This is a genomic window from Streptomyces sp. NBC_01006 (assembly GCF_045162725.1).
GTDB lineage: Bacteria > Actinomycetota > Actinomycetes > Streptomycetales > Streptomycetaceae > Streptomyces.
In genome coordinates, this window is sequence record NZ_CP108700.1 from 8,545,239 (window position 1) to 8,657,010 (window position 111,772).

Sequence of the window (111,772 nt, forward strand, 5' to 3'; positions counted from 1 at the left end):
CTGCCCGCCTTCGGTAGCCAGGGGAAACCGAGCCGGTACACGACTTCATGGCGGTGGCCTGCCGACCCCTTCCCAAGGGGGCGGCAGGCCACCGCCATGAAGTCTTGAGCTGCGCGTTTGTCGAGCGGCTACCAGCGATACCAGCGGCCGCTACCGCCCTTCGGGCGGGCGACAAATCCGATCAGCCACAGGACCAGGACTGCGATAGCCACCCACCAGAGAATCTTCACCGCGAAACCCGCGCCGAACAGGACCAGCACCAGCAGGAGAACGAGAAGCAGGGGAACCATAGTTATCAACCTCCGAAGTGCCATCTGCCCGACCGTGCCGAGGATATGTGTTCACTTCTTATTTGTTTCTTATCCCGGGGGCTGGGCAAGAGAGCTGGCCCACTTTTCCAAGAAATTTCGTGATGGTACTTCAGGCGCCTCGGCGGGGCTGACGTCCCCTGACCGGGACCGTGGACTTCGGGCTCGGCGACGCTGTCCGGCTCCTGCGCGAGGCGGGCCACGAGGAGCAGGTCGCACGGGTCGAGCACGACATCGTGCGCCGGAACGCCACCCCGGGTCGGTTTCTGCACGGATCAGAGGGCGGCGGGGAACCGGTCCCAGGCTCGGTGCTCGGCCAGGGCCCTCACGAGTGCGTCCACGACCGTGGTACCGCTGTCGGCGGCGGCAATGCCCGGTTCGCCTGCCGTGATGCCGGCGGATTCGAGGAGCCGCTCGGCGCCGTTCCAGCCGCCGATGGCCTTGCCGTGTCGGTACGCCTCGGTGATGAGCAGCAGTACGCGCGGGTCGGGGGCTTCGGGGGGCCGGGCAGTACCGGCCTCGACGTCGCGCGCACCGTATGCGTCCGCGCCGGCCTGGGGCACTCCGGCCAGCAGGACGGCATCGAACTCGACAGAACGGGCGGTGGCGAAGGTCCGCTGAACGGCGATCGGGTCCCCCTTGGAGTCGAGGGTGCCGCCGGTCGGGGCGACGATGAGGGGCACCATGCCGGCGTCCAGGATGGCCCACCGGGCGGTCCGTACGCCGTCCAGGTCGGCCGTGGCGTCGGCGACGATGCCGATTACGCGCCCGTCCGTGGGCCAGGTTCCGCCCATTTGGGAGAGCGCGGGGCTGGGGTCGGCTGCGACGAGTGGCACGGTGGCCGCGGGAATTGGCAGCCCGAGGCCTTTGGCGACCTGTTCGCACAGCCGCGGATCGATGTTCGCCAGCACCTTCAGGGTGCGTTCCTTGATGGCCTGCTCGTAGCACTTGTTCAGTTCGAAGGTGTAGGCGGCGATGATGTGTTCGCGCTCGGACGGGGTCATGCTGAGCCAGAAGAGGCGTGGTTGGGCGAAGTGGTCCGAGAACGAGGCCGGTGCCTCACGGACCTTGCTCGCCTTGGGGACCTTCACGGGCGTTTCGATGAAGGCGGCCGCAGCGGGTCCGGCCAGGAAGGGGCAGCCTCCGTCGAGGCTGTTGGGCCGGTAGGGGGCGATGCCGGTGTGGACGGCGCTCTGGTGCATGCCATCGCGGAGCATGTCGTTGACGGGGGCGTGCGGCCGGTTGATGGGGATCTGGCCGAAGTTCGGGCCGCCGAGTCGGCTGATCTGTGTGTCGAGGTAGGAGAAGAGCCGTCCGGCGAGCAGTGGGTCGTCGGTGACGTCGATGCCGGGAACCAGGTGGCCGGGGTGGAAGGCGACCTGTTCGGTCTCGGCGAAAAAGTTCTTGGTGTTGGCGTTCAGGGTCATCAGCCCGATGGGCTGAACGGGTGAGAGCTCCTCCGGCACGATCTTGGTGGGGTCGAGGAGGTCGATGCCCTCGAAGGCCTGCTCCGGTGTGTCGGGGAAGACCTGGATGCCGAGTTCCCACTGGGGAAAGGCGCCGGACTCGATGGCGTCGAAGAGGTCGCGGCGGTGGAAGTCGGGGTCCATCCCGCTGATCATCTGTGCTTCCTCCCAGACCAGGGAGTGCACGCCCAGCTTCGGCTTCCAGTGGAACTTGACCAGCACGCTCTCGTCGGCGGAGTTGACCAGCCGGAACGTGTGGACTCCGAAGCCCTCCATCATCCTGAACGACCTCGGGATGCCGCGGTCGGACATGTTCCAGATGGTGTGGTGGGTGGCTTCGGTGTGCAGGGACACGAAGTCCCAGAACGTGTCGTGCGCGCTCTGCGCCTGCGGGATCTCCCGGTCCGGATGGGGCTTGCCGGCGTGGATGACGTCGGGGAACTTGACCGCGTCCTGGATGAAGAACACCGGGATGTTGTTCCCGACCAGGTCGAAGGTGCCCTCGTCGGTGTAGAACTTCGTCGCGAAGCCACGCGTGTCGCGCACGGTGTCGGCCGAACCGCGCGAGCCGAGGACGGTCGAGAACCGCACGAACACGGGCGTCTCCACGTCCTTGGCGAGGAACGCGGCCTTGGACACCTCGCCGGCGGTTCCGTAGCCCTGGAAGACGCCGTGAGCGGCGGCACCACGCGCGTGGACGACCCGCTCGGGGATCCGCTCGTGGTCGAAGTGGGTGATCTTCTCGCGCAGGTGATGATCCTGGAGCAGCACAGGGCCGCGTGCTCCGGCCTTCAAGGAGTGATCGGTGTCGGGCAGACGTGTTCCTTGGGCCGTCGTCAGGTAGGCGCCGCTCTGCCCCAGGCGTGCCTGGTCCGCCCCCGTCGCCTGCCCGGTGGGACCCACCGTCTCGGGGCCGTCCTGGTCGGGCTTCGGGGGAAGCGGCCCCGTGGGCTCCGTCGGTTCGATCAGAGGCGGAGACTCCGGACCGGGCTTACCCGGCAGCTCGTTCTTGGCGGTGTCGGTGGATGAATGCTCCTTCTGCATGATCGTTCTCCTTTGGGCCGCCGAGGTGGGGGATGGCTGAGACGGTGCCTCGATGAGGGCCGTTGACCTCTCTCCTGCCCGGTGCGAACGGCGGATGAGGGCAGCGGGTGGCTGGGTCGGGAACGCGGGATACTTCCTGGGGTGACATTCACTTCTCCGGTCCGGGATTCGCTGTGCGCAGGGGGAAGCCGCGGGTCAGCTCACCGGGTACGGCGCGGCCTTGAGGCGGCGGGCGAGGTGGGCGGTGTTCGCGGCGAGTGTGGCCGTTGTGCCGGCAGTCTTCTCGGGGGTCTTGTCGAGGTCCTGGTAGTCGGTGCCCTGCATGGCCTCGCCGACCCAGTAGGTGACGGCGTTCGGGGCGAGGGAGAATCCGACGTCGTTGAGGCCCTGGAAGAGGTCGGAGCTGACCTTGTGTGCGCCGTCCTCGTTGCCGACGACACAGACTGCGGCGACCTTGCCGCATGTGAGCATGCGGCCCTCGTCGTCGGTCTCGGAGATCTCCGCGTCCAGCCGCTCCAGGACCCGCTGGGCGACGCTGGACGGGTGCCCGAGCCAGATCGGCGTCGACAGGATCAGGATGTCGCAGCCCAGCATGGTGTCCCGGATCTCCGGCCAGGCGTCCCCGTCGCCCATGTCGGTCTTCACGCCGGGCTTCACGTCGTGGTCGGCGATCCGGATGGTCCTCCCGGTGACACCGTGCTCGGCGAGGGCGGCCATGGTCTGTTCGGCCAGCAGCTGGGAACTCGACGGAGCGGGGGAGGGGGACAGAGTGCAGACCAGTGCGACAGCGCGGAGCGGAGTGCGATCGTTGGAGTCCATGGTGTCCGGCTACCCGCACACCCCTCTTTGATGTCGCAAGCGATGCGATTCATCCCCTTTGGCCGCCGAGGAGGTGCGAGGCGATTCAGGTGCGCGCACGATGACCGTGACACGACACCGTTACGAAGGGTTCCGTCATGCCCCGAGGTTCCAGCCCGAAGCGCGAGCGGCAGGACAAGCACATCAAGGAGTCGGGTGAGAAGCGCGGCATGTCCGAAGGCCGGGCGAAGGAGATGGCCTCCCGCACCGTGAACAAGGAGCGCGCTCGATCGGGGGAGAGCAGAACGGCCAGTCGCAGCTCCACCCAGGCGAAGTCCGCCAACGCCCTGCGCTTTTGCTTCTTGACGTAGTTCCGCCAGGGCCTGACGGGAGGAGCCGGTGCCGACCCGCTGGCCCTTGAACCAGTGCATGGCGAAGTCCAGCGGTCAGGGTTGCGTCTTCCTTGCCCTGGCCTCGGCGCCTCCCGGATCGGGATCGCGCCTACCCGGAGCCGGTCGGGCTGGTGGTCGGGGACCCGGACGCGGCTGGCGTCTGCACCGCAGACTCGGACAGCGGTTTCCCCTGACAGTGTCATCCGGTCCGCGCACCCGCCTGTAGCCGTTACGCGGGCGACCGTCGCCCGGGGAGCAGACGCAGCCGAGGGTGAGCTCGTGCAGCTGGCCGGCCAACTGGGACTGCACCGCCTGGCAGTCGAGGCGGTCCAGGCGCACCAGCGGCCGACGCGGGAGCGCCTCGGCGACGTACTGGCCGTCGCGCTGAAAACCCTCCGGTACGTAGAGGAGGAAACGGCTTTGGAGACGGGCGAGTTGATGCTCTTCGTCGGCCGGCTACGGGCTCACCGTCCGGCACGACGAGCTGGGTCAGGCAGCCGACGCAGCCCGCCGGCCGGATGCCGACCCGTCGATGCTGCGCTTCGGCCCCCTGCCGGTTCTGCACGCTGTCCTGTACGCCATCGTCGATGCCTACGGCGAGGCCGCCGAGACGGTGCGTGCCGCGCTCAACCGGCTGGAGGACCGCGTGTTCTCGTTCGCTCGTGTCGACCAACACCGAGGACATCCACTCCCTGAAACGAGAGGTACGCGAGTTCCGGGACACCACAGAACCACGACATGCGGCGCATCTCCGCCTGGGCCGCGATCTTCGCGGTCCCCACCATGGTCGCCGGTGTGTACGGAATGAACTTCGAGCACATGCCGGAGCTCGGCTGGAGCTTCGGCTACCCACTTGCCGTCGGCCTCATGGCGATGGCGTCAGGCTGCCTGTATTGCGCCTTCCGCCGCAACGGCTGGCTCTAGAAGGCCGGATCCGGGAGCTGCGTCCGGCGCGAGGGAATCTGTTTGGGATTGCCGTACGGGCATGAGTGGCGCTGGGATGGAAAGCCGCTGGGTATGACACCCCTACCGGACCGAGGCCATGGCAGCGGCCGTGAGCGTGCCGACAACGAGCGTGATGCCGTCGCGGGTCCGAGCGAGCTGGTCGAGGAGCGGGCCCCGGATCAGCCCTCGGACCTGCCCGCACGCTCCTGGAAAGCAGTGCTGCGCGGCACGGCGAAGGAGTTCCGGAACGACGAGCTGGCAGACCGCGCCGCGGCGCTGACCTACTACGGGGTACTTGCGCTCTTCCCCGCCCTGCTGGTCCTCGTGTCCCTGCTGGGTTTGGCTGGGGACTCGACGACCGCGCGGCTGTTGGACAACCTGCAGCAGCTGACGCCCGGCTCCGCCCAGGACGTGATCAGAGACGCGGTCGAGCAGCTGCAGGGCCGTAGCGGCGTCGGGTCGCTGATGGCGGTCGTGGGCCTCGTCGTGGCGCTGTGGTCTGCCTCGGGCTATGTGGCCGCGTTCATCCGCTCCGCGAACGCCGTCTACGACGTGCCCGAGGGCCGCCCGGTGTGGAAAGTACTGCCGCTGCGCCTGGCGCTCACCGTCACGCTGATGGTTCTCGCCTGCGCAGGCGCGCTGATCGTGGTCTTCACCGGCAGCCTGGCGCGGCGCGCGGGCACCGCCCTGGGGATCGGTGACAGCGTCCTGACGGTGTGGTCGATCGCGAAATGGCCCGTGCTGGTGCTCCTCGTCACCATCATGATCGCGCTTTTGTACTGGGCGGCGCCGAACGCCACGGGCCGCGGATTCAGGTGGGTGACACCGGGCAGCTTCCTGGCCCTGGTGATCTGGATGGTCGCCTCGGCCGGCTTCGCGTTCTACGTCGCGGACTTCGCCTCGTACAACAAGACGTACGGCACGGTCGCGGGCGTGATCGTCTTCCTGGTCTGGCTGTGGATCACCAACCTTGCGACTCTCCTCGGGCTCGAGTTCGACGCGGAACTGGCCCGCCAGCGGGCGATCGCCGGAGGGCTGCCCGAAGACGAGGAACCCTATGTCCGGCCCCGGGAAACCCGCGCCTGGAGCGACCAGGACCGCCGCCGCATGGAGAAGTGATCGCGTATGGACGCTCGGCCGGCAGGTGCGAACGGCTGGAAGATCCCGGCCGTTCTGCTCCTGCGCCGCTGCGTGCGCAGAAGCACCTGCTCGTGGCGTGGGTGCTCGTTCATTTGTTGGGTAGGCGCGCCACGGCAACAGCGTGCGCGTCGTAAAGGGGAAACTCCGCATGAGCACGATAGAGAGACAGACGCACAGCACCGATGAGTCCGTGAGCGTGCTGGTCTCGCGGGCCTCCCGGCAAATTTCGGAACTGGTCCGTGAGGAAATGCAGCTGGCCCGGGCCGAAGTGACTCGTAAGGGGCAACGCTTCGGGAGGGGCGGCGGCCTCTTCGGCGCGGCGGGCCTGATCGGAATCCTGGCAGCCCAGGCCTTGGTAGCAGCCTGCATCGCAGCCCTTGCGTTGATACTCCCGGTGTGGGCGTCGGCCCTGATCCTCGCGGCGGTGCTCGCGGTGGTTGCCGCAGTGACCGCAATGGCAGGGAAGAAGCAGATCGCCGAGGCCGGCGCCCCCGTCCCGGAGCAGACCATCGACAGCGTCAAGGCCGACCTGGCCGAGATCAAGGAGAAAGCGCACCGATGACCAACGAACCCGGAACCAATATCGGCACACCCACACCCGACGAGCTGCGCGAGCAAGTCGAGCACACCCGCGACGAGCTCGGGCATACCATCGAGGCACTGGCCGCCAAGGCCGACATCAAGGCACAGGCGAAGGAGAAGACGGCCGCCGTCAAGGAACGGGCCGCCGAGAAGACCGCCTTGGTGGCCGACCAGATCCAGCATGCCGCGCAGCTGGTGAAGGACACGACACCCGATCCGATCCTCCACAAGGCCGGCCAGGTCGCGACGGTGGCACGTGTCAACCGCAAGCCGCTGCTCATCGCCGGCGTTGCTCTGCTCGTCCTCCTGATGGTGCGGCGCAGCCGCCGAAGCCGATGAAAGCGTCAAAGGTCGCCTACAAACCGGTCGGGCTGGCCCTTGGCGCCGTCAGCGGCATGATCGCAGGGGCCGCGTTCAAGCAGGTCTGGAAGATCGGCGAAGGCGAAGGCGACGCTCCCAGCGCCACGGACGAAGAGCGCTCCTGGCCGCAGATCCTGGTCGTCGCCGCCATCCAGGGCGCGATCTTCGCAGTGGTCAAGGCCGCTGTCGATCGCTCGGGCGCTGTGGCCACCCGCCACGTGACGGGCACCTGGCCGGGGTGACCCACCGCGACGGCGGCCCCTTCCCGCGCGTAGACCGGCGGGGGGCCGCTTCGCCGGTCGTAACGGTGACAGGGGCGATGGACGCCCGAGGAGGCGGCTCCCGCAGCGAGCAGCGACTGGAGACCGAGCAGCGGGGTAGGCGTGAGGTGCCGCGGGACAGCCGGCTCCGGCTCACTCCGGCCCGTTCGACGAAGGGCTCCTTCATGTCTTCCGCAGTGATCGCTCCGGTTTGCGGCGTAGATCGTGCACGAACGACTCTGCCGCAGGGCAGACGCAGTCTGACGGTCGGGGTTGAGGAGGAGTTCCTACTCGTGGACCGGCGAACGGACTGCCTGTGGCCCGCGGTCCACGCGTGGTGAAGGTCGCGACCGCGGTCCTGGGCGAGCAGGTTCAGGCGGAGTTCTTCGGCGCGCAGGTTGAGGTATGCACCCGCCCCACGGCGGATCTGGCGGAGCTGAGGTCCGAACTGGCTTTGCTGCGCAAGGTGATGGGGGAGGTGGCAGCCAGCGAGGGATGTCTTCTGGTGGCCACCGGAACTCCTGTGATCCCGCGGGGGATCCCGCCGACCGTCACGCCGGGAGAGCGTTATGGGCGGATGACTGCGCGGTGGCCCTTCCTCGTTGGTTCGTACGACGGGATGGTGTGCGGCTGCCACATCCACGTTGGGGTGACCGGACGCGGTCAAGCCCTTGAGCCGGCCAACCACATGCGCGCCTGGCTACCGACACTTCAGGCCCTCGCTGCCAACTCGCCCTTCTCCCTCGGGCGGGACAGGGGGTGGGCAAGCCGGCGGTCCGTGGAGCACGCGCGCTGGCCCGGGGTGGGGCCCGCGCCCCTTCTCGACGAGGTCGGGTACGAGCGCGTCGCAGACCACCTGGTGAAGACCGGCGTCCTCCTGGACCGCCGCATGATCTACTGGTACGCGCGCCCCTCCGAGCACGTACCGACGCTGGAGATCCGGGTCTGCGACGTGAACGCAGACCTCGACGTGGTGCAGCTGCTCACAGCCTTGGTGCGGGGGCTGGCCACCACACTGCTGCTCGACATCGGGGACGGGCGGCCACCGCCCGACGTGCCCGCCCAGGGCCTGCACACCGCCCACTGGCTGGCCGCCCGCTACGGGCCGGCCGGTGAAGGCCTGGATCCGCTGCGCGGAGAGTACGTGCCGGCCCTGACGCTGGCAGAGCGGCTCCTTTCCCGTGCCGCGCCCGGGCTGGCCGCCGTGGGAGACCTCGGGCTTGCGGAGGAGCTGCTCCACCGGGTGCGGAGCTCCGGGGGCGGGGCCGCCCGTCAGCGCGCTGCGTATCTGCGGCGGGGGCGCCTGGGTGACGTTGTGGGCGATCTGGTCCGCGCCACCGCCGCCGGCTGACGCGACTCGCACCTCGATCCGGACCGGAGGAGATCTTCCGTGGGCCTGGCTCTACATGGGGTCCATGGTTCCGCTGCCCCTGCCGTACTCCTGCTCGGCCTTCTCCCGGATGCGCATGGCCCTGTCCTTCAGCCGCTGACGCTCCGCCGGATCGGTGGCGTGCTGTGCCGCCTGCTCCAGCTCTTGAGCCTTGTCGCGCATCTGCTGGGCTCGCTTGCTCGGCTGGCTGTCGCCGCTCATGATCACTCCTCGGATCGGGGTGCGGTCCCCCCAGGCAAGCAGCGGGAGGGTTGAAGCGCCACCGCAGCCTTCGGGTCAACCTCTTTCCATGAAAGCCCATGGCTGTGCCCGACCGGAGGATCACGCTGAGCCCTCCGGAGCCGACGCGACCACTTTGGCGAACGGTGGGACGATGGCAAGACAGCGGTAGAGGCGCTTCTACGCGTGCGCCCATCCCGAGACAGACAGCAGGCCAGGTCATGACCAAGCAGCCGAAGCCATCCCAGCCCAAGCACGGAGAAGGCCCCAGTCGCCACGAGGGCACCAAGCAGCACGGCTGGTCACCGGACGTCGACGAAACCCGTCAGCAGGACAACCCGAGCGCCCACCGCTCCTTCCATCCCGACAAGTACGCCCCCGCCAGGGGACCCGAACCGGCGGTCTCCAAGGAAGAGGCGGGCAACCCCCACGGCAACCCCGTCAAGAGCCGGGGCAGGCGCGGGGAGGAGCAGAGCAAGGGCTCCGGTGAGAAGGGCATGCACGACCTCGGCCCCCGGGGCCGGTCGCAGCGTCCCAGCGGAACGAAAGATGCTTCCGCCTCGACGGGCGTGGACCCCCAGGATCCGCCCGGCAAGCGCAGCGGCGGATAGCGCAGCCTGGACTGGCGCCGTCCGCGCCAAGCAGGCGGAAGCAAGGGACGGGAGCCCGGCACACGGCCGGATGGACGGACCGGGCCGCGTACCAAAGGCCTTCAGCGGATGGACGGACCGGCCCGCGTACCAAAGGCCTTCAGACCGTGCGGCCTTCCCGGCCGATCCCCCGCTTGCCCGGTTCTTGTATGACGCCGAGGATCCGTAAGTGGTTCAGGCCACGTTCTTCGACGGCCCCAAAGTCCTGGCCCGTTGGCACTTCGACCGGCAGATGCTCGCCGAGGGGCTCCACCGCCCGGTGGGCGAGGGAGACGTCACGTTCAGCCCCCAGGGCAGCCGGCCGCGACGACCTCCGCGTCGCTTTGCGGGGTCCCGGCGTGAAGATGCAAGAAAGTGCCGTCCTCTTCCTGGAAGGCTCCTCGACCGGTTACTGGCCCGCTGACATGCAGCTGGTGAGGGTTGGCCGGGTGCAGGATGGCGGATGAGGGCGGGCGATCGAGTCGCGAACGGTGCTCGCCGGCGGGATCTGAGTGCGACGGACCGGCCGGTCTCCCGTCGGTGCCGGTCGGTGGGTGCGGACGTGCCTCGGTCCCGAGCCCTCGACGGGTTCGGGACCGAGGCACGCTCTCTGGGGAGCGGTCAGGTCACCGCTTGAACATGTTCTTGATCTTTTCCTTGGCCTGGCGGGCATCGCCCTTCGCCGCTTCGGCGCGGCCTTCAGCAGTCAGTCGCTCGTTGCCCACCGCACGGCCGGCAGTCTCCTTGACCTTGCCCTTGGCCTGCTCGGCCTTGGCCCGGCCCTGCTCGTTCGTCGACACAGCTGATCACTCCCTGAGGATGCGGGAAATGCCTTGCTCTCCGCACCTGACCCCGATCGCGCCCCGCAAACGTGGGCCGCGAGGGCAGCTCGGGAATCCGGTCAGGCGGGCGGGACGCCGAACGGCATGCCCGAGAGGTAGTGCGTGCCCACGGCCTCGCGATGGTCCGCGTTCCCGAGGTGCCCGTCACGATGGAACTGCGAGGCGGTCCCGATCTGTTCCTTCGTACGGTCCACGTAGACCTTCTCCGCTGCGTGGTCGATGCGGGTCACCAGGCCGGCCGGCAGCAGTACGTCCTTGCCGAGGAGCCACATGCCGGCGTGGACGACCAGATAGGCGTCGGTGACCTCGTCGGAGTGCTTGTCGACCTTACCGATGCTGCCGTCGAGCGCCTCGACCCCGTAGCCGGTGAGGTCGGCCGCGAGGTAGTCGACGCCGGCGCGGTAGGCCCAGACGTTCTCCGTCATGCGAAACAACTCCTTCGATTCCTTCGATCGGAACTGTGGGCCCTCCGCCCCCGTGGTCCCGGGTGCGGAGGGATCTGCGTAGACGGTGCGCCTGCCCGGAGACCCGTGCCTCCACGCCCCTGTATACGGGACCGTCGACCCACTCCGAGAAAGAAGTCCGCTCCGACCGTTTGGGCCGACGGAAACCGGCCATAAGGCTGGTCACGGGAGTCTGCGACGGTGAGCGGCGCGGGTTCCCCAGCGGACCCGGGCCGCGTGGTGGCATCCCCCCCGCCATCACGCGGCCCGGGCTCCTGCGTACCCCGGGCCCGTACCACGGCTCTTCACGACCAGGCCTCTGCCGATCGCCCCGCCCGGTCCCCCCTCAGTGCCCGCTGACCGGGCCGGCCCCCGCTCAGTGGCCGGCCCGGACGCCGTCGGTGGAGTCGTCGGAGTGGACGGTGTCCGATTCCCAGGGCGGCGGCCGTGCGCCCGGCTCGGTCCAGGCCGCCAGGGCCTCGCCGTCGACACAGACGATGCCGCACGTGGCGGCGTACTCAAGGGCAGGCGCAGTGAAGTGGCCGGTGGTGACGATGATCGCGACGTCGGCGTCGTGGACGGCGAAGCACGTCCCGCCGAAACGCTGCAGGTCCTGCGAGCCGACCCGGTTGTCCTCGGCGTAGTGCTTGCACTGCAGGATGACGCGTAGCCCGTCCGGGGTCGTGGCGATCACGTCGGCGCCCAGGTCGCCCGCGCCGCCCACCACTTCCACCGGGGTGCAGCCGTCGCGTACGCAGAGAGCGGCGATGGTGTGCTCGAAGCCGTCGGCATCGACCGCGGCATGGTCCAGCGCGTCGGCTCCCACATCCGGCAGATCCGTCCCGGGCCGCACGCCCGTAGCGGGGCGCACGCGCGGGTCGGGTGGTGCTGTGGGGCGAGGCCTGACGGGGGACACGCTCCATCCGGCGAACGCCACCCCGAGCAGCAGCACCACAGCTGTGGCCACGGGCAGGACCGGCATCCGCGTCCCGGCCGCCGAGGTGGCTTTGACGAAGACTGCCAGCCCGCCCACGGCCGTACCGGCGAGTCCCACGGCGAGCACCAGATCTCGCCCGAGCGTCGCGCGGCGCCGCGGGACTCCGCTCCTGCTTTCCCTCGACGCCATGGGGTCAGCGCCTACGGCCCCGGCCCCGTCCGCGGGCCGCCCACCCGTGGCCGATGCCGGCGACGTGGAGCGCGAGCGCGGCGAGACCGATCAGCATGAAGTTGGTGGAGCTGAACACTTCGTTGGTGCTGATGGCGGCGGCGTTGATCAGGAACGCGATGAAGAACAGCACTGCGGCGGTGATGCCGAGCATGTCCATGCCCCTTTCGGTGGATGACGGCCGTGTTCCCCGGGCGGGCCGGATCATGAGTGGCTGCTCCGGCAGGACTTCGATGTGCCGCGGAGAAACGGAAGCGAAACCAGACCTCCTGTGTCAGCGCCCTCCCAGCGGGCAGGGGCGTGAACGTCCATGTCACCTACATCCGACGAGGAGATATGAACAGCGCTCTTCGTGTGCTGACCGTCCTGGGCGGCTCTCTCCTGCTCACCCTCGCGGCCGGTTGGGTCGTCGACCTGCTGCTGCGCCGGGCCGACGCGCGCCACCCCGAGACGCCCCTGTGGAACCTGCTGCGCCGGTGCCGGCGCGCCCTGCTGATCGTGCTGTTCGCCGCGCTGCTCAGGGGCGCCTACCGGCAGATCGCGTGGCCACCGCTGCACGACCACGCCGCCGCCGTGGGCCGGGCGCTCTCGCTCACCCTGATCGGCGCGGGGGCCTGGCTGCTGGTAGCCGTGGCCTCCGCCGTCGTCGAGTCGGGGTACGCCCGCTACGCCACCTCCACCCGCGACCCGGCCCGACTGCGCCGCGTCCGCACCCAGGTGACCCTGATCATGCGGGTGGTGACGGTCCTCGTGGCCGTCATCGCCGTCGCCGCGATGCTCGTCACCTTCCCGAGCTTCCGCGCGCTCGGCACCTCCGTGCTGGCCTCCGCCGGAATCATCGGAATCGTGGCCGGCGTCGCCGCCCAGTCCACCCTCGGAAACCTCTTCGCGGGCTTCCAGATCGCCTTCGGCGACATGGTACGCATCGGCGACACGGTCGTCGTCGCGGGCGAGTGGGGGGTGGTCGAGGACATCACCCTCACCTTCCTCGCCGTACGCACCTGGGACGAACGCCGCATCACCATGCCCGTTTCGTACTTCACGACCCGCCCCTTCGAGAACTGGTCGCGCGGCGGCATCCAGATGACCGGCACCGTCTTCCTCCACTGCGACCACCGCGCACCCGTGGACCTCATGCGTGACAAGGCCGAGGAGATCCTGCACAACTGCAAGGAGTGGGACGGCCGCGGCTGGGACCTCGTCGTCACCGAGACGACGCCTTCCACCATCGTGGTGAGGGTCATCGTCACGGCCAAGGACCCCGACGACCTGTGGACGGCGCGCTGCGCGGTACGGGAGCAACTGGTCGCCTGGCTCGCGGAGAAGCACCCGGAGGCCCTGCCGCGCATCGTGCTGGACCCGGTGTCGGCACCGGTGCCGGGACAGGCGCCCGCGCCGGACGCCGCCGGAGCCGCGCGCGCCCGGCCGTAGGCGGCGGGGTGAAGCACGCCTCCCACGTGCCGGCGCGGCCCCGGCACCCCCGGGAAGGCTTGGCACGCGGTCGTCGGGACACAAGCGGAACATGCTGAAGACACTCACCCTGATCCTGCCCGTCGCCGCAGCGGCGCTCGCCGCGGTCGCCGCCGTCCTCCTCTCGCCCTGGTGGTGGGCCGTGGCCGTACCGTTGCTGCTGCTCGTCCTGGTTGTCTCGTACGACCTGCTGCAACGCCGTCATTCCGTCCTGCGGAACTACCCCCTGCTCGGTCACCTCCGGTTCGCTCTGGAGGCACTGAGGCCGGAGATCCAGCAGTACTTCATCGAGCGCAACGTCGAGGGCCGACCCTTCGACCGCGACACCCGCAGCATCGTCTACGAGCGGGCCAAGGGAACCGACGCAGAGGAGCCGTTCGGCACCGAGCTCGACCTCCACCGGCCCGGCAGCGAATACCTCACCCCGTCCATGGCCCCGCACCCGGTACGGGCCGATCCGCCCCGGGTCCGCGTCGGCGGACCCGACTGCACCGCGCCGTACGACATGTCCCTGCTCAACGTCTCGGCGATGAGTTTCGGCTCCCTGTCCGCCAACGCCGTCCTCGCCCTCAACACCGGCGCGCAGCTGGGCGGTTTCGCCCACGACACCGGCGAAGGCGGCGTGTCCGAGTACCACTTGCGCCCCGGCGGGGACCTCGTGTGGGAGATCGGCACCGGGTACTTCGGGTGCCGTACCGAGGACGGGGGTTTCGATGAGCGGCAGTTCGCCGAGATGGCCGCAAAGCCGCAGGTCAAGTGCGTGTCGCTGAAGATCAGTCAGGGCGCCAAGCCGGGCATCGGCGGTGTCCTGCCCGGTGCCAAGGTGAACGCCGAGATCGCGCAGGTGCGCGGGGTGCCGCAGGGGGAGACCGTCGTCTCGCCGCCGTTCCACCGCGTGTACTCCAGCCCGCGCGAGCTGGTGCACTTCCTGGCCCGCATGCGGGAGCTCGCCGGCGGCAAGCCCGTGGGGTTCAAGCTGTGCGTCGGCTCGCGCCGCGAGTTCCTCGCCGTGTGCAAGGCCATGCGGGAGGCGGACGTCACCCCCGACTTCGTCATCGTCGACGGGGCGGAGGGCGGCACGGGCGCGGCGCCCCTGGAATTCGCCGACCATGTCGGCCTGCCGCTCGGCGACGGCCTGATGACCGTCCACAACGCCCTCGTCGGCTCCGGGCTGCGCGACCGCATCCGGATCGGAGCCTCCGGAAAGGTCGCCACCGGCAGCGACCTCGTCAAACGGCTGGTCCAAGGCGCCGACTACACCAACTCGGCCCGCGCCATGATGTTCGCGATCGGCTGCATCCAGGCCCAGCGCTGCCACACCAACACCTGCCCCGTCGGGGTCGCCACCCAGGACGAGCGGCGCGCCCGGGCCCTGGACGTCGGTGACAAGGCGCAGCGCGTACGGCGCTACCAGGAGGCGACCGTCAAGAGCGCGCTGCAGATCATGGCGGCCATGGGCGTCGACGACGTGCGCGGGCTGCGCCCCCACATGCTGCTCCAGCGGGTGGACCCGCACACCGTCCGCTCGTACACCGAACTCCACGCCTGGCTCGCCCCCGGAGAACTGCTCGCATCGCCGCCCGAAAGCTGGGCAGCCGACTGGAAGGCGGCCGACCCCGACCGCTTCGCCCACTTCACCCGCTGAACCGGCCGCTGAACCGGCAAACGAAGGGCAGTCCCGTGGCACGCACCGTCGCCCACGTCATCGTCGACGCACTCGAAGAACTCGGCGTCCAGCACGTCTTCGGCGTCGTCGGAGACGCCTTGAACCCGCTGACCGAAGCCATCCGCACATCCATCGGCCTGAACTGGGTCGGCTGCCGGCACGAGGAGGCCGCGGCCTTCGCCGCCTCGGCGCAGTCCCAGCTCTCCGGGACCCTCGGGGTGTGCATGGGCACGGTGGGACCCGGATCCGTGCACCTGCTCAACGGCCTCTATGACGCCGCCAAGAGCCGCACGCCCGTCCTGGCCATCTGCGGCCAGGTCCCCCTCGCCGAGATCGGTAGCGACTACTTCCAGGAGGTCGACAACGACCTGCTCTTCCGCGACGTCGCCGTTTACCGGGCCACCGTCACCTCCCCGGACCAGATGCCGCGCCTGCTCGAATCGGCCGTACGCGCCGCCGTGACCCAGGGCGGAGTGGCCGTACTGACCGTCCCCGGCGACCTGGGCGATCAGGAGCTGAGCGACGACAGGCCCACGCGGTTCGCCCTCGACCGCGCCGTCACCCGGCCCGACGACCCGGCCCTCGCCCGGGCCGCCGAGCTGCTGAACGCCGCGTCCCGGGTGACCCTCCTCGTCGGCCAGGGCGCCCGCGAGGCCCGTACCGAGGTCCTGCGGACCGCCGGACTGCTGGCGGCGCCCATGGTGCTCACGCTGAAGGCGAAGGAGGGCTTCGAGGACGACAACGCCTTCCAGGTGGGCCAGACCGGCCTCATCGGCAACCCCGCCGCCGCCCACGCGCTCGACAGCGGGGACGTGCTCTTCATGCTGGGGACCGACTTCCCCTACCGGGAGTGGTACCCGAAGGACGGCAAGGTGATCCAGGTCGACTCCCGCGAGGACCACCTGGGGCGCCGCACCCCCGTGGACGTCGGCCTGGCCGGTGACGTCGGCGCCACGCTGCGGGCCCTGCTGCCGCTGTTGAAGGCGGTCCCGGACCGTACGCACCTCGACGACGCCCGGGAGCGTTTCCTCCAGTGGCAGGAGGGACAGCAACGGCTGGCCGACCCCGCCCACGAGCACCGCTGGACCGGGAAGCTACGGGCCGCCCTGGACAACCGCGATCACGCCATCCGCCCGGAGGCGCTGGCCGCGGCGGTGGACGCCGACGCCGACGCCGACGCCGTCTTCACCTCCGACACCGGCATGGCCACCGTCTGGCTCTCCCGCTTCGTCACCATGCACGGCGACCGGCGCCTGATCGGCTCGTACAACCTCGGCTCGATGGCCAACGCCATGCCCCAGGCCCTCGGTGCCCAGCTGTGGGCGCCCGACCGGCAGATCGTGGCGTTCTGCGGGGACGGCGGGCTGAGCATGCTGCTCGGCGACCTCATGACCATCAAGACCTATCGGCTGCCGGTGAAACTCGTCGTCTTCGACAACCGCCGCCTGGGCATGGTCAAGCTGGAACAGGAGCAGGCGGGCCTGCCCGAATTCGGCACGGAACTCGACAACCCCGATTTCGCCGCGGTTGCCACGGCCCTCGGCCTGACGGGGATCCGGGTCACCGACCCGGCCGAGCTCCACGAGGGCGTACGCCGGGCCTTCGAGACGCCGGGGCCGGTCCTGCTGGACGTGCTCACCAATCCGGAGGAAGTGGCGGTGCCCGGCAAACCGACCGTGGCCCAGGGCTGGGGTTTCGCCGTGGCCAAGGCCAAGGAACTCCTGCCGGGCCGTGAGGCCTGACGGCCAAGGTGCTGGGAGTCGTCGGCCCCCTCAACTCGGGTGTCGCCAAGACCTTCGTGGCGCCCCTCGCGCGGGCGAACATGGCCGTCGTGTCACCCGGCAACACCGATCCCGCGCTGACACTGGGCTCCACCTGGGCCGCCGGCACCCCGTCGCGTCCCCACTCCACCTATTTCCGCACCGTCGCCACGGACGTCGACCAGGGGCCGTTCGCCGCCCGGTACCTGCACGGCGAGGCGAAGAAGACCAAGCTGTACGTGGTGGACGACGCGAGCGCCCACGGCACCGCTCTGACCGCCGGACTCACGGCCGAGTTCACGAAGCTGGGCGGGACCGTCGTCGGTACCGAGCAGGTCGATCCCGCGGAGCGCGCCTTCGCGGGCCTCACCGAAAGGGTGCGGTCCTCGGCAGCCGACGCCGTCTACTTCGGCGGCTACTACGACACCGCCGCACCCCTTTCCCAGCAGCTCGATCAGGCGGGGGTGCGCGTCCCCCTGATGGGGGGTGACGGCATCTTGGACCAGCAGTACCTCACGACGAACCCCAAGGCCGAGGGCGACCTCGCCACCAACATCGGCGTGGCGGCCGAGGAATCGGCAGCTGGGCAGGACTTCCTCGCCCGGCACCGGAAGGCCGGCTATACGGATGCGCCCGGCTGGTACGGGCCGTACGCGTACGACGCGACCTGGGCTTACATCGAGGCGGTGAAGGTGGTCGTGGAAGCCCACGGCGGCACCCTTCCCGGTGATGCCCGGGCCGAACTGCCGTCCGCCGTGGCACGGCTGGGTTTCGACGGAGTCACCGGCCGCGTCGGCTTCGACGGGAACGGCGATACGCTCACCCGCAAGCTGACGGTGTACGCGGTCCGCGGCGGCAGTTGGACAGCCGTGAGCAGCGGACCGACCGCCCGATGACCGCGTAGCGGGCCGAACGTCCGCAGCCCGCCTCCCCGTCGCCGGGCACCGGCGGCCTTTCGCCGTGGTACGGGCGGCAGTCGGCTCAGAAGGCCGATTTGGGCCGAGTAGCCTCGGCCATCGAGATCGCCAGTCCCTCCGTCAGCCATCTGTGTGCCACGGCCATGTTCGGCACGCGCCCCTCGGTGACCGTGCCGACCAAGCCCCAGTAGCGTTCCAGGCGGGGATCGAAGCCGGACGACCTCGACACCGCCCTGTGCAGGAATGCGCGGAACGCGGGCGTTTTGCTCTCCGGCCGGGCTCGCGTGGAGCTCGGGGTAGGCCAGGACCTCAGCGGGAGCCGGATCCGCGGGTGGTTCGGGAGAGAGCATGGCGACCATGGTGTCGAGGCGTCGCTGGGGCGTGCTTCCGGAGCAGCTCACGACCCCAGTGACCAGTGAGCGTGCGGTGCGCCTTCGGGAGCAGCTGCCGCACGGGCGAGGATCTCCAGACGCCGCAGGCGCGCCTACCGGGCCTGCAGGCTGAGGTTCTCCGGGTGCGGTGTGTTGGGTGGGGGGGGCAGGAGATTTGCGGAAGCGTTCCGTCCGTCCTCTGGCGGACGGACGTAGAACTGCGCCACCATCTCCTTGCTCCATCAGCACACGCCTGCTCTCCCCGCACCGCCGTTCGATCCGTTACGGCCATCAGCAGGAGGCAATCTCGATGAAGCTCCGTTCGGTCCTCACCGCGCTCACCCTCGTCCTGGGCGCGTTGCTCGCGCCCGGAGTCGGCGTCCTGGGCGGCGCCACCGCCGCGCACGCGGCCACCAAGATCAGCCATGCCACCGCGACCTCGATGTTCCGCAATTCCGCCATCACCTGGTCGTCGTCCGGCGGCTGCTCGGACCGCAACAACGCGACCTGCACCTCCTTCGAGCAGCTCAACATCGCGACCGCACAAGGCGCGCAGACCCTCAAGAGCGCCAGCGGCTGCGCACTGAACATCACCGGAGGCACGGAGACCGGCCACGCGTCAGGTACCTACTCGCACTGGAACGGCTACAAGCTGGACTTCAGCAAGTACACCTGTCTCGGCACCTACATCAAGAACACCTTCAGCTACATCGGACTGCGGGGCGACGGCGCCCCGCAGTGGAAGTCCGGCGCCGGAAACGTCTACGCCGATGAGGGGAGCCACTGGGACGTGACCTTCTACAACTGCGGCGGCTGCTGACCCCGGCACGGCCGGCGCCACCGCACGACCGCTGCGCCCTGACGTCCTCTTCGCACCCGTCGCCGGGTCCGCGGAGAGGACGTCCGCGCCGGAAGTGACAGGGGGCCGCCTTCTACCGGCGGGCGCGCGTACGTCCCACACGGCCGGGCGGTGCGTGACGTCGAGCGAGGCTCGACAGCCGCACTGGAGGAACCACTCAGGGCGGGTCCGTCCGCCGGGCCGGTAGACGCACCCACCGCACAGGTCGCTCATGCGGTTCACATAAGAACCCCCAGAGGTGTACGGCTTGGTGGTCATGCGTCCACCGTCGGCTTACTGCGACATGCTGTCCTGGGTGATCGCCTGCTGCCCACTGGCTGGGTAGGTATGGGTCGCCGGTGGCGGTGAAGATTCTTCGCATGCCTGAGGATCCGGAAGAATGTGACAGCCTGGCCCGGGGCTCGGCCTCAGGCCCGTTGGCCGAGCGGATCGGACGCGTCAGTCAGTCCGCCCTTGAGGGCAGCGGGCGCTTCGTGTATCGCTACTTCAGTTTCTGTAGGAGTTCCCGCTCGCGCTCCGTGCTCAGCCCGGCACGTCGGGGCCGATCAAGTCCCTGCTCGCGTTCCCAGCGCAAGGTTGCCTCCAGCAGTTGTGCTCGGGGCCTGTGCCGCAGACCGGTTGCGTTCGCCGCGGTGCCATTGCGGGCTCCGAACCCGGCCCATTCCGGGTCGGCCACCCACAGTGCGAGCGATTCGGGCCCCATCGCTTGGACCACCTTCTGCTTGAGCAGCCAGTCGTCTTCCGCTTCCACCACCGGCCCAGTGTGTCCGCCGATCTCCCGCGACAGCGTGATCCACTCCGAAAGTGCCATGGTCGGCCCGACGGCGTTGTACGTCCCAGCCGTCCCCTTCTCCGCGCAGTCGAGCAGCCAGGCAGCAAGGTCTTGTGCGCAGATCACCTGCGTCGAAACATCCGAAGATGCCGGTACCAGCAGCGGGGACTGCGGCGCGCGGGCCGCGCGAGCGACCCAGTACCCGGATCGGCCACTGTGATCGCCCGGCCCACCGATTAGGCCTGGCCGCGCTACAAGGAGCCGATCTCCCAGTTCGGCGGCTGCGGCTTCCTCGCAGGCGACCTTGGCCTGCCCGAACTCGTCGTGGCCGACTGCCTCTTGCTCCGTGGCGGTAAGCAGCTGCGCCGATTCATCAGCGCCCGGCTGGGCCTGCGAGGCATAGGCGCTGACCGACGACACGTACGCCCAGTGTCCCGCCCGCTCGGACAGAGCGCGCAGCGCACCGCGGACGAAGCCCGGCTGCCATGACACCTCCACGACGGCATCCCAGTCCTGACCGCTGACCTCTTCATACGCCACCGCATCATGCCGGTCCGCGGCGATCAGTACCGCGCCCTTGGCCGCGGCGCCGCTCTTCCCACGTGCCAGACACGTCACCTGATGCCCACGTTCCACCGCCTGCCGCGAAATCTCGCGGCCGACCCACGCTGTTCCACCCAGAACCAAGATCTTCATCAACTCACTGAAACACGCTGCGTGAGCCGGGTGCAGCTACTTCGCCGAGGGCGTACTGGGGACCTCCTTGCCGGGTGGCCTTGGGGGTACCGCGCCTGCGCCGCGGCCGTCGCCGCCCTCCACCGCGGCCCGTACCCTGGGCAGTCGGCCCGCTTTCTGGTGAGTGGCGACGGAATGTGGATTCCAGCGGGGCGGGTGCCGCTGGACGTGCCGCCGATCGAACTCCGCGTCGGCGACCAGGTCCACGTCGGCGGTTGACTGGTCGTCATCGCCGATCTGCGCTACCGCCACGGCGGCACCCACACGATGATTCTGGACACCGGCCGCCTGGCCGTCGCGGAGCGTACGGTGCGGGTCTACCGTCCGAGTACCGGGAGACCCGGGCTGTGTTCGTACGGCAGGGAGGGCGTGGGCGGACTCCGGTGCATGCACGATGACGCCGTCCGCGGAGCGGCGCGGGGGCGCCGCGGTTGTACGGCGGGGACGGCCGCACAGTGCGGCAGATGAGGCGCAGCCTGGACCGGGGGTCTGTCTGTACGGGCGTGGCCCAAACGCGCCCCGTAGGTTCCGCCTGGCGCCCTACGGACCCAATGGGCTCGCACCCGTCGCTGGACGGGTCTGACCGAGCATCGAGGGCGGGTTCAGCGGGAGAGGAGCGGCCAGATGGCTGCTGCGGTGCCGGCCAGTGTGGCCATGCCCACGATCGCCGCGCCTGCGCGTCGGCCTGCGGTTCAGAAGGGGCTTTCGTTCTCCTGAGCCTGTCCGATGCTGCTGCTGGCGCTGCCCGAGGACTGGGCTGCCGTGACGTTGATGCGGGCGCGGTCTCCGTGGACGACGACGTGAAGGGCGTGGTCCATCTGGTCGGGTGTGGGGATCTGCTGGTCGTCCGGCATGTTGCGCGCAGCTCTGCGACTAGTGACCTGAGTCGGAGGTTTGGCGTTAGTTCGGTATGAGCCGTCCTGGTCCGAAGATTCCGCCGTTGTCCGTGACTGATGCCCAGCGGGCCGTACTGGAGGGCTGGCTCCGTCGTCGCACGACGGCCCAGGCTTTGGCTCAGCGGTCGCGGATCGTGCTGGAGTGCGCGGACGGGCACTCGGTCATGGAGGTGTCGCGCCGGTTGCGGATCGCACCGGACACGGTCCGCACCTGGCGGCGGCGCTTCCTTGAGCACGGTCTGGACGGGCTGGGCGATGACCCGCGGCCGGGTGTCCCGCGGAAGATCACCGACGAAGATGTCGAGCGGGTGATCGTCAAGACGCTTGAGGAGAAGCCGAAGAACGCGACGCACTGGTCGACCAGGTCGATGGCCGCGGCGATGGGTATGTCGCAGTCGACGGTTTCGAGGATCTGGCGGGCATTCGCCCTGGCCCCGCACCGCTCGCAGACGTCTCTGCTGTCGACGGATCCGCTGTTCATCGACAAGGTCCGCGACGTAGTCGGCCTCTACCTCGACCCGCCGGAGAAGGCTCTGGTCCTCTGCGTGGACGAGAAATCGCAGATCCAGGCCCTGGACCGGTCCCAGCCGGTCCTGCCGATGATGCCCGGCGTTCCCGAACGACGCAGCCACGACTACATCCGCGCCGGCACCACCACCCTCTTCGCAGCCCTCGAAGTCGCGACCGGCAAGGTCATCGGCTCTCTCCTCCGTCGCCACCGGGCTGCCGAGTTCAAGAAGTTCCTCGCCAAGCTCGACAAGGAGGTCCCGGCGGACCTGCGGGTGCACCTGATCCTGGACAACTACGCGACGCACAAGACGCCCGAGATTAAGAAGTGGCTGTTGGCTCACCCGCGGTTCCACCTGCACTTCACGCCGACCAGTGCGTCGTGGCTGAACTTGGTGGAGCGGTGGTTCGCCGAGCTCACGCAGAAGAAGCTCAAGCGCGGAGTCCACCGCTCCGTCCAGGCCCTCGAACGTGACGTCCGGACCTGGCTCGCCGACTGGAACGAGCACCCCCGGCCCTTCATCTGGACGAAGACGGCCGACGAGATCCTCGACAAGGTTGCCGCCTACTGCCACCGAATCTCTGACTCAGGTCACAAGACCCAACCCCCCGATCGCTCACGGACATCGCCCTGTGCGAGCCCTGACCAGGCCTGTGCGGTGCACGCTGAAGGACGCTCCGCAACAGGCCTGCCCAACGACGCCTTAGGGGGCCGCCCGGACTCGACGGCCTGACGCCCGGCAGCCGTATGTTTCATGGGTGGCCCTTGTGAAACAGCCCGACCTGAAGGGTGCACGCTCCCGTCCGTATCCGTCCCGTCGGCGCTGCCCTCGCCTCCGCTCAGGGGCAGCGCGGTCCACCCCCACATGCACGGGGACCACCCGCCGCCCCGGCAGCCCGGACGAACTCAGCCTCACCTGGGACCACGACGGATATACCGCGCTCACACAGGTCGAGAGCAAGTCCGCCGTCGACGCCCCACAGGACATAATCGACCAGCGCTTCTTCGCCATCATCACCGACCAAATCGGCACCCCCACCGAACTCGTCGACGAAACCGGCCGCATAGCCTGGCGCAGCCGCAGCCCCCTGTGGGGCACCACGGTCTGGAACAGGGATGCCACCGCGCACACACCCCTGCGCTTCCCCGGCCAGTACTTCGATGCCGAGACACAGCTGCACCACAACTACTTCCGCACCTACGACCCGGAAACCGCCCGCTACCTCACGCTCGACCCTCTGGGCCTGGGCAGTACTCGACGAGGCTGCCGGTGTATCCGCCGTCGGCCCAGACCAGGGCCAGCAGGTGGTGCGCGGCAGCGACCTGGGTGAGCAGGACCTATGCCGCGGCGCGGTCGCCCACATCCGCTGCGGTGACCATCACCGCGAGCAGCAGGCCAAGGGTGTCGACCACGACGTGCCGCTTGCGCCCGTTGATCAGCTTGCCGCCGTCGAAGCCGCGGCCGTCAGAGCCGACGACCGCGTCGCTTTGACCGACTGCGAGTCGATCACGCCCGCGCCCGGCTCCGAGTCCAGCCCGGCCCGCTCGCGGACCAGGCGGCGGAGCCGGTCGTGGAACTCGCGGACCAGATCGTGGTTGCGCCAGCGCCGGAAGAACGCGTAGACCCGGTCCCACGGTGGGAAGTCGGCAGGCATGGCCCGCCACTTCGTGCCGTTGTCGACCAGGTAGCGGATCGCGTCCGGCATCGCGCGGTGGCAATAGGCCTCCGGTTGCCCGCCCCCGCCCCCGCCCCGCAGCCAGCCCGGCACCGGCAGCAGTGGCCGGACCACCGCCCACTCGGCGTCCGACATGTCGGTGGGATACCGACGCTCGCGCGCCCCGTGGCCTCTGGCGTTCCCGAACCTGTGAGCCAGACCACACGCGAGAGTGGCTGAAGTGGACCCCACTCCCGCGTTGCCGTAGAAATGCGACAACAGGGCCTCCTGGACCGCACGTTGGCTTCGACACCCTTCGAGCTACCAAGAGGCCCTGCTCTCATGCACGGCAGCCGCCGCAGTCACCCGATCGGCTGACTTCTCGACGAGATCGGGACGACGGCAGTCGCGTCGCTTCTCGTGATCGCTGGGACGGACAAATTCGCACTGCCATCCAGGTAGACGGTCGGCTTGGTGACGCCCCGAGGCCGCCTCGCGGGTTTGAGCCCGGTGCCGCGACTGACGAACCTGGCGAAGAGTCGTGTCTCACCGGCTCGACGTGCGGCCAACCGCCCCGCTACGTCCTACTTCTCCTCCGGCTCCCAGGCGCGGAGCAGGTCGAGCAGCCCTGCGTCCCCGTCAACGTGCAAGGAGTCGGCCTGGATCCGGTCGTACAGGTAGAGGACCAGCTCACTGGCCGTGCCGTGGACGGAGGCGCCGACTGCGTCCGAGTCTTCGCCGGTCGCGGCGGTGGGCGCCAGGATGCGGGTGGTGCGTGCGCCGTCGCCGTCGACGGTGAGGCGCCAGGAGCGGCCCTCGGCGGCGTGGAAGTCGAAGGCCGTGGGCTTGTGCGGCCAGGCACTCGGCGTTGCGCAGACGGTGAACAGGAACTCCTCCACACCGTCGAGTGCCAGCCCGACCGGCAACGGCTGCGGGGCGCCCCCGGCGAGTTGGGCGTCGTAGGTGTGCACCGCGGTCTCCTGGATCCGGTGCCGGGCGGTGCCGCCGGCGGTCTGCGGTGACTGCGACGCGGGCCACCACGTCCAGCAACCGCTCTCCGGTCCCGCCGCGCGCAGGGCGCCCAGCAGAAGCTGCGTCGACGCGTCCAGCCAGGCCAGCAGGGCCTCACGCTCCTGCGGCACTTCCAGCGCGGCGCGCGCGGCGACGGCCTCGGCCGGGGGAGCGTCGGCAGACCCCGCGCCGACGATGGCGGCCCAGAAACGGTCTCCCCCACCCAGGTGCTTCACCAGATCGAACAGCGTCCACCCGGGGCAGGTCGGCACCTGTGCATCGAGACCGGGCGCGGCGGCGACCACGGCGCGGAAGGCGGTCGACCGTTCATCGATCAGTCGCAACAGGTCAGGGAACTCAAGATTCTTTTCCACGCCGGATGTCTATCACCGTGCTCCGGTGATCGGACAGCGATTTTCACAGTCGCCGCCGGTTGGCCATTGCGGACGTCCTCGCCTCCCACCGCTCGGGTGACAAGCTGCGCACTGCTGCGAGGACGCTGGTGGTGGCGGTACGCCAGGCGTCGTGCCTGTGGGTGCTCTGGCCTCGCCGTGCGGCCGGGCACCTCGGCGACGTGACGTCCACCCGGTGCGCGCGGTCATGCTGCCGCTCGATGTGATGGACGCGGAGGTCACGACGGCGGGGGAGGACCGGTCGGGTCGGGAGTTCAGGTGACTCCCGATTGACCAGCACTCCTCAAGTTCGCAACAACAACAGCCACTCAGGCCAGAGTCGTGTGGTCCAGCGGCCTGCGAATACCTGAATGCCATCGGTCAAGGAACCGGTCCCGCGGATGGTTATGCCGGGTAGCTGCAGGCCGGTTCTTGGGCGCTCCCGTTCAGCTCGACTTCGCGAATCCCTCCAGCAGTCCGCGGGGGTCGAAGGTCACCCGGATCCGGACGATCTTCCCGTCCGCCACCTGCATCCAGTTCGCCGTCGGTGCGGGCGGCGCAATGGCCGTGCACAGGTCGAACCAGGTGATCACTTCGTCGCCCTCCGCGACCCGCACCTTCACGTCAATCTTCACCAGCACCTGCCCGAGGCCCTTCAGCCCGGCCAGGGCTTCCTCTGTCCCGCGCGCCGTTCCCAGCGCCCCGACGAAGTCGACGTCCTCGGCCAGCAGCCCGCGCATTGTCTCGAAGTCGCCCGCCTCCCAGGCGGAGAAGTAGGTCTCGGCAAGCTCTCGTGCGGTCTTCGTCGTCGTCATGCCTCCATCCTGCCCAGCCCACATCCATCCGTCCAACAGATGGATCTGATTCCAGCTATCATTGATAGATATGGAGATGCGTCAGCTGCGCTACTTCGCCGCCGTCGTGGACGAGCGCACCTTCACCGGCGCCGCCGAGCGCCTGCACGTCAGTCAGTCCGGCATCAGCACCCAAGTGGCGAAGCTGGAACGCGAGCTGGGCCAGCGGCTCTTCGACCGCTCCAGCCGTCACGTGCGCCTCACCCCGGCCGGCGAAGCCGTTCTCCCCCTCGCGAAGAGGGCGCTCGCCACCCTCGACGCCATTCGGCACACCGCTGCCGAGTTCGCCGATGCCGTCCGCGGCCGCGTCCGGATCGGCATGATCATGGGCTGCTCGATCCCGCCCTTCCTGGACACCCTCGCCGACCTCGGCCGCACTCACCCTGGCATCGAACTCAGCCTGAACGAGGGCGACTCCGACGACCTACAGGCCCAAGTCCTCTCCGGTTCCCTCGACCTGGCCCTGATCGGATATGCGGGCCAGGCTGCCGACGGCCTGGAGGCGAGCGTCGTCATCGACGAGCCGATCGCCGCCGTGGTTCCGGCCGGGCACCCCCTCGACCGGGCGGAACTGCCCCTCACCGCACTCCGGGGCGAGAAGATCCTCTGCCTGCCCCGGGGCACCGGCATCCGCGCCGCCTATGAGGACTCCTGCCGCCAGCTCGGCCTCGACCCGGGCGTGGACCTGGACGCCAGCTCCCCGGCCGCACTGCTCCGTCTCGCCGAGCGCGGCGCAGGTGTCGCCGTCCTCAGCGCCTCCTCCGCGCAGGGCGCTGGCCTGCGGGCAATCCCCCTCACCGACGCCGCCACACACGCCCGGCTCGGCCTCATCGCCCGCCCCGACGAGCACTCCCCGGCTGTACGTCTCCTGCATACCCTTCTCCTGGCCGCGTTGCGATCGGCGCAGGTAGCGTCTTTCGGATCCGGCGGACTAAACCGGCCTGATCCGAAAGACACGCTCTAGCTAGCGCTCTGACCGCATAGGTTCACCGGGTTTCTACCCGCACCGAGGCTGGGGCCGATTGGATAGGGCTGACATCCCAGCCAGCGTGTGCAGGCACGGTGGCAGAGCCTGTCAAGGTCCGCAGACTGACTGATCAGGAGGGACAGCGGCTGCAGCGGATCGTGCGTCGGGGCAGCACCAGTTCGGTGCGCTACCGGCGGGCGATGATGCCGCTGGCCTCGGCCGACGGCAACCGCGTCCCAGCCATCGCCCAGCTGGTGGCAGCCGACGAGGACACAGTGCGCGACGTCATCCACCGTTTCAACGAGATCGGCCTGGCCTGTCTGGACCCTCAGTGGGCGGGAGGCCGTCCCCGCCAACTCTGTCTTGACGACGAGGACTTCGTCGTTCAGACGGCCACCACCCGCCCGACCAAGCTCGCCCAGCCCTTCACCCGCTGGTCCATCCGCAAGCTCGCCGCCTACCTCCGCAGGGTCCACGGCCGGGTGATCCGCATCGACCGCGAGGCCCTGCGCTGCCTACTCGCCCGCCGCGGCGTCACCTTCCAGCGGACCAAGACCTGGAAGGAGTCCACCGACCCCGACCGCGACGCCAAGCTGGACCGGATCGAGCACGTCCTGGAGCACTTCCCCGACCGTGTTTTCGCGTTCGACGAGTTCGGACCGCTCGGCATACGCCCGACCGGCGGATCCTGCTGGGCCGAGCAGGGTCGGCCCGACCGGGTCCCGGCGACCTACCACCGCACCCACGGCGTGACCTACTTCCACGGCTGCTACTCCATCGGCGACGACACCCTCTGGGGCGTCAACCACCGCCGCAAGGGCACCACCAACAGCCTGGCCGCGCTCAAGTCCATCCGCGCCGCCCGCCCTGACGGCGCCCCGATCTACGTGATCACGGACAACCTCTCCGCACACAAGGGCGCCAAGATCCGCCAGTGGGCTCGGAAGAGCAAGGCCGAACTGTGCTTCACCCCGACCAACGCCTCATGGGCCAACCCCATCGAGGCGCACTTCGGGCCGCTGCGGCAGTTCACCCTCGCCAACTCCAACCACCCCAACCACACTGTCCAGACCCGTGAACTACATCGATACCTGCGCTGGCGTAACGCCAACGCCAGTCACCCCGACGTCCTGGCCGCCCAACGCCGCGAACGCGCCCGGATCCGCAGCGAGAAAGGTATCCGCTGGGGCGGTCGCCCTCTCGCAAACGCGACAGCGGCCTGACCGTGGACGGCCGAACGCTCGTGCCCGCAGCCATAACATCGCCTGATGCGCTACATCGACAACCGGGACGTCAACGAGGCCGTGACTGAGATGGTGCGGGTACTCGGCCCGCACGACGCGGAGGACTGGTCGGTGCCGGCAGGCTCGCTGGAATGGAGCTGCTGGACGACGGCCGCCCACATTGCCCATGACCTGCTGGCCTACGCCGGGCAGATCGCCGCACGCCCTACGGACGCCTACCTGCCCTTCGACCTCGCCATCCACTCGGACAGCTCGCCGCGCGAGGTGCTCCAGGTGGTCACCGCCTGCGCGGGGCTGCTCGGCAGTGCGCTGGCCACGGCCGGCCCGGAGGTGCGGGCCTGGCACTGGGGTCCTTGCGACCCGCCGGGCTTCGCGGCGATGGGTGTCGCCGAAGTTCTCCTGCACACCCATGACATCACCCAGGGGCTGGGCGTGCCGTGGCTGCCCCCGGCCCCTCTTTGCGAGGTGGTGCTCCACCGTCTCTTCCCCGACGCTCCGCCCGGAGACCCGGCTCATGTCCTCCTCTGGTGCACCGGCAGGGGCGACCTGGACGACTGCCCCCGCCGCACCTCATGGACATGGCGGGCGGCAGTAGCCGAGTGATCAGACCTACCGGAGGCAGCCTGAGAGACGCCTCCAAACACGGTGAACCTTCCCGGTCACAGCACTAGTGCGCGGGATGATCCGGTGTGGGGCGCGTGCGGCGTCTGGTGATCAGTGCCGACAGGCCCAGGCCGCCGCCGACGAGGATGAGCAGCACGCCCAGTGCGATCGCACTGGCTGCCACCAGGAGCCAGTCCGGTTTGGGGACGGCCCTGCCCCGGATGTCCGCGGTGTTGAACGTGCCGGGGCGGCCGTTGGGGAAGTCATGTTCATATGCGACAGCCCGGTTGTCGCCGAGGGCCACCACCCGGCTCTCGGGAACCTGAAGGTCGAAGGCGACGACCGAGGGCTGGCTTCCGGGCGGCAGGTACGGTTCGGCCAGCGGATTTCCGTTCAGCATCAGCGTGCGGTCCCCGACCCGATATGAGAGCCGGTCCCCGCCGACCGCCACAACCCGCCCTCCCACACCCACGTCACTGGCCGACCGGCCCGTAGACAGCACCACGACATCACCGCGGTGCACCCGCTTCGCACCGCACAGCTCGTACCAGAGCGCCGCACCGCGAGGAGAGAACGGCGCCATGGACTCGTCGCCCATACGCAGGCCGTCGTACCCGCCCGGAGGCATCGACCGGCCGATGGCCACCAGCGCGGCGACTAGCATCGCCACACCGAACACCACCAGCACGATTCCCCCAACTCCCCGTCTGTGCCCCGGCCTGCGCCCCATGAAGTCCCCCAAGATCGAGTGTGTGTTCGGGAAGGTTACGGGACCGGGTGGGGGCGAGCCGGTGCGAGGGACCGTGTACCGGCTGACAGGCCTTACGGACTCTCATGAGCCGGTAACAGGGCGTTCATCAGGTTACGGACGCTGAGCTGGGCTGGGCGGGGAGAGCGCCGTGTTCGCTCGGCGCGATCCGGAGGGGAGCTCTTCCTGCGCGCCGCGGCATTCAGGCCGGGAGGTCGGGCGCGCTGCGGCGTAATCCCACGTACGCGGTCTTGCTCTGGAAGGTGCCGGCCCCATGTTCCGGTCTCCCGACACATGGGGCCTCTCAGGCGATGGATCAGCGCCGGATCTGGATGGTCACTTGGATACCGCCAAAGCCCAGCGCGGCCGCTCCGATGGCGGCCACGGCCGTGGCAGCCTCCGTGTTGCCGACGGCGAACAGAACCACCGTGGCGACGACGGCCGTCAGCGCGGTGGCCATGGACGCGTTGCCGTCGCGGAGCGCACGGTGCGTGTCTGCCACCCCCTCGCATCTGCTGATCCGCCCGCGCGCGGTGGCCGGGGTCGAGGCTTGGCCAATGGTCGCGGCGGTGACCTGTCGCATCGAAGGTTGGGCCTTCTCAGTGAAGGTTGAGTGGCCACTCCGCCTGCCTCACTACCGTGGCTTCGCACGACCGACACTGAGATCGAGATCACCGCAGACCTGGTCCACGACCTGCTGCAGGAGCAGCACCCAGACCTTGCAGGGCTCGCCATCCGCGAAGTGGCTGGCGGATGGGACAACCAGCAGTGGCGCCTCGGGGACGAGTTCGCCGTGCGCATGCCGCGGACAGAACGGGCCCCGGGACTCCAACTCAAGGAACGCCGGTGGCTGCCCGTCCTGGCTCCGCGACTGCCGATCCCGGTTCCGATCCCCGTGCGGATCGGTGAACGTCCGCGCGTTTCCCGAAGCCCTGGACCGTCATGACGTGGGTTCCCGGCGAACCACTGGACTGCTCCTCGATCAGCCGCGGCGACCACTCGGCCGACACCCTGGCGGGCTTCCTCAAGGCACTTCACGTGGAGGCGCCCGCTGACGCGCCGGTCAGTGAGGACCGCGGCGACCACCCCAAGAACTGCTCCGACGGCTTCGACCACTTCTTCCACGCCGTCGTCCCCGACGACATCGCCGACGGTGTCCGGGCCGTCTGGGACGACGCCGTCGCGGCGCCAGAGTGGGAAGGGCCACCGCTGTGGGTGCATGGCGACCTACATCCGGCGAATGTCGTCGTCTCGGACGGGACGCTCTCGGGCGTGATCGACTTCGGTGACATGTTCGTCGGCGATCCGGCGTGGGACCTCGCCGCCGCATGGGTCGCCCTTCCCGCAGGCGCCGCCTCACGCTTCTTCGACGTATACGCACAGGCAGACGAGGGGATGATCCAGCGTGCCCGGCTGGCCGCCCTAGAGAGCCTGTTCCTCATGCTGATGGGCCAGAGCGGAGACCGGGGCCTTCCTGGCGGCAAGCCGACTTGGGGACCCGCAGGCCGGGCAGCGCTCGATCGTGTTCTGAGAGGTTGATGTAGGCACGGAGCGACGAGATCGCGGCGGCGGATGCCTTCGAGCAAGCCGGCCGCGCGCCGGGCGAGCGGTCGCTCACGGGTCGGGCGCGGGCGGGATGGAGGGCATCGGCGCGCGCGTTGGAGCGGGCCCCGCGCACCGCCTGGGGTGGCGGCGCGGTGGTGGTCCTCACGCTGTTGGTGGCGCTCGTGGAGGCCGTGGAGGCCTCCCGCCTGTGGCACGAGGCGCAGACCCATCGCGCGCAGGCGAAGGCCGCTTCGAAGACCGCCCGGCTGCTGCGCGAGGCCGCCGCCGTAGTCGGCGCACCGCCGTCCCGCTCGAGTGCGGCGCGTACCGCGCGGGATGTCACCGGCCGCGGGCCGTGGCCCGACCACGCCTGGTGGCGTTACCGGTGTGCCGCCCCGTGCGCCGGGCCCGCCCAAGGCCGGTCCGGGGAAGTCCCGCTGACCCGCCGCGAGGAGAGAAGCGTGTCCACCCCCGAACCCGCTGCCGTGCCCGCCATCGATCCGTTCGCCGAGTCGATGGCCGAGGCCGCCCAGAGTGCTGCGGCGGCCTTCCCGCTGATGCTGACGATCTCCGACGCCGTCCGCCGCGCCGCCCAGAAGCTGCACCAGGGCGAAGAAGAACTCGCCGAGGGCGAGGAGAAGCTCGCCCCGGGTTGGGCTGCCGACGCGCTGCGCCCGCTGCTCGACCGCGGTGTGTTGGCCGGCCTGATGGCGGGTGAGGACTGGCCGAGGATGGCGGGGCAGATGGTTCTGCTGCAGAGGGCCGGCGTCGACCTGACCACGTTCCTGCCCCAGCTCGGTCAGGTGGCCATGACCGTCTTCCAGGCGGTGGAGGCCAACCGGGCGCGCATCCAGGTGGCGGGCACCGACCGGTGGGCAGACCTGCTCAAGGCGACGATGCCGGGCGGTCTGGTGCGCGACGCGATCCTCGCTTCCCCGGCGTGGCCGGACGTGGCCGCCAAGACGGCCCTCCTCGATCAGCAAGGGGTCGACGTCGCCGGGTTTCTCGCAGCCGCGCACGGTCGCACGCAGAGGCTCACGAGGCCGAGGCGGCGAGGATAGAGACGGGCAAGGCGTGGCGTGCAGCGCAGCACCGCGACGCCTCCTGGCAGGAGGCGAATTCCCGCACAGCAGCGGGGGCCGCCATCACTTCGGTGGCGGCCCCCGCTGCTGTGGTGCCGCCCGAGGCGCTCTTCGAAGGGCGCGGCAGACCCTGCTCGTCTACTCCCGTGTCAGAAGCCGTGTGTGCATGCTTGGGGGAGGAGTACGCTTGTGGCTGCCGACGTGTGCTCGGTTCGTTTGCTGGTGCCGGGACTTGCAGGTCCCCGAAAGCCGGCTGGTCGAGGAACTTTAAAAAAAACCCTTTGCTCCGTCGGACAGGTGTGCGACAGGTACCTGAATCGGGGGAAGGGTTTCTTCCTCGCAGGGGCCTTTGAAAGGCCCCCCGGACACTAAGGCCCTTGGTGAACCTGCACATCTCCGCGGTCAACGCGATGATCTTCACGCTTGCCTGCCTGGTCGCATACGTCGTCTACCGGCGGACGAAGAACCCTTCGGTCCTGCCCGGCCGCCTCAGCGGCGACGTGGGGGCGGCCCTGACTGCCGCTGCCACCGTTCTGCTGATGCTCGCCTTCCTTTTTGGGGTGGGCGACGGCTCCCCCGCATCCGCCGGGGAGGAGCCCCTGCCGCCGAGTACTGCATCGCCGAGCCCGCACGGAAACTGATCGCCCCAACCACCGGACCCCGCAGGCGGTTCATCCCGAACCACCTGCGGCCCGACCTGTCCGGTCAGGATGCCCAGTCGATGCCGAGTTCGGTGAGGGCGGCGAGTTGGTCGGGGTCGAGTCGGTCGCGGCGCTGTTTCTGGTTGGCTGCGATCTCTCGGTTTGGTGACAGTGGTGTGAGAGACAGTGGGCCCTGGCGTGTTGTTGCGAGGCATTGTCAAATCCTGTGGACTGACCCGACAGCCCAATGGCCGGTCGATCAAGCAAGCGGCTTGCGGTAACGGACGTACTCGTTCTGCCGCCGGAACCCCACACTCTCGTAAAGGTTGTAGGACCGGTGCGGATTTGCCGTGCCCGTGAATAGCCGGGCGGTCGTTGCACCCTGCTCGCGAAGGCTCCGCAGCCCGTCCAGCAGCAGGACCCGGCCGATTCCGAGGCGTCGCTGGTCCGTCCGGACACTCAGCTCTTCCACCTCGCCCACGGTGTGGTCGTGACGGTGGATGGAGCAGAGGGCGACGCCGACCATGTCCTGCCCGTTCCAGGCAGCCCTCCAGCATGCCGGGTCGGCGTTGTCGACGAAGTCCTGGAAAGGCCATTTCTGAGTGAAGCCGGGGTCCGCGTACGAATCGACGACCGTCCTCCAGGCTGCACGGTAGTGGCTTGTCCCGATCGGCCCTGTCCGTATCCCGGCTGGCAGCTCGCTGCCCGGCTCGGGCACCTGCTGCAGATCACCCAGCTCCAGCTCGACCAGGCTGAAGACACGTCGGTAGCCGGCTGCGCGCAGAAGTGCCGTGGCGTCCTGCTCGGAGGCCAGGGCGTTCGCGCCGATCACTGCCGTCCGCGCCGTTCCATGCTGTTTGACGAGCTGGCGGATCCGCTCTTCGGCCCAGCTCAGCATGGCTGAGCCGATGCCCTGGCCGCGATGCTCGGGCAAGAGGTAGCCGCGGTGCAGGTACAGCCATGTATCGTCCCGCTCTTGCCACCACCGGATCGTCGAGTAGCCGACGACGCTCCCGTCGCGCACCAGCAGGATCTGGTTCTTGGACGGCTCCTCCAACTTGGCGGAAGCTTCGGCGATCTCGGCCGCTGTCGGGAGCCCTTCCACTACCGAACGGGCATCGACCCGGTCCTGTTCAGCACAACCCCGCCGCACTGCGGCCATGGCGCCGTGGTCTTCGTCGTCGCGATAGGGCCGGAACCCGAAGCCGATCGGAAGGTCCTGTCCTGCCGTGCCATCCAACATGACCGGATGTTCTCGAACTTCGAGGCAGGTCCGCCACCCTATTCACGCCGCGGTCGTCTGCGGCCGTTCAACGAGCTGGCCGCGTTCAAAGCGGGCCCCGGCGCGGACGAGGGCGACGAGGTGGGGTGCATTCACGGCTCGCCAGCGGGCCTGGGCGGACTCGACGAGCTTGAAGACCATCGCCAGAGCGGCGGCCCGGGATCCGGCGCCCTTGATACCCCGAACAGCGGGGCGAGTTGCCGCATGGTCAGGTTCGTGCGCCAGTAGGCCGCGACGAGCAGGGCCCGGTCCTCCAGTGGAAGGCTCCACGGCCGGCCCTTGCGGACGGCGTCCGCACCCTGGCGCCTCAGAACGGTCACCAGCTTCCCGAACTGCCTCGGGCTCAACCCGCTGAACAGGGCTATCCAGGACGGCTCCGACGCCGTGATCACACCAGCCACGGCGAGATCGTCTCATCTTGATCATGGTGCGGGGCCGCCAGCCTCTGACGGGACACATCTCGGTCGCCCGGACGGATTCGGCATGAGAGCCTCACGCCCGTGGCTACTGAAACCGAGGTGGGAGAGCTGTTGCACCAGCGCGGCTGGTGCACGGCGCTCACGGTCGCTGAAAGGGTAAACACGTGGGCTGCCCTGGTGAGCGCCATCGAGCGCGGCTACGGCGACGACATCTACGAGTACACCAACGACCTCTACTGCCGAAACTGGCTGCACGAGGCGTGGCTCCTGCTGGACGAACACGTCGTCCAGCTCTGGACCCCGCGGATCAAGGCCTTGGACGCGCGGTACAAGGCCGCGACTGTCTACGACGACGGCCAAGCACTCGATCAGTTCCACACGCTGCCCGGCCCCAACCTGTGGTGGTGGCGGCGCCACCCCCGCGTCCTCACCGGAGACCTCGGGCGTTCGCTTCACTCGGCCGGTGCCATCGGCGCCGACCCGGACACGGCATGACCCTCAGCGTCGTGGGATTACGGGACAGCGCGCTTAGGGCTTGCAGATGATTAACACGTTGTCTTGATCTTGCTGTCGGGATCTTTGTTTTGGGTGAGGACTCGAGCCTGGAGGGGCACGAGGGCAGCGGGTGGGGTCGTCGCTGGTGGGATGACGATGCCGTGGGCCTTGAGCAGTTTCCTGATCTTCAGGAGGGTGCGGTGCATGGCGGTGCGGCTGCTGCCGAAGAGGACGGCGAGGGGTTCCGCGGCCAGGCTGACGCGCAGGTGGAGCACTGTGCCCAGGACCTGGTCGGGGAACGCGAGGTGGGGCGGACGGCCTCGCTGGGTGTCTCCGTCGGGTGCCAGAGTCTGGATCAGGTCGTGCAACTGGTCCGGAGACATGCCGGTCAGTGCGGGGTCGGTCAACAGGGCCTGGTTCCACTCCGGCGCTGGTGTCTGTGGGGCCCGGGCCGTTGGGATGGGTGGGGTCGGATGGGGGTGAAGGACGTAGTTCCAGTCGCCGTGGAAGGCATGCCGGGTCAGTGGCAGAGCCGCCATCTCCGTATCACCGGTCGTGACTCCGGTTGGGTAGGTGCTGGTGTCGAGTTCGGCGTGGACGCGCAGTCCGGTGCGGGTGGTTGTCGCGGCGATGGACTGGACGACGACTTCGTGGCTGGTCAGCGGGCGGCCACGCCAGTTCATGGTGATGTGGGAGAAGAGCCTGTGCTCGATCTTGTTCCACTTCGATGTGCCCGGCGGCAGGTGGCAGACAGTGATCGTCAGTCCCTGGCTCAGCGGCGAACCGGGCGAGCGCAAGCTTCCAGGCCCGGGTGCGATAGCCGTTGGATCCGCCCGCGTCGGCGGTGATCAGCAGCCGTGTCGCCCGCGGGTAGGCGGCCTGGCCCTGGCCGTGCCACCAGCGGCGGATCGACTCCACCGCGAACGCGGCGGTGTCATGATCGGTGCCGACGTTGACCCAGCCGGTGTTCGCCGCCAGGTCGTAGACCCCGTAAGGGATCGCCTTGCCCAGCTTCGGGTCGGTGAAGTCGTGCATGTTCACCGGCACCGGATCACCGACCGGGTGCCACTGGCGGCCGTCGTTCTTGAACGCGCCGACGAGCTCCTTCTTCTTGGTGTCCACGCTGATGACCGGCTGGCCGGCGTCCCGGTCTCCGCGTGCCTGCTCGTTGAGGTAGCGGAACTGTGCGTCCCGGTCGACGTGCTGGCTGCCCTCGAGTGTCTTGGCATTGGCCTGCAGGCTGAAGCCTTCCTCCCGCAGTAGATCGGCGACCGTATCGGCGCTGACCTGGTGCCCGGTCCGGGTCAGTTCCCTCGCGAGTGCACGGGTCGACTTCACCGTCCATCGCAGCGGTGACATCGGATCGCCCCTTTGATCGGGCTCGACCAGCGCCAGCAGTGCCGGCCGCAGTCCCGGATCGACTTCCGCGACCCGTTTGCGGCCCCCGCCCGGACGCCGCACCCGGCCCAGGGGCTCCTCGCCGGCCTCCAGCTCGAACACGCCCTTGCGGACCGTCGTCTCGCTCACCCCGGGCGCCAGTGCGGCAGTCCGAACGCCGCCGTGTCCCAGGGCACGGGCCTCGGCAGCCATCAACAACCGACGCTGTCGCTCGTCCAGATGCGGGAACAACACCGCGAACTTCAAAGCGAGTTGGTTACGAGTCTCGTCCGGAATGCGCATACCACAGCAACGAGCCTCAGAACGGGAAGCAACACTTTGTTTCCCTGCAAGCCCTTAGACGCCTCCCGGTCGGGCAGCAGGTCCAGTGGACGCCGGCTTTCGACGTCGACTAGGACGGTCCCGTATTGGCGGCCTTTGCGGGTCGCGTACTCATCGACGCCGACTACCCGCGGGGCTGGAACTTCAGGGTCGGGCAACGCTTCGACCAGCCTCAGCACCGTACTCCGGCTGACGGACACGCCGAAGACTCTCGCCATGCGGGCACCGGCCCGGCCGGCGAGCGCGAGGCCGACCGCGGCCAGCGTCGACCGCAGGTGCTCGGTCCGTCGGCCGTACCGACGGGTCAAGCCCGGCAGCTGTTCCGCGAAGGTCCGCCGCCCGCACGAGATGACCGGGCAGAGGAACCTGCGGACGCGTAAACAGAGAGCGACTCGTCTGCCTCCGCTGGGGACATCAGCGGGAAAGCGCAGGGAGGAGCTGTGGATTCGCCGTGACCAGCTACCGCATCCGGGACAGACGGCCACGACCGTCTCAACCATGCGGGATATCTCTGGGCTTTCGCGTCCCTGACGGCCTCCATGGGAGCCAAAGCCCACTACCGGCGCCGACGCGACGAACACTCCGACTGGCACGCCGCCGCCCAGCGCAATCTCTTTAACCGGTTGCTCGGCCAGCTCTACCACTGCCTCAAGAGCCGCAGGCTGTTCGAGGAATTCGCGGCTTTCCCGCCTTCGGGTTCGGGTGAAGCCCTTGGTACGGCGGCCGCATAGGACGGGACCGATCAAGCCGGAGGTGTCACCCAGGGAGCCAGACGTTCCCCGACTGCCAGATTCTCGCGCCAATATCGGAAGACGGTTCCCTGGACGATGTCGAGCTGCCCGGCCGCGACCAGGCCGGAGGCGAGCCTCGGCCCGCCCGCATCGGCCTCGAAGGCAATCAACACAGGAGGCGTCTCACCGACCTGCCCGGCAACGAGCCGGACCTCGTCAGGCGTCGGCGCACGAAACACCGGGTCCTGGAAGGCGGCCGGGCACGTGACGAAGACCGGGTCGCTGAACACAAGCTCCAGGCTGTGGGCATACGAGATGTCGTGCCCGGCGCCCAGACGCAACCGCCCAGGGGCCCAGGCGACAATGTCCCAATCCCACCAGGACCCTTCGGGAAGCTCGATCACGGCTCGTTGCCCGCCCTGGACCGAGCCGTCAATCGGGGATCACCACACCAAGCTCACGCAGCTGCGGAAGGCAGACCTCCAGGCACGCCTCCATGGAGACAGCGTCAGTGCGAACCAGGAGATCATCCCGCAACGGAGCCCCACTCGCGACGAAGGTCCAGGGCTTCGAACCATCGCGCATGCGCTCGGCGTCGACCTTGAACAACACCGTCACACCCTGCTCGGCCAACGACTCCATGACCCGCACTACGTCCATCGCATCCCCACCCCTGCCCGAATCGAACAGCCAGCAGGCTACACCGGCCTCATAGGGCCCCGGCTTGACCGCTTGGCACCGTGAGGTGTCTACCGCCTCGCCAGCACCCGCGCACGAGCCGAAGGGCCCGTCAAGGCCGGCTGAGCTCAGGGTGACCACACATAGGGCGTTGTCATGGTGACCGCGTGGAGGCCGAGGCGGGTGAGGATCGGAGCGCTGTCGGCTGAGGCGTCGACGTAGACGTAGGGGACATCGCGGGCAGCAGCGTGTTGGGCTCGGTAGGCGACCATGGCCCGGTAGATGCCCTTTCCGCGCCATTCCTTGAGCGTTGAGCCGCCCCAGAGGCCGCCGAAGTCGATGCCGTCCTTGAACACCAGCCAGGCGGCGCAGACGACTTCGGTGCGTGCCTCGGCGACGAGGACGACGGTGTCTTCTGGGGCGTTCTCGATCCGGGCGGCCAGGTCGTCGGCGAGCCAGCCCCAGTCCTCGCCCCAGACGGTGCTTTCCATGGCGGCGATCCGCTGGAGGTCTGACCTGGCGGTGACACGGCGGAGGGTCACGCCGTCGGGCAGGACGGGGTCTGCGGCCAGGTCTGCGGACCGCCCGATGAGCACGGTCTCGCTGTCCTCGGCGATGAAGCCGGCCGCCGTGAGTCGGTCGGTGAGGTCGGCAGGGAGATCATGGGCGCGAGTCTTCCATTCGACCGCCTCGGCACGGGCAGCGTAGAAGTCACGCTGCCGCGCTATGAGCGTGTCGAGTTCTGCCCCGTAAACATCGAGGTCGCGTGGGCCTGTGACGAAGCCACGGTGCCACCCGACGACACGGGTCAACGGGCCGTCTTTTTCCATGCGAGCGCTGCCGCCAGGCGGGGTGACACCACGGAGTTGGGCGTCATACGCGGTGCGGAGTTCGTTGATCTGAGTGTCCTTCACCCGAACACCGTACGGACCGGGTCAAGTGATTAAGCGCCGGTCGAACCGCGCAAACACCAGGGCTGCGCTCTCTCACTGCCGCTACCTGCCTCGACGGCCAGCCGCCCTGCGGGCGGCTGGCCGTCCCCACGTTCGCATCCACACAGTGCCGTCATTTCTCTCTCATCCACATTCCAGAGATGGCCTGGCCGGTCGACGAGCTGGAGCGGGATCGGCTGCTGGACATCGCGGCGGGCTGCGGTGGCACCGACGTGGAGTTCACCCCGGCCCCGTAGGGCGGCGCAGGCGACGTCGCAGCACGAACGGAGTATCGACCGGCCGAGATTGCGGACGCTCTAGTGCTGCGCCGCAGAAGTTCGTGGAGGTCAGCTGGCCCCTTTGAGCAGGCGGCGCAGCCGCAGTGTCATGCAATGGCCCGCCTCGCCGTCAGGGGGGACATTACGGGTGAACCGCCGATCGGGTCGGCAGCCGAACCTGCTGAAGAATCGAGGTCAGCAACTCACCCACGGATCCGTCAGGCTTGCACAGTCACACGCGGCGAGGCGGGAGACTCTGGCTGGGAACGGATTCCCGCGCCCCCGTGTGGGGTGCCATGAGCAGCGAAGAATTCCTCGGCCGTGAGGCCGAAAATGAGGTTGTCGTGGTAGCGGCCGCCGAAGTAATCGTGTCGCCGCAGACGGCCCTCCAGGGTCGCTCCGAAGGCGAGCATGCCTGCTTGCGAGACCTTGTTGAAGTCGTGCACGTAGGCTTGGGCCTTCTGGTAGCGGCGCTCACCGAACATGTAGCCGAGTACCAGAAGTCCGGCCTCCCAGGCATACCCCTTGCGCTGGTGTTCCGGGGCGACCGCCATCCCCAGATAGAAGCGGCCTGCCACGGGGTCGGCTTGAGTCGTATTGACGCAGCCCACCATGCCCCTGTGCTGCCGATCGGTGATCGCGAGGAAGAAGTTGTCGTCCAGGGGGCCCTTCGCTGCTTCCTGCTTCAGCCATTCCCGGCAGTTGTCAGGCGAGCGCGGTGCGGTGACTCGCTCCCAGGCGCGCTGGTAGGACGATGAGGACTCAAGCGCAAGGACGACTTCCCAGTCGCTTGGCTCCACGCGACGCAGAACGGTGTTCTCTGCCGCCCAGACAGGACGGGACAGGTCCATAGGCCCTGTGTCATCCACATGTTCCAGTGCTGCCTGACCTGTTCGTTCTTGGTCGATCACGCGTCCATCCGTGTGTCTGTGTCGTGGAAGTGGAAATTTAGCGCCGAGAGGAGATCGGCGAATCGATCAAGACCAGTGGGGCCCTGGCCATGCTGGCAGAGCCCCACACATCGCGAACGTCGTGAATCAGCCGAACTCGCCCGCCCGCACCCCCTCGCGGAAGGCAGCCCACTCCTCGGGGGTGAACCGCAGGTCACCAAGACCGGGATTCTTCGAGTCCCGCAGCGCCACGGCGCCGCCGCCGATCTCAGCGACCTCGACGCAGATTTGTAGGCTGTAGCTGCTCTTGCCCCACTGCGCTCCGCTGATGTCTCGTGCGTAGAGTTCGTTCTTCTCCATACTCAGCTCCTTCGTTGTGCCTCCGCAGTGAGCTTCCCTGCCCGTGGCCACAAAACCCCCCATATCGCCCGCATGGAGTAAGAATTAAGCGTCCTACTGCTGTGCCCCAGAAGTTCGTGGAGGGACGTCAGGTCGCAGAGCTGTCGGGGTAAAGACTGCAGGCGCAGTGCAGGTATTCCTTGAGGCTGCTGGAGCGAAGCCCACCGGGCAGCACGTCGTCCTCGTACACCCCCATCCTGTCGCCCGGTCGGCGGCCCTTGGCCATGATCACTGTTCATGACCAAGGGGGCGGGGCGGAGCACAGCAGTCGCGGTGAGGCTGAACGAAGCGACCAGGGCAGTGCTGCAACAGCTCGCCTCGTCGGCGAAGGCCCAGGTGAGGCAGGTGTTGCGGGCCAGGATTGTGCTGGCTGCGGCCGATGGGGATAGCAACGGGTCCATCGCCCGCCAGCTCGCGGTGAGTGTGAACACGGTCCGCAAGTGGCGCGGGCGGTATGCCCAGCACGGGCTGGAGGGTCTGAAGGATGCCGCCCGCACCGGTCGGCCGCGCCGCTATGGCGATCTGGTCCGCATGGCCGTGGTCGCCGCCGCCACGAGCATGCCGCCCGGCCCGCAGGCCACCTGGACCCATGCCGCGATCGCCGCACAGGTCGCGGCCGACGTCACCGCGCCGATATCCGCCTCCCAGGTCGGCCGGATCCTGGCCGACCTGGACTTAAGACCGCACAAGGTACGCGGGTGGCTCACCCGCCGCGACACCCCCGACTTCTGGGACCGCGTCCGCGACATCTGCGCCCTGTACCGACGCCCGCCCGAAGGGGCGATCGTGCTGTCCATCGACGAAAAGGTCCGCCATCCAGGCGCGCGAACGCCGCTACCGCGGACAGCCGACGGCACCCGGCAGAGCGGCCCGGCGCGAGTTCGAGTACCGCCGCCACGGCACCGCCTCAATCATCGCCGCCCTGGACGTCACCACCGGACAGGCTCTCATCGAGCCGTTTGAGCGGAACACTGCTGCGTCCTTCACCACGTTTCTCGACCGCCTCGACCGCCTCGACCGCCTCGACCGCCTCGACCGGCTCCTGCCGCTCAGCAATGACACCCACGTCGTCATCGACAACGGCTCCTCGCACACCGCGAAGCACACCCTGGCGTGGCTCGCCGCCCACCCGCGCTGGCACGTGCACTGGACTCCGCCGCACGCCTCCTGGCTCAACCAAGTCGAACTCGTCTTCTCGGCACTCACCCGCGCCGTCCTGCGCCACGGCGACTTCTCCAGCCGCGAGGACCTGATCGAGAAGATCGACGCCTGGGCCATCCGACGCAACGAACACGCCCGCCCGTTCCGCTGGACCTACGACGGCAGACCGCTGAAAGAGGCCAGCTGACCTCCACGAACTTCTGCGGCGCAGCACTAGCGTCCGGACTCGCGTTGCCCCAGGCACCGGCGCGGCTTCACCCAGGGCAGAAGGCCACTCCCTTCCCCCCGCGCCCCGGATCCTTAGGGTGAGGGGGTGAGCACTCATGCGCCGAACGAGTCCCGCGTCATCTCCCTGCGCCCGCAGGCCCCGTCGCCTGGTTCCGGCGGGGCGGCCGGCGCCCCGCGGCGACCCGTGGGGGGTCCACAGCCACGCGCGCCGAGGGAGCCCCTGTGGCGTGACCTCATCGGCGACGTGCTGCGGCGCGAGCGGCTCGCCCAGGAGCGCACGCTGAAGGACGTCTCGGAGGCGGCCCGGATCTCGATGCCGTACCTGTCGGAGGTGGAGCGCGGACGCAAGGAGGCATCCTCGGAGGTGCTCGCGGCCGCCGCCCAGGCCCTCGGGCTCAGCCTCGCCGACCTGCTGCTGCTCGCCGGTGACGAGCTGGCCCGGCACGCCCGGAGCCGGTTGGTCCGGGGCCGCACGTCACCCACGTCGCCCACGGCGCAGTACGACGGCTTCTGCCTCGCCGCCTGACCGGACCGGGCCCACGGCGGTACGACGGGGCGCGCCCCCGCCGTACCGGCCGGCTCGCCGGCCCTCGGCCACGGCCGCACGGGCTCAGACGAACGCGAACCGTCGGCTCAGAACCTCGTCGGCGAGCCCGTAGGCCACGGCCTCCTCGGCGGTGAACACCTTCTCCCGGTCCATGTCCGCGCGCAGCGTCGCCACGTCGTGGTGTGTGTGCCGGGACAGGACCTCCTCCACCTGCGAGCGGATGCGGACCATCTCCTTGGCCGCGAGGCTGAGGTCGGAGACGGTCCCCTGCCGGCCGCCGCTGGCCGGCTGGCCGAGCAGCACCCGCGCGTGCCGGAGCACGAACCGTCGCCCGGGATCTCCGCCCGCCAGCAGCACCGCCGCCGTCGACGACGCCTGACCGACGCAGAACGTGGAGATCGGCGCCTGCACGAACGTCATCGTGTCGTAGATCGCCATCAGCGAAGTGAACGATCCGCCGGGCGAGTTGAGATAGATCGAGATCTCCTGCTCCGGGCTCGCCGACTCCAGGTGAAGGAGCTGCGCGATGACCACGTTGGCAACGCCGTCGTCGATCTCGGTGCCGAGGAAGATGATCCGCTCGTTCAGCAGCCGGCTGAAGACGTCGTAGGACCGTTCGCCCTGCGCGGTCCGCTCGATCACGTAGGGAACCGTGTACGACCCCATGTCACAGCCCCGTCCGTCGGCGCGGCGTGGCCGGGCGGATGTCGGCGAGCGACTCCACCACCCGGTCCACCATCCCGTACTCCCTGGCCTGTTCGGCCGTGAACCAGCGGTCCCGGTCGCCGTCCCGCGCGATCGCCTCCTCGCTCTGCCCGGTGTGCTGGGCGGTGATCCGCTCGACGGCCTTCTTGGTGAACTGGAGGTTCTCCGCCTGGATCTCGATGTCCGCGGCGGTGCCGCCGATTCCCGCCGAGGGCTGGTGCATCATGATCCGCGCGTTCGGCAGCGCGAACCGCTTGCCGGGCGTCCCCACGGTGAGCAGGAACTGGCCCATGCTGGCGGCGAAGCCCATCGCCAGCGTCGAGACGTCGTTCGGGATGAGCCGCATCGTGTCGTAGATGGCGAGACCCGCGGTGACCGACCCGCCGGGGCTGTTGACGTACAGGCTGATGTCGGAGCGCGGGTCCTGCGCCGACAGCAGCAGCAGCTGCGCGCACACCCGGTTGGCCGACACCTCGTCGACCTGGGTGCCGAGGAGGACGATCCGCTGGTCGAGCAGCCTTGCCGCGAGGTGGTCGTCGAAGTGGCCGGGCGGTGTGTCGCCCTCCTCCGCGCGGGGCGCGAGCATGGTGAGGGGAGTCATCTTTTCTCCTTGTCGAGGCGGGATGCCGTCGACTCCACTCTTGACCTCGGGAACCCCCCGGACGCCGTTCCTCTGCCCCCGGCAGATCCGCCACGGGCGGACATGACGTCACGGCACTCGTACCTGGAAGCGGTCGGCGACTAGGACCTGGATTCCGACGACCTGTCGTGGACGTTGGTGAACGCCCTGCGTCGTGCGGAAGATTCGAAGACCCGGGCGTAGAAGGTGCAGTCCCGTCCCGGGCGCTGCGCCCTGGACGGCGGCATGGAGCAGGGGAACGGTGCCGTATCTGCCCGAGCCTCCACGGCCTGGGCCATCTCGTTCTACGGTGGTCGGTAGCACCCGCCGCAGGAGGAGCCGATGAGCGCTCAGCCCGACCACACCCCCGCAGCCCCTGCCCCGTACGCGCCTGCGCCCGGCGCGCCGGCCGAACTCCTCGCGCAGCTGCGCGCCGATCGCCGCGCCGCGCGGTGGGTGCCGGCGTTCGAGGCGGAGTGGGCGGCGGCGCTGGAGGAGTCGCGCCGGACGTTCTCCTTGAACCATCTTGTACGAGGTCGTCCACGCCTGGCAGGCCCGTCTCGCCTCCGCCCCCTCGGTCGACGCGTTCGTGGCCTCCGGCCGCGACGAGGCCGGGTTCATGGACATGGCCGAGCTCCGCGGTCGGCGGCGCCGGTGAGCCTGCAGCCGTACGCGGTCCGCATTTGGTCACCGGCTGCGAAGGTCCTCGCCGCCCTCCCCGAACACGCAGAAGAGACGGTGTGGGGGACCTGCTCGACGCTGCCGCGGCCGACCCGTGGGGCTTTCCGCCAGTGGGACCCCGCTGACCCCGAAGGCGAAGACGTCCGGATCGCGTCCGCCGGCCGCCTGTCCGTCATCCACTTCGTCAACCGTCCGCTACGGCACCTGTCCGTCCTGGACATCGTCTGGCTCGGCTAGTACTCCAGCGGTAGATGGTGATCATGCTGGAGATGCGGCTTGGCGTTGGTAATGGCTCACTTGAGAACGGGCCTGGTGGCGACGTCTCCAGTAGGACCAGCGGAGCCGGTGGGCCGTGTCGTGGACTCGCTGGGCAACGAGGGTGATGAACAGGCGGGCGATCTCGTTGCAGGTGAGCGGGACCAGCTTGTCCTGGGTGGGCTGGCGGGTGTGTTCGTCCGCGCGGACGACGGCGAGGAAGGCGTGGGCGAGCATGGCGAGGGTTACCCAGCGAGACCAGGACGCGTAACGGCGGACCTGGTGTTCGTCCAGTCCGGCCAGGCCCTTCCGGACTGGAACGTCTCCTCCACTCGCCACCTTGATCCAGCGACCCGAACCAAGGTCGCCAGTGGCACTGGTTTAGGCGAGTAGCAGCGGTAGTAGGCGAGTTCGCCGGTGGTGCGGTTTCGGCGGATCAGCAGGTGTTGGTAGCCGGAGGCGGTGCTAGGTAGGTCGATGTGGGCCCAGTCGTAGAAGCGATGCCCCTTGGCTCCAGCCCCGGCGGACAGCTTCTGCCAGACCCGCTGGGGGAGCGTCTTTGCCAGGGCGTCCGCGCGGAACTTCCCCGCCTGGGTGGTGACCTCATGGGTGCGGGTTACCGCGAGCACGTAGCCGGTGCCGCGTTGCTCCAGGGCGGTGCGCAGTTTGGAGTTGCCGCCGTAGACCTCGTCGCCAGCCACCCAGGAGGCCTGGTGGCCGGCGTGCAGGAACCGGGTGATCATGCGGTTGGCCAGTTCGGGCTTGGTCGCGAACACGGTGTCCGGGTCGAGCCCAGCCGTCTGGCAGCGGTTGGGCTGGTCGGTCCACGAGCGCGGGAGATACAGTTCCCGGTCCACTGCGGCGTGTCCGCGTTGGCCTGCGTAGACCAGATAGACGGCGACTTGGGAGTTTTCGATTCTCCCTGCTGTGCCGGTGTACTGGCGTTGGACGCCGACTGTGTGGCTGCCCTTCTTCACGTCGCCGGTCTCGTCGACCACGAGGACCGCCTGATCGTCGTGCAGATGCTCGACCACGTAGTCGCGCAGGTCGTCACGGACGGCGTCGGCGTCCCACTTGGCCCGGTTCAGCAGGTGCTGCATGCCGTCCGGGGTGGCGTCCCCGGCCCACTCGGCGATGGTCCAGCAGTTCTTGCGCGGCAGGTCCGAGAGTAGGCCGAGCACCAACCGCCTTGTCCGCCGACGGGGTTCGACCCGCGCGAACCGGCCCGCGATCCGTTCCATCAGGGCTTCGAATGCCTCCTGCCAGCGGGCAGGGTCTGCGCTATGACCGGCGGCCGCCGCGTGATCGTTTGGTTCACTCAATGCCGGAGGAGTTCGCAGAAGCGGTCCAGGGCGCGGTCGGTGCGGCGGCGGTCGCCGGTGGTCGTGAGATCGAACAGCAGGCCCCGGATAACAGCCATGACCAGCGTGGGAATGACGGTGTCGTCAGGGCCGGTGGCGATGTCGCGGACCGTGGCGCCGAGGGTGTTCAACCAGCCCTTGATCGCCTCGGACTGGTCCGGGTACTTCTCCGGGTGGGTCAAGCCGTCGGCGTGCACCTCGAAGATCAGCCGGACGTACGGAGCACGCTCGGGTGCGCTCATCCAGGCCCAGATGCCGCGCAGGTGTTCTTCCGGGGAGGCTGCCTTGGGCGGGAGGTTCGCGGCCAACCGCGCTGCACCGCGGCGGCGGGCCTCGGTGAGGACGGCAGACACCAACTCCTGCTTGCTGTCGAAGTCGTAGAGCAGCATTCGCGGGCTGGTATCGAGAGCCGCGGCCAGCGGCCGCAGGCTCAACCCGGCCAGGCCGTGTGCCAGTACGTAGTCGGTCGCCCGCGCCAGCGTGCGCTCCCGCCGGGCGGGATCTGGGGGTCGCCCCACGGTGGATCATCCTCTCGGTACTGCGGACCTGAGCCCACGCCAGTATATGGTACGACTGTTTCAATAATGGGAAGGGATAGTCATGTACACACTCGACCGGGCACTCGTACTGGGCGCCGGAGGCCCCGTTGGTGCGGCCTGGATGGCCGGACTGGCCTGCGGACTGCGCCGCGGCGGAGTGGATCTCAGCGAGGCCGATCTGATCGTCGGGACGTCGACTGGCGCAATCGTCGGCGCAGTACTGGCCACAGCTCAGGACCCCGACCGACTCGCCACCCCAGTACGCCCCGACACCAACAGCACCCCACCCCAGGTGGACGGGCGCCGACTAGGCGAGGCGTTCGCCGTGCTCGGCAACGCCGCGTCGAACCCAGCCGAGGCCTGGCGCCGAGTGGGCCAGATCGCGCTCGCCGCCGAAACCGGCCCCGAGCAGGCACATATCACCCGGATGCGCGCCATGGCCGGCACAGACCAATGGCCGGACCGGAAGCTGCTCATCACCGCGATGGACGCCGAGACCGGCGAACAGGAGGTCTTCGACCACGCGGGTGGCGCACCCCTGTCCTCCGCCGTGGCGGCAAGCACGGCCTTCCCAGGCATCTACCCACCGATCACCATCAACGGCCGCCGATACATGGACGGCTCCCTGCGGTCGGCAACCAACGCCGCACTCGCGGCCGGAGCCCGCACGCTCGTCGTGATCGACCCGCAGGCGCACCTGTTTCCCCGCGAGTTGCTCCGCCAGGAGCTGGCGGTCGCCGCGGCGTACACGGTGGTGACCATCGAACCCGATCCGGCATCAATACGCGCATTTGGCTCAGACCTCAACGACCGCACGGCCTGGGAACCGGCCTACCAGGCGGGCCTTCGCCAAGCCGCCGGTGCCACAGAGCAGCTCCGCCTTGCCTGGAAGGCCGGATCCGACATGGACTGAGCGTCCGCCCGATCCCCAGACCGCTGCCCGTCTCGTTGACCCCGCCCTCGGTCCCGGTCCTACCTACAGCTGATTCGCGAGGAGTTACCACCGCCAGCAGGCCGTCCGGTCGTCAAGATCACGATCTACCGCTGGAGTACTAGAAGTGAACAAAGCCAAGGAAGGGACACCTGATGACAGACGTGACCGTACAGACCCACGCAGAATGCCTGCTGGGGCTCCGCAGACCAGCTAGCTTGCGCAGCCCCAGCAGGCATCACACCACTGAACGTATATCTGAACGGTTGCTGAACGACCGTCCCCTCTCGCGGTGCGGATGGTCAACAGCAAGGCGTACGGCGTCGGCATCAGATTCTTGATGTCATGCCCACAACTGTCGCGATGCCTTACAAGTGGTGCCACAGAACCTTGGAGCTGTAGTCGCAGTTCTGTGACCTGACGGCGGTCTATCCGTACCCGGACGGGGTACGCCGGCGCGGCAAGCCACATGTCACTCCCAAGCCGCGTGACGTGTTGTTCGACGACCTCGTGCGCCGGACGGCGGCCGGAACGATCGTCCCCGTCGAGTACCTCATGGGGGCCAAGGTCGACCGGTTCTGGGTGACCGACGCGGACCGTGACCGCCTTGCTCAACTTCAAGCGGGCGTCATCATCGTGCCCCCGACATAGCCGGACGACTCCAGCTCGAAGACGAGCCCCAACCTGCCCACATGCCGCCCCGCAGCGAGCCTGAGCGGGTTCGGCCCAGCGGTGGCCGTCGCGTCCGATACGACTGCTCTGATCCCGCAGCGGCGAGCCTTCGCGCCAGCGCCACCCCCGGTCGAGGCCTTCGACCCCGGGCCTCAGCCGCTGAGCCACCCCGCAGTGCTCTCCGTGCCTTCGTCGCCGCCCGCTTTGGGGGAGACCATCAACGCGGAGCCGGAGCCCGAACAGGTGACGCCCCCGAGCGCCGACTTCCCCACAGAAATCGAACAGATTTGCGATCCAAGTGTGACTACCACCGCGCCCGCGTTCCCCGACGATCTCCTTCAACTGCAGGAGCGCCTCCACCGCGCCCACGCCGAGCACCGCGCCTACCTGGCCGAACTGCCCTGGAGCGTGGAACCCATGGCCGGCTGGGAACGCGGTGAGCGGTTCTCCCACCGCGGCGACGTCCCCGACCGCCCCGGCTGGAGCGACGAGCAGAAGGAGACGGTCGACCGGATGAGAGCGGAGCTCCGGGAGCTGTCGACCGCCGTCGTCGACCACCCTCACTGGGCGACCGTTCCCCGTGAAAGCCTGGTGGACGCCCGGATGCAGCTCAAGAAGCAGACCCGCCCGGTGGAACCCGATGACGTGACCGAGGCGGCGTAGTCCGTCAGAAGCCGTTGTCTTTCCGATAGTGACGGGTGCGTTTCCGCTGGTCAGGCATAGTGACGGCGCCTCGGTGGCAGAGGCGGGGTGTCGTGTCGTCTCTTCGGTGGAGGTGCCGGATGCCGTCGGTGATGGGGCTGCTTGAGGAGCGCGAGCGGGCTGCTCGGCAGCGGGTGGAGGTCCTGCAGGCCGAGCTCCAGGAGGCGGAAGCCGCGTGGGAGCGGTTCGTGATTGCCCGTCAGGCGGTGGCCGAGGTCCTGGCAGAACCTCCTGTGGGCGAGGAGGCGTCGCTGGCCGGGGTGGCCGGTGAACGGCCTGCGCGGGTCGCCGGGGCGGTGCCCGGCTCGGTGGTGGATCACCGGGGCCCTGGCCAACACGGCCACGGCCAAGCCCACCGAGGAACCGACCGGGAAGCCGACGGCCAAGCCCACCGACGACCCCACCGCCCAGCCCACGCCGACCAGCTCGTCCTCAACCGGCGCCGGGGAGCCGACCGCTACCGCATCGTCCTCCAGCAGCCCTGATGGGCCGACCCTCGGCCCCGGCAGCGCTGCACGAGGCCCTCCAATGCACGGAGGGCTGAACCCGCGACCCGGCCCGGGCACGCAGGCATACTCGATCATGTGAGGTGATGACGATGACCGGCAGGAAAGAGGACCCGCGCCCGGAGCTGCTCCCTGATCACGGTGCCGAGGTGGACGAACACGGCCGCCGGCCAGGGGCCCCGTCCCGGACCGGCACGGGCGGTGGCCCGCCCGCCGACCCGGACCGAGTGGCACGCGCCCGTAAAGAGGACAAAGACCGGAAGGCGGGTGCGGAGCCGTCGGTGGACGGGGCAAAGAGCCCGGGTGAGCCTTCTGGCTGAGGCGGCACCGTATGGGAAGGCACAGGACGGGCCCGGTGCTGCTGTCACTGTCACTGAACACCTGGCGGCTGCCCGTGCAGGGCCGCTCTAGAAGACGCCTCCAGCTTCTCCTGTCCTGCGGCCGCGCCCGCCGGCGGGTACCGCGAAGGTGCCTCCGTAGGCGTATGCGGTGCGGATGTGCCCGTCGCGGGCATGGACGATGACCTGCGCGGGCGTGTGCTCCTTGGCGTGGCGGCGTGCGGAGTCGATCGCCTCCTGCTGCGTATGGTGCGGCTCGTGGAGCACCCGGCGGCCTTCCCTGCCCTCGACCTGCCACTTCACTCCCGCGGCCGCCGCTCGCTCGCCGGAAGGTGAGACGTGGTAGACGGTCCGTCTCGCTGCCATGATCCTTCTCCTCGCCTGTCAGGCGGACTCCCGCCAGGCCCTTGGAGCCGCGTTCCCGGCCGTCCTCGGACTTGGACGCATCTGCCCTGCCCGGCCCTTCAGAGCGGCACCGCGTCACGGAGGCCGTGGCGTCCGCCTGCAGGGCTTCTGCCCGTACCAGCGGCCCCAAACCCGCCCCGTCCGGCAGCGCCGGTGTGAGAAGTGGGCGATCTGTCGGCAGGCAAGGCGGCTGAGCTGTAAGAAAGCCGTACCGCCTAGGGGAGTGGGGTGTCCGGGGCCGGGTGCTCGGCGCGTCAGGTTCAGCCCTGGAGGGCGGTGAGCCAGTCGGTTAGGAGGCGGTTGACCTCGTCGGGGCGTTCCTGCTGGATCCAGTGGCCGCAGCCTTCCAGCAGGTGGGAGGCGGACAGGGCGGGGAGGGTGGAGGGGTAGGCGTTGATGGCCTCGGCCATCCAGGTGGTGGAGGCGTCCAGGGTGCCGCCGATGAACAGGGAGGGCTGCTGGATCGGGGCTCCGCGGTGGGGGGCGAGGTCCTCCCAGTCGCGGTCCATGTTGCGGTAGCGGTTGAGGGCGCCGGTCAGGCCGGTGCGCTCGAACTCCGCGGCGTAGACGCAGAGGTCGTCCTCGCTCAGCCAGGCGGGGAGCTTGCCTGCGGGGAAGCGGTCGCGCATCCGGCCGCCGTGGGAGACGAAGTGAGGGTCGGGCTCGCCGTGGGCGGGCATGGTGTCGGCGGACAGCGCCGCATAGAAGCCGGCGAGCCAGCCCCGGACGTCGGGCTCGATCTCGGCCTCGGCGCGGCCGGACTCCTGGAAGTAGGAGACGTAGAACTCCTGCTCAGGGCCGCCGATCCGGCCGAAGATGTCGGTGGGGCGGGCGCCGCCCGGCGGCGCGTAGGGGACGCTCAGCAGGCCGACGGCGCGGAAGACCTCCGGGTGGAGCAAGGCGCAGGAAGCGGCGATGTTGGATCCCCAGTCGTGGCCGACGACCACCGCGCTCTCCTCGCCGAGGGCGCGCACCGCAGCGACGTTGTCCTCCACCAGGTCGAGCATCCGGTAGGCGTCGATCGCGGCGGGCTTGGAGGAGCGGCCGTAGCCGCGCACGTCGATCGCCACCGCCCGGTAGCCGGCGGTGGCGAGGGCTGGGAGCTGGCGGCGCCAGGAGTACCAGGACTCGGGGAAGCCGTGCACGAGCAGGACCAGCGGGCCGGTGCCCTGCTCGACCAGGTGCAGGCGCCCGGCCGGGGTCTCGATGGTGCGGTGGCGGAGCTCGGCGGTCGCCTCGTGCTGCATGGGCTTCTCCTCGGTTCGCGGACGGACGCGGGTACCCGTCGATCATGCGGCGCAGCGGCCGCCGGACGCGATCAGCGTTGCCATTCTGGCAAGCTCGCAGGACAGGGCGGTGGAGCGGTGCGGCTGGAAGGAGCGGGAACGGTGACAGGCGACGACCTGGACGGCACGCTGGCGGCGATGGGGCCCAGGCTGCGAGCCGCGCGCGAGCAGCACGGCGCCACGCTCGCCGGTATCAGCTGTGCGACCGGCATCTCGCCGAGCACGCTGTCGCGGATCGAGACCGGCCGACGCAAGCCCACCCTGGAGGTGGTGGTGCAGCTGGCGAAGGAGTACGGCGTCTCCCTGGACGAGCTGGCCGGTACCGCACCCGCCCCGGTGGCCGAGCCGCGCACCTCGGCGCCGCTGAGCTTCGGCGACGACAAGGCGGTGCTGCCGCTCACCCGGTACGTCGGCGGCTTGCACGCCCACAAGCACGTACTGCCCACCGTCGAGGATCCGCCCGCGCGGCCCCGGCAGGTCTCCCACGAGGGCTATGAGTGGCTGTGCGTTCTGTACGGGCGGCTGTGGCTCGCGCTGGGCACCCAGGATCTTGTCCTGGCCGCCGGGGATGTCGCCGAGTTCGACACCCGCACCCCGCACGGGGTGGCGAACGCCGGCTCCGGCGGGCCGGTCGAGTACCTGATCTTGTTCGGGCCGCAGGGCGAACGACTGCGGCCGCGGACCAAGCCGGCCCCCGGTAGCCCGCAGCCCCCGTGACCGGTCCAGACCCGGTGCGGCTGTGACCGTGTTTCCGTGATGAGTGCGGTTGCAGGAGGATACAGAGCACCACCGCTGTAACGCCCGGGCCTTTCAGGGGCCGTGAAGCTAGGTCTCCCGTGTCACGGCGAGGCGGTGCGGTGGCGTTACCACGCGGCCGCCGGTCTGGGCGCCCAGGCGCTGATAGCCGGCGTCGCCAAGGATTTCCGCGGGCGGGCCGCCAGTCAGATGCTTGACCACGCCTAAGTGGATGTTCTGTCCACTGAAGCCCGGTTTGATGCCGTCTGTCGCCAGTCCAAGAAGCGGCATTCACTAGCGATTACGCCGATTTCGCACCTGGTATGTCGGGCTTCCAGCCGGGCGCGTCGTCCAGGTTTACGGCCAAAGCTCCTGTCCGGTTCGAAAATGCCGGACTTGGTGGCTCCGGGTCGAGCGACGGAACAGGCTTCCGCGAGGCACGGACCGTATCAGTAGCGTCATGACTGCACAGCCGGCCCGCAAGCCGTACCCCTCCGACCTGTCCGACGCCCGCTGGGCCCTGATCGAACCCGTCCTGACCGCCTGGCGGGCCGAGCGGCAGAAGACCTCCCTCAACATCGGGCGCAAGGCCGCCGACCTGCGAGAAGTCATGAACGCGATCCTCTACGTCAACCGCACCGGCATCGCCTGGCGCTACATGCCGCACGACTTCCCCGCCCACACCACCGTCTTCTCCTACTTCACCGCGTGGACCGCCGACGGCACCATCGAACAACTCGGCATCCGCCTGCACCGCCTGGTCCGCGAAAAGGAAGGCCGCGACCCCGAACCGACCGCCTGCGTCATCGACTCACAGTCCATCAAAACCGCCCACACCGTCCCCACCAGCACACAGGGCATCGACGCCGGCAAAAAGATCGTCGGCCGCAAACGCAGCATCACCGTCGACACCCTCGGCCTGTTACTGCTGGTCATGGTCACCGCGGCCAGCGTCTCCGACAACGAGGCCGGCAAACAGCTCCTGACCCGCACCGCCGCCGCCCATCCCGCGATCACCAAAGTCTGGGCCGACACCGGCTACAAGAACCAGGCTGTCGAACACGGCGCCAGACTCGGCATCGACGTCGACATCGTCCCCCGAAACACCCAGACCAAGGGCTTCTCTGTACTACCGCGCCGGTGGGTGGTTGAACGAAGCCTGGGCTGGATCATGATGCACCGCCGACTCGCCCGCGACTATGAGACCAAACCCGAACACTCCGAAAGCATGATCCGCCTCGCCGCGATCTCCACCCTCGCCAAACGCGCAACCGGCGAAACCACCCCGACCTGGCGAGACGCATAAACCATAATCACCCGCGAACTACGCGAACCAGACGGCCTCTTAGCTGCCGGGGGCGGCGCCCGGCACCGCTGGGACCTGCTCGTCGTGGCGGTACGGCCGGACAGCAGCAGCCCGGAGACCATCGCCTTCACCGCCGGCCCGGCTCTCGTACTCCCGGCGGGCCTTGCGCTGGGCCGGGACTGCCGAGAGGCCCGGGCCGCCGTCGAGCGGCTGGCACTGGGCGAGGAGCTGACGGTGCGCCGCTGTGGCGGCGGTGACGTGCAGGGTGTATCCCTGGCCTCGCCGCACGGCCACGCCCTGGTCGAGCGCGGCCCGATCGGCGGGCTCCAACTCGGGCGGTGCGGAGGAAGTCGGCGACCTTTCCCGGCATGTCGAGGGTGACATGGCCGTGGAACAGACCACCCGCCTCGGTCGCCGACGCCCAGCGGGTCTACACCGAGATGACCGCGGACGAGAAGACCGGGAAGCCGCGTTCGCTGCCTGACCTGGGCCAGCAGTCCATGGCCTTCGAGCTCTCGAAGGGCGAGGCCCACGCCTACGTCCGGGTCGGCACGGTCGTGGTCTACGTCTCGGAGCAGGGCAGCCACGACGACTGCAAGCCTGCCGTCCTCGAGTCCCTGGCCAGGATGGCCGCCACCTGGGCCCAGCAGGCCCAGGACGGCAAGACCCCGGCGCGGAGGTTACGTAGCGACCCGGACCGGATTCGTCGCCCCGGACGCCGGTCCGCTGCCGGGCCGGTGTCCCGCACCGGGGTTTCGTCACGCCGTCACGGGGTTTCGTGACGGTCGCAGGCCGTGGCCGGGGCCGCCACCTGCTGCGCGGCGGCCAGGCGGGTGCGCTCGCGGTAGGCGCGGGAGCGGCAGGCGGGCGAGCAGTACCGGGCCGGACGCCCGTTGACCGGACCCGCGGGCCGGGGCGGCAGGGGGTCGCCACAGGCGGGACAGGCGGGACAGGCGGGACAGGCGGGACAGGCGGGACGGGCGGAGGCGGCGGGCCCGGCGGACGCTGCGGCGCCGGCCTCCGCGGTCTCTCCGTCTCCGGCGTCTCCGGCGACCACTGTGGTCTCACCGACCTCAGCGGGCTTTCTGGCCTCTGTGGCCCCGGCGACCTCTACGGCCTCCGCGCCCACGGGCGTCGGTACGTGGTACCGGGTCAGCCCCTGCCGTTCGGCGATGACGCCCGCTTCGAAGCGGCTGTGGGCTCCGAGGGTCTCCAGGAGCTCCGAGACGTGCCGGCGGCAGGTGCGGAGGGAGATGCCGAGGCGGCGGGCGATGGTGTCGTCCTTGAGGCCCTTGGCAAGCAGGACGAGGATGGCCTGCTTCATGGTCCGGGAGACGCCGGACGCGGCCTGGGGGCCGGTGGCGTACGGGGTGGCGTTGGCCCAGTCCCGTTCGAAGACGTCCAGGAGGTAGCCGAGGAGGTCGGGTTCGCGGATGAGCAGCGCGCCGCCGGAGCGGGCCGGGAGCAGGGCCAGGGCCCGGTCCACGATGATCATCTGGGGCAGGACCTCGGGCAGGGTGCGGATCTCGGCGCCGGCGGCGACCAGTTGCTCGGCGTGGGTGCGGGTGGGCTGGTCGAAGCGGGTGGCGTGCTGGTAGAGGCTGCGCATGCGGATGCCGCGTTCCAGGAGGGCCAGGTCGCGCGGGAGGGCTTCGCGCAGGGCGGCGACGGGGAAGGAGCCGCCGTGCTTGGAGACCAGGACCTCGCTGCGGCAGGAGTCGATGACCTCGGTGAGCAGGGTGCGGACCGCGAACTTGTCGGGCAGGTGGTCGATGGTGCCCTGGGGGAAGGCGTGCTGGCGGGCCTGGAGGTAGACGGGCGTGAGGGCGGCGAGGCTGTCCTGCTCCGCCTGGATCCGGCGGCGCTGGGTGCGCAGGGTCTCTTCCTGGGCGCGTAGCGCGGCGTCGCGGTCGGAGAGCAGCCGGCTCGCGGCGGCCTGCGGACTGACCGGCTGCCAGCGCACGCCCTGGCTCCCGGCGGCGGGGAGCTCCTGGAGGAGGCAGGCGGCGAGGAGGGAGTCCAGGGCCCGGGCCGCCTCCTGGTCGTCGATGCCGGTCTCCGCCGCGGCCCGGGCCAGGGTGTCCCGGGTGAGGTGGACGTGGACGACGGTCCAGCGGTAGAGCAGGACCGCGGCGCCGTCGAGTCCCCGTATTCCCGCCGACTCGCCGTCACCTGCTGGTACGTCCACGGAACCCCTCCTAAAAGTGCATGGCACACAGATGATGCCCGGCAGGGCTGCCGCCGCCGGCGCCGGGTTGGCACAGTGGTGATCACAGTCGGCCGGGACGGGCGGCGGTGCACACAGGACCACACACCGGCGGAGTGACCGCCGCCGGGTGACAGCAGGAGTTGACGCACATGCGGGGAAACACGCGCCGGGCCATGGTGGCCTTCGTACTGGCCGCGGGCATCACGACGGGCGGCCTCGCCGCCTCCGCCGTCGCCGCCGCTTCGGAGCTGCCCGGCACCGGGCACCGGGTCGGCGCCGGCGTGGAGATCCCCGGGCTCGACCCCGGCAAGGACTGCATCGTGACCACGGCGTGGGGCGATACCACCTGCCCGGCCCGGCAGTACTAGACCTCCCGGAGGAACGGGAGAGGGGGCGGCGGGTTCCATCCGCCGTCGGTTGGGTGGTCGTGGGCCCTTTCCCGATTGAGCAGTAGGCGCGGAGCGACACGGTACGCGCGGCACATACGGCAAGCGCGGCAGGCGCGGCTCACCGGCCACGTGGCACACAGGCCTGACGCAGCGGCCTGACACACGCGCGAACACAGCGCCTGGCCACCGCCGTCGACCGGCGGTGGCCAGGCGCGCCCTTTTCACACCCCTCACCGAAGGCTCAACCACCATGAAAGCACCCAAGCGGGACAAGTCGTCACGGCGCCGGACGACCGTCGCGGCGAGCCTGGCCCTGGCCGGGACCCTGCTCGCCGTCCCGTACATCGCCCAGGCCGCCACCGCCGACGAACCGGTCTCCGGACCGGTCCAGGCGCCCCCTTCCGAACTGGGTCCGGCCGAACATCGGGGGCTCCTGGACCGCGTGGCAAGTGGCGCCGAACGGGGGCTGAGTCCCGGCTCGGGGGTCCGGCAGGGAGCGCGCCCCGCGTGACCAGGATGGTGTCCGTCCCGTGCACGTGGAACTTCACCCGCCAGCCCGCCATTCGTAGGCGATGGACTTCGCCCGCACCATCAAGAAGGCCGTCCCCCGCCAGCGGGTCATCCTCACCGTGCACGAAATGAAGCGCCTCGGACGCGGCACCGCCGAACTCCCGGCCGTCACCGAACTCCTGGCCATCGCCGAGGACCTACGCCACCACGACATCCAGACGGACCATCGATTCACCCTGAAAGGAATTTTCAACAGTGAGCAGTAAAGCTCATTCGAGTCGATTGCAGAAACGCTTCCCTCTCATAGGGGCTCTGCTCTGCGTTCTCAGTATGCTCATCCTGATTCCCGCGTCGCCGGCCCAGGCTCAACCGACTCCATTCACCAGTATCAACCTGGTGACCTGGAACTCTCTCGGTCAAAACTGGAGCAGCGTCGCCGCCCTCCTGAGCCGTGGACACGGTCGGGAGAACCAGTTGGCGGTAATCCAGGAGGCAGGCCCCGCGCCCGCCGAGATGCAGGACTTCGGCGTCGTGGCGGAACGAACGTTCGGCAACGTGACGTACCAAGTCCGCCGTTACCGCTGGGAAGCACCCGGCGCGACCTACCAGGTCTACTGGATGAACGGAAACGCCGCCAATGGCGGACGGGTCAACTTCGCCATAGTCGCAAGGGAAATGGCGCTGTCCGTCCTCATCGCGCCGCCCCCGCGCCCCAACACCCGCCCCTCCTTCGGCATCAGGATCGGCCTGGACTACTATTTCAACGTCCACGCGCCGTCTCCGAACAACGGGCAGGATGCTGTTCAAATCCTGTCGAACATCAGCGACACCGTGGCAGCTGTCGACGGCTTGAACTGGACCGCGATAGGGGATTTCAATGTAAACCCTGGCGCCCTTCAGCCCTACATCAACGGAGCATGGCCGACGGTGGGCAGGCGGCCGGTGATCTATCAACCCGGTGTGCCCACACAGGACAGCGGGGGAACTCTTGACTACATGGTGTCCAGTCATAGCTTCCCGGGGCTGCGCATGGTCCGTGACGGCCAGATCGGAAGCAGCGACCACTATCCGGTGTACAACGAGTTCAATTTGAGTGGCGGGGGCGAGGAATACTACCTTCGGTCCAACAAGTATCCGAATTACACCATGCAGCCCAATGGCAGCCCGTACACCGGTGACAGCGTTATTCTCGGATACCCCTCGTCCCCGTTCGATGAATTCGTCTTCTCTGGCTCGTTTTCGAAAGCGAAGGCGGCGGGCGTAGGGGCGGCAGCGGCACTGACAACCATCAAGGAAGCGGACAGTGGCCTCTGCCTGGACCCGCTCGGGTACGTTTCGCAAGTCAGGGCGAAGCTGGAACTCTACCCGTGCTCCGGGTCAGTGGATCAGACGTTCTCCACAGACCCCGCCGACACCGGAGGTACCGGCATGAAATCGATGATGATACGTCACGATCTCTCCGGGCTCTGCTTGAGTGTGTTCGAAAGCAGTACGTCTGCCGAACCGACGTGGATTGGGCTCGACAACTGCAATAAGAACTCGATCAATCAGAGGTTCTCCATCATTGCGTGAGCGCGTCATGACGCTTGCCTGACCTGAACCTCGGCACTGTTCCGAAACCCTGTCATCGCCCCGCCCGCAACCTGGGCGGGGCGATTCACCTGTCACGACGCACCCGCTGGATCGATCGCGACATCCGGACCGCCAGCTCGTCGGGCAGACGCTGCCCGGGCACTCCTCCCTGGCGGTCCTGTGACGACGGCATCAGGCAGCGCCTCGGCAATACCCCGATTCAGACGCGTACGTGGAAGGGCTACTGGAGCTACACCACACTGGGCTCCCTGTACGTGGGGTGGATCCCGAGCTGCCGCCGCGCGTACGCCGAGGTCTCGTGGAACAACATCACGGGCTGGGGCCCGGGCAACCGCTTCGCGGGCGGGACGATCTACCTGAACGACGAGTACGGCAACTCCGTCGGCCGCGCCCCCTTCTCCCCCGACGGTCAGGGCAGCACCAACTCCGGACCCGTCACCATCGACGCCGTACCAGTCAACTCCACCGATATCACGTCGAGTTCAACGCCGTCATCGCAATCCGCGCCGACGAGACAGACAAGACCGGCAAGCACACCCCCGGCAAGGTGATCACCAGCCTCACCACCGGGACCGACGGCGCCGCCACCGTCCCCCTCGACGTCACGCTTACTGATCTTTTCGTTGGTTCAGTAAGCGTTTTCAGCTTCGCCCCTCCAGGGTGAGGGCGGCACGGACGACTGACGTCATGGCGTGGGGGTGAGCTGACTCCGGCCAACTGGCTCGAAGGGCCCGAGAGAAGGTCGGCAAGGAAGTGCAGGAACAGGGCGGCTCGGTCTGTGTACCCGACGGCCTGGGCAAGCGGCCGTTTGACGGATGGCCACCGCGCTGAGGAGCCGGCACTGTGCTTCGGGTCGGAAGATAGTCGTGGGGAGGGGTGGGAGGCACGCTCGAAGTAGCATCCCTGCAAGGTTCTCCGGTCGGCACTTCGCAACCTCCGTCGTGGAGCAGTCGGACGGAGGCATCCATGCAGAGAGGGCAGAGAACGATGAGTGTGGCTGAGAGTTGGTCCCGCGTGATGACTCTTCTTCGGCAGCACGCGCCGGCCGATCACGCTGACCTGCCAGGGCCCGCTACTGAGCAGACGCTCGCGGCCGCCGAGGAGCGGATGGGGATCTCGCTCCCTGAGGATCTGCGGACGTGGCTGCTGCAGAACAGTCTGGATCTTCCGGAGGAAGACGTCGACGACGAAGTGGCATGTTGCGGCTTCGACGGGTTCCCGGACGAGGGAAGCTTCTTTCTGGGCATCCGGGCGATGGAGAAGCTCTACGCGAACCGCTCTACGCACTGTGGATTCGACCCTCAGGACCAGCCGGACAATCCGTTCTGGCGTAATGAGTGGATCCCGTTCCTGTCGGACCAGGACGGCTGGATGGGAAAGTTCATCGATGTGCGGGACGGGCGTGTCGGCAGCTGGTTCGTGGGTGAGGTCACGGTCACTGGAAAGTACGAATCGATGGCCCAGTATTTCGACTCCGTAGCGGAGATGCTGACGAAGATCGCCGATGGAAACCATCCGGTCTGCGAGGTTGCCGAAGGCCGACTCGTCTGGTCGTGAGGCGCTTCCCCACCGCATGACGGCCATCGCCAATCCGTCCTCACGCTGGAACGGCAATGAGCTTCGTCAGCGTTGCCGCTCCAGGGTGAGGACGGCCGACGATGACAGTCATGCGATTGGGGCTGCAGCGGGCTTTGCGGAGGATCCGCCAGGACTTGAGTCGCGCGATGCTGCGTTCGACCGGTGCTCGTGCCGCTGACAGGGCCCGGTTGACCGTTCGCTGGGTCGTGGTGAGGTCCCGGTTCGGGAGCCGTCTGATCGGTGTGGTCACCCAGGGGCCGGCGCCGATATAAGCGCGGTCGGCGAGGATCGGAACACCCTGGCGTTCGCAGATCCGGATGATGCGGTGGGTGCGGGCCGCAGTCAGGTCATGGGTACGGCCGGGCAGCGCAGGCGAGATCCACAGCAGCTTGCCCGAGGGGTCGGCTACGACCTGCACGTTCACGCCGTGACGACGGTGCTTCTGGGAGAAGTCGGCCCGGCTGTCGCCGACACGGTCGCACTCGGCGAGCGTCCCGTCGAGCAGGACGTAATCAGGATCCGTCTCGCGCAGGACACGCAGAAGGCCGGGTGCCCGGCCGGACAGGTGCTGGACGACGGCTTTGACGTAGGCGTGGGCGGTGCCGACGGATATACCGAAGCCGGCGGCGATCTCCGCGAGCGTGTCGTGACGACGAAGGTAGACCAGGCCCACGAGTGCACGCTGGTGGGGCGGCAGCTTGCAGCGTCGGCCTTCCTCACGGGTGACGATGAGCATCGATACTCACTCGACCAGAGCATGAGGCAGGTCAAGTGCGGCAGGATGGGGAACCAACAGGGCTCCTGTGCCGATGGGTTGAGACTTCCAACACCTCTCTCAACGGTGCGGGGGCCTTGTGCGTTGCGGTCCTCATCCCGATCCGGTCCGGGTCACTCGATCAGTGGCCACTCTGAAAGAGCTCACTGAATCGCATGTGCCTGTGCAGGTCCCACCAGCGTCCGGTGCTGTCGGCGGCGTCACCCAGGAGCCTTGCGATTTCCCCGACGGCCGCCTCGATCTGCTCCGTCTGCTCGTTCTGCACGAGTCCAAGGGAGTCCCGTGCCACGTCCTTCAGAGCGACCGGAAGCGCGGCGTCCACCTTGGCGATGAGTTGCTCCAGGCGTCCCCGAGCTGCGCGTCGGCGCGCGCGGTCGAGGCGATACCGGTAGGTGGCGAGATCTGCCCCCGGCTTCTCGCTGGCAGCATGCACGGCAGTCGGCGGCTCCATGATCTCAAGATAGTCAATGAAATCCTGCCCCATCGCAGCAATGTCTGGAAGGGGGTCGGTCACAGTCCAGCCGTCGATTGGTGGAAGACCCGGAAGCAGGTCAGCCCAAGCCCGCGCGAGGTCTTCGTAGTCGGGATGGGTACCGAGCTGCGGACCGCTGGGGATGTACTGCTTCGCGCGTTCCCAGACGGAGTCCATCTTGCTGAGGTTCGCCGCCGTACGGTCCATGGCGCGGAGGAGCTCTTCCAAGTCCATACGCAAAGAATCGCACCCCATGGTGGGGACTGTGGAGGGTTTATGCAGTCTCCATGCGCGGAAGTGTCCGCGCCTTCGTGAACGCAGTGGAAGTCGGAGCTCTGCGGGTCGTGTGGCGAGAGGGCTACTGCCCTCTCGCGCTCTCCCGCACCTTCGCTCCGCTGTGGTGAAAGTGCCCTGCGCCGCCGTTGTACCGGGGTACGAGATGACGTCGTTGGCGCAGGCTCAGACAGGGGTGGTCGTCGCTTCTTTGTGGTTGGTGTGGTGGGGGTGGGGTGGTGGTGTGGTGGTGAGGGTGTCGGGGTGGGGTGCGGGGTGGTTGGTGGGGGTGGTGTCCGGTGTCGGCGTGCCTGGTTTCCCGGCTTGCGGGCGTACGGTCCTGCAACCATTTTTCAGGCATTAGAAATTGGCAGCCAGTTAGGGCCTGTGTGATGTCGTGATCATTCTTAGGTTCTGTCCTGTCCGAGGGGCGGAATCCGGTAGGACTGTGGTCGTGACGCGTAGGCAACTCACCCATGCCCAGCGGAAGTTCATCGAGCCGTACCTGCCGATCGGTAGGTACGGGCCGTATCCGGAGCGGTTGCGGGAGCAGTTCGAGGGTGTGATCTGGCGGTTTAGGTCCAGTGCCCAGTGGCGGGAGATGCCTGCCGAGTTCGGCCCGTGGGCCACCGTCTACGGACGCTTCCGTGTCTGGCGGGACGCCGGTGTCTTCACCGCCCTGCTTGAAGGCCTGATCGCCCAGGGGCCGGGTGGGCGGAACGGACTTGTCGCTGGTCAGCGTGGATTCCACGACGGTCCGCGCCCACCATGACGCGGCGGGGATGCGCGTCAGCAAGCACCTCATGTCGGCCCTGGAAGAAGCCGCGCAGGAGCAGGAGGCAGCCCGGCAAAAAGGTGCCCCTATGGTTTTCGTCAAGCGGCGGTGGCGGCCGGGGGTTCGTAGAAGGTGCCGTCTCGGAGCATGGCGAAGAGCACGTCGATGCGCCGGCGGGCGAGGCAGACGAGGGCGGCGACGTGGTGCTTTCCCTGTCTTCGCTTCTTGTCGTAGTAGGCGCGTGACTCGGGCTGGGACAGCGATGCGAACGCGGCGAGGTAGAAGGCTCGTTTGAGCTGCTTATTGCCGCGGCGGGAGGGATGCTCGCCGCGGATGGAGGATCCGGAGCTCCTGGTCACCGGTGCCAGGCCGGCATAGGCGGCCAGGTGGCCGGCGGTGGGGAAGCTGCTGGCGTCACCGACGTCGATGAGGATGCGGGCTCCGGTCCTCACCCCTATGCCCGGCATGGAGGTCAGGACCTGGGAAAGAGGGTGGGCCTCCAGCAGTTCCTCGATGCGGGCGGCGAGGAGTTTGCGCTGGTCGAGCACGGAGCTGAGTGAGCCGGCGAGGCTGGGGACGATCAGCGAGGCGGCGTCGGTGCCAGGCACGACGACGCTCTGCTCGTCGAGGGCGTCGAAGATCTCCTCGACCAGGCGCTCGGCCAGCCGTGGGGCCTTCGGCCGCAGCAGTGTCACCAGTCGGCGTCGCCCGGCTTTCCTCAACTGGGCAGGGGATCCGTGGCGTTCGAGCAGCGTCAGGACGGCGGGATGGTCCAGCCTGGGGCCAAGGACCCGCTCCAGCGACGGGTGGATCTGGGTGAGCAGGCCGCGCAGCCGGTTCTTGATCCGAGTGGACTCGGCGGTCAGGTCGTCATCGAACCCGACGATCATCTCCAGCTCGGCGACGGCCTCGTCGGACGGCGCCAGCTTCCGCAGCGTGTGCGGCATCGTCCGCGCGGCGTCCGCGATGATCGCCGCGTCTCGGGCGTCGGTCTTCGCCTCGCCGGGGTGGAGGTCGGCGATCCGTCGCATCGTCAGGCCGGGCAGGTAGGCGACTCGGCAGCCCGTGTCGCGGGCCACCACCAGGGGCAGGGCTCCGATCGAAGCGGGCTGGTCGACCACCACCAGCACGGTGCCGTGCTTGGCCTGGAGCTTACTGAACACCTCACGCAGCTTCGGCTCGGTGTTGGGCAGCCGCTTGTCGAAGACCCGCTTGCCCGCCGGGGTCAGGGCAGTGGCATGGTGCTCGCCCTTGCCCACGTCCAGTCCCAGGTAGACGTCAATGTCACCCGTGTCGATCACGCGCACTCTCCACAGTGGTCGTGCCCTCCCCGGCCTCACCTGCGGCATCAGCGTGCCGGCATCCCACGTTACGAAGCGCCTGCCTCACCCAGGAACGGGATCGGCGCTCGTGCCCCTAATCAGCGGTCTGCCAATGCCTCCGGCACCCGGTGACAGCACCTTTTCGATCATGATCGACTGGGGCAGCAAGTCATGCCGGGCCCGGAGGCCGGGAGCCCCGTTGCGGGGCCGTGAAAAAGGTAACGGGCAGACCGGAAGAACAGAACGGACAGGCAGAGCGCCGGCGCATCCGACGCAGACGCAGGCTCCGCCTGAAGGAGCCCTGCTCGGCAGGTCCCGGGGCGGACTGACCAGCAAGATTCATCTCGCCGCGGACCGCAGCTGCCGCCCGCTCGCGCTGGTCCTGAACGCCAGACAGGCCGGGGACAGCCCGCAGTTCATCCCCGTGCTCGCGAAAGTGAGAGTCCGCCTGCCCGTCGGCCGTCCCCGCACCAGGCCCGGCGCGGTCGCCGCGGATAAGGCCTACTCGTCCCGCGGCAACCGCTCCTACCTACGCAGACGCGGTATCAAGGCAGTCATCCCGGAAAAGCGGGACCAGGCCGCCAACCGCAAGAAGAAGGGCGCACGAGGCGGCCGCCCCGTCGGCCACGACGCCGACCTCTACAAGGAACGGAACACGGTCGAGCGCCTGATCAACAAACTGAAGGCCTGGCGAGGCATCGCCACCCGCTGCGACAAGAGCCCGGACAGCTACCTCGCCGGCCTCCACCTCCACGCCGCAACGATCTGGATCGACGACCTGATCAAGACCACCGAATGATCACGACATCACGCAGGCCCTAGCAGCGGACCCTGCGGGGAGCGCCGCGACATCGGCCTTCACGGTACGGTTCTTGAGACTGTTGGCCGAGGGCAGCGGGGTGGTCTTGCGGCACTCTGCCTTCTCCGGGGCGGTCAGCACACACGAAGGCAGACTGACCAGCCCGAGGCGGGTGGACCAGCCGCCGCCGACGGCGGAGGTGAAGGAACCGTAGTCGACGGTGACTTGTGCCGCGCCGACTGTGGAGGCGGTGGCGGTGAACAGCACGCCGGTGATGCCCGCCCGTTCCGCCGCCTTCTGGTCGAGCACCCTGACGGTGGACTTCCCTTGGTCCTGAAGTCGGCCCCGTGGGCGCAGCAGTGGTCGTGTTTCCCGTCGTACAGCCCCTGATGGTCGATTTCGAATTTCGGATAGTAGTCGTTCCCACACGCCTCGCCGGCTCCCTCATCACAGGAGATTTCGACGACCCGGTAGAGGCTCACGGTGATTTGCTCGGTCGCGGCGTGGGCGGAAGTGGCGCCTGCGGCGGCCGAGCCCATGAGCATCAGCAAAAGTGCGGCGAACAGACGCGCGCACCGACCGACCCTTGACATTCGATGGTCCTCCTCCAGGTCTCACGGCCGGATCGATAGAGGAGCGGATGTTTGACCGATGTTTGCACTCACCATCGGATCCGGAACGGGCAACACACTTGCTCGCCGCCACCACTTGCAAGTGGGCTCGACCAGGCGGCCACGACCCGAGGATCATTGGATGGTCGGCCGATGCGAAGGCGTGATCATCGGGACCGGCCGCGCGCCGGCGGGCGGGGGCGGCCGGTCCGCATTCGCTACGCGTGCCGGAGCGAGCTGCGCCGGTGGCGCGCGGGAGGTACGTCCACGCCGTCCGCGGCCTCGACGGCAAGCACCTCTCCGGGGGAGTTCACCAGCCGCAGGAGCAGATGGTTCCCGCACGCAAGTCGACGCGCTCGCAGTTCGATTCGTACACGCCTGCCTGCGACCGGACGATCCGCCAGAGTTCGCTGGTAGTAGCAGTGCACTCGCGAAGATCTCTGCCCGCATCCAGAACAGGCCGCCGATGCGGACCGTGATCGCATGGCGACTCGGGCCTCCACATCCGTCAGCACCAGCTGGTCGACCTTCACTCCGATACCAGGCAGTAGAGGGTCCGCAACCTGAAGCCCACCCGTCACGCCTGATAGATGCCCAACTACCCCCAAAGTAGCGACAGAGCCCAGAAGTTGGACCAGAACCCGTTTTCGTGAGCGAAGCCACTGGGAGCTTGGAGACGACGGAAACGTACACGCACTGCGGCGGAGAATGGGAGGATCACGCTCGTGGGAAGGGGGACACTTGATGGAGCCGAACGACGTGCTCGATGACCGGTACCAATTGATCGAACTACTCGGCCAAGGTGGCTTCGGGATGGTCTGGAGGGCATTCGACGTGCGGGTGCGGCGCCAGGTTGCGGTCAAGGTCATGCTGACGGGCGGGGGTGACGCGAAGAAGGACCGGGACCGCTTCGCCCGGGAGGCTTCCATCGCCGGAAACCTCAACCATCCGCACATCGTGACCGTCTACGACTTCGGGGAGACCCAGCATGCCGGCCTACCGATGGTATACCTGGTCATGGAGCTCCTCACGGGCCAGTCGCTGTCCTCTGTCCTGAAGCGTGGCCTGCCGCCTCTGCCGCAGGCGCTCAGCTGGGCCGGCCAGATCTGCGACGCCCTAGGAGCGGCGCACGCCGTCGGTGTGGTACACCGAGACGTCAAGCCGGACAACATCATGATCCAGGTATCCGGAACGGTAAAGGTCGTGGACTTCGGCATTGCCAAGGCCGCCGAGCGGCAAACGGTTATCACCACGACGGCCAACGCCGTGATCGGCACAATCGCCTACATGGCCCCCGAGCGCTTCAGCGGCATCGCCGACAGCCGCGCGGACCTGTACGCGCTTGGCTGCATGCTCACAGAGCTGTGCACCGGCCGACGCCCCTTCGAAGGCAACATGTGGGACTTGATCCGTCAGCACGGCCAAGAGGCTCCGCCGTTGCCCAGCCATTTTCACCCCGGTTTACCCGAGAGTCTCGACCGCCTGGTCATGGACCTGCTCGCCAAGGATCCCGATCAGCGCCCGCCCACCGCTGGTCATGTTAAGGAGCGGCTCCAGGACATCAGTCAACACCGGACGCAGCCCTACCCCAGCCACACCCCGACCGTTGATGACCACGTGGCCACGCCGCCCTCCGGGAAAGAAAGCCAGATCCCTTTGCAGGGTACGTTTCTTCGAAGGGGGGACACCGTTTCGCTGACTGAGAAGGTGCCCAACCTGACGGCCGTGACCATCCGCTTTGGCTGGGATTTGCGAGGTACCGATGGGGACTTCGATCTAGACGCCAGCGCCATCATGGTTGACAGCAAGGGCATGGTCCTGTCCAGCGAGCACTTTGTGTTTTTCAACAACCTTAGGAGCCCAGAGGGCTCTGTGGTGCACTCCGGCGACTTTCCCACCGGTGAAGACGAAGCCTACGACAATGCGATCAAGGTCAACTTGGCCGCTGTCCCGGGCGCGGTCGAAAAAATCGTCTTGCCGGTCTCGGTTTACGATGCCGAGTCCCGAATGCAGACGTTCCGGCAGGTAAAGCGCGCGTTTATCCGGATCGTCGACCCGTCGAACAACCTGGAAGTGGCCAGCTACGATTTGGCAGACGACGCCGCTTCCCCGTACACGGCTTTGGTTTTCGGTGAGCTCTACCGGCGCCGCAGAGGTTGGGATTTCCGGGGCGGCGGCAAAGGATACACGTCTGGCCTGTGGGGCGTCGCGCGGGACCACGGCGTTAACGTTTGATTAAGGCTTGTCCCGTAAATGATCTTTGAGTCACCCTGGGCAGGGTCGGTCGCGGTGCGATCCGCTGGCCTATCCGGCGAGGGCGAGGTTGTGCAGGCGGGCGATGCCGTGCATGGCGTGGTGGGCTCCGTCGCCTTTGAGGCGGCAGTCGCGGAGGATCTTCCAGGTCTTCATGCGGGCGAAGACGTGCTCGACGCGGGCACGGACCTGCTTGTGGGACTTGTTGTGCGCCTGCTTCCACTCGGGCAGGTCTTCGCATCTGCGGCGGCGGTGGGGCATGACGAGTCCGGTGCCCGGGTAGCCGCCGTCGGCGATGGTGAGTGTCTTTCCGACGGCGGCTTTGGCGCCGGATTCCTCCCAGGCCTTGCAGTCGTTGCGGTTTCCGGCGAGCGGCCGGCCGACTGCGACGACCAGGCGGGTGTCGGCGTCGATGACGACCTGGTGGTTGGTGGAGTACCTGTAGTTCTTGGACTGCGCGGCGATGGTGTGGTCGCGGGTGGGGACCAGGGTGCCGTCCACGATGAGCACGGTGTCCTGGGCGAACCTCTTGCGGGGCTGCAGGGCGAGCATCGGCCCGAGGTGGTCGATGATGCGGTCGGCCGCCGACTTCGAAACCCCGAAGTGTGGAGTGAGCTGGCGCATCGTCAAGTTCGTGCGCCAGTAGGCTGCCACCAGCAGTGCCCGGTCCTCCAAAGGCAGGCTCCACGGCCGGCCCTTGCGGACGGCGTCCGCACCCTCGCGCCGCAGCACGGTCACCAGTTTCCCGAAGCAGCGCGGGCTCAGCCCGGTGAACGGGGCTATCCATGACGGCTCCGACGCCGTGATCACACCAGCCACACCAAGATCATCTCACCGGGCCAGCGTGCCCCCTCAGCAAGCCTCCCCGCCTCAGCGGAACTCGTGGACCACCTGGATCTCGCCGACAATGTGGGCGTTGAAGTCGTCCAACTCCTCGGCCGGAACCCAGAGCTCGAGGATCGTCTGCCCGCCGGCCTGCTGGATGGGATACCGGCTCAAGAACTCCGACTCGACCTCAAAACGAGTGACGAAGCCCGCGCCATCGTGCTTCACGTTCCAGTCCCGCGCGATCCTGATCGCGTAGTCCTCGTTGAGAACCGGGTAGAAGATCGGCTGCTCGGGCAGCCGGGGCGGCCAGGCACGCCAGTTCAGCTCCCGAACCAGATCCAGCTCCTTGGGGCCGGCGGGGCGCCACAGGGTCGTCGTTGCTTGCTGGCTGGTCATGTGTATCGCTCTCTGAACGTGGGCCGCTGGTACGGCGGGTCGGGAGACCGGACGATACCGGCACCGCGAACTCAGCAGCTACGCAGTTTCCGCACCCTGGCCAGCTCCGTGACCAGCAGTTACGGGACAGCCCTTAGGCGGTCACACCTTGCCGATGCCGCGGCAGTTCGGCTCGCCGCACCGGGCCGGAGGCCAGGGCCATGGCCACACCCAGGCTGGCGAAGGTGCCGCAGCCGAGGAACACCGGGGCGGCGCCCCAGGCTCCGATAGCGGCGCCGACCAGTGGGTAGCTGAGAGGTGCGAGACCGACCATGGTGAGCATGACGACGGAGGTGACCCGGCCGAGATATGCGGGGTCTGCTGCGGTCTGTATCAGGGTGTTGTCCAGACTGCCGAAGACCCCCGCGCTCAGTCCGATGAGCGCTGCCAGCACCACCGCGACCCAAAGGGTCGGAACCAATGCGATGGCGGCCGCTCCCGCACAGCCCACGAGCAGTGTCCCGGCCAGCATCAGCCCTGCGCGGGGCAGCCAACCGGCTATGGCGAGCAGTGCGGCGCTGGCCGCTGCTCCTGCGCCAAAGCTGCTGACGATCCAGCCGTAGCCGGAAGGTCCCCAGCCACGCTCTGCATTGAGTAGCACCATGCCGACGCTGAGAGTGCCGGTGAGGCCGAGCTCGCAGATGGCGCCGACGGCGACGAGCGGGCCGATGAGGCGGTGGCGGCGGATATAGCGCAGGCCATCGAGGAGGTCCTTCCACGCTGTCCCGGGTTCCGGCTGCTCCTCGCCGGGCGGCCCGAAGGGCCGCATCCGTATCGTCAGCAGGAGCGGCAGGGACAGAGCGAAGAGCAGGCCCGCGACAGTGAAGGCGGTCGCCGCGCCTCCGAGCCCCATGGCCAGGCCGCCGATGGGCGGGCCCGCGATCTGGCTGAGGCGCATTGACAGGGAGCGCATGCCAGTCACACGAGCGAGCTGATCGGAGCTGGTGATCCGCGGCGGGAGAGCCCCGATCGCGGGTATGAACAACGCGTCCACCGCGCCGAAGACGAGCGCCACCGCGACGAGGATCCACAGAGCTGGCGTGGTCAGCGCGATGGCAGCAGCCACTGAGAGAATGAGGAGACAGCGCAGCGCGTCGCTGCCGAGAATGACTCGGCGCGGGTCGAACCGGTCGGCCACCACGCCCCCGCCGAGCATCAGTAACGCCCGTGGCAGCGCCCCGGCGGCCATGATGAGGCCGACCTCGGCGGGGCCGGCGGACTTCTGGGCGGACCAGCCGAGGGCGACGAAGTACACGCTGTCGCCAACGAGGGATGCGGTGTATGCGGTGAGCCAGCGCAGCACATTGCCGTCGCGGTAGGCCGGCGTGGTGGCGCGCTCGGGCAGGACTGTCTCTGCGGTGGCCATGGCAGTCTCCAGTGAGTCGGGGATACGGCAGTGTCAGAGCCGGAAGGGGAAGCCGTAGAGGTGCACGGCCACGTGCTCGCGGTCATCCGTGTCGCCGGCCGCCAGGGCGGCCTTGCCGCGCTCCCGCCAGCGCCGGGTCAGCGACTCAAGCTCGTCGCTCATCTCGGCGAGTTCGGCGGGGGTCAGGGCGAGCATCCATTCGGAGCTGAACGCGGCGTCGGTCCACGCCTTGCCCCAGGCGGCCGTCTGGTCCAGATATGCGCGGTACTGGGCGGTGCGGGTGTCGAGGACTCCGCGGGTCACCGCGCCGACGGCAGCAGCCCCTTCGGGCGTGTCCGCGAAGTCTGAGTCGCGAAACCCCCAGCCCTCCTCGGACGCCACCTGCCACCACCGCTCACGGCCGTCGGTGCTCTGGCCGCTCGCCTCGGCCACGAAACCGTGCTCGGCCAGCTTGCGCAAGTGGTAACTGACCAGCGACGGCGCTTGGTCAACCTGATCAGCAAGCTGAGAGGCGGTCGCTGTGCCCGCGGCGTACAGCAGCCGGTAGAGCTGCATTCGCAGTGGGTTCGTGAACGCCTTCAGCCGGGACAGGTCGGTGATCTGCTCGGGCTCGCGCTTCGGTCGCATGCCCCCACCGTAGGTATGGAGCAGAATTTGCGCAATATTAATTTCACAACTGTACGGCAGGGGGCTCGGCTCCGCACGGGGGATTCAGGTGCATCCAATCCAGACCGGCTTGACTGCCGGAGACACGGTCAGCGTCGACTGTCTCCAGAGGCAAGCAGGCTCGTGACTTCGGCAATCGCCTCCGCCGAAACGAAAGATCTGGCCGATGGACGGAAGCGGACGCACGGTCCTGAACCGTCCTGGTCGATCGCCGCCTCACCCGCCGGCCGGCGCCACGACAGGTAGACGCCACGGGCATGAGGTTCGGAGCACCCTGCTTGGCCTGGCGGATCCACTCGGTCAAAAGGGGGTGCCAAGAGGTAACCGCCGTGATCCTCGACGTCGGCAGCGGGTGCCCTCGTCGCTCAAGTCACTGGAGGCCGGCCGGATCGTCACCCCGGTCACCCGCCGCACACCCCGTCCGACGCCTTCGTCCGCATCGAGGACCAGGGCGGCGGCTTCGAGGAACTGCTGCACCGGGGGTACGGGCCGTCGCATGAGGGCTCGGCGGGCGTCCTGCTCGCGGACGGAAATGAGCCCGGCCCGGTGTACCGACCCGGGCAGCGGCGCCAACTTCCATGAGACGCGCGAGTGTGGGCGTACAGCGGCGTTCTGAACCGGCCGCGTGCGGCCGCGGCCGGCGGCCAAACCACCCGAGCACGCCGCGGCTGCGCAGCATCGGGGTGGCAGAGCCGTGAAATGGGAGTGCGCGTTCTGGGGCGGGTGTTTAGGGTCGGGGGGTTGACCAGGGGAGGGACTTTTCATGCAGGTCAGGTATGCGAGAGGAGCGGCAGCTGTGGCGGTGTGCGCAGCGCTTACGGTCGCGGCCACGGGTTGTGGGCGGGAGCCGTCGCCGGCCTCGGGGACGCAGTCCGAGGCCGGACCCGCGACGGCGGCGTACGCGGGGGTCACGGAGCTGCCCGAGGCGCTGGCTTCGGACGGCACGACGATCACGGTGGGGGATCCCCAGGCCCAGACGGTCGTCCACCTCTACGAGGATCCACGGTGCCCGGTGGTCGCGGAATTCGAATCGACCGGCGCCAAGGTGATCCGCTCCCAAACCGTGAGCCGTCAGGTGAGGACGGACTACACCCTGGCATCGTTCAAGGACGCCCGCCTGGGCGGCGACGGCTCCAAGCGGGCCGTCAACGCGCTGCGCGCGGCGCTGGAAGCGCAGCGGTTCACCGAATACCACGCCGTGCTGGTCGAGAGCCAGGCGGAGGTCGAGCGGTCCGGCGGCTACACCACCGAGCGCCTGCTCGACCTCGCAGCACGAGTGCCGGGGCTGCGGAGCGAGACCTTCGACACAGCGGTGACCACAATGAAGTACGCCGACTTCGTGACCGCGTCGCAGACCGCGTACCGGCATACCGGTGACGATCCGCTCGGACCGGGCACCCCCGCCGTCACCATCAACGCCAAGATGGTCCCCGAACAGGTCTACGGCAACATCTTCGAGGAAGACCTCGCCGCAGACCTGCTGAACACCATCCGGAAGAACCCCGGAACCTGGCAGCTCCACCGCTCCTAGCCGACTAGGTAGCCCGAGCCGCTCCCCTGCCGCCCGCTGACCGCGGCATGCCGTACGAGGCATCCGGCCCCCGGCGCTGTTCTCGGGGTGCCCGTAGCGTGCGGCCATGCCCGATGCCCTGCCCGCCCGGAAACGGTCAACGCTCCTCGACCAGCTGCGGAACGGCCAAGACGTCGCCGCCGCCGCGCAGGCCGCGGGCCTCCGTGTGCGGAGGGTGTTCACCGCCGCACGCACCGACACCGCTCTCGCGCTCCTTCTGGCGGGCACCGACCCTGACGAACCCGGCGCCGTGGGCCTCATCCAGCGTGCTGAGTATCTGCGGCTTCTGGCTCTGGGCTGCACCCCAGTCTGGCCGCGCAGATCCTGTTGGACGGTGCAGGGAAGGCCAGTCACCGGCGCCAGGAGGATCCGGTGTTCGCGAGGGCTTGCGATGCGGTCAAGGAGCTCGGGGCCGGGCGGCCGGCGCCCGCGAGGGCGCCCCGCTTCACCCCCGAGCGCCGGCACGTCTTCCTCGAGCGTCTGGAGTCTGGTCTGTCGGTCACCGCGGCCGCGGCCGAGGTGGGGATCACCAGCGCAGTGATCTACCAGCGCCGCAAACGCGACCCCACCTTCGCCGCCGCCATGGACGCCGCCCACTACGCCCACCCGCGCACCCCGGACCCCACGCCCGGCGCCGACAACTGGGAAGCGTTCTTCGGGAACCCCGCCCTGGTGTCGCACTGCGCCAAGCTGCACTGGCCGCGGGGATCCGGCCCGAGGCCGGTCTGCCACCGCCGCCGCGCCGACCGTGCGTTCGCCCACCGCACCGACCAACAGCGAACCCCCCGATAACCCCCAGGGCGTGCCGGTCGCTGTGCCCGGCACCACGGGTTCACTCGATGCCGAGGGCGGCGTCGGGCCGACAGTGAGGGCAGGCTTGTACGCCCTCGGCCAATGCCCGCCGCGCCTCGTCCGTGCTCATGCCTGTGCAGCGTTTGCGGGCGTCCCAGCAGCCTCCGGCGTGGACGCGGACCGGGAGGCGGCCTACTCCGATGCCACGTTCGATCAGCCATGCGGGCGGCTCGGCCGGCGGGCGGCGCCGCGCGGCGAGGGTCTCGCGCTCTTCCGCCGTGTTCAGCGCACGCTCGGCGCGGCTGAGCTCGCCGCGCCGGTACGTCACGACGGTGCGCAGGCGGGGCAGGTCAGGCGGGAGTTCGGACACCGCTCAGCTCCCGTACTACGCCTGTCGTGCGGCCTTGCATGCCGCGCAGAGCGGCGAGGCCCCGACTCCGTAGCGGCATGTCGGGGCGTGGTTTCTCTGCACTAGTCAAGGCGAGCTGATCTGAACGGCACCAGCCGTAGCCAGCCAGCGCCAGTGGATGGCGAGGAACTGTCAAGAGTTGTGGTCGCGGTGTCTGCTGGCGTCGGATGCCCCCCTGACCCGCATCCAAAGGCGCTTGGCCCTGCAGAAGAAGGACATAGGGTCCTCCACCAAGCTGCACGATCTCCTGGGCGGGAAGACGCCGCGGACGAAGGAGGTCCGAGAAGAGGAGCTCCGGCAGCTGGCGCTGCGGGCCGGCACCCCACCGGACCGTGTGAAGGCGATCCTCAAGGCCCCCGACTACACCGACATCGTCCGGGAGGCCGGAGACCACATCGGCCCCGGGAAGATGGCGGTTGCTCTGTGGAGCGGGTGCAGCTCCCTCGCCCACGGAGACCTCTCCGGTGCCCTCATCTTCCTCGCGCGGGAAGCCATCTCCCAGGACGAGAACGTCATGCTGGCCAGGATTACGGGCAACTTCGGCATGCTCAGGCACTGCACGGCGGTAGGTGTGGCGTTCCTCAATCGAGGTAGCTCCCTGTACCGCAGCCGCGCCGGCGCGCCAGCGAGCCCGTAGGTGTGAACGTTCTCGATATTCCCCAGGGGTAAGTGCACATAATTCCCCAGGCCCTGGCCTCGGGCGGGGGTTACGTTGGCCAGCGTGAACTTGCCGGCGTGGAGCTATCGGTATGTGGAACCGCCCGATCTGCGGGCCCTTGTCCGGCCGGAGGCTGAGGGCCGAAGCATCCTCTCGGCATCGGACTTCGACGACTGGGTGTCGGGCCTGGTGGCGGTGGAGCTGGCCGAGCCTTTCACGTTCGTCATCGACTCGGCGGGCGTGCTGCGGCTCGCGCCGCGCCGGAGCGAGCACGTGGTGTGTGCCGGCGGCGGCCCCGTTCTCGCTGCTGGAGAGATGAGCTTCCGCAAGGAGCCCGGGCAGTGGGTGGTCGGTGAGGTGAGTAACCAGTCGACCGGATACTGCCCGGACATCAGTTCCTGGCGGGCCGTCGTGGAGGCTCTGGATGCAGCCGGGATCGAGCACCCTTCCGGCTTCACCCATGAGGTGTTGTTCCGGCGCTGTCCCGCCTGCGACCAGCTGAACATCGTCCGGGAGGAGGACTTCGTCTGCGTCTTCTGCGATGGCGAACTGCCGCGGGAATGGAACGTCGACGGGGCCGGGCGTTAGCGGAGCGGGGGCTTGTCGGGCTTGTCGGTGGGCTCAACGGGCGGACGACCGCCGGAGATCTTTGAAGTGCTGGTCATGGTGTTGGACTGCTTGCTGCGGTAGGGCTCGTGCCATCCAGCCTTCGGGTGCCCCGATCTGACGCAGCGTCCTGATCTGCCAGTCGTAGTCGCGCCCTTCAGGAGAGGCGTGTACGCGCAGGTAGATGGGGTCGTCTTCACCGCCATGCCGGCCTCCGAAGTACAAGGAGCAAGTGTACCCCCATTGATAGGGAGCGTACGGGTCGGCGCAGAAGCAGAACCGGTGAGACATGGTGACCGGTAGGCCCCAGCGTGGGTGGCACAGCCGCTGGATGAGCTGGTCGTGGCCGTGGGCGCGGGGGTGGGCTGTACGAGCGTCGATCTTCCAGCTGTCACCGTCTTCCCAGCACTGGACACGGTAGAAGGCGGCGACGGTATGGAAGAGGGCGATACGCCTCAGGAGAGCACTGCCGACCACGGACCTTTTGGCGCGGGCGCGTTCGAGACTGGGGTAGCCGTTGAGGCAGTCGGCTTCCAAGCGATCGGTCGCCTGCCTCATCCAGAGCGGTTGCATGCCGTTGTCTTCGCACCAGTGTCGGTGCCGGCGCCCGATCTCCTCCCACCCCTCCGCCATTCCGCTGGGGAGGGCCAGGACGAGTCCCACGTCTGGCTCGAGGTCTTCGGCCATGCGCAGGTGCAGCTTCCTGCCACGGTCCTCGGTCCCTTTCACCCGCAGACCGGGGACACCAAGCAGATCATCAGGACCGCCCGACGCGGGAGCAGCGGGCAGCAGGCGACTCAGGCAGTGCTCGGGGAAGGAGTACCGCTCCTGACCGAGATAGGCATCGAGATGCACGGTGAGGGAGGAACGGGTGCCGTTGCTCAGTGCAGCGATACCGAAGGGATGGGCGCACAGGTCCGGAGATGTGCCCAGCTGCTCAAGGATGCGGCTCTCGAGCACGGCCTGCGCTGGCGAGGCCGCGGCGGGCGGGTTGCAGCCTGCAAGGCCGGTACGGCGAGATTGTCCGCTGGCTTCGGCCCAGTAGCGGAGTTTGCGGGAATCCCATGAGGAACGGCGGATCACAATAGTGCCTTCCCGGCATGCCTTCACCCGATCCCGCACGCCGATGAACACTGATGGCCGGCTGACTGTGATGCGAATGGTGCAGGCCGGTGCAATGCCACGCTCCTTGCGCTCCGCTACGCCGGATCGGGCGGCGAGTAGAACGTGGCCCGCCTCGGGCCATGTCCAGCCATCATCCAGCACGATCTGTCCCAGGACGCCAGCCACGGTGACGGCATCACCCGAACGACTCGCCGGAATGGGGGTCAGGCCGGTAGGCGGCGCACCCTCGGGCAGCTCTGCAAGATGACGAGCACCTTGCCCTCTGGGCGGTCAGCTTCCTGCACTGGTCCCGGACGGGCTCACGAGTTCAGCAGCAGGCGCCATGTGCCCTGGTCGAGCGCATGGTTGAGCTCCCTGATCAGCTGCCCACGCTGACGGGAGGACAGAGCATTCCTCCGTATGAGGGTGGTCCCCGGTTCACAGAAGGGCTTGAAAGCTGCCGTCAGCGCCTCTAACTGGTGGGGATGGCGATGTCCCACCGCCGATGGGTGTCAGAGCCAGGTCAGGCTTTGGCGCCGGGCAGGCCGCTTGCCGGGCATGGCGCGGTATCCCTGGGCGCCGACGACACGTCGGGCTTCCCGGTCAGGCGCCCGGTGCTGCACCCGTGCACCTCGGCAGGCCCTGGGGGTGTTCGCCACCCGGCGGGCGATCGGGTCTGCCAGGCGTGCCAGTCCTACCTGTGATGCACGTCTGCCGCTGCCCGGTTTCTTCCCGGTCCGCGGAGAGGGAAGAATCTGCCGAGCACATGGCACGCTGGAAGGACGTCAATTGACATCGGACATAGCCACGTTTGCCACACCTTCAGCCAGGCGCCCGCCCGTCTCTGTACGCATCGACTGGGCGGCTGTCGAGGGCTGGCTCGCAGTGCGGCTGCCAACCGACTACAAGCGGCTTGCAGACAGGTACGGGCCGCTGGACTTCGGTGAGTACGTGTGGATCCACATGCCGTGCGTCCAGCCGGACCACTTCGACTACGGCGAGTGGCTGCGCGCGACGCACCGCAAGGTGCGGATCGAGGCGCGGGAGCTGCCCGAGGCCGAGCGGCCTGTGCTCCACCCCGAGCCCGGCGGCCTGTTGGCCTGGGGCTGCACGCGGGGCAGCGACGTACTGTTCTGGGACACCTCGGCCTCCGTCGACCCCGACAAGTGGACCGTGGTGGTGCAGCACTCGGGGGCGGTGCCGGGCAGTGGCCTGCTCCGGTGGCACCGGTACGACCTGACGCTCACCGACTACCTGCGGCACACCGTCCGCCACACCTGGGAGCTCCCTTCTCCTCCGGGCCCCCTGCTGGGCCCGCTGCCGGGCACGGTCGCGCGGACCGCCTTCCTTCCCGACGCCCAGGCGTGGACCCCGCCCGCGCATGTCCCGCCTCGGCTCACCGAGGCCGAGCGCCGAATCGCGCTGGAGACCGGCAGCGGGCTGCACGGGTTGCGGCTGCTGTCGCCGCCACCAGAGCGGCCCGACCTTGGCAACGGTTCCTGGGAGGGGCTGTTCGCCGAACTGGGTACCCGGCTGCCCGGGGAGTACGTGCGGCTGATCGACGAGTACGGCGCCGGCATCTGGAGCGGGTGGCTGCGTTTCCACACCCCGCTCCGGACCGACGAGCGGCGTTTCCTCACGCACGTCGAGGACACTTCGGACGCCTACCGGCAGCTCAAGGACGGCAATGCCACCGGATACCCGCTGGCCGTCTGGCCCGAGCCCGGCGGCTTCCTCCCCTTCGCCAACTCCATCGACGGCGACTACCTCGGCTGGCTCACCGAGGGCGGGGACCCCAACGCATGGCCGCTGATCGTCTGGCCACGCCACGCGGCCCAGGGACCGCCACTCGAGGGCGGCCTGATCGACACCCTCCTCGACTGGCAGCGCGGCTCACTGGTCACGCCTGGGTTCGCCGCCCTGGACGAGAACGACGACCCCGTCGAGTTCGCCGACTTCCGGCCCTGGGACGACCGCGCCTACTGGTGAGGGCGGGGGAGACCTGGGCGGGCGGGGTGGGGGCAGCTCAGACAGCCGGTCGAGCCGATGCTGGCGCAGGCCGCCGAGGCGATCCCGCCCACGCGCCTGGGGGCCGGGGTGGCGTACGAGCAGAAGTTCGACGGACACCGTGCCCTGCTATTTACGCCGCCCGCCCCGGGCGGTCAGGTCCTGATCCAGACCCGCCGCGGCTCGCTGGTGCAGGACCGCTTCCCCGACCTGGTCGCGGCCGCGGTCGAGCAGCTCCCGCCCGGCCTGGTCCTCGATGGCGAACTCCTCGTCTGGGACCCGGAGGCCGGGGCCCTGTCCTTCGAGGCGTTGCAGCGCCGGGCCGCCGCCCGCGCCCGCAGCGCGGCCGCCCTCGCGGCCCGCACCCCGGCCCACTTCGTAGCGTTCGACGCTCTCCAGATCGACGGCGTCCAGACGCTGAGCCTGCCCTACAGTGAGCGCCGCCGACGCCTCGAAGTGCTCTTTGCGTCCCGGGCCCTGACGGCCCCGTGGACGCTCTGCCCGATGACCACTGACCTGGCGACGGCACGGGAACGGCTGGAGAGCTGGACTGACGTATCAGGTGTCGAAGGACTGGTCATCAAGCCCCTGACCAGTAAGTATGTGCCGAACCATCGTGGCTGGAGCAAGGTGCGCCGCCGCGACACCACAGAGGCGATCATCGGCGCCGTCACCGGAACCCTGGCCCGCCCGCAGCTCCTCGTCCTCGGCCGCCATGACCACGGCGGCCGGCTGCGCGCCGTCGGCCGCACCGTACTGCTGCGCCCGGATGCGGCCAGGCAGGTCGCCGAGCACCTCACCGCGGCCGCGCCCGGGCACCCGTGGGAGGGTGTGCGCTTCTCGGCGACGTGGGGGAGCCGCGATGTCCTCGACACCACCCTCGTCCACCCCGCACTGGTCGCCGAGGTCAGCGTCGACCGGGCCGTCGACCACGGCGGGATTTTCCGGCATCCGCTCCGCTTCCAGCGGCTGCGCCTGGACGTGGGTCCGGAGGACGTTTCACGGTTTGGTGCCGGTCCGGTCGCTGCTGCCGGGTGAGCCGGCTGGGTGCTGGGGGGCCGGGAACGTTCGGGCATGGTTGACCGTTCATCTATCTGTGTGGGTCGGGCGAAAGGGGCTGATGTCCCCGGGCTCAACCATTTGCCTGTGGGGAAGATCGTTCGGCTGAAGCCCCGCAGTGCCCTCCGCCGCGAGGCGACCACCCCTTTCCGCTCGCCCACACTCCTGAACGCCCGGCCAGCCCTCCCCCCCCCGGCTGGCCCGGGCGCGCCCCGACTGGCCATCCCCCCGGGCCGGTCGGGGCCTTTCCATATCTGGGCATTCATTCGTATCTAGACGTGAGTGCGAAGAATTACGCAGAACGGTTGTTACCTGCTCAACTGGGCTGGTTGGGTGATGCGGGCCGGGGGTGCGCCGGGGGTGCGCCGGAGTGTGTTGTTCCGGTTTGTGGCTGTCGGTGGGGGTGGGTGTGGCGGGCAGTCAATGTCAGGGCCACGTCTGCTCGGTATCCGTGTGGTGTGCAAGCGAGTGTGACGGAAATGTCCGTGTCCGGTAACCGGTGTCTGCCGGGGGTGCGGTGGCGGTGGTGCCAGGTCGAGAGTGTGGCCCTCGGCTCATCCGGGCCGGGAACCCGCACCGCCTCTACCGGCCGGTTTCGGCTGGTGGGGCGCTGTTCTTGAGGGAGCGTCACCCATGGCTTCTGCTTCTTCCGCCCGTCGGATCGCCGCCACCGTCCTGGCCGCCGGGGCCGTGGTCGGTGCGGCCGCGCTGCCGGCGGCGGCCCAGGACCACGGCCAGCGCCAGCATCCGCGGGTGGAGATCAGCCGGGTCCAGGCCGACAGCCCCGGACGTGACGACCACTCGAACCGCTCCCTGAACGCCGAGTGGGTGGAGATCACCAACACCACCCGCGACGCCATCAACCTCCGAGGCTGGACGCTGCGCGACGCGGACGGCAACCGCTACCGCTTCGACAACGTCCGCATCAACGGCCGCGCCACGATCCGCGTCCACACCGGCGCCGGCCACAACAGCCGCACCGACCTCTTCCAGAACAGCCGCGAGTACATCTGGGGCAACAACGGCGACACCGCCACTCTGCGCGATGACCGCGGCCGCACCGTCGACACCGAGTCCTGGGGCCGGCGCCACCACTGACCCGCAGGGGGTCGGGTGCTGAGGGCCGCCTGGACGGCGGGCGGCCCTTTGGCGCCGGGCCCGCAAGGGCGGGACCGCCGAAACGGCTGGCGAGTGCGGGCCGCCACCCCTCACCGGGTGGCTGCCCGCACAGTCGTACGCTGCCGTGTCCCGGCAGGCGCATGGCGACCCCGGACGCGGTGGTGAAGTGCCGTTTCGCCGGTGAACGTGGCTCCCCGGCCGGGTGAACCAGGCGCCGCGAGCCTGGTGCCGACGGCGCGGGGGCCGATACAACCGGCCTCATGGTGATCATGATGCGGGCCGTCCTGGCGGCCACCGCTCTCGCCCTGTCCCTGCCCACCGCGGCGTATGCCGCCGACCAGCCGGCGGCCGTCCCGCAGGTCCTTCCGATGGGAGCGGCTGTCTCCGCGCTCCCCCTCGCGGCCGAAGACCGCACCGGCTACCAGCGCACGAGCTTCAAGCACTGGAACGCGGGCGAGATCCCCGCGGACGGCTGCAACACCCGCGCGGAGGTGCTGCTGTCGGAGGCGGTGGAGTATCCGGAGATCGGGCCGGGCTGCGCGCTGACGGGGGGTGTGTGGTGGTCGTACTACGACGACACCACCGTCACCGACGCGTCGAAGCTGGACATCGACCACATGGTGCCCCTGGCGGAAGCCTGGGATTCGAAGTAGGCGGTGTTGCGCTGGCTGCATCATTCCGCCTGGCCCGGAAAGGGCCCTGGCCTGGTCGGGGAAGGGGATCCTGTCAATCGTCTGGGTGGCAATGAGGCCTTCAACCTCGGGCGATCTCGCTTCGACGCCACGATGTTGCATCTGATGCAACCGTGCGAGCGGGCGTGGAAGCAGTCGATGTGCCGGGCGCGATGCGCCTGGTGATGCCGGGCAACGTTCGAGCTCTGGATCCGGCGCCAGCGATGTTCGACGCGATGCTCGCGGGCTGGACGCGGCAGCAGCAGAGCCGCCTTCTGGCGCGAAAGACGATCGCCGACAGGATGAGTCTGGTACGCCGGTTCGCCCTGTTCAACGGCACGTACCCGTGGGAGTGGACCGCTGAGGACGTCGAGGCCTACTTCTCCGCCCAGATGTCCGGCCAGTTGCCACTGGCGCACTCCACGGTGCGTGGCCAGCAGAGCGACCTGCGCCTGTTCTGCACGTTCGTCACCGATGCCCGCTACGGCTGGGCGGCCGCCTGCCTGGAGGAGTTCGGGCGAGCACCGGTCCAGGTCTGCCACGACTGGAACACCGCCGACCACGTCGCCGACTACGAGGGCCGCCCCGGACGCCGCGCCCTGACCTACGACGAACTCCAGGCTCTCTTCGACGCGGCGGACGAGCGGGTCGAGTCCATCCGCAGGCGGGGCCGCAAGGGCGTGCTGTCGGCCTGGCGCGATGCCGTGCTGCTGAAGGCGGTGTACGCGTCCGGGACCCGGAGGCGCGAGACCGCGATGCTGGACCTGCACGATCTTCGGCACAACCCGCGCGCGAAGGCCTACGGCAGGTTCGGCGCGCTGGAGGTCCGGTTCGGGAAGGCCTCGCGGGGCAGCCCGCCCAAGCGCCGCACGGTGCTCACCGTTCCGGAGATGGACTGGATCGTGCCACTGCTCACGGAGTGGACCGCCGAGGTCCGGACCGGGTTCGGGGTGGGCGGGCATCCAGCGCTATGGGTGACCGAACGCTGCGGCCGGATCAGCCTGCGACGCCTGGACGAGGTGTTCTCACTGGTCCGGGATCTGGCAGGGCTGCCGGATGAGCTGGAACTGCACTGTCTGCGGCACACCTACATCACGCACCTGATCGAGTTCGGGTACCCGGAGCGGTTCGTCCAGGACCAGGTCGGCCACCGCTATGCGTCCACGACGGCGATGTACACGTGGGTGTCGGACGAGTACCGGAACCGGCTGCTGGAGGACTCGCTTCGCCGCCGCGCCGAGCGCGCGGCTACACGAGTGGGAAGGGGAGCACGGTGATGAAGCAGATGGGGTTCCGCTGGAACCTGCGCCGCCTGATGGCTGCCCGCGACATGTTCCAGACCACCGACCTGGTGCCGAAGCTCGCCGAGTACGGCATCCGTCTCTCCCGGGAGCAGGTGTACCGGCTGGTCACGCAGGAGCCGCAGCGCCTGTCGATGGACACGCTCGCCGCGCTGTGCGGGATCCTGCAGTGCACGCCGGCTGACCTGATCGAGGTCGTCGAGGTCCGTACCCAGGTCGTGAAACCGGCAGCGTCCGGCGAGAGCGCCTCCCACGCGGTCGCGCCGCCCGCGCGCCGGACCCGGATCCGCCGCCCCGAGGGCCTGTGACCACCGCCGGTCAGGTCCCCGGAACCTGGGTCGAACTGGCCAAGATGCTCACCGCGTTCCTGCCGGAGTTCGGCCCCGAAGCTGCCGCGGAGGTGGTGGCCGCGATGACACCGTCCGCGCGCGGCCGGATCCGCGCGCACCTGGGGGAGCATCCCGATGCCCTGGTCAGCGGTGCCTCCCTCGCGCCGCCCGCCGTGCAGAGACTGATCACCGACCTGCGCGAGCAAGGCATCGAAGGGGCCAGGGCTCCGGCCTGCCTGCGCTGTGGACTCGTCCGCCGGCTGCGCCGCCTGGTCCCCGGCGGCCGGGTGTGCCTGGGCTGCGAAGGCATCCTCGCCGCCCACGCCAACGTCGGCACCTGCACCACCTGCACGCGGATCCGGCCACGTCCTGTCGGCGGCATCTGCACGCCCTGCCGCCAGCGTGCTCAGGCCTCCACTCGCTCGTGCACCGGGTGCGGCCGCCCCAGCCACATGGACCCGTGCACCACCTGCCGGCCACGCCCGCCCGCCCCCTGCGCGCTGTGCTCGGCTAGTGCTGTGACCGGGATGGTTCACCGGGTTATCCGCTGGCCTGCGTTTCGGCTGGCCTGTAGATTCCCGCCGTGAGTGATGTTGGCAAGCCTGAGATTCGTTTCGCGCACGTGGCAGACGCGCCGGTGATCGCGCGCATCCACATGGCCTCTCGGGCGGCGACGATGCCGTACCTGCCCCGGCAGAAGCGCAGTCACGACCAGGTCGCCCGGTGGGCCGAGGATGTCCTGCTCACGTCATGCCGGACGTGGGTGGCGGTGCGCGATGGAGAGATCCTCGGTTATGCCGCCCTTGAGGGAGACATGCTCGAACACCTCTACCTGCGACCGGACGTCCGCCGCCAGGGCATCGGCACGCTCCTGCTCGACGAGGTCAGACGGCACAGCCCAGACGGGGTGTCCCTGCATGTCTTCCAGCAGAACACCGATGCCCGCGCGTTCTACGAGCTCCACGGCTTCACGGTCCTCGACACCAGCGATGGCCACCGGAACATGGAGAATCTGCCCGACATGACCCTGCGCTGGACACCCGACGCTGCACGGTGAACCGCGTCCCGGTGGGCCGGAGACACTGATCCGGTCATGCCGCGTCGGCACAGGGGCGGCCGCCCCAGCGGACGCCTTTCTCACTGCGGATCCGGGCTCGCTCTTTGCGCTGGGCGGCCAGCACATCAGGGTGCCGCGCGTTGGCGTTGCGCCAGCGCAGGTAGGCGTGCAGGGCCCGGGTCTGGACGGTGTGGTTGGGTGGTGCGAGTTGGCCAGGGTGAACTGTCGCAGCGGCCCGAAGTGGGCCTCGATCGGGTTCGCCCAGGAAGCGTTGGGCGGGGTGAAGCACAGCTCCACCTTGTTCTTCTGTGCCCAGGTGCAGATCTTGGTGCCCTTGTGCGCGGACAGGTTGTCCATGATCACGTAGATGGGGGCGCCGTCGGGGCGGGCGGCGCGGATCGACTTCAGCGCGGCCAGTGAGTTCGCCGCGCCCTTGTGCCGGCGGTTGACGCCCCAAAGGGTGTCGTCGCTGATCGAATAGCAGCCGTGGAAGTAGGTGACCCCGTGGGTGCGGTGGTAGGTCGCCGGGACTCGGTCAGGGCGGCCACGTTCGGCCCAGCAGGACCCGCCGGTGGGGCGGATGCCGAGCGGCCCGAACTCGTCGAAGGCGAAGACCCGGTCGGGGAAGCGTTCCAGGACGTTCTCGATGCGGTCCAGTTTGGCGTCGCGCTCGGGATCGGTGGACTCCTTCCAGGTCTTGGTCCGTTGGAAGGTGATGCCGCGGCGGGCGAGCAGGCAGCGCAGAGCCTCGCGGCCGATCCGGATCACCCAGCCGTGGACGCGGCGCAGGTAGGCGGTGAGTTTGCGTAACGACCAGCGGGTGAAGGGCTGGGCGAGCTTGGCCGGGCGAGTGGTGGCCGTCGCCACGACGAAGTCCTCGTCGTCATCGCTGAGCAGGCGGGGACGGCCTCCCGCCCATTGAGGGTCCAGGCAGGCCAGACCGATCTCGTTGAACCGGTGGATCACGTCGCGGACGGTGTCCTCGTCGGCGTGCACGAGCTGGGCGATGACCGGCACGCGGTTCCCGCCGGCCGAGGCGAGCAGCATCATCGCGCGCCGGTAGCGCACCGAACTGGTGCTGCCCCGGCGCACGATCTCCTGCAGCCGCTGTCCTTCCTGATCGGTCAGTCGGCGAACTCGAACGGGCTTTGCCACCGCGCCTCCACCTGTCGGGACGGCCTATCGGTTCACATCAAATCGGTCCCGCACCCACCACCGCGACCCGCAACCCGGTGAACCATCCCGGTCACAGCACTAGGGGCTGTTCTGAGTCCGGATCACAATCGGGGCGTTCGGCCTTCGTTCGGGCGCTTCGGCTGGTAGCACGGTTGTATGACGCGTGGTGATCTGACCGATGGCGAATGGGAGTTGATCGAGCCGCACCTCCCGCTGGGGGCGTCCGGGCCGATCCCTGACCTGCGCAGTTACTTCAATGCGGTGATGTGGAGGTTCCGTACCGGCTGCCCCTGGCGGGACGTGCCGGCAAGCTACGGCTCCTGGTCAACGATCTACGACCGGTTCCGCATGTGGGCACGTGGCGGGATCTTCCAGACCCTCATGGACGTGGTGATCGCCGAGGCGGCGGCACGCGACGATGTCGACCTCAGCCTGGTCAGCGTGGACTCCACCGTCGCCCGCGCGCATCACCACGCGGCGGGCATGGTGGTCGACCCCGAGCTCCTGGAGGACCTGGAGAAGGCCTTGATGAAGGAAAAGGGGCTTCGGCAACCGGACAAAACGACTCCGTAGCCGAGGGGCCCGAGGGCGGTGAGGAAGCCGAACGGGCACGGCGCCGCGCGGTACGCCGACGCCGCAAGGTCCGGCTGAAGGCCGCCGAGCTGGGACGCTCCCGGGGCGGGCTGACCACCAAGGTGCACCTCGCGACCGACCGGCGCTGCCGCCCACTGTCCATCATCCTCACCCCCGGACAGGCCGCGGACAGTCCGCGGTTCATCCCGGTCCTGGAGAAAATCAAGGTGCGTGTTCCGATGGGCCGCCCCAGGACCCGGCCGGACGCCGTAGCCGGAGACAAGGCGTACTCCTCCCGCGCCAACCGCGCCCACCTGCGAAGACGCAACATCAAGGCGGTGATCCCGGAGAAGGCCGACCAGGCAGCCAACCGCAAGAAGCGGGGCTCACAGGGCGGCCGCCCGGTCTCCCACGATGCCGAGCTCTACAAAGACCGGAACACCGTCGAGCGTGCCATCAACAAGTTCAAGGAATGGCGGGGGCTGGCCACCCGCTACGACAAGACACCTGAGAGCTATCTCGCCGGACTCCACCTGCGAGGATCCATCCTTTGGCTACGCAGCCTCCCTGGCACCCCGTGATCCGAACTCAGAACAGGCCCTAGTTCGCCGGTCTGTGCCCGCTGGCCGCTCGGGCCGGTCTGCAAGCCCTGCTACGCGCTCGCCCGCCGCGAGCCCGGCCCGTGCCCCGGATGCTCGGCGGTGAAGGTCCTCATCGCCCGCATCGGCGGCCAGAGGACCTGTGGCCCGTGCGCCGGCCACCCCGACCCATACGTGTGCCCGCGCTGCGGCGGGGCCAGCAGCCCCATCGCCGGGGATCTGTGCGACCGCTGCGCGGTCGACCAGCACCTCAAGACCCTCCTCCACGACGTGCCGCCCGACCCCGCCGCCCAACTCGCGCCCCTGCGCGCGGCCCTGGTGGCCGCTGAGCACCCGCGGACCGTCCTGACCTGGCTGCGAACCTCGGCCTCCGCGCGCCTTCTGCACGAGAGCGCTGCCTGCGGCCGGCGCCTCACTCACGCCGACCTCGACACCGTCGCCGCATCGGGACGCGGCGCCGCGCAGAGCACGGACTACCTCCGCGGCCTCCTGGTCGCCTTCGATGTCCTGCCCCCACGCGAAGAACACCTCGCGTCCATCGAGCGCCACCTCGCCCGCACGCTCACCCGGCACCCGAAGTACGCCATGCTCCTTGGGCTGTACGTCCGCTGGTCGGTGATGCCCCGGGCCCGTCGCAGGGCTGTCCGCTCGGCCAGCACCCGCGGCCGCGCACGGTGGGCCTACACCCGCATCAACGCGGCTGTCGCCCTTCTCGAGCATCTCGCCTCGCTCGACCTCGCCTTGTCCGAGGCCACCCAGCTGGAGGTTGATCGGTGGCTCGCCGCTGGCCCCAGCACCCGCTACGAGGTGCGGGACTTCTTGGTCTGGACGGCCCGACGCGGCCACAGCGGTGACCTGCTGGTCCCTCACCGCAGCAAGGCTGAGCCGGAGGGAATCGACGAGGACACCCACTGGGACCTTCTCCAGCAGTGCCTACACGACGAGGACCTCCCCCTGGACGTGAGGGCGGCCGGGTCCCTGCTCCTGCTTTTCGGCCAGCACCTCACCCACATCGTCGCCCTCACCACCGGGTACCTCGGCGTTCAGGACGGCCACCGGACCATCTGGCTCGACAGCACTCCGATCCGCCTCCCGCAGCCCCTCGCCACCCTGCTGACCCGACTCATCGACGAGCAACCCAGGCAGGGCTGCCGTAGCGGAGCCCAACATCCGGTAGCGCACCGCATTCATCTAGTTACGTAAAGTGACATTCGAAGGGCTTTGGTCAATCCCGCGCGACAGGTTCGCGCACCGTCACAGGTCCTGTGACTGTGCGCGATAGTTGACGCTTGAGCACGCTAGTTGGCGACTGCGCGCGATATATGGCCCGCGCGTAAGCGGCACAGACACGCTGAGCTGGGGATTTCTCAGTTCACGATGGTCTGCGGCGTGCAGCGCCCTGACTGCCAGGTGGCTTCACGTCGTCCGAATCGCGCATGATCGAACCTCTGTGGATTGACGGTGGGATGGTGTTGGTGTGGGGGACTGGCGGACCGATCCGACGTTCGCGATGTGTCGGGCCCTGGTGGACGGGGCGGATCTGGCCTCGTTCGCGGGAGGCTCTTTCGACATCCGGGCTGTCGTGGCGACCCTCCGGCCAGGGACCTTCGACGGGGCCGTCCTCGACGACCTTTCCTGGGGAAACTTCCCTCACGGGGAGAAGGCCCGGGAGGCCGTTCGCCTGTTGTGCACCGGAGACGGGTGCGCACGTAACGCAATGAATGTGCTGATCGGGATGTGCGCCGACGACAGCTGGGCCGCCGTCGCTCTCGCCGTCCCGTTCCTGATCCGGATCGCTACCGACCGCCACCATCGACACCGCGCCGACGCCCTCGGCGGTCTCGCCGCACCGGCCCGCGCCCGTTGCTTCGGCGTCGCCTCCCGCGACGAACTCCTCCTTCACCGCTCCGGCCCCCAGCACGACGGCTACGACGACTACGGCGTCGAGGTGACCGGCTACCCGGCGGGCTGGTCGGTGGCCGCCGCCCGAGCCGCGATCACCGCCGGAGCTCCCCTGCTCCTGCCTCTCCTCGACGACTCCGACCCCGCCATGCGCATTGACGCCTCCTACGCTCTCGCCACCGCAGCTGACCCCGTCCATACGGTCCGAAGCGCCTTCGCCACCCGGTTCGCCAAGGAGCACGACCTCATGGTCCGGGCCGCCTTGGTTCTCGCCACCGCAGAGACCACACGTGCCCACCCGCACCGGCCGGACACCGCGTGGATCCGCGAGCTGTGGCAGGACCGGGCACAGGCCCCAGAAATCCGCCTTGCCGCCGCGATCGGCTGGCTCTGCCTCACCGACGAACCCGCCCCCGACGCCCTGCACGCCACCATCGACGCCCTGGCCACCGAAGAACGCGCCCGCGCCATGGCCGTCCTGCCCTGGATGGCCGCCGCCGGTTGCGGTGAGCCGGGGCTCCTCCACTGCGTCCGCCGCATGCTCCACCCGGAAGAGCCCGAACCGTCCGACGACCCCTGGGCCTGACTGCTCCGAGCGACGAGCGGCCGACCCTCAACCACGTCGCCCGCGCACCTGCTGCGGTCTGTGCATCGCAGTTGTCCGTCGGGGCCAACTAACGTGCACGGTCACACACGCTGTGACTGAGCGCGAGAGTTGGCCCTTGAGCACGCTACTTGGCCGCTGTGCGCGATAGATGGCCCACGCGATAGCCGCAGAGACACTCTGAGCTGGGGTTTTTGTCACGATGGTCTGCGGCGTGCTGCACCCTGACTGCCAGGTGGCTTCGAGTCGTCCGGATCGCGCGTGATCGAATCTCTGTGGATTCGACGGTGGGGCGGTGTGGTGTGGGGGACTGGCGGACCGATCCGACGTTCGCGATGTGCCGGGCTCTGGTGGACGGGGTCGATCCGGCCTCGTTCGCGGGAGGCCCGTTCGACGTCCGGGCTGTGGCGGCGACTATCCGGCCCGAGACGATCGACGGAGCCGTCCTGGACGACCTTCCGTGGGGGAACTTCCCTCACGGGGAGGAGGCCCGGGATGCCGTTCGGCAGCTGCGCACCGGTGACGGGACCGCACGCAACGCGATGGCGGTACTGATCGGCATGTGCGCCGACGACAGCCGGGCCGCCGCAGCTCTCGCCGTACCGTTCCTGATCCGGATCGCCACCGACCCCCATCATCCATACCGCACCGACGCTCTCGGCGGTCTCGCCGCCCCGGCCCGCGCCCGTCACTTCGGTACCGCCTCCCGCGACGAACTCCTCCTCCACCGCTCCGGCCCCCTGCACGACGTCCTGGACGACTACGACGACTACGGCGTCGAGGTGACCGGCTACCCGGCGGGCTGGTCGGTGGCCGCCGCCCGAGCCGCGATTACCACCGGAACCCCCGTGCTCCTGCCTCTGCTCCACGACTCCGACCCCGCCATGCGTATCGGCGCCTCCTATGCTCTCGCCACCGCGGCCGACCCTGGCCGTACGGTCCGAAGCGCCTTCGCCACCCGGTTCGCCAAGGAGCAGGACCCCATCGCCCTGGCTGCCCTGGTTCTCGCCACCGCAGAGACCACGCGCGCCCACCCGCACGAGCCGGACACTGCGACGATCGGCAAGCTGTGGCAGGACCGGACGCAGCCCCCCGAAGTCCGCCTCGCCGCTGCGATCGGCTGGCTCTGACTCACCGACGAACCCGCCCCCGACGCCCTGCAGGCCACCGTCAACGCCCTGGCCACCGTAGAGCGCGCCCGCGCCATGGACGTCCTGCCCTGGATGATGGCCGCCGGATGCGGCGAACCGGGACTCCTCCGCTGCGTCCGCCGCATGCTCCACCCGGAAGAGCCCGAACCGTACGACGACCCCTGGGCCCCACTGCCCTGAACGACGAGCGGCCGGCCCTCGACCATGGCACCCGCGCGCCTGCCCGCGTTCTGTGCATGGCAGTCGTCTGGGGCCAACTATCGCGCGCAGTCACACCTGTCTCGTGTCCCGTGCTATCGAACTTTGATGTTTGCCATTGAAGATTGATCATTAGCCGGTTCGTGCCATCGTAGGGAAGTTTGATCAGCACGCCGCGGGTGGGGCCGAGCCCGGCTCATGTGGGGGCTGAGCCGCTAGCGGGGGTGTCAGTCTCGCCAAGCACAATGCGGCCATGAGTGTGGACGGTCACGTAATTCGGCTCTGTCGGGGATCTTGTGATGTCGCAGGGTCACGGGGCGAAGAGTATGCGCTGGCGTAGGAGGTCGAGGGTTGATTCCTAGGACCGCGTCCTGGAGGGCCAGGCTGGCGAGGATGTCGGTCCGGGATGAGAGCGTTTCCAGCATGGCCGACACAGACGAAGGAGAAACTGACATTGAGCATGCCGTCATCGCTCACTACCGACTGGCCGACGCCGGCCTCGGCGACCCAAGCCAACGGGAGGCCGTCCGCCAGGCTCAGTCCCTGCTGACCGAGGCGATTGAGCAAGCTGACGTCGGCGAGTTCGACGGAAACGAGTACGGAGGAGGCAAGGTCATCCTCTACGCCTACGGACCGGACGCCGACGCACTCTTCGCTGTCATGGCACCCATCCTGAACGACCTGCCGTTCCGGCCAGCACACGTCGTCCTGCGCTACGGCTCCGTCGACGACCCATTGGCTGCCGAGCATCACGTCGACCTTTGACGAGTCGAGTCACCAGCTCCCAGCCAGACGGGGGGTCTGGCCTACCACCTGAACCGCGTCACTCCGGCCGACCCGAGCAGGCACCTCGCTCTGCCCGGCGACAACCAGTTCGGCTGGTTCATGGAGCACCTCGACGGCCTGCCCGGGGCCTCCTACTACCACTTCGACGCCGTCATCCACGTCCACGGCAACGGCATCGCCGAACAGCTGCCGCCCAACCCCGTCGCCTGGACCCTGGCCTGCGCATGGAGCGGCCAGTAGATCGCCGGGTCGTCGTACGACGGCACCTAGACCTGGTGGCGAGCGATGACGGACGGCTGGCCGTACGCGAAGCGCAAGGCACCGCCTCCCCAACCCGACCGGAACCGGTACGTGCTGCAGCTTGGCGAATCCTTTCTCCAGTACTACTGATCCACCCGCCCGGGTGGACCCTTGCGCACCGCTCCCGGACCGACCCGGCAACCACCCCTATAAAGGGGCCCGTCACGTTGATCTACTGATGGGTCCTCACCATGCTGCAGTCCGCTCTGCGAGCGCTCGCCGCCCTCTCCCTCCTGTCCGCCGCCGCCATCACCCCGGCCGTCGCGGCCCCAGCCGCCCCGGCCCGTGCCAGCGCCGCGTACGCGGCGGTGGACCCGCTCACGACCCCGTGCGGCCCGACGCTCGAATACCGGGCATGGGACTGGTGGAGCACCACGACCGACACGAACATCGCCCGCCCCGTCGCCGCTGCCGCGGCGTCGGAGCGGTGGCAGTGGCGCACGGATGTCAACACCCTGTGGCGCGGCGACACCCGCGAGACGGTGGACGAGATCTTCGCGACCGGCTTCACACCGCGGGGCGAGTACGTCACCCCGCTGGCCGAGTACATCGTCAAGGGCGGCGGCCAGCACAGCGCGCACCTCAGCACCACCTGCGAGAAGTGGGTCGCCCAGAAGTTCGCCACGTACGGCAGCGCCAAGACCGGCTGGGTCTACGAGATCTACGCCCCCGGTGGCATCGACGTGAACGCCACCGCCCACCTCAACGACTACAACTCGCCCTACCTGTGGAACAAGGAGATCGACTTCCCCGGCGGGATCAAGGGCAACTACATCAAGGGCGCCTGCAAGTTCCGCCTGACCCACACCGACCCGGTGACCAAGGTCAACACCTACGAGGAGCTCGGCTGCAAGGACAACGCCGCCTTCGCCCCCTACGTAACGGACGCCATCTCAGCAGCCCACTGACGAACCCGCCGGGCCGGCCCGGGCGAGGTACCGACCGTCGATACCGCAGGCGTCCTCGCCATCGCCAATGCCCCGCCCTCATCACCGGCTGCCTTCAGGAGTCGCGCTGACCGGCTCAGCTCGGCGGCTGGAGGCAGTTCTCCTCGAACTTGAGGACCTTGACCGTCACCGGCGTGCTGCCGTAGAGCGGCGTGCTGGCGCTCGGGGACTGGAAGCAGACGCGCCAGCCGCTCTCATCGGCGGGGGTACGGCCCTGCGAACTCAAGTCCTGGACCTCGATGTTCGTACCGGACGGCAACGCCTCGCGCGCCGCCTTCAGCGACCTGCCGATCAACTTCGGCATGTGGGTGCCCGTCCAGGCCGAGGGAGTCGCTCCCCCGGAACTCGGGTTGCTCGGCTGCGCTGAGCCGGTGGACGAGGGCGTGGACGAGGAAGAGGAAGAGGACGCGGCGGGGCCCGGCTTGTCCGTGCCGCTGTCCGCGGGCTGTGCCGTGCAGGCGGTGACGGCCAGGAGGGCGCCCGCGACCATGGGGATGACGTGGTGTGTCCGCATCGGAACATGATTGCCGCAGTGCCGGCCCGATGCGACCGTTGTGACGGTCCTGTGACGCTGCGGCTCATGGGGGGGGTGCCCCTATCTCTTTGGTCAAGGGAAACAGGGCTGCGTTGAGTCGGGGAGCCGGGCAGCATGGCGGTGTGGCTGATCTTCTGTGGGATGACGTGAGCTGTTTTCGGACCTGATGGGGTCGCTGCCGGACGTGCGTGTCCCGGATTGTTCGGTGGAAGACTGGCAGGCGGTTCTCGATCTTGTCGAGGAGAGAGGCTGGAAGTGCCAGTACTCCGAAGGCGAGACGGTGCTGCCGGTGCCTCGGGCGGAGGCCGTGCTGTCCCGCCCGGCGGACGCTGAGTGCCCGGACCTGCGGGTCTGGCCGACTCCCGATGTTCTGGCGATCTTCCGTTTCAAGGACGACGAGGTCATCGACTTCGACGTTGACCTGCGGGAGCTGCAGGGCCAGGAGCGACTTGATGTGTTCTGCGGCTTCTTGCGCGAGATTGGGCGACGCTTGGGCAAGCCGGTCCTGATGGATCCGGAGGGTGACTACGGCCATCCGGTGCTCGGCTTCGATGTTGAGGTCGATCGGGTCGTCCTCCTGGCTGAGCCGCTGGTCATGTGACCGTGACTGTCGGCCGGGGTTCGTAGAAGGTTCCGTGGCGGAGCATCGCGAAGAGCACGTCGGCTCGTCGTCTGGCGAGGCAGAGGAGGGCTTGGGTGTGGTGCTTTCCCTGGGCGATCTTCTTGTCGTAGCAGGTGCGGGAGGCCGGGTCTGGGCTTGATTCGCTTTGACGGACATCGGAGATCAGGGGCTTTGGCCTCGGAAGGATGATGTTCATCATGGAGAGCATGGGGAAGAAGAAGGCGCGTCCTCGGCGCTCGTTCACGTCGGAGTTCAAGGCCGAGATCGTTGAGCTGTGCCGGCGCGGTGACCGCTCGGTCGGTCAGGTCGCCAAGGACTTCGACCTGACCGAGACCGCGGTCCGGGGCTGGGTCAAGCAGGCCGAGGTCGACGGGGGTGAGCGGGATGGTCTGACCAGCAGCGAACGTGAGGAGCTGGCCGTGCTGCGGCGGGAGAATCGCAGGCTGCGGGAGGACGTGGAGGTCCTCAAGCGTGCGACGGCTTTCTTCGCGAAGGAGACCCGGTGACGGTGCACCCGTTCATCGAGGCGGAGAAAACCGCAGGTCACAACGTCAAGCGGGCGTGTGAACTGCTCCAGGTCTCCCGGACCGCCTATTACGCCCGCCGCAACGGCGTCCCCGGTCCCCGCCAGGTGCGGGACGCCGAGCTGACCGAAAAGATCACCATCGTGCACCAGCGCTCTCGCGGCACCTACGGTGCCCCGCGCGTCCATGCCGTCCTGAAGCGCGAGGGCACCGGTTGCGGACGCCGTCGGATCGCACGTCTGATGCGGCAGGCCGGACTCGCCGGCCGAACCCGGAAGCGACGACACCGCACCACGGTCCCGGATCCGCATGCAAGCACCCGTCCTGACCTGGTCCTTCGCAATTTTCAACCCGACCCCGCCGCCCTCGACACCCGCTGGTGCGGCGACATCACCTACGTCGCCACCGAAGAGGGCTGGCTCTACCTGGCGACCGTCATCGACATCGCCTCCCGCCGCGTGGTCGGCTGGGCCACCGCTGACCATCTGCGAACCGAACTCGTCGCCGATGCCCTCACGGCCGCCTGCCGAACCCGCCGCCCGGCCAGCTCGGTGATCTTCCATTCCGACCGCGGATGTCAATACACGAGCCGCGAACTCGCCGTTATGGCAGGGCAGTTCAACATCCAGCTGTCCGTCGGTCGCACCGGCCAGTGCTGGGACAATGCTCTCGCGGAGTCGTTCTTCTCCACCCTGAAGAACGAGCTGGGCGATACCCATCCCTGGCCTACCCGGGCCGCCGCCCACACCGCGATATTCGAGTGGATCGAGAGCTGGTACAACTTGCACCGGCTCCACAGCAGCCTCGGCTACCGCAGTCCCGCAGAATACGAGACCGCCCTGGCGGCCTGACCAACACACCAAAGGTGTCCGTCAAAGCGGAGCAAGTTCACGCCCCGGATCCAGGATGGAGGCTGGGACCTCCGTGGAGATACAGACCCGCTGAGCATCATCCCCAAGGACGCCGTGCTGGAGCCGTGGAGGGCGATCCCGGGTGGTGTCGAGCACGGCATTAAGTGGAGCTGGAAGGACGATGTCACAGGGCTGACGGTGCGTATGCGCGTCCACGGGCCCGACCTCGGCCCACACTCTGGCCCCAACGCCAGCAGTGGCCCTATCTACCGCATCCAGATCGGGAATCAATTCCAGGACGAGGCGGGTCAGCTCTACCACAGGCAAATCGGAAACCCGAGAAGTGAGAACTTTAATGAGGCGGCGGTCAACGATACCCACATTCCGTGGCCCAGCCACCTTCCGGTACCATATCCGCACTGATCTGAAAAGTAGGAAATATGGAAAGTGAGTATTACGTCGACTTCCTCCGGGACCTTCTGAGTCTCGACGAAGCGCTGCGCACGGAAGCGAGTAATCGCGTTCAGGACTTCGTGAACTTGCTCTCCGGCACCCAAGCCAGAGTGGTAGGGGACCTGATCGCCATGCTGGCCCCGCGCGAAGAGTCCCGGGTGGCCCTGGAGGCCCTACTGCACGCGCTGAGCGATCTAGACGGATGCGGGAAGCTCGAAGGTGTCGATCTATCACCACTGGGAGAAATCCCGGAATCCATGATCCACGTAGAGCACCGCGTGTACATGGATGCATTCGCCCAGCGCATCGCGGGGGGCGAGTAACAGCCGCGTGCACACGTGCTCGCCTGAAGGTCGCAGTCGATTCCGGGGAGACCATCCATTATGGCGCCACCCTCGATGCAACGGGACCGGCGCAATTCCCCCGGGTGCGCATCGAGGGCATACGGCTCTGACGGTCCTGCCGTCCGAGCCCGTTGACCTATAAACAGGCCCCCATCGTGAATAATGCAGATCTGCCCCCTCTCACTCCCCACGCCGAGCTGGGGCAACCACGCGTGCAGGGCCCATGGCAGCCCCAGGCCGTCGGCTGGTGGTGTCTTCGCAAGAGGCCATCACCAGGCACGCACTGCAGGACGGCATTTACTGATCTTTTCGTTGGTTCAGTGGGTGTGGTGGCGTTGTTGGTGGGAGGCTGGCGGGGTGTCCTACAGGTCTTCGTCTCGTGTGTCCGGTTCTCCTGTTCCTCCTTTGAAGCGGCCTGAGTTGGCGGAGGCTCGGCGTGTTCGTGCGGTCGAGTTGTTCGGGCGGGGCTGCTCGAATGCCGAGATCGCGGGGATGGTGGGGGTCCATGCGGAGAGTGTCCGGCGGTGGAGACGCGCCTGGGAGAACGGTGGGGCTCAAGCACTGCGGCGGCGGCCGGCACCCGGTCGCCGGCCGAAGCTGGACGATGCCCAGGTGGAAGCGGTGCGGGCCGCGTTGGAGCGGGGTGCTCAGGCGCATGGCTTCGAGGCCGATCTGTGGACCTTGGAACGGGTTGGCCTGGTCGTCGAGCGGGTGACGGGAGTGTCGTTGTCGAGGGCGTCGGTCTGGCGCCTGCTGACCGGCCGGCTGGGGTGGAGCCTGCAACGCCCCGAGCGGCGGGCGGTGGAGAGGGACGAGTCGGAGATCGCCCGCTGGATCGCGCACGAATGGCCGCGCATCAAAAAGGGGCCGTGAACACACGTGCCTGGATCGTGTTCCTCGACGAATCCGGCGTCTCCCTGCTGCCTCAGATCCGCCGCACCTACGCACCCCGAGGTCGGACCCCGCTGCTGCGGCACCGGCTGAACTGGAAGCGGGCGTCGATGGCCGGGGCCCTGGGATACCACTCCACCGACCCCGATCGAGGGGCCCGCCTGTGCTTCCATCTCAAGCCCGGCAGCTACGACACCGACGCCCTCATCGAGGTCCTGGAGCAGATGAAGGTGTTCTATCGCGGCGAGCGGGTGGTCCTGGTCTGGGACGGGCTGTCCGCCCACTGGAGCCGGGCGATGCGTGCCTGGGTCGCCGACCAGGACTGGCTCACGCTGGAGCGATTACCCGCCTACGCTCCCGAGCTGAACCCGGTGGAGCTCATGTGGTCCTCACTCAAGAAACGTGAACTCGCCAACCTCGCCGGCGACCACCTCGCAGACGTCGCCGACGCCACCGAACAAGGCATCCACCGCATCAACCACAATCCACAACTGCCATGGTCCTTCCTCACCCACACCGGACTCACCATCCACCCACCACACCCACCGAACTTACGAAAAGATCAGTAGTAGTGTTTTGTTAGCTGGTCTTGTCACATGGGGTGTGCGGTAGTTCGCTGGCTGTATGAGAGCTGGGGAGCTTGCCGCTGTGCGGGGTCGGTTGGAGGAGTTCGCGTCCGAGGTGTTCGCGCCGTTGGTGCGGCGGGATCAGCGTGAGAAGGGCGCTATGTATCTGCGGGGGCTGCTGTTGGAGGGCCGGCGCAAGTCGATGCAGCCGATGGCTGAACGGCTCGGTGTCGATCACCAGCAGCTGCAGCAGTTCATGACGTCCTCGACCTGGCCGGTCGGCGATGTGCGGGCCCGGCTGGCGTGGCGGGCCGTGGCCGCGGTGCGGCCCGAGGTGTGGGTCGTGGACGACACCGGCTTCCCCAAAGACGGCCGTTCCTCGCCCGGGGTGGCCCGGCAGTACTCCGCCACCCTGGGCAAGGTCGGCAACTGCCAGATCGGGGTCAGCGTCCATGCCGCCTCAGACACCGCCTCATCCCCGCTGGCCTGGCGTTTGTTCCTGCCCGAGTCGTGGGATGGCCCCGAGGCGGCCGGCCGACGGGAACGCTGCCGGATTCCCGCGGACGAGCACCACCGTCCGAAGTGGCAGCTGGCACTGGACATGCTCGATGAACTCGACGGCATCGGGCTGCGGCCGGCGGTGCTGGTCGCGGACACCGGCTACGGAGCGAATGCGGACTTCCGCCACGGCCTGGAGGACCGCGGCCTTGCCTACGCGCTCCAGGCGAAAGCCGAGATGACCGCCTATCCCGACGACGCCGAACCGGTTACGCCTGTCTACGGCGGCCTCGGCCCGCGCCCGAAACCGCGCTACCGGACCCGGCCGGTATCCCTGCGGGACCACGTGATGGCCGCCCGACGCACCAGCGGGAGGGCCGTGACCTGGCGCAAGGGCTCGAAAGCCGCGATGAGCTCCCACTTCGTGCTCCTACGGGTCCGGCTCGCCGGCCGTCGCCCCAAACCCGCAGCCGACGGCACGATCCCGCTCGGCTGGCTGATAGCGCAATGGCCCGAAGGCCACGACGAGCCGGTGAAGTACTGGATATCGAACCTGCCCGCCACCATCCCGGCGAAGGACCTGGTCCGGCTGGCGAAGTCACGCTGGCGGATCGAGCACGACTACCGCGAGCTGAAAACGGCCCTGGGCCTGGACCACTTCGAGGGCCGCTCGTTCACCGGCTGGCACCGCCACGTCACCCTCGTCACCGCCGCCCACCTGTTCCTCACCGAGCAACGGACCTGCCCAAAAGCCCCTGCCAGGGCCTGACCCTCTACCAGGCCCTGGACCTCCTCCAACACCTACTCGCCACCTGGACCGGCACCTGCCCAACCTGCAGACAACCCACCTGGCAGCCCTACGACACCACCTAACAAAGCACTACTAGGGGCTGTCCGGCGGATCATTTCGGGCTAGTGCAGGCACGCTCGGCACGGCTGAGTTGTCGTGGGCCGCAGCCGTCACGCGAACGACGGCCACCGGTGAGCGGCCCACTCCCGCCAGTCGACCCAGCCGGGCGGCGGGCCGGCGACCCTGCGGCCCTCCAACTCCGCCGCGTCGGGCTCCTCAAAATGCGCGCGCCCGTGAAGGATGTCGGCCTCGGACATAGGCAACGTCTCCTCGGGGGTGGTCGCCCAGCGATGGGCGATACGGGCGCGTTGGGTCTCATCCTCCACCGGCAGGTAGACCATGCGGAAACACGCCTCCTCGGCCTCCACCAGCCAGCGGATCGCAGACCGTTCGTCCCGTGACCAGCAGCCGTAGTCCACGACGACGTTGGTGCCAAGTTTGACCGCCTCCAAGGCGAGCCAGAGCATGCGCCCCTCCAGCACGTCGCGCTTCCCGTCCGCCTCCGCCTCGCCGAACAGGGGAATCATCCAGTCGTCGGGCGTCAGGCGCAGCGCGCCGTGCTCCGCAGCGAGCTGCCGAGCCCTCGTGGTCTTTCCGGCCCCTGGCAGGCCGACCATCAGGAACAACGTGGTCACACCCAGATCGTGGCAGGCAAGCCGATCAGACGACCACCGCTTTTCCGCCCGATCACGGTCTGAGCCACAGGCGGATGGAGGCCACGGTGACAGTGCCGTGGAAGACGAAGGCGCGCTTGTCGTGGCGCATAGCCACGGCGCGGAAGTGCTTGAGTCGGTTGATCGTGCGCTCGACCTCGTTCCGGCGCTTGTATCTCTCCTTGTCGAAGCCTGCGGGCCGGCCTCCTCGACTTCCTCGGCGCCGACGGTTGGCCCGCTGGTCCTTCGGTTCCGGGATGGTGTGCTTGATCTGGCGTCTGCGCAGATAGCGGCGATTACGGCGGGAGCTGTACGCCTTATCGCCGCCCAAGTGGTCAGGACGGGTCCGTGGATGCCCACCGCCGAGGCGCTTGACCCGGATTCGTTCGAGGACTGGGATCAGCTGCGGACTGTCGCCCCACTGACCAGGAGTGATCAGCAGCGCCAGAGGGCGGAGGCCGTCTTCCCCGGCAAGATGGATCTTGGAGGTTAGACCGCCCCGCGAACGGCCGAGTCCTTCGTCGGAGCGGTGCTGCCGAGGTGTTGGTCTCCGCTTCGGAACTCGCGGCGTCCTGCGCGGAGCTCCGGCGGCGTGCTGATGGGCTCGGCACGAGGTGGAGTCCACGCTCACCATGCTCCAGTCGATCCGGCCCCGGGCGTCGGCATCGGCCTGGACGGCTTGCAGGATCCGATCCCAGGGTGCCGTCCGCCGACCACCGGCGATGACGCTCATAGACCGTCTTCCAGCTCCCGAACCGGTTCGGCAGATCCCGCCACGGGACTCCCGTGCGGACCCGGAACAAGATCCCGTTGATCACTGTTCGATGGTCGTTCCAACGCCCGCCACGGCCGCCAGACTTCGGCAGATGGGGCGTAAGTCGCGCCCACTCGTCATTCGTCAGATCGCCCCGCCCCACGAACCGAACCATGGCCCCGACGCGAGGCGGTCGTCACATGATCCGCCGGACAGGGCCTAGCGCTTCAAGCGGCTGCGGACGGCCAGGGCGGCGAGTCCGAGGAGGGCCGGCTCGGTGAGGCGGGACGCCATCTCGGTGTAGGTGCCAGCGGTGGTCAGGTTCTGGCCGGAGGAGCGGAAGACCACCGAGTTGACGACCACCAGCAGGGACTTCTCGAACCGGTCGGTCGTGATGCTGCGGCCGGCCACCGTGCCGGTGGTCCTCGGCTTCGGGTCGTTCTGCGGCAGGCCCCACAGCATCATCGCCAGCACGGTGACGGTCATGGCCGCGAGGAGCCAGCCCAGGGCGCGCGAGGCCCGCTGCCCGTAGCCGGACAGCGCCCAGTACGCGGTGAGCAGGCTCCGCTCGGCCCAGGGGATGTCGTCGGCGTGGCGGCGCATCTCCATCTCGCCGTAGTAAAAGTCGGCGGCACCCGGTTCGTGCTTGCCGTCCTCGAAGGCCTTGCGCAGCTGCCGGTACACCGGGGCCAGTGCGGCAGGCTCCTGCACCTCCTCCCCGGCTGGCGCGGGCGTCCAGCCGTCGGCCGCCCGGCCGCGGGCGGCCCGCCAGTGGTGCTCCTCGGCCAGCGTCCGGCGCGGGGTCCAGCGCGCGGGCCGTATCCCGCGTCGGCGCAGGCCGGCGGGGGCGGCGGCGAAGGTGTACTTGCCTTCGAGCCGGAGCTGGTCGAGGTGGACGGTTCCGGCGAGCAGGCACTCGGTGAGGTCCACGCCGGTCAGCACCAGGTGCGCGGCGTCCACTCCCCGTAACGACATGATCCGCACGCCAGGGTCCGGGCGGCCGGGTCCGCCCGAGAAACCCTGTTCGTCCACTTCCCCGCCGTCCACGGCGAACGGCCGGGCTCGGGCGGTGATGCTCAGCGGGCTCTCGACGACCGCGTCGCAGAGGTCCACGGCCGCGTACCGCAGCCGCAGCGCCGCCGTAGAGGTCCACCGCGTCCGCCGGCACCGCACCGCTGCCGCGGCGGCCTCCAGCGTCATGGCGGCCCCGAACACCGCCTCGGACAGGTCCAGCGTCCCCGCGCAGACCAGCGGGCCGACCCGTGCGGAGCCCTCGAACGCCACCCCGGCGAACGACACCCGGCCGCCGGCCGTCAGCCCGCGGAGCGTGGTGGCGAGGTTGATCCTGGCCCGGTCGAAGTGTCCGTCACCGCCGATGTGGGCCTGGTCGAGGGAAGAGGAAGCCGCCGACCTCCATCCCTTTGAAACCCGCGTCCCGCCCGGTCCTCAGCCCGTCGAAGACGGCACGGCCGTCCACGCGCATCCGTTCGAACGAGGCACTGCCGCCAACCTGCGCTCCCTCGAACACGGCACGCCGGCGGACCGTCATCCGTTCGAAGCCGGCGTCCCCGCCGATCTCACCTGCCGGAAGAGGGCGCGGCCGCCGATCTCGGCCCGGTCGAAGGAGGCGTTGCCGGCGATCTCGGCCCCGTCGAACAGGGCGTCGCCGTCGATCCGCACCAGGTCGAAGCGCACGGCGCCGTGGAACACCGCCTCCTCGAAACGGGCCTGGCCGATGCGCGGCCCGGCCGTGGAGGGCTCCGTGAGCGCGGTGAGGAGCTCCCTGAGCAGCCCTACGGTGAAGCGGGTGCCGCGGTGGTCGAGGTCGGCGCCGGGCCGGAGTCCCGCGAGGTGGGCGGCGCGTTCGGCGTCGGGGAGGTGGGCCAGGCATACGGCGTACGGCTCGACCCGCCGGCCCCTGCACCCGGCGCCGCCCGGCGGGGCTTCGGCGCAGTGCGGCCATGACGGTACGTCCGGTGCGGTGCGGCGGTACGGGGCAGCGGTCATGTCCATGAGACGTGGCACGGCAAGCGACCGGTTGCGGCAAGCCCGTGACGCGCCCACCGGGGGCCTGGGCCGAGGACCAATGACCGGGGTCGGCCCCGACGCCGGGACCGGGCACCGGAGTCCGAGCCGGAGCCGGGGGCCAGGGGGACCAGAGCCGGAGCCGGAGCCGGAGTCTGGGCCTGGGCCGGAGCCGGAATCGGAGCCGTGGCCGTGGCCGTGGCCTACGGCACCGTCACCACAGCCGCCATCAGCGGCCTCGGCTTCACCCGCATATGCGCGAACCAGAGGCAGGTCTGCCCGGTCGGACGGACCGGCCCCAGCGGTTTAACGGAGCCGGTGCTGCCGCAGGGATGGGGGGAACTCACCCCCCGTGTCGCGTGGGGTTCTCAAGTCGCAAGGGAGAGAAGATCTTGGGTGACTTCCGTCCGGTGGCCAACGGACTTCGTACCGATCATCCCGTTCCGGGTCTGCCGTTCATCAACGACGAACGGCTGCCGCTCGACAACCCGGACGCGATCGAGCGCACCGGCCGGGACCAGGGCGAGGGACTGTGGGGCCGCACCGACCCGTTACCGGGAGGCGGCTGGGTGGCGTTCACCACAGAGCCGAAGAACCGCGCGTACGCCTGGGCCGTCCACTACCACCCCGAGCACGGCCGCACCGTCCTGCTGGTCACCGACGGCAGCTGGAGCGGCCTCCACCACGACTGGATGTACAGCCACACCGGCTTCCTCTACCGGCACGGCGGCTACTGGTGGGACGGCATCGCCTGGCACCGGCCCGGCGTGGTCTTCGACGGCGCCTACGAACGCTACGACGCCCGTCGCGTCCAGGACGCGCTCACCGTCACGGCCGCGGACCTCCTGGTCCACCCCGCCGACCCGAGCAAGGCGACGATTGCCACCATCGCAGGGTTCACCGCTCACAAGACGGCCCTGCTCAGCTGGCGGGATCACCTGGCGCTGTGGGCGGAGCACCGCCGGCGCGTGCTGGACGCACGGCCGCTGGACGAGTGCGTCGTCGACCTGAAGGCCCCCGAGCTGGAGCCGGGCCTCCTGGTGGACCGCGCCGGGCTGGCGAAGATCGCGAGCATCGCCGAGGACGACCTCCCGGACCCGAAGTTCGAAGACCACAAGATGCCCGAACCGCAGGCCCACGGCGCAGGCGGACCTCTGTGGTCGCGGCCCGTGGCCGGGGACTGGGCGGAACAGCACCACCGCGCCCAGGGCCCCGGCGCACTCCTTGCCGCCACCACCTCCTTCGGCACCCCGCAGCCCCAGGGGCTCGTCGCCGACCACAACCGCCTCACCAAGGTCATCCAGGGGGACGGGAAGCAGACCGAGGAGGCAGCCAAGACCCTCGCCTGGTGGCCCGCGGTCTCCCTCACGGTCGGCACCGAAAGCCTCGTCCCCATGTCGGCGCTGCGCACGACGCTGATCGAGGCCGTGCTCTCCCATCTGGCCACAGGAGTCCAGAAGGGGAGGAGCGGAATCTGGCTCGGCACCCTCCGCCGCGACGTGGTCCAGATCTTCGACTGGTACGTCCAGCGCAAGCCGGACCACACCGCAGGACTCCTGAGCGACATCTGCCTGGACGCCCACACACGGCTGAACGTGGACCCGGAAACCGTCGGGAAGATCATCCGCCGATCCCTCCACCTCGACAGCAAGCTGGACGAGAAGACCATCGACGCGCTCCTCGACATGGCCCTGCCGCCCTCCGCGAAACCCTCCGACAGCTAGACACGAGACCCCAGCCGGCTGCGCCCCGGCCCTGTCCAGCGCACCTGGGCGAGCCTCCCCGGCCGGGGAGGCCGTCGGGCGCAGCCTGACCCGCTGGAGGGTTGCACCGGAAGGGGGCTGGACAGGTGGTTGCAGGGGTGCACTAGGCGGGGGACCGCAGGTGTGACCGGAGGTGGGAGCCCCGAAATTGATGATCTTCCATTCGCGCAGGTCAGGGGCCGTGGGCAAGCCTCCTTCGGGGAACGACACCTCTTACCTCGCGATAGCCGAGGGGAAAGGTCTATCCGTATCCCGGGGACCTGCGGCCGCGCCGAGGGGTACATCGCGGCAGATCGTGGACGGGTACGCGCCGCTCTAGGTCACGCTGCGGCAGGTGATGTACCGGCTCGTATCCGAGGGCGTGCTGCCGCATACGCCGCCGATGTACCGGCGGCTGTCCGCGCAGCTGGCCCAGGCCCGGCGGGAGGGCCGCTTCCGCGATCTGAAATTCCGCGGCTACGAGGTGTTCCGGTTCGGCCACGACGAACTCCGCGACCGCGACCCCGCCCAGCCCCTGCTCGCGGGCTTCTTCGCCACGCTCCTTGACCGCCCACCCGCCGGTCCGCCTCGAGTGCCGCTGCCCGCCCAACCCTGATCGGGGCTTGTTCTCCCGTCCCACAAGCACTCCACTGCTGTCGTTCTGCCGCCAAGTCCCGCTAAGTAGTCCAGTTCATGCCACTTGGGGTGGTAGTCGATGCTCTGCAGTGCTCCGCTGCCTTCAGATCCCGCAGCGCGTTCGGGGATCAGGGCGTCCGGCCCGGCAGTTGCACGGCCGGGTGCATGTCGTTTAGCGCCGGTTGCCACTTGTCCGAGGTGACCACCGCCCTCAGCTGGGCCGGGCTCAATGGCGGGTTGGGGCGAGAGGACGTCGTGGTCTCCATCGGCGGAGCGTTCTTTTCGGACAGCTCGACCAGGAACCCCTGCGGGGTCACGAGCGCGGCCCGCCATTCCTTGATGTCTATGGCGGGGTTCTGGGCCACGTAGCCCTGCTGGGTCAGCAGCCTGGAGCCGTCGGCCAGCTGCTCCGTCGTGCAGGCGTCGTCCGGCCGCACATCCTTCTTCCTACAAAGGGTCGCGATGTTGGCCATGCTGCCGTTCGGGTCCACCGGGACCAGGGTGAGCCTGATCGCCACTCCGCCCTTGCCGTCGTCGTACACGCCGGCGACCCCCGCGCCGTGGCCGTCGGTACCGTTCGCATGCTCTACGGACAGAGTCCCTCCCGGCAGCAACCCCTTGAACACCTCGACCAGCTGTGCCGCGGAGACCGCGCCGGTACCGCCGGGCGGCAGCTCCGGGGCGCCGCCCCCGCCCCCGCCGGACCCTCCGCCCGACGGTTCCGGCGGCGCCGCGATCTCGACCCGGCCCGTTCCGTCCAGCAGCCCCCCGGCGTAGGCCCCGACCGCGCCGATCAGGGCCAGGGACAGCACCGATCCGCCGATCACGGCGGCCCGGCGGCGGGCCACGAGCCGCCGTCCGCGCCGCTCACCGGCTTCCACCAAGGCGTGCCGGTCGGCCGTGAAACCGTCCCCCGCACGCCGGAGGGCTTCGCCGAGCTCGTCTTCAAAGGGCATGGGGAACCAAACCTTCCGTTCTCAGGGTGAGTGCAGAGGACCACACCCGCACGGGGCCGCCCACCGGCGGCCTGGCCATTTCCGTTCTCAATGGCCCGCGAACTCACTGATGCTGCCGCCCAGTTGCTCCCTGAGTCGGGCGAGCGCCCGCGAGGTCCTGGTACGGACCGCCGCCGAGCTGGTGTTCATCGCGTCGGCGGTCGCCTCGATACTGCGGTCCTCCCAGTACCGCAGCACGAGCACCGCCCGGTCCTTGGGCGCGAGCCGCCCCAGGGCCTCCAGCAGCGTCAGCCGCAACGCCGGATCGCCGGGCCCGGGCCCGGATCCGGCGGCGGCCGCGCCCGACTCGGGGAACTCCCCGACCGGGCGCTCTCCCGCGGACCGCCGGCGCTGGTGGGTCAGGAAGGCCCGTACGAGCACGGTCTGTGCGTACGCCGCCGGATTGTCGATACGGGAAACACGCCCCCAGAGCAGGTACATCCTGCCCAGGGTCTCCTGCACGAGGTCCTCCGCGAGATGGGTGTCCCCGCTGGCCAGCAGACAGGCCGACCGGTACAGGTGCCCCGATCTGCCCTCCGCGAACTCACGGAACCCGTCTCCGCGACCCTGCCGCATCTACTCCCCCTCGCGTCGTCTCACCCCATCGACGCGACGGAGACCGGGAAATGTTTCACCCGAGTTCGTGGAAGTAGACGTGGAACTCCTATCGCACGAAGCCCTCCGCCTCGTACAGCCCCCTGCGCGACCGTGTTGTCGTGGCCCCGGCCGGGACGGTGACGACGGGTATGCCATAACCGTCGGGTCAGCTGGGACCGCTTCAGCCCCTGCTTGCCGCGGTCCACCGGTGATCTGCCCGCGGTTTCACCGCCGGTGGGGGCCTTGGTGATGCAGCCGTCCGCAGCCAGTTCCTCCAGCTCCAAACCCACCATCGTGTCGTAGGCCCGCAACACCGCGAGGACCAAGCCGCCGACGACACCGGCTTCGATCCACTCGTCCCGTCGGCGGCGGATCGTGGTCGCCGAACACGCCTCGTCCGCGACCCGTTCGTAGCCCATCCCCGACACCAGCGCCAAGATGATCCGGTGGAACACGATGCCGTCCGAGATCAGCGGGTTGTGACACCCCAAGGGGCGCGCATCCTCACGCTTGGGCAGCAGACACGGGAACTCCTCACGGATCGGAGCGATGATGGACGCGGGCACGTCGGACACGAACTCTCCCGATGATCACAGAGCGTAGACAACTCCGTGATCATCAACTCGTGTCCGTCATGCCACCGCCTTCGTCACGTCCATGGCCTACTGGCGGACGTTCTAAGGGGTGGAGGCGGGAGAGTGCCGCCACCGGATGGAGGTACCGCTGTGATCGTCCGACTCGTCCCACCCTCACCGCGCGGCGGCTTGTGCAGCTTGTGCCGTCCCATCCTGTACCTCGCAGACACAGCCCGTGCACGGGCCGGTCGGTCCGCTGAACCCACAACCGGCTGCCCGCCGGGCCAGGCACGCCACAGGCCCAGCCTTCACCCGTCCAGCGCACGTGGGCAAGCCTCCCCGGCCGTGAAGGTGTGCCGGGACACGCTAGATGTCACCAGAGAGAGGTAGCGGTCTGCGCCTTTCCGACGACTGGGACACGGTGGTTGTCACCAGTTGGCCAAGCTTGTTGTCACCTCTGGTACGCGGTCAGTCGTGTTGTCACCAGATCCGGAGAAATCTCCCGCCTTTGATGGGTCCGGCGGTTGGCTGGGGGCATGGACGATGGGCGACTGTCCGGCATGCGTGCCGACGTGACGGTGGCACCTCCAGATGGGGTGCTGTGGTCGTACGACTGTGCTTGGGCTGATCTCCTCGTTCCGGTGTCGCTCGCAGACGGCCTGGAAGAGCTGGATCTCGCTGACGGGTGGTCCCGCAGATGGACGGCGACATGGTCCTCGGGCCGCGGCCCGGTGTCCTGCGTGGTGCGGGACCTTGCTCGGACGTCGGTGCTGGAGGGTGGCTCGACCCGCTGGTTCTCGTGGCGGCGGTCTCAGCGGCACCGTCCCGGTCTGCACTTCCTTGTCAGTACGGGGCGGCATCACGGCGCCGAGAGTCTCGAAGAGGCCCGGGTCTTGCTCGCCTTGGACTTCGCCGGCGGAGTGGTCGATGTGATCGCGCAGCCGGTGAAATTCGGGTTCGATGCCGGCGGGAAGCGTCGGGCACACACCCCGGACTTCCTTGCCGTTACCAGGGCAGGCGTCTGGCTGGTCGACGTCCGGCCGAAGGCACTGATCAAGAGGTCAGACCTGGAGGCGTTCGCCGCGGCTGCGGAGATCGCGGCGGCCTGTGGCTGGCACTACGTGGTTGCCGCTCAGTGGCGGGAGAACGTTGCGGCGGCGGTGGATGCCTTCTCCTCCCAGCGACGGGCTCTGAGTGATCCGCTGGGGCTGCGTCCGGGCCTGCTTGAAGCCGCTCGGCGGGGCGGGACGTTCGGCGAGCTGGCGGACGCGACGTCGGTTCCTCCGGTGGCTCGGGCTCAGCTGCTGCACTTGCTCTGGCACCGTCAGGTGGGCGTTGATTTGAGCAGGTCCTTCGGCGATGCGTCGTTCGTCGTCCGTTCCACCGGGCCGGGCCTGTGACGGCGACTGTCGGCGTACACGTGAACGTCCCCAGTCTCGTACGGATGAATAGGGATAGTTGCTGATGCGGTGAGACCTGCTGCTCGGCACTCTGCTGCTTGGTCGATTTGGGTGGCGGAGGGGGCTGGCAGTGGTCTTGGATCCGCAGCGTTGGCTGGAGCTTCGACGCTTTCGTGGCTTGCTGGAGTCCGGGGCGATGAGCCTGTCGGAAATCGCTCGGGAGACCGGGCTGGACCGGAAGACGGTCCGCAAGTACCTGACGGCACCGGGGCCGGCGACCCCTCCGCGGCGGTCGCCGAGCGGGCGGTCGCGGGCAAGGGTGATCGACGAGTTTGGGCCGCTGATCGACTCGATGCTCCGGGCCGAGGTCCTGATGAAGGCCGCGGTCATTCACGAGCGGCTGGCCCAGGAGTACGGCTTCACCGGGAACTATCAGCGGGTCAAGCTCTACGTTCAGACGGCCCGGCCGAGGATCGCCGAGGAACTCGGGATCACGCCCAAAGAACTTGCGGGCATGCACCGCCGGTTCGAGGTGATCCCAGGCGCCCAGGCCCAAGTGGACTGGGGTGACGAGGGCAAGATCCTCGCCCACATGGGCATCGCGAAGGTCTACTCCTTCCACATGACGCTCTCGTACTCGCGAGACCCGTTCTGCTGCTTCACCACCAGCCAGGACCTGCAGACCTTCTTCGACTGCCACCGTCGGGCGTTCGCGCACTTCGGCGGGGCTCCGATGACGATCGTCTACGACCGGACCAAGACCGTCGTCCGCCGGCACGTCGCACCTGGTGAGGCTGTCCCGCTGCATCCGGAGGCGGTCGGATTCGCCGGCCACTACGACTTCGACATCGACGTCCTGGCCGCTTACCGGCCGCAGGGCAAGGGCCGGGTCGAGCGGCAGGTCCTGATCGTCCGCGACCACGTCCTGTCCGGCCGGTCGTTCTCCTCCGTCGAGGAGATGGATGCCGCATTCACCTCGTGGGTGCCGCAGAGGCGGGCCCAGATCCACAAAACCCACCGGGAGGTCATCGCGGAGCGGGCCGCGAGGGATCACGCGGCTCTCAAGCCGCTTCCCCCGACTCCGTATCTGGTGGCCGAACGGCAGCTGCGGCACGTCGGCAAGGACTGCCTGGTCGCCTTCGACGGCAACCTCTACTCCGTGCCGGCCCGCCGAGTCCGCGCTCGCCAGCTGGTCGAGATCCGGGCGACGAAATCCCAGGTCATGCTGTATGCCACCCTCGCCGACGCCCACGGCAGCACGCTCCTGGCCTCCCATCCCCGGGCCATCGGACGCGGTGCCCGTGTAGTCGACGAGACACACTGGGACGGCCTGCCCACCGGCAAGGGACGCCGGACCACCACCGGCGACGTTCCGGTCCAGCCTCGTCCGGAGCGGCCGCGGGGCGAGGAAGTCGGCCCCTTGCAGGCCCTGCTGAACAGAGCCGCGGCCACCCGGATCGAGGTCGGCCGACGGCCTTTGTCGGTCTATGACGAGCTGACCGGAACCCGGCCGTTCACCACCCATCGAGCGACGAAGGAATCCTCTTGAGCGAGCTGACCGGCAACCGCATCCGCACCACGGCCGGCAAGCTCGGCCTGCCCCACCTCGCGGAAACCATCAACGAGTTCACCCGCCGGGCGGACGAGGCGAAGATGGGCTACCTCGACTTCCTCGACCTGGTCCTCTCCGAGGAACTGGCCGTCCGCGACGACCGCCGCTTCCGCCAGGGCCTGCGACTTTCCCGGCTGCCGCACCACAAGACACTCGATGAGTACGACTTCTCCTTCCAGCCCGACCTCGACCCGCGCAAGGTCAAAGACCTGGCTACCCTCTCGTTCGTCGAGGCCAAGGCGAACGCCGCTCTCCTGGGGCCGCCCGGGGTCGGCAAGACACACATCGCCGTCGCTCTGGCCGTCGCGGCCTGCCGGGCTGGCTACTCGGTCTACTTCACCAGCCTCGACGACATGGTCCGCAACCTCAAAGCCGCCGAAGCAGCCGGCCGCCTGGCCAACAAGCTGGGCACCTACCTGCGGCCGGGCGTCCTCGTGGTCGACGAGGTGGGCTACGAGATCCTCGAACGCGGAGAAGCGAACCTGGCCTTCCAGGTCATCTCAAAGCGGTATGAAAAGGGCTCGATCATCCTGACCTCAAACAAGACCTTCAGCGAATGGGGACAGGTGTTCGGCGACGAAGTCCTCGCCACAGCCATCCTCGACCGCCTCCTGCACCACTGCGACGTAATCTCCATCAACGGCCCCAGCTACCGTCTCAAGAACCGACTCAAGGCCATCGAGCGAGACACCGACGTGGCCTGATCCGGGCCGGATATCCGACGAGGAACATGTTCCTTGTCGATTCGGAAGGTATGCCACACCTCGCGATCGGTGACACTTGGTGATCGCACGGCTTCAATCGAGCGCTCGCAGGACGAGGACCGTCTGCCGCGCAATGGCCTGCTGGCACATTGGGTCCCGCTTCTCGTCTTCAACTGTGACTCGCCCAGTCAACTGGGATACCAGGATTGCCTCGTAGCAGCTGGACAGGCACTCCAATGCTTCGTCGGCCGACAGGAACCTGCCAGGCGCTTCGAAGAGTCGAACCAGCGCCATCAGGAAGGGGCCGACCGCTGGCCTGGTGGGGACATCCGGCAGAAGGTCGTATTGAGTCAGGAAGTCTCGTGCGAAAGCCAAGTCGTCCCACCAGCTCGCTGGAGCTTGTGCGCGCAGGGTCAGTACGGACTTGACCAGCTCACGGTGCGGTTCTGGGAAGAAGTCGTCGAACGGCGGCTCGAAAAGCGGCATCGTCGATGCCACCACGTTCAGCACGAGGTCGGCCCGCGTGCTGTTGTCCAACGCCTCCAGCTCCTCTCCGTACGGCGCGACGTTCTGGTCCCACAGCTCCAACCCAGTCCTCCAACGCTCTGCTACCCCTGAACCGTAGACGGGGACGTTCATCCGTACACAACTGGGGAGCCGAGGTTGTACGCCGACAGCGACGCGGGTGCTGGACCTGTCGCCGGGGGCCGGGCTGGTGCTGGACGGCAGGGAGTGGAGTGTCGAACTACGTGAGCCCGAGCTGGGCCGAGTGCAGTTGGTGGCTCCCGATGGGACCCGGCAGCGGGTGAGTTTCCGGTTTCTGGCGAATCACCCGTGCTGCCGTTCCTCTTCACGAACGTCATCCGCCGGGGCCGGCCGGGGCAGGCAGACGAAGACGCTGCAGGACCTTGAGCCAGGCAAGCGCTACCTGGCGGCATTGCGGCTGGCCCACCTGCTGGAGGTGGGGACTGGCTTCCGAGGTGGCGACCCGCTGCGGCCTGGGCCAGGTGAGCCGAAACCTGAGTACGACCCGGCCATGACGACGCTGACGGAGCGCCGCTTGGCGAAGGTCGCCGAGCTGGGCGCTATGGACCCGCAGCAGGCGAGGTTGCTGGGCCTGGGCCGCGTCGGCTATCGCACGCTGATCCGTTGGGAGCAGGGTCGCCGCCGGTTCGGACTGATCGGCTGTGCTGACGACCGGTGGCTGCGGGAGAGCGGCGGGCACCCGAGCGTCAGCGAGGCAGTCCGTGAGGCGATTTTCGCCGTCCGGCAGGAGACACTGCACCGCTCCAGGGTGAGCATGCGGACGAAGGACCGCATGATCCGTCAGTACGTACGCGAAGTGCTCGACCTCGATCCCGAGAAGGACGCTCCTTCGTATCGGACGCTGTGCCGGGTCTGGAAGGAGTGGTTCGGCCCTGGAGGATCTCGCCAGAGGTATGCCAGGTCGGCCGAGCTGCCGGAGAAGAACGGGCACGTGGTGGTGCACCGTCCGGGCCAGGTCGTCGCTCTGGACACCACTGTGCTGCCGGTGATGGTCCGGGAGAGCGTGTTCGGCGAGCCGGTGAAGGCCCACCTCACACTGGCGATGGACGTCCACACCCACTCGCTCTGCGCGTTCCGGCTCACGCTGGTGTCCGACACCTCGGTCGACGTCGCGATGCTGTTGCGGGACGTGATGTTGCCGTTGCCGATGCGGGACGAGTGGTGCCAGGACCTGGAGTGGCCGTATCCCGGCTTGCCAGCGGCGGTGGTTGCCGAGTTCGCCGGTCACAAGGTCGCCGGATTGCCGTTCTTCGCCCCGGAGACCGTGACGACGGACCACGGGTCGGTCTATCGCAACCACCACCTGGTGGAGGTCGAGCGGGTGCTGGGCTGCAACATCCTCCCGGCCCGGGTGCTGCGGCCGACAGACAAGCAGACGGTTGAGCGGGCCTTCGGTTCGATCCGGTCGCTGCTGTTCGAGCAGCTGCCTGGCTACACCGGGATCGATGCTGCCGATCGCGGAGCCGACCCGGAGGGCGACGCGGTGCTGACCATCGACGCGATGGAGCACCTGATCGCGACATGGATCGTGTCGGTCTGGCAGCGGCGGCGGCTGGGGGAGTACGCACCGAGCTGGGACCCGGGCGGGGACCACAGCCCGAACACCCTGTTCGCGGCATCGTTCGCACAGGCCGGCTTCGGCATGGACATCCCCTCGCCGGAGCTGTTCTACGAACTGCTGCCGACCCATTACGTCAGCATTCACCCCCGGCGCGGGGTGAAGATTCGCGACCTTTGGTATGACGGCCCGGCATTGGAGGACTACCGCGGCCAGCGGTCCAGCCGGGGCGGCCGACAGAGGGGCAAGTGGGTCATCCGCCGTGATCCGAGGGACCGCCGTCGGGTGTTCTTTCAGGATCCGATCACGCACGACTGGCACCCGCTGGACTGGACCGGGCTACCGCCTGACGGTCAGGCCCCGGCCTTCGGGGATGCACGGGTACGCGAGCTGATGGCCAAGGTCTGCGCCAGCGGGCTGCAGCCGAAGTCCGACCGGGAGCTGCTGCCGGTGCTGCTGGAACTGGTCGGGCTGCGGGCCCCGGTCAGCGGCTGGAAGAGCCTGCGGAAGGCGGAGCGGACCGAGCATGCCCGTGAGGTGAGCCAGGCGGCCGCGGCCCGAGCCGACCGGCCGCCGGACATGCCACCTGC

The 111,772-nt window shown here is 68.7% G+C and carries 112 protein-coding genes and 20 pseudogenes (1 of these 132 running past the window's edge); 77 read left to right on the forward strand and 55 right to left on the reverse strand.

Annotation, left to right across the window (positions count from 1 at the left end):
* Window positions 1–128: 128 nt before the first annotated feature.
* The 3 genes from OG509_RS39085 to OG509_RS39095 form a co-directional block, all read right to left on the reverse strand.
* A complete protein-coding gene (locus tag OG509_RS39085) occupies window positions 129–314 on the reverse strand; it encodes a hydrophobic protein (RefSeq protein WP_406187317.1) in 186 nt (61 codons plus the stop codon).
* A 269-nt stretch (window positions 315–583) separates the two neighbouring features.
* Window positions 584–2,818: a catalase gene (locus OG509_RS39090; RefSeq protein WP_406187318.1), complete on the reverse strand. Its 2,235-nt coding sequence runs from the start codon at window positions 2,816–2,818 to the stop codon at window positions 584–586.
* A 195-nt stretch (window positions 2,819–3,013) separates the two neighbouring features.
* Entirely contained in the window at window positions 3,014–3,637 is a 624-nt protein-coding gene (locus OG509_RS39095; protein WP_406187320.1) for a flavodoxin family protein, read from the reverse strand.
* A gap of 137 nt (window positions 3,638–3,774) precedes the next feature.
* Here OG509_RS39095 and OG509_RS39100 point away from each other — a divergent pair.
* From OG509_RS39100 to OG509_RS39130, 7 genes and pseudogenes are all read left to right on the forward strand, one after another.
* Window positions 3,775–3,960, forward strand: a pseudogene (locus OG509_RS39100) (plasmid stabilization protein); the annotation flags it as partial.
* A 786-nt stretch (window positions 3,961–4,746) separates the two neighbouring features.
* Complete coding sequence (locus OG509_RS39105; RefSeq protein WP_406187322.1) at window positions 4,747–4,932, forward strand: CorA family divalent cation transporter; 186 nt, start codon at window positions 4,747–4,749, stop codon at window positions 4,930–4,932.
* 93 nt (window positions 4,933–5,025) lie between these two features.
* Complete coding sequence (locus tag OG509_RS39110; protein WP_406187838.1) at window positions 5,026–6,072, forward strand: YihY/virulence factor BrkB family protein; 1,047 nt, start codon at window positions 5,026–5,028, stop codon at window positions 6,070–6,072.
* 169 nt (window positions 6,073–6,241) lie between these two features.
* Window positions 6,242–6,655 (forward strand): phage holin family protein, encoded by a 414-nt coding sequence (locus tag OG509_RS39115; RefSeq protein ID WP_406187324.1) that lies wholly within the window; start codon window positions 6,242–6,244, stop codon window positions 6,653–6,655.
* Window positions 6,652–7,014, forward strand: coding sequence for a DUF3618 domain-containing protein (locus tag OG509_RS39120; RefSeq protein ID WP_406187325.1), 363 nt, complete (start codon window positions 6,652–6,654; stop codon window positions 7,012–7,014). Before OG509_RS39115 ends, OG509_RS39120 begins: the two co-directional genes overlap by 4 nt.
* Entirely contained in the window at window positions 7,011–7,277 is a 267-nt protein-coding gene (locus OG509_RS39125; RefSeq protein WP_406187326.1) for a DUF4235 domain-containing protein, read from the forward strand. The genes OG509_RS39120 and OG509_RS39125 overlap by 4 nt, the downstream gene beginning before the upstream one ends.
* Before the next feature lie 355 nt (window positions 7,278–7,632).
* Entirely contained in the window at window positions 7,633–8,646 is a 1,014-nt protein-coding gene (locus OG509_RS39130; protein ID WP_406187839.1) for a YbdK family carboxylate-amine ligase, read from the forward strand.
* 51 nt (window positions 8,647–8,697) lie between these two features.
* Here OG509_RS39130 and OG509_RS39135 read toward each other — a convergent pair whose 3' ends face one another.
* A complete protein-coding gene (locus OG509_RS39135; RefSeq protein ID WP_362636774.1) occupies window positions 8,698–8,886 on the reverse strand; it encodes a DUF6381 family protein in 189 nt (62 codons plus the stop codon).
* Between the two features lie 239 nt (window positions 8,887–9,125).
* On the opposite strand from OG509_RS39135, the gene OG509_RS39140 reads away from it, so the two are divergent.
* Both OG509_RS39140 and OG509_RS39145 read left to right on the forward strand, forming a co-directional pair.
* The gene (locus tag OG509_RS39140) at window positions 9,126–9,515 is read left to right on the forward strand and encodes a hypothetical protein (protein ID WP_406187327.1); all 390 of its coding nucleotides are present in this window, start codon (window positions 9,126–9,128) and stop codon (window positions 9,513–9,515) included.
* 208 nt (window positions 9,516–9,723) lie between these two features.
* A complete protein-coding gene (locus OG509_RS39145; protein WP_406187328.1) occupies window positions 9,724–9,957 on the forward strand; it encodes an SsgA family sporulation/cell division regulator in 234 nt (77 codons plus the stop codon).
* 202 nt (window positions 9,958–10,159) lie between these two features.
* Here OG509_RS39145 and OG509_RS39150 read toward each other — a convergent pair whose 3' ends face one another.
* The 4 genes from OG509_RS39150 to OG509_RS39165 all read right to left on the reverse strand — a co-directional run bounded on the left by OG509_RS39150 (window position 10,160) and on the right by OG509_RS39165 (window position 12,137).
* Complete coding sequence (locus OG509_RS39150) at window positions 10,160–10,333, reverse strand: CsbD family protein (RefSeq protein WP_383517630.1); 174 nt, start codon at window positions 10,331–10,333, stop codon at window positions 10,160–10,162.
* 101 nt (window positions 10,334–10,434) lie between these two features.
* Window positions 10,435–10,800, reverse strand: coding sequence for a PRC-barrel domain containing protein (locus OG509_RS39155; protein ID WP_406187329.1), 366 nt, complete (start codon window positions 10,798–10,800; stop codon window positions 10,435–10,437).
* 394 nt (window positions 10,801–11,194) lie between these two features.
* The gene (locus tag OG509_RS39160) at window positions 11,195–11,944 is read right to left on the reverse strand and encodes a restriction endonuclease (RefSeq protein WP_406187330.1); all 750 of its coding nucleotides are present in this window, start codon (window positions 11,942–11,944) and stop codon (window positions 11,195–11,197) included.
* 4 nt (window positions 11,945–11,948) lie between these two features.
* Window positions 11,949–12,137, reverse strand: a complete 189-nt coding sequence (locus OG509_RS39165) for a hypothetical protein (RefSeq protein WP_406187331.1) — start codon at window positions 12,135–12,137, stop codon at window positions 11,949–11,951.
* 182 nt (window positions 12,138–12,319) lie between these two features.
* On the opposite strand from OG509_RS39165, the gene OG509_RS39170 reads away from it, so the two are divergent.
* The 5 genes from OG509_RS39170 (at window position 12,320) to OG509_RS39190 (ending at window position 18,987) form a co-directional block, all read left to right on the forward strand.
* The gene (locus tag OG509_RS39170) at window positions 12,320–13,414 is read left to right on the forward strand and encodes a mechanosensitive ion channel family protein (RefSeq protein WP_406187332.1); all 1,095 of its coding nucleotides are present in this window, start codon (window positions 12,320–12,322) and stop codon (window positions 13,412–13,414) included.
* Between the two features lie 91 nt (window positions 13,415–13,505).
* Entirely contained in the window at window positions 13,506–15,098 is a 1,593-nt protein-coding gene (locus OG509_RS39175; RefSeq protein ID WP_406187333.1) for an FMN-binding glutamate synthase family protein, read from the forward strand.
* 35 nt (window positions 15,099–15,133) lie between these two features.
* Entirely contained in the window at window positions 15,134–16,861 is a 1,728-nt protein-coding gene (locus OG509_RS39180) for a thiamine pyrophosphate-dependent enzyme (RefSeq protein WP_406187334.1), read from the forward strand.
* Between the two features lie 8 nt (window positions 16,862–16,869).
* Complete coding sequence (locus OG509_RS39185; RefSeq protein WP_406187335.1) at window positions 16,870–17,775, forward strand: branched-chain amino acid ABC transporter substrate-binding protein; 906 nt, start codon at window positions 16,870–16,872, stop codon at window positions 17,773–17,775.
* A 702-nt stretch (window positions 17,776–18,477) separates the two neighbouring features.
* On the forward strand, window positions 18,478–18,987 hold the full coding sequence (locus OG509_RS39190) for a hypothetical protein (RefSeq protein WP_406187336.1): 510 nt from the start codon (window positions 18,478–18,480) through the stop codon (window positions 18,985–18,987).
* Window positions 18,988–19,507: 520 nt separating this feature from the next.
* Here OG509_RS39190 and OG509_RS39195 read toward each other — a convergent pair.
* Window positions 19,508–20,494 (reverse strand): NAD-dependent epimerase/dehydratase family protein, encoded by a 987-nt coding sequence (locus OG509_RS39195; protein ID WP_406187337.1) that lies wholly within the window; start codon window positions 20,492–20,494, stop codon window positions 19,508–19,510.
* 731 nt (window positions 20,495–21,225) lie between these two features.
* Window positions 21,226–21,387: a hypothetical protein gene (locus tag OG509_RS39200; protein WP_406187338.1), complete on the reverse strand. Its 162-nt coding sequence runs from the start codon at window positions 21,385–21,387 to the stop codon at window positions 21,226–21,228.
* 56 nt (window positions 21,388–21,443) lie between these two features.
* Here OG509_RS39200 and OG509_RS39205 point away from each other — a divergent pair.
* Window positions 21,444–22,514: pseudogene (locus OG509_RS39205) on the forward strand (IS630 family transposase); the annotation flags it as partial.
* 298 nt (window positions 22,515–22,812) lie between these two features.
* Window positions 22,813–23,184: pseudogene (locus OG509_RS39210) on the forward strand (RHS repeat-associated core domain-containing protein); the annotation flags it as partial.
* Window positions 23,185–23,275: 91 nt separating this feature from the next.
* On the opposite strand, the gene OG509_RS39215 reads toward OG509_RS39210, so the two are convergent.
* From OG509_RS39215 to OG509_RS39230, 4 genes are all read right to left on the reverse strand, one after another.
* Window positions 23,276–23,350: a hypothetical protein gene (locus OG509_RS39215; RefSeq protein WP_406187840.1), complete on the reverse strand. Its 75-nt coding sequence runs from the start codon at window positions 23,348–23,350 to the stop codon at window positions 23,276–23,278.
* Between the two features lie 23 nt (window positions 23,351–23,373).
* Window positions 23,374–23,748, reverse strand: coding sequence for a transposase (locus OG509_RS39220; RefSeq protein ID WP_406187339.1), 375 nt, complete (start codon window positions 23,746–23,748; stop codon window positions 23,374–23,376).
* 428 nt (window positions 23,749–24,176) lie between these two features.
* Window positions 24,177–24,977 carry a maleylpyruvate isomerase family mycothiol-dependent enzyme gene (locus OG509_RS39225; protein ID WP_406187340.1) on the reverse strand — a complete coding sequence of 267 codons (801 nt, stop codon included), beginning with the start codon at window positions 24,975–24,977 and terminating at the stop codon, window positions 24,177–24,179.
* Between the two features lie 464 nt (window positions 24,978–25,441).
* A complete protein-coding gene (locus OG509_RS39230; protein ID WP_406187342.1) occupies window positions 25,442–25,810 on the reverse strand; it encodes a nuclear transport factor 2 family protein in 369 nt (122 codons plus the stop codon).
* 70 nt (window positions 25,811–25,880) lie between these two features.
* On the opposite strand from OG509_RS39230, the gene OG509_RS39235 reads away from it, so the two are divergent.
* The 3 genes from OG509_RS39235 to OG509_RS39245 all read left to right on the forward strand — a co-directional run bounded on the left by OG509_RS39235 (window position 25,881) and on the right by OG509_RS39245 (window position 28,663).
* A complete protein-coding gene (locus OG509_RS39235) occupies window positions 25,881–26,813 on the forward strand; it encodes a LysR family transcriptional regulator (protein WP_406187343.1) in 933 nt (310 codons plus the stop codon).
* Window positions 26,814–26,911: 98 nt separating this feature from the next.
* The gene (locus OG509_RS39240; RefSeq protein ID WP_406187344.1) at window positions 26,912–28,039 is read left to right on the forward strand and encodes an IS630 family transposase; all 1,128 of its coding nucleotides are present in this window, start codon (window positions 26,912–26,914) and stop codon (window positions 28,037–28,039) included.
* A 45-nt stretch (window positions 28,040–28,084) separates the two neighbouring features.
* The gene (locus OG509_RS39245) at window positions 28,085–28,663 is read left to right on the forward strand and encodes a maleylpyruvate isomerase N-terminal domain-containing protein (protein WP_406187345.1); all 579 of its coding nucleotides are present in this window, start codon (window positions 28,085–28,087) and stop codon (window positions 28,661–28,663) included.
* 64 nt (window positions 28,664–28,727) lie between these two features.
* On the opposite strand, the gene lepB is transcribed toward OG509_RS39245, so the two are convergent.
* Together lepB and OG509_RS39255 are read right to left on the reverse strand one after the other, a co-directional pair.
* A complete protein-coding gene (gene lepB / locus OG509_RS39250) occupies window positions 28,728–29,351 on the reverse strand; it encodes a signal peptidase I (RefSeq protein WP_406187346.1) in 624 nt (207 codons plus the stop codon).
* Window positions 29,352–29,727: 376 nt separating this feature from the next.
* Window positions 29,728–29,913 (reverse strand): hypothetical protein, encoded by a 186-nt coding sequence (locus OG509_RS39255; RefSeq protein ID WP_406187347.1) that lies wholly within the window; start codon window positions 29,911–29,913, stop codon window positions 29,728–29,730.
* A gap of 111 nt (window positions 29,914–30,024) precedes the next feature.
* On the opposite strand from OG509_RS39255, the pseudogene OG509_RS39260 reads away from it, so the two are divergent.
* From OG509_RS39260 to OG509_RS39270, 3 genes and pseudogenes are all read left to right on the forward strand, one after another.
* Window positions 30,025–30,950, forward strand: a pseudogene (locus tag OG509_RS39260) (aminoglycoside phosphotransferase family protein).
* A 119-nt stretch (window positions 30,951–31,069) separates the two neighbouring features.
* Window positions 31,070–32,017: a hypothetical protein gene (locus OG509_RS39265; RefSeq protein ID WP_406187348.1), complete on the forward strand. Its 948-nt coding sequence runs from the start codon at window positions 31,070–31,072 to the stop codon at window positions 32,015–32,017.
* A 398-nt stretch (window positions 32,018–32,415) separates the two neighbouring features.
* On the forward strand, window positions 32,416–32,679 hold the full coding sequence (locus tag OG509_RS39270) for a hypothetical protein (RefSeq protein ID WP_406187349.1): 264 nt from the start codon (window positions 32,416–32,418) through the stop codon (window positions 32,677–32,679).
* Window positions 32,680–32,938: 259 nt separating this feature from the next.
* Here the strand turns inward: OG509_RS39270 and OG509_RS39275 are convergent, their stop codons facing one another.
* From OG509_RS39275 to OG509_RS39285, 3 genes and pseudogenes are all read right to left on the reverse strand, one after another.
* Entirely contained in the window at window positions 32,939–33,922 is a 984-nt protein-coding gene (locus OG509_RS39275; RefSeq protein ID WP_406187350.1) for a GNAT family N-acetyltransferase, read from the reverse strand.
* Window positions 33,923–33,964: 42 nt separating this feature from the next.
* A pseudogene (locus OG509_RS39280) lies at window positions 33,965–34,135 on the reverse strand (IS256 family transposase); the annotation flags it as partial.
* Window positions 34,129–34,362, reverse strand: a pseudogene (locus OG509_RS39285) (transposase family protein); the annotation flags it as partial. The pseudogenes OG509_RS39285 and OG509_RS39280, both read right to left, overlap by 7 nt.
* 195 nt (window positions 34,363–34,557) lie before the next feature.
* On the opposite strand from OG509_RS39285, the gene OG509_RS39290 reads away from it, so the two are divergent.
* Window positions 34,558–34,875: a hypothetical protein gene (locus OG509_RS39290; RefSeq protein ID WP_406187351.1), complete on the forward strand. Its 318-nt coding sequence runs from the start codon at window positions 34,558–34,560 to the stop codon at window positions 34,873–34,875.
* A 50-nt stretch (window positions 34,876–34,925) separates the two neighbouring features.
* Here OG509_RS39290 and OG509_RS39295 read toward each other — a convergent pair.
* The 7 genes and pseudogenes from OG509_RS39295 to OG509_RS39325 all read right to left on the reverse strand — a co-directional run bounded on the left by OG509_RS39295 (window position 34,926) and on the right by OG509_RS39325 (window position 40,463).
* A pseudogene (locus tag OG509_RS39295) lies at window positions 34,926–36,555 on the reverse strand (ISAzo13 family transposase).
* Window positions 36,516–37,340, reverse strand: coding sequence for a transposase family protein (locus OG509_RS39300; RefSeq protein ID WP_406187352.1), 825 nt, complete (start codon window positions 37,338–37,340; stop codon window positions 36,516–36,518). The pseudogene OG509_RS39295 and the gene OG509_RS39300 overlap by 40 nt, the downstream one beginning before the upstream one ends.
* A complete protein-coding gene (locus tag OG509_RS39305; RefSeq protein WP_406187353.1) occupies window positions 37,337–37,729 on the reverse strand; it encodes a hypothetical protein in 393 nt (130 codons plus the stop codon). The genes OG509_RS39300 and OG509_RS39305 overlap by 4 nt, the downstream gene beginning before the upstream one ends.
* A 28-nt stretch (window positions 37,730–37,757) precedes the next feature.
* Window positions 37,758–37,985: a hypothetical protein gene (locus OG509_RS39310; protein ID WP_406187355.1), complete on the reverse strand. Its 228-nt coding sequence runs from the start codon at window positions 37,983–37,985 to the stop codon at window positions 37,758–37,760.
* 146 nt (window positions 37,986–38,131) lie between these two features.
* Window positions 38,132–38,917, reverse strand: coding sequence for a GNAT family N-acetyltransferase (locus tag OG509_RS39315; RefSeq protein ID WP_406187357.1), 786 nt, complete (start codon window positions 38,915–38,917; stop codon window positions 38,132–38,134).
* Window positions 38,918–39,431: 514 nt separating this feature from the next.
* Entirely contained in the window at window positions 39,432–40,124 is a 693-nt protein-coding gene (locus OG509_RS39320) for a GNAT family N-acetyltransferase (RefSeq protein WP_406187358.1), read from the reverse strand.
* A gap of 126 nt (window positions 40,125–40,250) precedes the next feature.
* On the reverse strand, window positions 40,251–40,463 hold the full coding sequence (locus tag OG509_RS39325; RefSeq protein ID WP_257552578.1) for a DUF397 domain-containing protein: 213 nt from the start codon (window positions 40,461–40,463) through the stop codon (window positions 40,251–40,253).
* A gap of 276 nt (window positions 40,464–40,739) precedes the next feature.
* Here OG509_RS39325 and OG509_RS39330 point away from each other — a divergent pair.
* Window positions 40,740–41,850: pseudogene (locus OG509_RS39330) on the forward strand (IS630 family transposase).
* A gap of 126 nt (window positions 41,851–41,976) precedes the next feature.
* Complete coding sequence (locus tag OG509_RS39335) at window positions 41,977–42,417, forward strand: helix-turn-helix domain-containing protein (protein WP_406187359.1); 441 nt, start codon at window positions 41,977–41,979, stop codon at window positions 42,415–42,417.
* Window positions 42,418–42,501: 84 nt separating this feature from the next.
* Here OG509_RS39335 and OG509_RS39340 read toward each other — a convergent pair whose 3' ends face one another.
* Both OG509_RS39340 and OG509_RS39345 read right to left on the reverse strand, forming a co-directional pair.
* The gene (locus OG509_RS39340) at window positions 42,502–43,104 is read right to left on the reverse strand and encodes a ClpP family protease (RefSeq protein WP_189748386.1); all 603 of its coding nucleotides are present in this window, start codon (window positions 43,102–43,104) and stop codon (window positions 42,502–42,504) included.
* A gap of 1 nt (window position 43,105) precedes the next feature.
* Complete coding sequence (locus tag OG509_RS39345) at window positions 43,106–43,744, reverse strand: ClpP family protease (protein WP_406187360.1); 639 nt, start codon at window positions 43,742–43,744, stop codon at window positions 43,106–43,108.
* Between the two features lie 360 nt (window positions 43,745–44,104).
* On the opposite strand from OG509_RS39345, the pseudogene OG509_RS39350 reads away from it, so the two are divergent.
* A pseudogene (locus tag OG509_RS39350) lies at window positions 44,105–44,420 on the forward strand (DUF6247 family protein).
* Window positions 44,417–44,680, forward strand: coding sequence for a hypothetical protein (locus OG509_RS39355; RefSeq protein WP_406187361.1), 264 nt, complete (start codon window positions 44,417–44,419; stop codon window positions 44,678–44,680). The pseudogene OG509_RS39350 and the gene OG509_RS39355 overlap by 4 nt, the downstream one beginning before the upstream one ends.
* A 21-nt stretch (window positions 44,681–44,701) precedes the next feature.
* On the opposite strand, the pseudogene OG509_RS39360 reads toward OG509_RS39355, so the two are convergent.
* Window positions 44,702–45,939, reverse strand: a pseudogene (locus OG509_RS39360) (IS701 family transposase).
* Window positions 45,940–46,016: 77 nt separating this feature from the next.
* Window positions 46,017–46,577, reverse strand: a complete 561-nt coding sequence (locus OG509_RS39365) for a hypothetical protein (protein ID WP_406187362.1) — start codon at window positions 46,575–46,577, stop codon at window positions 46,017–46,019.
* 82 nt (window positions 46,578–46,659) lie between these two features.
* On the opposite strand from OG509_RS39365, the gene OG509_RS39370 reads away from it, so the two are divergent.
* The 4 genes from OG509_RS39370 (at window position 46,660) to OG509_RS39385 (ending at window position 49,388) form a co-directional block, all read left to right on the forward strand.
* Window positions 46,660–47,511, forward strand: a complete 852-nt coding sequence (locus OG509_RS39370) for a patatin-like phospholipase family protein (protein ID WP_406187363.1) — start codon at window positions 46,660–46,662, stop codon at window positions 47,509–47,511.
* Between the two features lie 510 nt (window positions 47,512–48,021).
* Complete coding sequence (locus tag OG509_RS39375) at window positions 48,022–48,180, forward strand: hypothetical protein (RefSeq protein WP_406187364.1); 159 nt, start codon at window positions 48,022–48,024, stop codon at window positions 48,178–48,180.
* A 321-nt stretch (window positions 48,181–48,501) separates the two neighbouring features.
* On the forward strand, window positions 48,502–48,864 hold the full coding sequence (locus OG509_RS39380) for a hypothetical protein (RefSeq protein ID WP_406187365.1): 363 nt from the start codon (window positions 48,502–48,504) through the stop codon (window positions 48,862–48,864).
* Between the two features lie 119 nt (window positions 48,865–48,983).
* Window positions 48,984–49,388 carry a hypothetical protein gene (locus tag OG509_RS39385; RefSeq protein ID WP_406187366.1) on the forward strand — a complete coding sequence of 135 codons (405 nt, stop codon included), beginning with the start codon at window positions 48,984–48,986 and terminating at the stop codon, window positions 49,386–49,388.
* A gap of 428 nt (window positions 49,389–49,816) precedes the next feature.
* On the opposite strand, the gene OG509_RS39390 is transcribed toward OG509_RS39385, so the two are convergent.
* The gene (locus OG509_RS39390; protein WP_406187367.1) at window positions 49,817–50,113 is read right to left on the reverse strand and encodes a DUF2188 domain-containing protein; all 297 of its coding nucleotides are present in this window, start codon (window positions 50,111–50,113) and stop codon (window positions 49,817–49,819) included.
* 299 nt (window positions 50,114–50,412) lie between these two features.
* Entirely contained in the window at window positions 50,413–51,399 is a 987-nt protein-coding gene (locus tag OG509_RS39395; RefSeq protein ID WP_406187368.1) for an alpha/beta fold hydrolase, read from the reverse strand.
* A gap of 141 nt (window positions 51,400–51,540) precedes the next feature.
* On the opposite strand from OG509_RS39395, the gene OG509_RS39400 reads away from it, so the two are divergent.
* Window positions 51,541–52,155 carry a helix-turn-helix domain-containing protein gene (locus OG509_RS39400; RefSeq protein WP_406187370.1) on the forward strand — a complete coding sequence of 205 codons (615 nt, stop codon included), beginning with the start codon at window positions 51,541–51,543 and terminating at the stop codon, window positions 52,153–52,155.
* Window positions 52,156–52,633: 478 nt separating this feature from the next.
* Entirely contained in the window at window positions 52,634–53,479 is an 846-nt protein-coding gene (locus OG509_RS39405; RefSeq protein ID WP_331742725.1) for an IS5 family transposase, read from the forward strand.
* Window positions 53,480–53,518: 39 nt separating this feature from the next.
* On the opposite strand, the gene OG509_RS39410 is transcribed toward OG509_RS39405, so the two are convergent.
* Complete coding sequence (locus OG509_RS39410; RefSeq protein WP_406187371.1) at window positions 53,519–53,809, reverse strand: hypothetical protein; 291 nt, start codon at window positions 53,807–53,809, stop codon at window positions 53,519–53,521.
* A 38-nt stretch (window positions 53,810–53,847) separates the two neighbouring features.
* On the opposite strand from OG509_RS39410, the gene OG509_RS39415 reads away from it, so the two are divergent.
* Entirely contained in the window at window positions 53,848–54,261 is a 414-nt protein-coding gene (locus tag OG509_RS39415) for a hypothetical protein (protein ID WP_406187372.1), read from the forward strand.
* Here OG509_RS39415 and OG509_RS39420 read toward each other — a convergent pair.
* On the reverse strand, window positions 54,246–55,667 hold the full coding sequence (locus OG509_RS39420) for a LuxR C-terminal-related transcriptional regulator (RefSeq protein WP_406187373.1): 1,422 nt from the start codon (window positions 55,665–55,667) through the stop codon (window positions 54,246–54,248). The two genes, OG509_RS39415 and OG509_RS39420, sit on opposite strands and share 16 nt — an antisense overlap.
* 170 nt (window positions 55,668–55,837) lie before the next feature.
* On the opposite strand from OG509_RS39420, the gene OG509_RS39425 reads away from it, so the two are divergent.
* From OG509_RS39425 to OG509_RS39450, 6 genes are all read left to right on the forward strand, one after another.
* Entirely contained in the window at window positions 55,838–56,056 is a 219-nt protein-coding gene (locus tag OG509_RS39425; protein ID WP_285544044.1) for a hypothetical protein, read from the forward strand.
* A gap of 271 nt (window positions 56,057–56,327) precedes the next feature.
* Entirely contained in the window at window positions 56,328–56,588 is a 261-nt protein-coding gene (locus OG509_RS39430) for a hypothetical protein (RefSeq protein ID WP_406187374.1), read from the forward strand.
* A gap of 61 nt (window positions 56,589–56,649) precedes the next feature.
* Window positions 56,650–56,853: a hypothetical protein gene (locus OG509_RS39435; RefSeq protein WP_363126650.1), complete on the forward strand. Its 204-nt coding sequence runs from the start codon at window positions 56,650–56,652 to the stop codon at window positions 56,851–56,853.
* Between the two features lie 64 nt (window positions 56,854–56,917).
* The gene (locus OG509_RS39440) at window positions 56,918–58,159 is read left to right on the forward strand and encodes a ricin-type beta-trefoil lectin domain protein (protein ID WP_406187375.1); all 1,242 of its coding nucleotides are present in this window, start codon (window positions 56,918–56,920) and stop codon (window positions 58,157–58,159) included.
* A gap of 14 nt (window positions 58,160–58,173) precedes the next feature.
* Window positions 58,174–58,731: a hypothetical protein gene (locus OG509_RS39445; protein WP_406187376.1), complete on the forward strand. Its 558-nt coding sequence runs from the start codon at window positions 58,174–58,176 to the stop codon at window positions 58,729–58,731.
* Window positions 58,732–59,146: 415 nt separating this feature from the next.
* Window positions 59,147–59,737, forward strand: a complete 591-nt coding sequence (locus OG509_RS39450; RefSeq protein ID WP_406187377.1) for an SMI1/KNR4 family protein — start codon at window positions 59,147–59,149, stop codon at window positions 59,735–59,737.
* A 66-nt stretch (window positions 59,738–59,803) separates the two neighbouring features.
* Here OG509_RS39450 and OG509_RS39455 read toward each other — a convergent pair.
* Window positions 59,804–60,494 (reverse strand): annotated as a pseudogene (locus OG509_RS39455) (transposase family protein).
* Window positions 60,495–60,654: 160 nt separating this feature from the next.
* Window positions 60,655–61,239 carry a hypothetical protein gene (locus tag OG509_RS39460; protein ID WP_406187378.1) on the reverse strand — a complete coding sequence of 195 codons (585 nt, stop codon included), beginning with the start codon at window positions 61,237–61,239 and terminating at the stop codon, window positions 60,655–60,657.
* A gap of 493 nt (window positions 61,240–61,732) precedes the next feature.
* Between OG509_RS39460 and OG509_RS39465 the strand changes: the two are divergent.
* Window positions 61,733–62,246, forward strand: a pseudogene (locus OG509_RS39465) (transposase); the annotation flags it as partial.
* Here OG509_RS39465 and OG509_RS39470 read toward each other — a convergent pair.
* Window positions 62,152–63,402: an IS110 family transposase gene (locus tag OG509_RS39470; RefSeq protein WP_406187379.1), complete on the reverse strand. Its 1,251-nt coding sequence runs from the start codon at window positions 63,400–63,402 to the stop codon at window positions 62,152–62,154. The pseudogene OG509_RS39465 and the gene OG509_RS39470 sit on opposite strands and share 95 nt — an antisense overlap.
* Window positions 63,403–63,599: 197 nt before the next feature.
* Between OG509_RS39470 and OG509_RS39475 the strand changes: the two are divergent.
* A pseudogene (locus OG509_RS39475) lies at window positions 63,600–64,174 on the forward strand (IS5 family transposase); the annotation flags it as partial.
* On the opposite strand, the gene OG509_RS39480 reads toward OG509_RS39475, so the two are convergent.
* Together OG509_RS39480 and OG509_RS39485 are read right to left on the reverse strand one after the other, a co-directional pair.
* Window positions 64,175–64,483, reverse strand: a complete 309-nt coding sequence (locus OG509_RS39480) for a hypothetical protein (RefSeq protein ID WP_406187380.1) — start codon at window positions 64,481–64,483, stop codon at window positions 64,175–64,177.
* Between the two features lie 520 nt (window positions 64,484–65,003).
* Complete coding sequence (locus OG509_RS39485) at window positions 65,004–65,270, reverse strand: transposase family protein (protein WP_406187841.1); 267 nt, start codon at window positions 65,268–65,270, stop codon at window positions 65,004–65,006.
* Window positions 65,271–65,529: 259 nt separating this feature from the next.
* Here OG509_RS39485 and OG509_RS39490 point away from each other — a divergent pair.
* Window positions 65,530–66,303 (forward strand): annotated as a pseudogene (locus OG509_RS39490) (serine/threonine-protein kinase); the annotation flags it as partial.
* A 138-nt stretch (window positions 66,304–66,441) separates the two neighbouring features.
* Entirely contained in the window at window positions 66,442–67,020 is a 579-nt protein-coding gene (locus OG509_RS39495; protein ID WP_406187842.1) for a TerD family protein, read from the forward strand.
* Window positions 67,021–67,089: 69 nt separating this feature from the next.
* On the opposite strand, the gene OG509_RS39500 is transcribed toward OG509_RS39495, so the two are convergent.
* From OG509_RS39500 to OG509_RS39515, 4 genes are all read right to left on the reverse strand, one after another.
* Window positions 67,090–67,857: a transposase gene (locus OG509_RS39500; RefSeq protein WP_406187381.1), complete on the reverse strand. Its 768-nt coding sequence runs from the start codon at window positions 67,855–67,857 to the stop codon at window positions 67,090–67,092.
* Window positions 67,858–67,908: 51 nt separating this feature from the next.
* Window positions 67,909–68,262, reverse strand: coding sequence for a hypothetical protein (locus OG509_RS39505; RefSeq protein ID WP_406187382.1), 354 nt, complete (start codon window positions 68,260–68,262; stop codon window positions 67,909–67,911).
* Window positions 68,263–68,395: 133 nt separating this feature from the next.
* Window positions 68,396–69,667, reverse strand: a complete 1,272-nt coding sequence (locus OG509_RS39510) for an MFS transporter (RefSeq protein ID WP_406187383.1) — start codon at window positions 69,665–69,667, stop codon at window positions 68,396–68,398.
* A 33-nt stretch (window positions 69,668–69,700) separates the two neighbouring features.
* Window positions 69,701–70,294 (reverse strand): helix-turn-helix domain-containing protein, encoded by a 594-nt coding sequence (locus tag OG509_RS39515; protein ID WP_406187384.1) that lies wholly within the window; start codon window positions 70,292–70,294, stop codon window positions 69,701–69,703.
* Window positions 70,295–71,135: 841 nt separating this feature from the next.
* On the opposite strand from OG509_RS39515, the gene OG509_RS39520 reads away from it, so the two are divergent.
* Together OG509_RS39520 and OG509_RS39525 are read left to right on the forward strand one after the other, a co-directional pair.
* Window positions 71,136–71,864 carry a thioredoxin domain-containing protein gene (locus OG509_RS39520; protein WP_406187385.1) on the forward strand — a complete coding sequence of 243 codons (729 nt, stop codon included), beginning with the start codon at window positions 71,136–71,138 and terminating at the stop codon, window positions 71,862–71,864.
* Between the two features lie 411 nt (window positions 71,865–72,275).
* A complete protein-coding gene (locus OG509_RS39525; RefSeq protein WP_406187386.1) occupies window positions 72,276–72,695 on the forward strand; it encodes a hypothetical protein in 420 nt (139 codons plus the stop codon).
* A 40-nt stretch (window positions 72,696–72,735) separates the two neighbouring features.
* Here OG509_RS39525 and OG509_RS39530 read toward each other — a convergent pair whose 3' ends face one another.
* The gene (locus OG509_RS39530) at window positions 72,736–73,065 is read right to left on the reverse strand and encodes a DUF6233 domain-containing protein (protein WP_406187387.1); all 330 of its coding nucleotides are present in this window, start codon (window positions 73,063–73,065) and stop codon (window positions 72,736–72,738) included.
* A 235-nt stretch (window positions 73,066–73,300) separates the two neighbouring features.
* On the opposite strand from OG509_RS39530, the gene OG509_RS39535 reads away from it, so the two are divergent.
* Together OG509_RS39535 and OG509_RS39540 are read left to right on the forward strand one after the other, a co-directional pair.
* Window positions 73,301–73,741 carry a hypothetical protein gene (locus tag OG509_RS39535; RefSeq protein ID WP_406187388.1) on the forward strand — a complete coding sequence of 147 codons (441 nt, stop codon included), beginning with the start codon at window positions 73,301–73,303 and terminating at the stop codon, window positions 73,739–73,741.
* Between the two features lie 84 nt (window positions 73,742–73,825).
* Complete coding sequence (locus OG509_RS39540) at window positions 73,826–74,350, forward strand: hypothetical protein (protein WP_406187389.1); 525 nt, start codon at window positions 73,826–73,828, stop codon at window positions 74,348–74,350.
* 33 nt (window positions 74,351–74,383) lie between these two features.
* Here the strand turns inward: OG509_RS39540 and OG509_RS39545 are convergent, their stop codons facing one another.
* Entirely contained in the window at window positions 74,384–75,658 is a 1,275-nt protein-coding gene (locus OG509_RS39545; protein ID WP_406187390.1) for a hypothetical protein, read from the reverse strand.
* A 699-nt stretch (window positions 75,659–76,357) separates the two neighbouring features.
* On the opposite strand from OG509_RS39545, the gene OG509_RS39550 reads away from it, so the two are divergent.
* The 8 genes from OG509_RS39550 (at window position 76,358) to OG509_RS39585 (ending at window position 83,015) form a co-directional block, all read left to right on the forward strand.
* Window positions 76,358–77,461, forward strand: coding sequence for an SMI1/KNR4 family protein (locus tag OG509_RS39550; protein ID WP_406187391.1), 1,104 nt, complete (start codon window positions 76,358–76,360; stop codon window positions 77,459–77,461).
* A gap of 57 nt (window positions 77,462–77,518) precedes the next feature.
* Window positions 77,519–78,517, forward strand: coding sequence for an ATP-dependent DNA ligase (locus tag OG509_RS39555; RefSeq protein WP_406187392.1), 999 nt, complete (start codon window positions 77,519–77,521; stop codon window positions 78,515–78,517).
* A gap of 654 nt (window positions 78,518–79,171) precedes the next feature.
* Window positions 79,172–79,636 carry a lamin tail domain-containing protein gene (locus OG509_RS39560; protein WP_406187393.1) on the forward strand — a complete coding sequence of 155 codons (465 nt, stop codon included), beginning with the start codon at window positions 79,172–79,174 and terminating at the stop codon, window positions 79,634–79,636.
* Between the two features lie 281 nt (window positions 79,637–79,917).
* The gene (locus OG509_RS39565; protein ID WP_406187394.1) at window positions 79,918–80,310 is read left to right on the forward strand and encodes a hypothetical protein; all 393 of its coding nucleotides are present in this window, start codon (window positions 79,918–79,920) and stop codon (window positions 80,308–80,310) included.
* Between the two features lie 164 nt (window positions 80,311–80,474).
* Window positions 80,475–81,605, forward strand: coding sequence for a tyrosine-type recombinase/integrase (locus tag OG509_RS39570; RefSeq protein ID WP_406187395.1), 1,131 nt, complete (start codon window positions 80,475–80,477; stop codon window positions 81,603–81,605).
* The gene (locus OG509_RS39575) at window positions 81,602–81,937 is read left to right on the forward strand and encodes a helix-turn-helix domain-containing protein (protein ID WP_406187396.1); all 336 of its coding nucleotides are present in this window, start codon (window positions 81,602–81,604) and stop codon (window positions 81,935–81,937) included. Before OG509_RS39570 ends, OG509_RS39575 begins: the two co-directional genes overlap by 4 nt.
* The gene (locus OG509_RS39580; RefSeq protein WP_406187397.1) at window positions 81,934–82,545 is read left to right on the forward strand and encodes a hypothetical protein; all 612 of its coding nucleotides are present in this window, start codon (window positions 81,934–81,936) and stop codon (window positions 82,543–82,545) included. Before OG509_RS39575 ends, OG509_RS39580 begins: the two co-directional genes overlap by 4 nt.
* Window positions 82,542–83,015 (forward strand): GNAT family N-acetyltransferase, encoded by a 474-nt coding sequence (locus tag OG509_RS39585; RefSeq protein WP_406187398.1) that lies wholly within the window; start codon window positions 82,542–82,544, stop codon window positions 83,013–83,015. Before OG509_RS39580 ends, OG509_RS39585 begins: the two co-directional genes overlap by 4 nt.
* 34 nt (window positions 83,016–83,049) lie before the next feature.
* Here OG509_RS39585 and OG509_RS39590 read toward each other — a convergent pair.
* A pseudogene (locus OG509_RS39590) lies at window positions 83,050–84,170 on the reverse strand (IS630 family transposase).
* Window positions 84,171–84,347: 177 nt separating this feature from the next.
* On the opposite strand from OG509_RS39590, the pseudogene OG509_RS39595 reads away from it, so the two are divergent.
* From OG509_RS39595 to OG509_RS39625, 7 genes and pseudogenes are all read left to right on the forward strand, one after another.
* Window positions 84,348–85,345: pseudogene (locus OG509_RS39595) on the forward strand (IS5 family transposase).
* A gap of 120 nt (window positions 85,346–85,465) precedes the next feature.
* Window positions 85,466–86,566 carry a hypothetical protein gene (locus tag OG509_RS39600; protein WP_406187399.1) on the forward strand — a complete coding sequence of 367 codons (1,101 nt, stop codon included), beginning with the start codon at window positions 85,466–85,468 and terminating at the stop codon, window positions 86,564–86,566.
* Window positions 86,567–87,080: 514 nt separating this feature from the next.
* Window positions 87,081–87,851, forward strand: a complete 771-nt coding sequence (locus OG509_RS39605; RefSeq protein WP_406187400.1) for a hypothetical protein — start codon at window positions 87,081–87,083, stop codon at window positions 87,849–87,851.
* A gap of 320 nt (window positions 87,852–88,171) precedes the next feature.
* A complete protein-coding gene (locus OG509_RS39610) occupies window positions 88,172–88,999 on the forward strand; it encodes a hypothetical protein (protein WP_406187401.1) in 828 nt (275 codons plus the stop codon).
* A 642-nt stretch (window positions 89,000–89,641) separates the two neighbouring features.
* A complete protein-coding gene (locus OG509_RS39615) occupies window positions 89,642–89,983 on the forward strand; it encodes a hypothetical protein (RefSeq protein ID WP_406187402.1) in 342 nt (113 codons plus the stop codon).
* 120 nt (window positions 89,984–90,103) lie between these two features.
* The gene (locus tag OG509_RS39620; protein ID WP_406187403.1) at window positions 90,104–90,244 is read left to right on the forward strand and encodes a hypothetical protein; all 141 of its coding nucleotides are present in this window, start codon (window positions 90,104–90,106) and stop codon (window positions 90,242–90,244) included.
* Between the two features lie 251 nt (window positions 90,245–90,495).
* Window positions 90,496–91,212: a hypothetical protein gene (locus OG509_RS39625; protein ID WP_406187404.1), complete on the forward strand. Its 717-nt coding sequence runs from the start codon at window positions 90,496–90,498 to the stop codon at window positions 91,210–91,212.
* 115 nt (window positions 91,213–91,327) lie between these two features.
* On the opposite strand, the gene OG509_RS39630 is transcribed toward OG509_RS39625, so the two are convergent.
* Window positions 91,328–91,765, reverse strand: a complete 438-nt coding sequence (locus OG509_RS39630) for a hypothetical protein (protein ID WP_406187405.1) — start codon at window positions 91,763–91,765, stop codon at window positions 91,328–91,330.
* Window positions 91,766–91,908: 143 nt separating this feature from the next.
* Between OG509_RS39630 and OG509_RS39635 the strand changes: the two are divergent.
* Window positions 91,909–92,387 (forward strand): annotated as a pseudogene (locus OG509_RS39635) (hypothetical protein).
* Here OG509_RS39635 and OG509_RS39640 read toward each other — a convergent pair.
* Window positions 92,380–92,538: pseudogene (locus tag OG509_RS39640) on the reverse strand (IS110 family transposase); the annotation flags it as partial. The pseudogenes OG509_RS39635 and OG509_RS39640 overlap by 8 nt on opposite strands.
* A 67-nt stretch (window positions 92,539–92,605) precedes the next feature.
* On the opposite strand from OG509_RS39640, the gene OG509_RS39645 reads away from it, so the two are divergent.
* The 7 genes from OG509_RS39645 to OG509_RS39675 all read left to right on the forward strand — a co-directional run bounded on the left by OG509_RS39645 (window position 92,606) and on the right by OG509_RS39675 (window position 97,304).
* On the forward strand, window positions 92,606–92,914 hold the full coding sequence (locus OG509_RS39645; RefSeq protein WP_331741676.1) for a transposase: 309 nt from the start codon (window positions 92,606–92,608) through the stop codon (window positions 92,912–92,914).
* Window positions 92,911–93,783, forward strand: a complete 873-nt coding sequence (locus tag OG509_RS39650) for an IS3 family transposase (protein ID WP_406186301.1) — start codon at window positions 92,911–92,913, stop codon at window positions 93,781–93,783. Before OG509_RS39645 ends, OG509_RS39650 begins: the two co-directional genes overlap by 4 nt.
* A gap of 96 nt (window positions 93,784–93,879) precedes the next feature.
* Window positions 93,880–94,206 (forward strand): polymorphic toxin type 30 domain-containing protein, encoded by a 327-nt coding sequence (locus OG509_RS39655; RefSeq protein WP_406187843.1) that lies wholly within the window; start codon window positions 93,880–93,882, stop codon window positions 94,204–94,206.
* A gap of 17 nt (window positions 94,207–94,223) precedes the next feature.
* Window positions 94,224–94,559 (forward strand): hypothetical protein, encoded by a 336-nt coding sequence (locus OG509_RS39660; protein ID WP_406187406.1) that lies wholly within the window; start codon window positions 94,224–94,226, stop codon window positions 94,557–94,559.
* Between the two features lie 183 nt (window positions 94,560–94,742).
* Window positions 94,743–95,453: a winged helix-turn-helix domain-containing protein gene (locus OG509_RS39665; protein ID WP_406187407.1), complete on the forward strand. Its 711-nt coding sequence runs from the start codon at window positions 94,743–94,745 to the stop codon at window positions 95,451–95,453.
* Window positions 95,450–96,040 carry an IS630 family transposase gene (locus OG509_RS39670; RefSeq protein WP_406179278.1) on the forward strand — a complete coding sequence of 197 codons (591 nt, stop codon included), beginning with the start codon at window positions 95,450–95,452 and terminating at the stop codon, window positions 96,038–96,040. Before OG509_RS39665 ends, OG509_RS39670 begins: the two co-directional genes overlap by 4 nt.
* A 55-nt stretch (window positions 96,041–96,095) precedes the next feature.
* Entirely contained in the window at window positions 96,096–97,304 is a 1,209-nt protein-coding gene (locus OG509_RS39675) for an IS701 family transposase (protein ID WP_406187408.1), read from the forward strand.
* A 191-nt stretch (window positions 97,305–97,495) separates the two neighbouring features.
* Here the strand turns inward: OG509_RS39675 and OG509_RS39680 are convergent, their stop codons facing one another.
* The 3 genes and pseudogenes from OG509_RS39680 to OG509_RS39690 all read right to left on the reverse strand — a co-directional run bounded on the left by OG509_RS39680 (window position 97,496) and on the right by OG509_RS39690 (window position 100,799).
* Window positions 97,496–98,020 (reverse strand): ATP-binding protein, encoded by a 525-nt coding sequence (locus OG509_RS39680; RefSeq protein ID WP_327364335.1) that lies wholly within the window; start codon window positions 98,018–98,020, stop codon window positions 97,496–97,498.
* A 52-nt stretch (window positions 98,021–98,072) separates the two neighbouring features.
* Window positions 98,073–98,955 (reverse strand): IS5 family transposase gene (locus OG509_RS39685; RefSeq protein WP_406187844.1). Its coding sequence is split into 2 segments (ribosomal slippage): window positions 98,073–98,735 and window positions 98,737–98,955, totalling 882 coding nucleotides; the frame shifts between segments, so codons are not numbered across the junction.
* A gap of 56 nt (window positions 98,956–99,011) precedes the next feature.
* Window positions 99,012–100,799: pseudogene (locus OG509_RS39690) on the reverse strand (pentapeptide repeat-containing protein).
* A 410-nt stretch (window positions 100,800–101,209) separates the two neighbouring features.
* Between OG509_RS39690 and OG509_RS39695 the strand changes: the two are divergent.
* Window positions 101,210–102,541, forward strand: a complete 1,332-nt coding sequence (locus OG509_RS39695; protein WP_406187409.1) for a hypothetical protein — start codon at window positions 101,210–101,212, stop codon at window positions 102,539–102,541.
* Between the two features lie 376 nt (window positions 102,542–102,917).
* Entirely contained in the window at window positions 102,918–103,175 is a 258-nt protein-coding gene (locus OG509_RS39700) for a hypothetical protein (protein ID WP_406187410.1), read from the forward strand.
* Between the two features lie 148 nt (window positions 103,176–103,323).
* On the opposite strand, the gene OG509_RS39705 is transcribed toward OG509_RS39700, so the two are convergent.
* From OG509_RS39705 to OG509_RS39715, 3 genes and pseudogenes are all read right to left on the reverse strand, one after another.
* Window positions 103,324–104,151: a hypothetical protein gene (locus OG509_RS39705; RefSeq protein ID WP_406187411.1), complete on the reverse strand. Its 828-nt coding sequence runs from the start codon at window positions 104,149–104,151 to the stop codon at window positions 103,324–103,326.
* An 87-nt stretch (window positions 104,152–104,238) separates the two neighbouring features.
* Window positions 104,239–104,766: a SigE family RNA polymerase sigma factor gene (locus OG509_RS39710; protein ID WP_406187412.1), complete on the reverse strand. Its 528-nt coding sequence runs from the start codon at window positions 104,764–104,766 to the stop codon at window positions 104,239–104,241.
* 136 nt (window positions 104,767–104,902) lie between these two features.
* A pseudogene (locus OG509_RS39715) lies at window positions 104,903–105,362 on the reverse strand (IS5/IS1182 family transposase); the annotation flags it as partial.
* 536 nt (window positions 105,363–105,898) lie between these two features.
* Here OG509_RS39715 and OG509_RS39720 point away from each other — a divergent pair.
* The 3 genes from OG509_RS39720 to istB all read left to right on the forward strand — a co-directional run bounded on the left by OG509_RS39720 (window position 105,899) and on the right by istB (window position 109,078).
* Window positions 105,899–106,762 carry a TnsA-like heteromeric transposase endonuclease subunit gene (locus OG509_RS39720; RefSeq protein WP_406187413.1) on the forward strand — a complete coding sequence of 288 codons (864 nt, stop codon included), beginning with the start codon at window positions 105,899–105,901 and terminating at the stop codon, window positions 106,760–106,762.
* Between the two features lie 130 nt (window positions 106,763–106,892).
* The gene (istA, locus tag OG509_RS39725; protein WP_406187414.1) at window positions 106,893–108,311 is read left to right on the forward strand and encodes an IS21 family transposase; all 1,419 of its coding nucleotides are present in this window, start codon (window positions 106,893–106,895) and stop codon (window positions 108,309–108,311) included.
* Complete coding sequence (gene istB, locus OG509_RS39730) at window positions 108,308–109,078, forward strand: IS21-like element helper ATPase IstB (RefSeq protein WP_406187415.1); 771 nt, start codon at window positions 108,308–108,310, stop codon at window positions 109,076–109,078. Before istA ends, istB begins: the two co-directional genes overlap by 4 nt.
* 93 nt (window positions 109,079–109,171) lie before the next feature.
* On the opposite strand, the gene OG509_RS39735 is transcribed toward istB, so the two are convergent.
* Window positions 109,172–109,666: a hypothetical protein gene (locus OG509_RS39735; protein ID WP_406187416.1), complete on the reverse strand. Its 495-nt coding sequence runs from the start codon at window positions 109,664–109,666 to the stop codon at window positions 109,172–109,174.
* 448 nt (window positions 109,667–110,114) lie between these two features.
* Here OG509_RS39735 and OG509_RS39740 point away from each other — a divergent pair, with 448 nt between their 5' ends.
* A protein-coding gene (locus tag OG509_RS39740; protein WP_406187417.1) for an AAA family ATPase crosses the window boundary here: on the forward strand, window positions 110,115–111,772 show its 5' portion. 1,462 nt of this gene lie beyond the right edge of the window; 1,658 of the gene's 3,120 nt are visible here — the first part of the coding sequence; its start codon is at window positions 110,115–110,117; its stop codon lies off the right edge, out of view.

Bases quoted from the DNA above. Each gene is read 5' to 3' on its own strand.
- OG509_RS39515 (WP_406187384.1), bottom strand. From the start codon at position 70,294: ATGCGACCGAAGCGCGAGCCCGAGCAGATCACCGACCTGTCCCGGCTG.
- OG509_RS39245 (WP_406187345.1), top strand. From the start codon at position 28,085: ATGCGCTACATCGACAACCGGGACGTCAACGAGGCCGTGACTGAGATG.
- OG509_RS39110 (WP_406187838.1), top strand. From the start codon at position 5,026: ATGACACCCCTACCGGACCGAGGCCATGGCAGCGGCCGTGAGCGTGCC.
- OG509_RS39660 (WP_406187406.1), top strand. From the start codon at position 94,224: ATGGAAAGTGAGTATTACGTCGACTTCCTCCGGGACCTTCTGAGTCTC.
- OG509_RS39645 (WP_331741676.1), top strand. From the start codon at position 92,606: ATGGAGAGCATGGGGAAGAAGAAGGCGCGTCCTCGGCGCTCGTTCACG.
- OG509_RS39430 (WP_406187374.1), top strand. From the start codon at position 56,328: ATGAAAGCACCCAAGCGGGACAAGTCGTCACGGCGCCGGACGACCGTC.
- OG509_RS39485 (WP_406187841.1), bottom strand. From the start codon at position 65,270: ATGCGATCACGGTCCGCATCGGCGGCCTGTTCTGGATGCGGGCAGAGA.
- OG509_RS39425 (WP_285544044.1), top strand. From the start codon at position 55,838: ATGCGGGGAAACACGCGCCGGGCCATGGTGGCCTTCGTACTGGCCGCG.
- OG509_RS39675 (WP_406187408.1), top strand. From the start codon at position 96,096: ATGAGAGCTGGGGAGCTTGCCGCTGTGCGGGGTCGGTTGGAGGAGTTC.
- OG509_RS39140 (WP_406187327.1), top strand. From the start codon at position 9,126: ATGACCAAGCAGCCGAAGCCATCCCAGCCCAAGCACGGAGAAGGCCCC.
- OG509_RS39385 (WP_406187366.1), top strand. From the start codon at position 48,984: ATGCCGTCGGTGATGGGGCTGCTTGAGGAGCGCGAGCGGGCTGCTCGG.
- OG509_RS39625 (WP_406187404.1), top strand. From the start codon at position 90,496: ATGCTGCAGTCCGCTCTGCGAGCGCTCGCCGCCCTCTCCCTCCTGTCC.
- OG509_RS39170 (WP_406187332.1), top strand. From the start codon at position 12,320: ATGAACAGCGCTCTTCGTGTGCTGACCGTCCTGGGCGGCTCTCTCCTG.
- OG509_RS39195 (WP_406187337.1), bottom strand. From the start codon at position 20,494: ATGAAGATCTTGGTTCTGGGTGGAACAGCGTGGGTCGGCCGCGAGATT.
- OG509_RS39235 (WP_406187343.1), top strand. From the start codon at position 25,881: ATGGAGATGCGTCAGCTGCGCTACTTCGCCGCCGTCGTGGACGAGCGC.
- OG509_RS39275 (WP_406187350.1), bottom strand. From the start codon at position 33,922: ATGTTGGATGGCACGGCAGGACAGGACCTTCCGATCGGCTTCGGGTTC.
- OG509_RS39705 (WP_406187411.1), bottom strand. From the start codon at position 104,151: ATGCCCTTTGAAGACGAGCTCGGCGAAGCCCTCCGGCGTGCGGGGGAC.
- OG509_RS39160 (WP_406187330.1), bottom strand. From the start codon at position 11,944: ATGGCGTCGAGGGAAAGCAGGAGCGGAGTCCCGCGGCGCCGCGCGACG.
- OG509_RS39105 (WP_406187322.1), top strand. From the start codon at position 4,747: ATGCGGCGCATCTCCGCCTGGGCCGCGATCTTCGCGGTCCCCACCATG.
- OG509_RS39310 (WP_406187355.1), bottom strand. From the start codon at position 37,985: ATGGACGTAGTGCGGGTCATGGAGTCGTTGGCCGAGCAGGGTGTGACG.
- OG509_RS39085 (WP_406187317.1), bottom strand. From the start codon at position 314: ATGGCACTTCGGAGGTTGATAACTATGGTTCCCCTGCTTCTCGTTCTC.
- OG509_RS39155 (WP_406187329.1), bottom strand. From the start codon at position 10,800: ATGACGGAGAACGTCTGGGCCTACCGCGCCGGCGTCGACTACCTCGCG.
- OG509_RS39090 (WP_406187318.1), bottom strand. From the start codon at position 2,818: ATGCAGAAGGAGCATTCATCCACCGACACCGCCAAGAACGAGCTGCCG.
- OG509_RS39095 (WP_406187320.1), bottom strand. From the start codon at position 3,637: ATGGACTCCAACGATCGCACTCCGCTCCGCGCTGTCGCACTGGTCTGC.
- OG509_RS39345 (WP_406187360.1), bottom strand. From the start codon at position 43,744: ATGACTCCCCTCACCATGCTCGCGCCCCGCGCGGAGGAGGGCGACACA.
- OG509_RS39560 (WP_406187393.1), top strand. From the start codon at position 79,172: ATGGCTTCTGCTTCTTCCGCCCGTCGGATCGCCGCCACCGTCCTGGCC.
- OG509_RS39325 (WP_257552578.1), bottom strand. From the start codon at position 40,463: ATGGAGAAGAACGAACTCTACGCACGAGACATCAGCGGAGCGCAGTGG.
- OG509_RS39395 (WP_406187368.1), bottom strand. From the start codon at position 51,399: ATGCAGCACGAGGCGACCGCCGAGCTCCGCCACCGCACCATCGAGACC.
- OG509_RS39125 (WP_406187326.1), top strand. From the start codon at position 7,011: ATGAAAGCGTCAAAGGTCGCCTACAAACCGGTCGGGCTGGCCCTTGGC.
- OG509_RS39340 (WP_189748386.1), bottom strand. From the start codon at position 43,104: ATGGGGTCGTACACGGTTCCCTACGTGATCGAGCGGACCGCGCAGGGC.
- OG509_RS39135 (WP_362636774.1), bottom strand. From the start codon at position 8,886: ATGAGCGGCGACAGCCAGCCGAGCAAGCGAGCCCAGCAGATGCGCGAC.
- OG509_RS39620 (WP_406187403.1), top strand. From the start codon at position 90,104: ATGGAGCACCTCGACGGCCTGCCCGGGGCCTCCTACTACCACTTCGAC.
- OG509_RS39165 (WP_406187331.1), bottom strand. From the start codon at position 12,137: ATGCTCGGCATCACCGCCGCAGTGCTGTTCTTCATCGCGTTCCTGATC.
- OG509_RS39435 (WP_363126650.1), top strand. From the start codon at position 56,650: ATGGACTTCGCCCGCACCATCAAGAAGGCCGTCCCCCGCCAGCGGGTC.
- OG509_RS39615 (WP_406187402.1), top strand. From the start codon at position 89,642: ATGGCCGACACAGACGAAGGAGAAACTGACATTGAGCATGCCGTCATC.
- OG509_RS39555 (WP_406187392.1), top strand. From the start codon at position 77,519: ATGCTGGCGCAGGCCGCCGAGGCGATCCCGCCCACGCGCCTGGGGGCC.
- OG509_RS39415 (WP_406187372.1), top strand. From the start codon at position 53,848: ATGTCGAGGGTGACATGGCCGTGGAACAGACCACCCGCCTCGGTCGCC.
- OG509_RS39190 (WP_406187336.1), top strand. From the start codon at position 18,478: ATGAAGCTCCGTTCGGTCCTCACCGCGCTCACCCTCGTCCTGGGCGCG.
- OG509_RS39630 (WP_406187405.1), bottom strand. From the start codon at position 91,765: ATGCGGACACACCACGTCATCCCCATGGTCGCGGGCGCCCTCCTGGCC.
- OG509_RS39505 (WP_406187382.1), bottom strand. From the start codon at position 68,262: ATGACCAGCCAGCAAGCAACGACGACCCTGTGGCGCCCCGCCGGCCCC.
- OG509_RS39120 (WP_406187325.1), top strand. From the start codon at position 6,652: ATGACCAACGAACCCGGAACCAATATCGGCACACCCACACCCGACGAG.
- OG509_RS39405 (WP_331742725.1), top strand. From the start codon at position 52,634: ATGACTGCACAGCCGGCCCGCAAGCCGTACCCCTCCGACCTGTCCGAC.
- OG509_RS39460 (WP_406187378.1), bottom strand. From the start codon at position 61,239: ATGGACTTGGAAGAGCTCCTCCGCGCCATGGACCGTACGGCGGCGAAC.
- OG509_RS39370 (WP_406187363.1), top strand. From the start codon at position 46,660: ATGTACACACTCGACCGGGCACTCGTACTGGGCGCCGGAGGCCCCGTT.
- OG509_RS39720 (WP_406187413.1), top strand. From the start codon at position 105,899: ATGGACGATGGGCGACTGTCCGGCATGCGTGCCGACGTGACGGTGGCA.
- OG509_RS39665 (WP_406187407.1), top strand. From the start codon at position 94,743: ATGCAGATCTGCCCCCTCTCACTCCCCACGCCGAGCTGGGGCAACCAC.
- OG509_RS39605 (WP_406187400.1), top strand. From the start codon at position 87,081: ATGAATGTGCTGATCGGGATGTGCGCCGACGACAGCTGGGCCGCCGTC.
- OG509_RS39440 (WP_406187375.1), top strand. From the start codon at position 56,918: ATGCTCATCCTGATTCCCGCGTCGCCGGCCCAGGCTCAACCGACTCCA.
- OG509_RS39200 (WP_406187338.1), bottom strand. From the start codon at position 21,387: ATGCCGGACGACCAGCAGATCCCCACACCCGACCAGATGGACCACGCC.
- OG509_RS39175 (WP_406187333.1), top strand. From the start codon at position 13,506: ATGCTGAAGACACTCACCCTGATCCTGCCCGTCGCCGCAGCGGCGCTC.
- OG509_RS39230 (WP_406187342.1), bottom strand. From the start codon at position 25,810: ATGACGACGACGAAGACCGCACGAGAGCTTGCCGAGACCTACTTCTCC.
- OG509_RS39220 (WP_406187339.1), bottom strand. From the start codon at position 23,748: ATGTCGGACGCCGAGTGGGCGGTGGTCCGGCCACTGCTGCCGGTGCCG.
- OG509_RS39115 (WP_406187324.1), top strand. From the start codon at position 6,242: ATGAGCACGATAGAGAGACAGACGCACAGCACCGATGAGTCCGTGAGC.
- OG509_RS39700 (WP_406187410.1), top strand. From the start codon at position 102,918: ATGTACCGGCTCGTATCCGAGGGCGTGCTGCCGCATACGCCGCCGATG.
- OG509_RS39565 (WP_406187394.1), top strand. From the start codon at position 79,918: ATGGTGATCATGATGCGGGCCGTCCTGGCGGCCACCGCTCTCGCCCTG.
- OG509_RS39470 (WP_406187379.1), bottom strand. From the start codon at position 63,402: ATGCCGCAGGTGAGGCCGGGGAGGGCACGACCACTGTGGAGAGTGCGC.
- OG509_RS39510 (WP_406187383.1), bottom strand. From the start codon at position 69,667: ATGGCCACCGCAGAGACAGTCCTGCCCGAGCGCGCCACCACGCCGGCC.
- OG509_RS39450 (WP_406187377.1), top strand. From the start codon at position 59,147: ATGCAGAGAGGGCAGAGAACGATGAGTGTGGCTGAGAGTTGGTCCCGC.
- OG509_RS39710 (WP_406187412.1), bottom strand. From the start codon at position 104,766: ATGCGGCAGGGTCGCGGAGACGGGTTCCGTGAGTTCGCGGAGGGCAGA.
- OG509_RS39390 (WP_406187367.1), bottom strand. From the start codon at position 50,113: ATGGCAGCGAGACGGACCGTCTACCACGTCTCACCTTCCGGCGAGCGA.